This window comes from Comamonas sediminis (assembly GCF_041107495.1).
Taxonomy (GTDB): domain Bacteria; phylum Pseudomonadota; class Gammaproteobacteria; order Burkholderiales; family Burkholderiaceae_C; genus Comamonas; species Comamonas sediminis.
Window position 1 is genome coordinate 739,050 of record NZ_JBGBDC010000001.1, and the last position, 113,104, is coordinate 852,153.

The following is a 113,104-nucleotide window of genomic DNA, read 5'->3' on the forward strand; positions in this document are numbered from 1 at the left end:
TACAACTACCTGATGGACCACCCTCAGGAAGTGGAGGCCATTTTGCGCCAAGGTGCAGAAAAAGCACGAACATATTCAGGCCCTTTACTACATAAGTTACGTGCCGCTGTTGGCCTGCGGCCACTGACCGCGGCCAGCCATGCCGATACGCCGAAGGCGGCAACCCGGCAGGCGGGCGCTGCATTCAAGCAGTACCGCGACAAGGACGGCAAGTTCTACTTCAAGCTGGTGCGGGCCGATGGCGCCGTGCTGCTGCAGAGCCTGGGATTCGATGCGCCCAGGGACGCGGGCGCGATGATTGCACAATTGCAGGCGCAGCCACAGAGCCTCCCCGAGGCCATGGACAACCTGCAATTGGGTGACAGCTGCTCCCTGTCGGATGTGCAGTTGGCGCTCAAAGAGATAGCCGAGAGTTAAGAGACTGCCTATACTGCATTTGCAACTAATTGTTGAAGCTGTCACCGCCGTGGCAACTTACCCGTTTAACGCAGTGTGGAGCGAGTGATTCAATTTGCTTTTATTATTGAGCCATCGAATAAAAGCAAGCTATTGAGCTTTGTGGGAGTGAGCTGTTATGAGAATTGTGGCACTGGATGATGATCTGGTGGTGTTGGATATGCTCTCCAAGACCATGGAGGCGGAGGGCCACGCCTGTACGACCCATTCCTCTGGCGCCTCGCTGATCAAGGACATGCGCCGCGAAACCTATGACCTGCTGATCCTGGACTGGCAATTGCCGGACACCACGGGACCGCAGGTCGTGCGCTGGATACGGGAGAACGTCAACCAGGAGTTGCCGGTGCTCTTCATCACCAGCCGCCATGGTGAGGCGGACATCGTCGAGGGACTGGAGGCTGGAGCGGACGATTTCATGATCAAACCGCTGCGGGTGGCCGAGCTGGTCGCGCGCGTGCGTGCGCTGCTGCGCCGCGCCTACCCTGCGGCCACCAAGGGTACGCTGGAGTTTGGCCGCTACAAGTTCCTGTCCGATTCGCGGGCCTTGGAAGTGGACGGCAAGCTGGTGGAGTTGAAGAACCGCGAGTACGATCTGGCGCTGTTCCTGTTTCAGAACATGGGGCGCCTGCTGTCGCGTGACCATTTGCGCGAAATCATCTGGGGCCAGAATTCCGATGTCATCTCGCGCTCGCTCGATACCCATGTATCGCGGCTGCGCACCTTGCTGGATCTGCGTCCGGAGAACGGGTTCATCATCACCGCAGTGTATGGAGTGGGCTATCGGTTTGAGGCCGTCAAACCGCTGTCCGAGACGCAGCCCGACTGAATGTCTGCAGGGAAATGCAGCGCGTCATACGGCCAACACGCCACACGTGTTGGCCGTATTTACGCTGATGCATCCCGACCACCTGCCCGGCCTGGCCGCCGGGCTTGAAGGAGAGCCATCTTGTTTCGTTCCCGTCTGCCGTTGTCTACTGCCATCTGGCTGGCCATTGGCGTGGCCGCCCCTGGTCTCGCGCTGGCGGCGTCGGCAGACCAGTTGCCCGATATCCGCCATACGGTCGTCAGCGGCGACACGCTTGAAGGCGTGGCCCAGCGCTATCTGAAGGACCCGCAGCAGTGGCGCGCCGTCGGCACGCTCAATGGCGTCAAGGATCCATTGCGGCTGCGGGTGGGCTCGGTCATCGTCATTCCTGCCCACATGGTGGGCTACCAGGAAGTGACGATCACCCATGTCAAGGGTGTTGCACGCGTGCGCTCGCCGCAGTCCGGCAGCGACTGGCAGAGCGCAGCGTCGGGCACGATCCTGACCGAGGGCGATGAGCTGCAGGTGCCTGCGGGCAGCTATGTGAGCCTGCGCTTTGCCGATGGCAGCTCGGTGCGCATCAATGAGAACTCGCAGCTCAAGCTCAGCGAGCTGCGCAAGAACAGCCGCACCGACGAGCAGCAGTCGGTGCTCGATCTGAGCCAGGGCGGTCTGGAATCCCATGTGACGCCCGTGGTGGACCAGCGCCGCAAGCGCAAGTTCGAGATCAAGACGCCGATGGCCACCACCAGCGTGCGCGGCACGGTGTTCTCGGTCAGCGTGACGGATTCCGGCAAGGCCATCACCGCCGTCGACAAGGGCGTGGTGCAGGTGCAAGGTTACACGGCAAAGCGCCAGCCGGCGCAGCAGGCCCTGGTACCGGCGGGATCGGGTGTGGCAGTGCAGGCAAGCGGCCAGGTGGGCACGCCGGTGGCCCTGCTGGAGGCACCCAGCCTGGAGCGCAACCCCGCCGTTTTTGAAGACGCCAATTTTCTGACGCTGCAAGTGGGCGAGGTGCCGGGTGCTCGGCAGTATGCCGTGCTGCTGGCACTCGACGCGGATCTGTCCCGCGTGATCCTGCGCCAAAGCCATGCCAGCCCCAGCTTCCGATTCGAGGCCGTACCGGACGGCACCTACTACCTGAGTGCACGCGCCCTCGACGCGCAGGACATACCAGGCAAGCCGGCGGTGCAGACCATCAAGGTCAAGGCGACTCCCATCCCGCCGCTCTATTCCAGCCCTGCCCCGGATGGCTTGATCGGTTTGTCCGATGGCGAGCTGCTCTGCACCGAGGGCGGCTCGGGCATTGCGGGCTACCGCATCCAGGTCTCTGCCAGCCGGGATTTCTCGCAACCCTTGCAGGACTCCGGCGTGGTGGACAACTGCCAGGCCAGCGTGACCGGCCTGGGCGAGGGCCACTATTTCTGGCGTGCGGCCAGCGTGCGCCGGCTGGCGGACGGCAGCCTGGACCAAGGCCCGTTTGCGCAGCCACAGGCTTTCAAGACCGGCAGCAACCCGGCGGTACTGGGCGCCGATGCGCTGAATGCGGCAGAGCCCAGCGCCCCGAACCTGCTGCAGCTGTCCTGGCCGGCCGAGCCCAACCAGCGTTTCAACCTGCAGCTGGCCAAAGACGAATCCTTTGCCAGCCCGCTGGCCAGCACGCAGCTCGACCAGCCGCAGTGGACATCGGACCCCCTGGTCGCGGGCGACTACTATGTGCGCATCCAGGTGCTGGACCCTTCGGGCCTCAAGAGCCGCTACTCCGATCCGCGCAAGCTCACCGTCGAGCCCTCGGTCGTCACCGGCGCGGGTACCGTCCTCAGAACCGGTGAAGGCAAAGCTGTTCTCAGCCCGCGCTAAGGGTACGCTGATCTGGACAGCGCCCCTGACGGTGCGCTGTCCGCATTCACTGAACCGCCCATGGCCGCTCCCTCTTTCTCATTGAGCCGGACCCAGCTGCGCTGGCTGGAGTGGCTGACGCTGTCTGCGCTGCTGCTGGGCCTCGTGGCCTGGGCCAGCCTGCGCGAGCAGCCCCGTGTCATCAACACCTTTGTGCAGGACATCACCGGCTGGCTCAGCGCGCCTGTGCCCCGCGATGACATCGTCATCGTTGCGATTGACGATGCGAGCCTGCAAAGCGTGGGCCGCTGGCCGTGGCGCCGCTCCGTGCATGCGCAGCTGATAGATCGCATCGCCGCCCAGCACCCCAAGGCCCTGGGCGTGGACGTGCTGTTCAGCGAGCCCGACCTGCAGCACCCTGAGGACGATGTCCAGCTGGCGCAGGCGATTGCGCAGGCAGGCCATGTCGTGCTGCCGGTGGACTGGCGCATGGCCAATGTGGACATCGGCGCCGAACTGCCGCTCGCCCGCCTGCGCGAGGCGGCGCGCCAGCTCGGGCATGTGAACGTCACCGTCGATGACGACGGAGTGATACGCCGCTACTCCGGGGCGCAAGGCGAGGACACCGGGCCCTGGCCCCATTTCAGCATTGCCATGCTGTGTGCCAGCGGCCAGAGCCATGCGCTGTGCCAGGGCACGCGCCCCCCCGAGCCCGGAGAGCAGTGGGTGCAGCGCTCGCCCGAGATCTTCAACTTTGCCCGAGGAGACCGGCCCTACACCATGTACTCGGCCGAAGATGTGCTGACCGGACGCATACCCGCCGACAGCTTTCGCGGCAAGTATGTGCTGCTGGGCGCCACCGCCTCGGGCCTGGGCGATTACTTTGCCAGCCCCGCGCGGCCCGCATCGCGGCATATCGCGGGCGTGGAGCTGATCGCCCATGCGCTCGACTCCCAGCTGTCCAACCAGCATGTGCATGCCGTATCGCTGAGGAGCAATATGGCCGTCAACCTGGCCGCGATTGTGCTGGCGCTGCTGGCCATTGCACTGCTGGGGCCGATGGCCGGCCTGCTGGCGCAGATGACCGTGGCTGCGGGCCTGCTGGCGCTGTGCCTGGCACTGCGCAGCTGGGCCGGCTTGCAGCTGGCGCCCGGGGCGGCACTGGTGGGCCTGCTGGTCATCTACCCGATCTGGAGCTGGCGGCGCCTCAGTGCGGCCGCCCGTTTCCTGCAGCAGGAGATGCACAACCTGCGCGCTGCGCTGGACACCACCAGCGCCCCGCAGCGCAATGGCCTGCTGATGGACGACTTTCTGGAGCGGCGCATCAAGGCGGTGGAGACCGCCACCGACACCTTGCGCCAGATGCACGGCTTTGTGCGCGATACGCTGCGCCAGATCCCCTCGCCTACGTTTGTGGTCGATCCGTTGGGCATGGTCAGCCTGCACAATGCCGCCGCCGTGCGCTACCTGCAGAACCTGGGCGTGCCCAGCCAGGGGTTGATCGCGATCCAGTCGGCGCTGCAGGGCATGCGCACCAAGGACTCGGGCCAGGTGCTGTCGTTTGCCAGCGCCGAGCAGCTGCGCGCCCTGCCGCCCGAGTGCGAGGTGCTCGACCGCGAGGACCACCCCTGGCTGCTGCTGGCCGAGGCCTTTCGTGCGCCGGCGCCTGCGGGCTGGCTGTTGATGCTGGTGGACCTGACCGAGCTGCACAAGGCGCAGCAGCAGCGCGACCAGGCGCTGCGTTTCATCTCGCATGATTTCCGCTCACCCCAGTCCTCGATCATCACCTTGCTGGAGATGTACAAGGAATTCCCCGGCCAGATGAGCGAGGCCGAGCTGCACCGCAAGATCAACCGCCTGGCGCACCAGTCGCTGGAGATGGCCGAGAGCTTTGTCCAGCTCGCCTCGGCCCAGTCGCAGGCCATGCAGCCGCAGCTGCTCAACCTCGATGTATTGCTGCAAGAAGCCGTTGACGACTGCTGGGCCAAGGCCTCGGAGAAGAAAATCCAGGCACGCTACCTGCCCGGAGCGCTGGAGGCCGCCGAGACCGACATCGTCTGCGTCGGAGACCGGTCCTTGCTGCAGCGCTGCTTTGTCAACCTGCTGGGCAACGCGATCAAGTACAGCCCCAGCGGCACGGTGGTGGAGGCCAGCATTGCCGATGATGGCGAGTACTGGCAGGTGGAAGTGCGCGACCAGGGCTTTGGCATGACGCAGGAGCAGCTGGACAAGCTCTTTCAGCCGTTCCAGCGCTTCCACCAGAACAGCCAGCCGCAGATCTCGGGCATCGGCCTGGGCCTGAGCTTTGTGCAGACGGTGGTGCTGCGCCACCAGGGTTTTGTCAGTGTCACCAGCGGGGTCAACGAGGGCTCGTGCTTCAGCCTGCACATTCCGAAGGCGCCGGCCACCTACCCAGGCGTGCAGCAGCCGCAGTCCTAGCCGCTTGGGTCCTGGGGCCTGGGCTCAGTGCAGTTCTTTGCCCCGGAGTTCCGGGATCAGCCACACCGTCGCCAGCGCATCGAGCACATAGATGGCAGCCAGCAGGCCAATGGCCATCTGGAACGAATACTGGGCCGCAATGGCGCCGATCACCACCGGACCTGCGCCACCGACGGCGCGGCCAATGTTGAACAGCACATTCTGGGCGGTGGCCCGGGCCTCGGTCGGGTAGGCCTCGCTCATCAAGGCGCCAAAGCCGCCCATCATGCCGTTGACGAACATGCCCATCACGGCACCGGCCCAGAGCATGGTGAGGGGGTCGTTGAGCTGCGAGTAGAACAGCACCATCAGCGCCGCCCCCGCCTGGAACAGCAGAAAGCTCGGCTTGCGGCCGATGCGGTCGGCCAGTTGGCCAAAGATCCAGATGCCGGCCATCATGCCCAGGATGGTGACGGCGGTCCACAGCGCGGACTTGGTCAGGTTGAAGCCCAGCTTGTTGGCCAGGAAGGCGGGCATCCAGATCATGATGCCGTAGTAGCCAAAGTTCTGCACCGAGGTGAGCACGGCAATGCCGACGCTGATGCGGGTGGTGGCGCGGTCCTTGACCAGCAGCTTGAAGCACTGCAGCACGGACTGCTTTTTCTCCTGGCTGCGCACAAACACCTCGGGCTCATGCAGACGGTTGCGGATGAACCAGGCCACAAAGGCCGGAATCACGCCCACCAGGAACATGCCGCGCCAGCCGATATAGGGCAGCAGCAATGGCGTCAGCAAGGCGGCGCCCAATACCCCCACCTGCCAGCCCAGCGCCACATAGGATGAGACACGCGCCCGGTAGCGCGCCGGCCAGGCCTCCGCCGCCAGCGCCATGCCAATGCCGAACTCGCCGCCCAGGCCGATACCGGCGATGGTGCGGTAGACCAGCAGGTCCCAGTAACCCTGCGCAAACGCACACAGCCCGGTAAACACGGCAAACAGCACGATGGTCCAGGTCAGCACGCGGATGCGGCCATAGCGGTCGCTGAGCATGCCAAACACGATGCCGCCCACGACAGCGCCGATCAAGGTCCAGGTGACCAGCGATCCGGCCTGCGCCGTAGTCAGCCCCAGGTCCTCACGGATGGCGCTGAGCATGAAGCCCAGGATCAGCAGGTCAAAACCGTCCATGGCGTAGCCCACGGCCGAACCAGCCAAGGCCTTCCAGCCATAGCGGTTGACGGTATCGGAAGAGGAGGAGGCAGTGCCTGTAGCGGCAGACCCGGCAGCGGATGAAGACATGAAATGCGCTTTGTAGTAGGTTTTATGACCGCTGCGCGCACAAAAATGCCGCACGGATGGCGGCATGGTTGCTCAGCAGCGGGCGCTATTGTGCGCGATATCTATACGCTCTGCGTAGGGCCTGCCCAGTCCACATATTGACTAGTCGGTAAAAAATGGGGCGTTGGGCGCCCCACCTTCAGGCCAGGAACAGCTCCTGCAGATCGCTCAGAAAGTCGAATCCACGCTCTGTGGGGGTGACTTTCTGGAAATCCAGCTTGATCAGCCCCTTGGCCTCGGCCTCGTGCAAGGCCTTGGCGATGGCGCTGAGCGGCAGGCCCGTGCGGTCCAGGTAATCCTGCAGTGCAAAGCCCTCGCGCAGGCGCAGCGCATTGAGCATGAACTCGAACGGCAGATCGGCGCGCTTGACCTCGTCGTCCTGCGCCAGCGCATTCCCCTGCAGCGCCTGGGCCATGTAGCGGGCCGGATCACGCAGCCGCACCTGGCGCACCACGCGGTGGGCAAAGCTCAGCTTGCTGTGGGCGCCCGCCCCAATGCCCAGGTAATCACCAAACAGCCAGTAGTTGCTGTTGTGCACGCAGGCATGGCCCGGCTTGGCATAGGCCGACACCTCGTAGCGCTGCATGCCGGCCTGCGCGGTGCGCGCCGTGATCTGGTCCAGCATCGCATAGGCCACATCGTCCTCCGGAACGGCCGGCGGGTACTTGGCAAAAAAGGTGTTGGGCTCGATGGTCAGGTGGTAGATCGAGATGTGCGGCGGCGCAAAGCCCAGCGCCGTATCCAGGTCCCGCGCGAGGTCCTGGGCAGTCTGGCCCGGCAGCGCATACATGATGTCCAGGTTGAAGGTCTCGAAGCTGCTGGCGGCCTCTTCAACCGCTGCCATTGCCTGCGCGCCGTTGTGCACGCGGCCGATGGCTTCCAGAAAGCGGTCGTCAAAGCTCTGCACGCCAATCGACAGACGGGTGATGCCCGCACCGCGAAACGCCCGGAAGCGGTCTTTCTCGAAAGTGCCGGGGTTGGCCTCCATCGTGATCTCGCAACCGGCCTCCACACGCAGACGCGCACGAATGGCCGAGATCAGGCGGTCAATCGATTCCGGCGAAAACAGGCTGGGTGTGCCGCCCCCCAGAAAAATGCTGTGGATGCTGCGCCCCCAGATGAGCGGCAAGGCCTGCTCCAGGTCGGCAATCAGCGCATCGATGTAGCGCTCTTCGGGCACCGCATGGCGGCCGTCCCGCGCCTCATGCGAATTGAAATCGCAGTACGGGCATTTCTTGATGCACCAGGGCAGATGCACATACAGCGACAGCGGCGGCAGGCTGGGCAACTGCAAGGTGCCCGGGCGCATGTAGTGCTGGATATCGCGCTGCACCACCTGCTCTGGCGCTTGCGCCGATTGCAGCGGAATATGCACCGCCATCTCAGTCCTTGGGCGCCGCCGCCACCAGCGGCGTGCCGGCCAACCAGCTGTCGCGCAGCAGTGCCATCATCTGGCGCGACGAGCGGCCACGGTGGCTGTGCGCATGCTTGACCTCGGTGGCCATTTGCCCAAAGGTCATGCCCAGCTCGGGGATCAGCAGCACCGGGTCGAAGCCGAAGCCGCCCTCGCCCAGCGGCGCGGTGGTGATCTCGGCAGCCACCCGGCCCACCGCGACCAGCGGCTCCGGATCCTTGGGGTGGCGCACCGCCACCAAGGTGCTGACCATGGCCGCACGGCGGTCGGTCACGCCCTGCATCTGTTCCAGCAGCGCGCGCACATTGTTGGCATCGCTTTTCTCGTAACCGAACTGGGTGCAGTAGTAGGCGGTATCCACCCCCGGCAGACCGCCGAAGGCCGCCACGCACAGACCGGCATCATCGGCAATGGCGGGCAGGCCGGTGTGCTCGGACGCAAAGCGGGCCTTGGTCAACCCATTTTCCAGAAAGGTGCCATAAGGCTCGGGCGCTTCGCCCTGCATCAAATCGCCCTGGGGGACCAGGGTGACGCCCAGCGGCTCGAACATGGCCTGCAGTTCGGCGAGTTTGCCCGGGTTGTTGGAAGCGAGAACGATTTTCATGGATCGACACCAGCGGCCGCGGCAGGCTCACCTGCACAGCCCGCTGCTTTTTGGAGAAAAGTAAAAACAGGCATGGCGGCCTTGCGCCGCCATGCAGGACAGGCTGAATTATCGGCGGAGCGACAAAACGCAGTGCATGCCGGGCTTATGCGGCGGGCGCATCCGGCCGAGGCTCGGCCTTGCCACCGGCATCGGGCTCGAGCGGTGGCGGCAAGGTGTCACTCACCGGCTCGTCCGACTCGAAGCGCTCGGCACCGGGCATTTCCCACTCCATCGCCACTGCCGTGACGTTGTCGCTGGTGGCACCGGCCTTGCGCAAGGCCGCATCGATCAGGTCGGGGATGGCGCGGGAGACCGACTTGTTGGCCAGCTCACGCGCAATCACCGTCTCGGAGACGCTGCTCCACAGCCCGTCGGAGCACAGCATGATGCGGTCGCTGCGGTGCATCTCGGTGGGACCGGCCACATCAAAGAACGGGCGCGAAGGGCTGCCCAGGCAGGTGAACAGCACATTGCGGTTGAAGCGGTCGGGGTTGATGCTGGTCACCCCGGAACCACGCAACTCCATGTAGGAATGGTCACGGGTGCGCGCCAGCACCTTGCCACTGCGCACCAGGTACAGGCGCGAGTCGCCACAATGCACCCACCAGATATTGCCATCCTGCACCACCGAGGCCACCAACGTGGTGCGGGGCGGGTCTTCCATCTGGTTGGCGATCGCGTATTTCAGGATATTGTGGTGCGCCGACAGCAGTGCATTCTCGAGGAATTCGGCCGGGTCCTCCAGCTTGGGGCGCGCCAGACGCTGAAAATCGAGCGACACGGTCTGCAACGCCAGTTGCGCGGCCACTTCCCCTTCCGGATGCCCTCCCATGCCATCGGCCACGACAAACAGACAGGCTTCCTTGGTATAGCTATACCCCATCCTGTCTTCGTTTTTTTCCCGCCCGCCCTTGCGGCTGAGCTGGAAGACCGAGAACTTCATTTGGTTTGGCCTCCGCCCACGCGCTTTTTGGTATCGCTGACCAGCGAATCAATCGACATACGAACCTTCTCGGAGACAGTCAGTTTGGTATAGCGGCGCTCATCTTCGCGCGCCAGCTCTTTTTGCAACAGGAACACCGACTGAGGCCGGGCCTGGGGATCCAGTGCCATGCACCACTCCACCAGTTCGATCAGGTTGTCCGAGTAAACGCCGCGCACCTTGGACATGGCCAGGCTCAGGCGGTCCTTTTCCTGGCGCTTGGGTGCGTCGTTGGGCGGAATGCCCTGCATGCAGGCATAGATGCAGGCGCCAATCGCATAGATATCGGTCCAGGGGCCCAGCGCCATGTCACGGCGGTACATCTCGGGGGCGGCAAAGCCGGGCGTGTACATCGGACGGACAAAGTTGCCTTCCTTGCTCAGCACTTCGCGGGCCGCGCCAAAATCGATCATCACCGCCTTGTTGTCGTCGGTGATGAAGATGTTGGCCGGTTTGATATCGAGGTGCAGCATCTTGTGCTGGTGCACGATGCGCAGACCGCGCAGCACCTCGTCGAACAGCGAGCGGATCGTGGACTCGCGGAAGACCTTGGCTTCCTTCAGATCGCGGGCGGTCACGACGAAATCCTGCAAGGTGGCCCCTTGCAGGTAGTTCATCACCATGTAGACGGTGTCGTTCTCGCGGAAGAAGTTGTAGACACTGACGACCGAGGAGTGCGAGATCTGGGCGAGCGCGCGGCCCTCTTCAAAGAAACTCTTGAGACCCAATCGGTACAGAGACAGCTTGTCGGGCTCGATGCTCGGAGACAGCGAACCCGGCGCACGGGTGGCCAGGCTGGACGGCAAATACTCCTTGATGGCGACCTGCTGGCCATCGGGCGCCAGCGCCAGATAGACCACCCCGAACCCCCCTGCCGATATGCGCCGCACGATACGGTAGCCACCGATGACGGTATTGGCTGGCAGCGGCGCTGGCTTTACTTTTGACATAGTTTGATGAACAACGCAGGTATATGAGAAGCCTGATAATGAGCGCGATTGCAAGCAACCTCATACAGTCCTATGCCAGTTTACAGCATGACAGGCTATGCCTCTGTTCAGCAAAGCATCCCACCTGACGGTGACAACAATGCTCCCTCCCTCTGGCGCGTCGGACTGGAAATTCGCTCGGTTAACAGCCGTTTTCTCGATTTATCTTTTAAGCTTCCGGAAGACCTCAGAAGCTGCGAACCTCAGTTACGCTCTCTGGTAGATAATAGTCTGAAGCGTGGCAAGGTGGAAGTGCGGGTACTGATCAACAGTGAACACGCGTCCAGCGTGCCGGTCGCATCGCCCCGCCTGCTGCAGCAGCTGGGCAGCTTCCAGGACACCGTCAAGGCCTGGATGCCGGCAGCCCAGCCCTTCTCTGTCGCAGAAGTGCTACGCCTGAGCGGCAGCGGCAGCATCGAGTTGCCCGAGAACTGGGCTGAGAACGTGGCCGCGCTGTGCCAGCAAGCCCTCAAGACCCTGCTCGACGCCCGCCAGCGCGAAGGCAAGCGGCTCGCCGACATGCTCCAAGACCGCATCAAGCAGCTGCGCCAGCTGGCCGACCAGGCCGAGCCGCTGATTCCCGAACTGGTCAAGCAGCAAAAGCAGCGCTTTTTGGAGCGCTGGCAAGAAGCGATGGCGCTGAGCGCCGGCAGCGTCTCACCCGAAGCGGCCCAGGATCGTGCGCTGACCGAGGCCACGTCTTTTGCGATCCGCATCGATGTCGCAGAAGAAGTGACACGCCTGCGCTCGCACCTGGAAGAGATCAGCCGTCTGCTGACCAAGGGTGGTGATATCGGCAAGCGCCTCGACTTCCTGATCCAGGAGCTGCACCGCGAGGCCAACACCTTGGGCTCCAAATCTGCAGCGCTGGACCTGACCCGCATCAGCGTCGACATGAAGGTGCTGATCGAGCAGATGCGCGAACAAGTGCAAAACATCGAATAAGAAGCCAGAACTCCCATGGAATACCCCGGAAACCTCTTTGTCGTCTCTGCCCCCAGCGGTGCAGGCAAGTCGTCCCTCGTCAAGGCCCTGCTGGAGCTCGACTCCCAGGTCTTTCGCTCCATCTCCCACACCACGCGCTCGCCGCGCGGCCAGGAAAAGCACGGCCGCGAGTACTACTTCGCCTCACGCGACGATTTCGAGCGGATGATTGCCTCCAACGCGTTTGTCGAGTGGGCCAATGTGCATGGCAATTTGTACGGCACCTCCAAGAAGGCGATCGAAGAGCGCCTGGCCAAGGGCACCGATATCGTGCTGGAGATCGACTACCAGGGCGCTTTGCAGATCAAGCAAAGCTTTCCCCATGCCGTGTTGATCTTCATCCTGCCGCCCAGCTGGGAAGAGCTGCGCTCGCGGCTCGAGAACCGCGGCGAGGATGCCTCCGATGTCATCGAAAAGCGCCTCACGAACGCCAAAGAGGAGATGGCCCAGGTCCACAAATTCGACTTCGTTATAATTAATGAATTGTTCGAACGCGCGCTGTTCGATTTGAAGGCCGTTGTACATTCACAACGCTTGCGCTATTCGGCCCAAAAGCGCGTTCGCAGCGAAATTTTCTCGTCACTCGACATCCCTGTTACCCTGGAGAACTCCTGATGGCCCGCATCACCGTAGAAGACTGCCTCGATAAAGTCCCCAACCGCTTCCAACTGGTTCTGGCCGCTACCTACCGTGCGCGCATGCTGAGCCAGGGCCACACCCCCAAGATTGAAAGCCGGAACAAGCCAGCCGTCACCGCGCTGCGCGAAATTGCCGCCGGCAAGGTGGGCCTGGAAATGCTGAAGAAGGTTCCGGGCTAAGCCCCTGCACCTTGCGCCAAATGGCACCGAATGTCGGTGCCATTTTTCTTGGTATTCACACAAATTTGTCATCGCACGCTACAGTTAAGGCGTGAAGTCCGTGACCATCCCCTCCGCACCTGCCCAAGTCTCTGGCGTCATCGCTACCGCCGCAGCCAAGCCTGCCATGTCGTATCCGGTCGTGGTGAGTGCCTACGCCGAATTTTTGGAGAAGCTCGACTACCTCGGTGAGGCCGACCTGGCCCTGGTCGAGGAAGCATTCGAGTTTGCCGCCCAGGCCCATACCGGCCAGTTCCGCAGCAGCGGTGATCCCTACATCACCCACCCGATTGCGGTGGCGGAAATCTGCGCGAGCTGGAAGCTCGACGCCCAGGCGCTGATGGCGGCGCTGATGCATGACGCGATGGAAGACTGCGGCGTCACCCGCGATGACATTGCCCGCCAGTTTGGCGACACGGTGGCCGAGCTGGTCGATGGCCTGACCAAGCTGGACAAGCTCCAGTTCAACTCGCGCGAAGAGAACCAGGCCGAATCATTCCGCAAGATGCTGCTGGCGATGGCGCGCGATGTGCGCGTCATTCTCGTCAAGCTCGCCGACCGCACGCACAACATGCGCACGATGTCCGACATGCCGCGCAGCAAGTGGGGCCGCATCTCGACCGAGACCATGGAAATCCATGTGCCGATCGCCAACCGCCTGGGCATCAACCGGGTCTACCGCGAGCTGCAGGACCTGGCCTTCAAGCACCTCTACCCCTGGCGCCATGACACCCTGGTCAAGGCGCAGGGCCGCTCGCGCAACCGGCGCAAGGATGTGGTCCAGAAGATCCATGCCGAGGTCGATTCGGCCTTTGCCAAGTCCGGTATCAAGATTCGCCTGGGCAACCAGGAAAAAACGCTTTACGCCATCTACAAGAAGATGGATGGCAAGCGCCTGTCGTTCGCACAGGTGACCGACTCCTACGCGGTGCGCGTCATCGTGCCCAACCTCATCGACTGCTATACCGCGCTGGGCGTGCTGCACCAGGTCTTCCGCCCGGTGCCTTCCAAATTCCGCGACTACATCGCCAACCCCAAATCGAACGGCTACCAGTCGCTGCACACCACCCTGGTCGGCCCCTCGGGCGTGAGCATGGATTTCCAGATCCGCACCGAGGACATGAACCTGGTCGACGAATACGGCGTGCTCACCCACTGGATGATCCAGGCGCGGGCCATGCCCAATGGCGAGCAGCCGGGCAACAAATGGGTGCAATCGCTGCTCGACATCCAGGACGAGACCCGCGACGCCCATGAGTTCTGGGACAACGTGCGGGTGGACCTGTTCCCCGACTCGGTCTATGTGTTCACGCCGAAGAACCAGATGCTCACCCTGCCCCGGGGCGCGACCGTGCTGGACTTCGCCTACGCCATCCACAGCAATGTCGGCGAGCGCACACAGGGCGCACGCATCAACAACGAACAGGTGCCGCTGAGCACGGTGCTCAAGAGCGGCGATGTGGTGGAGGTATCGACCTCGCCCGATGCAGCGCCCCACCCTTCGTGGCTGTCCATCGTGCGCACCGGCCGGGCCAAATCCAAGATCCGCTATTACCTCAAGACCCAGGGCCAGAATGAAACCGCTGCGCTGGGCGAGCGCCTGCTGCTGCAAGCGCTGCGCGCCGAAGGCATCCCCCAGCTTCCCGAGGACAAGGCCGTCTGGGAACGTCTGCTGACGCGCCTGGAGGCACGCAACAAGGTCGAGTTGTTCAACGACATCGGCCAAGGCAAGCGCATTGCGGTGTTTGCCGCCAAGCAGGTGGTGGACCTGCTGGCCGAGCAAGGCCAGCGCCCCGATGCGGTGCTGCTGAGCCAGGAGCGTTTCAAAACCGGCACCAGCACGACCACGACTGCCCTGGTGCTCGACGGCTCGCCCAATGCTGCGGTCAAGTACGCCAAATGCTGCCGCCCGGTGCCGGGAGACCCGATTGCCGCCCACCTCGACCGCAATGCCGGCCTCGTGGTGCACAACGCGCAATGCGCCGTCTGCAAGCGCCTGCTGGCCAAGGATGCCGAGCATTTTGTCGATGTGGAGTGGGCCGATGAACCGGCCAGCGAGTTCGATACCGGCGTCGTGGTCACGATCAACAATGGCAAGGGAGTGCTGGGCAAGATTGCGGCAGAGATCGCGGCAATGGGCTCGGACATCACCCACATCACGATGGACGACGAAGTGGCGATGGACACGATGGCGCTGCGCTTTGTGCTGACCGTCAGGGACCGCGCGCAGGTGGAGCTGCTGCTGCGCCAGCTGGTCAAGCTGCCGTATGTGCTGCGGGCACACCGGGTGCTGCCGGCCGCCTGATGGAGGCCCGGCAACGTTCGGGACGCTCTCGCCACAACAGCGCGCCTTGATGGCGCGCTGTAGTTTTGGGGCTCCGCTCTTTCAGGAAGTCCCCGGTTCCGGGTACTGCACATCCAGCACTTCTAGCACCCGCACACCGCCTGGCGTGGGCAACTGCACCTCGTCGCCAATGCGGGCCTTGAGCAGCGCGCGCGCAATGGGCGCCACCCAGCTGACCTGGCCCCGGCTGGCGTCGGCCTCGTCAATGCCCATGATGGTGATCGACTCCTCGCTGCCTTGCTCGTCGCAGTAATGCACCGTCGCTCCGAAGTACACCTGGTCGCTGCCATGGTGCACGCCCGGGTCCACCACCTCGGCCGCTTCCATGCGCTTGGTCAGAAAGCGGATGCGCCGGTCAATCTCGCGCAGGCGCTTCTTGCCATACAGGTAGTCACCATTTTCCGAGCGGTCGCCATTGCTGGCGGCCCAGTGCACCACCTCCACCACCTTGGGCCGTTCATCATCGATCAGCTGCAGCAGCTCCTGCTCCAGCGCGCGGTAGCCCCCGGGCGTGATGTAGTTCTTGCCGCCAGCGATTGTCGGCAGTTGCGGCAGATCGTCATCGTCGTCGTTGTCCGTCTCTTTGGTAAAGGCCTTGTTCATGCCGCTATTTAAACAAAGATTGACGAGGCTCCCTGCCAGAAAGAAAAAAGCCTGCCATCCCCATGGCAGGCTTGCCTTCAGCGGAAAGACTTCCGTGCTTACACGGCCTGGACCACAGGGGCCTGCGCGGCGCCACCCAGCTCTGGCGGGTGGGTGACGATGCTGCGCAGCGCGGGCCGGGGCTGGGCCAACGCAGCCAGGTCGGGGCAAGGGCGGGCAAAGCCGGTGTTGTGCAGGCCCAGCTTCTCGACCGCAGCGGCCATCGCCAGCAGGCGGCCGTCCTGGTGCAGCGGGCCGATCATCTGCAGGCCAAAAGGCATGCCCGCCTCGTCACGGCCGCAGGGCAACGACAGCGCCGGGTTGGTCGCCAGGGTCACCACATAGGTCAGGCTCAGCCATTCGTAGTAGTTGCGCTGGGTGTGGCCATCCACCTCCTGCGCATAGAGCTGCGTCCAGGGGAAGGGCGACAGCGGCGTCACCGGCGCCAGCACCAGGTCGTATTGCTCAAACGTGCGCTGGAACAAACGCTGGATGCGGGTCTGCGCCAGGTGTGCCCAGGCCCGGTCGCCCAGGCTGATGCTAGCGGCCATCTCCACATTGGCCAGCACATTGGGGCCCAGGGTTTCGGGGGCCGTTCGGTAGGTATCGGCAAACGCGGCGACAAAGCTCTCGGCGCGGATGATGTCAAAGCAGCGGTGCGCCTCTTCCAGGTTCCAGGGCAAGGCGTCCATGCAGGCCACCTCGCTGGCCAAGGCCTGCACCCGCTGGCGAAAGGCGCGGCGCACCAACGGGTCGACCGCGCAGGTGCCAAAGTCCTCGGTGTAGGCCACGCGCAGGCCGCGCAGGTCCATCTCGGGCACAGGCCAGACGGGTGCATGGCGCACGCCCATGCTCAGCGGATCCATCGGGTGCGGGCCCATGCTGGCCTGCATCATCAGCGCGGTATCGGCCACATCCCGGCCCATGGGGCCGAGCACCGAGATCGCCGACCATCCCAGCGGGCGGTCATCATTGGCAATCAGGCCCGGCGACGGGCGCAGGCCGACCACGCCACAGAGCGCCGCCGGAATGCGCAGTGAGCCGCCGGTGTCCGAGCCGGTGCAGAGCGGAAACATGCCGGTCGCCAGCGCTGCGGCCGAGCCGCCCGATGAGCCACCGGCATTCAGATCCGGGTTGAAGGGGTTGCCGGTAGCGCCCCAGACCGGGTTGCGGCTGTTGGCACCGGCGCCCATGTCCGGCGTATTGGTCTTGGCCGTCACGATCGCGCCCTGGGCACGCAGCCGGGCCACGAAGGCATTGTCTTTGACGGGCACATGGCCGCGCAGCCGCACATTGCCGCTGGTGGTCAGCAGCCCTTCGGTGGCCTGCAAGTCCTTCACACCCAACGGCAGGCCATGGAGCAGCGGCAGCTGGCTGCGCCGCCCCACCTGCGCTTCTGCCAGCTCGGCAGCGCTGCGGGCCCGCTCGAAATCGGTCGCGCAGAGCGCATTCACCGCCGGGTTGATGGCCTGCATGCGGGCGATGCAATCATCTAGCAGTTCGACCGGCGAGATCTGCCGGCTCTGGATCAGGCTGCGCAGCTCAACGGCGCTGTGTTCTACCAAACTCATTGCGTTGCCAATCCCAGTTTGTCGATCAAAGGCTTCCAGACGGCGATGTCGCGCTCGGCAAAGCCCAGCACATCGGCAGGCTGGCTGCGCATCAGGGTCACGCCCATCTTGTCCATGCTGTTGGCATAGACCGGGTCGCTGTAGCACTGGTTGGTGGCGTCGTTCAAGGTCTTGATCACCTCTGGCGGCGTGCCCTTCTTGGCCACCACCGCAATCCAGGACGGCCGCGCCAGCACGGCCGGCCCACCGGCCTCGGCGATCGTCGGCACCTCGGGCAATACGGCCGAGCGCTGGCTGGCAAACACCGCCAGCGGTACCAGCTTGCCGGCCTTGACCTGGGGCGCTGCCGTGTTCAGCACCAAGGTCATCGCCTGGATCTGTTGGCCCATCAGCGCCGTCAGGCCTGCGCTCTCGCCGACAAAGGGCACATGGGTGGCGGGCCAGTGCATCGCATCGGTCAGTGCGGTGGTCAGCAGATGCGCGGGGCTGCCCTTGCCGGGCGAGCCAAAGTTGAGCCCGCCGGCCTGGGACCGGGCCACCTTTTCCAGATCAGCCAGCTTGCTGATGCCCGCCCCCGCCGGCACCACCAGCACCAGCGGCGACGAGCCAATCATCGCCACACCGGCAAAATCCTTCAGCGGGTCATAGGGCATCTGCGTGTGCACATAAGGGGTGATCGTCATCTGCGACATGCCGATCGTCATCGCAAACGAGCCATCGGCCGCCTGGCCCTTGAGGTAGTTGATGGCCAGGATGCCGTTGGCACCAGGCTTGTTCTGTACCACCACCGGGCGCCCCATCAGCCGCCCGGCGCATTCGGCCCAGGCGCGCGTCATGGCGTCCGAGCCGCTGCCTGGCGGCTGCTGCGCAATCACCTGCAGGGGGCTTTGTGCGGCAGCACCGAGTGCCCAGGCTGACAGGCCGCAGGCAAGAAGGGACGCTCTGATCAAGGGGACACCTCGCTGGAAAATGATTGAAGTAGCAGGGACAGCTGCTGCAGTTGCTGGTCAATCGCAGCCGGGCTGGAAAACGGCGCGACGACACCCAGGCCGCGCAGGCAGGACAGCACCAGCTGGCAGCGCGCTGCGCCATCGGGCGCCGCTGCCCATTCAGGAAAGCTACCGCACAGGCGCTGCTGCAGCTGCTCATTGATGAGGGCGCGCTCGGCGCGGATATGGGCGACGATGTCCTCGTCAGCACGCACGGCCAGATAAGCCTCCCAGGCCACCGCAAAGCGCGGCTGGCCATAGAGCCGGTGCCAGGCCTCGTGCACAAAATGGTCGGCACGCCGCCGCATGGACCAGCGCGGCGATGGCCAGAAGCTGTCGTCGGTATCGATCTTCTGCACCAGCCGCCGGATGATCTGCAGCATCAGCTCGGCCTTCGACGAGAAGTGGTGCTGCACCGCCCCGGTGGTCATCCCCGCCATGCGGGCCACCTCATGCATCGACAGGCTGGCAATGCCTTTGGCCTGCATCACATCGACTGCAGCATCCATCAGGCGCTCACGCGTCTGTTCGCTTTTGATTTGGTGCAGGTTCGGCACAACAGGTCTCCTGAAATACATTATGTGTGTAATGTAATTTCGGAGAAATCCGGGTTTGGCCTAGGCGTGCAGCTTCCCACCGTGCATCGGGCGCTTGCAAGCTCGCGCGGGTGTCCCCGCTTCACTGCGCCGGCCGCACAAGCGATGCGGGCAGCATCGCTGCACAGCGCTCAGAAAAGATCGGTGAGCAAGGCCAGTTCCGCCAGAAACGCCTGCATCTGCGGGCTCGCCTCTTCGCCAGGCGCCAGCAAGCCATGCTTGTGCGCCAGTTGCCGGAACACCGAGGCGGCAGCCAGCTGCGGCAGTGCTGCACCACCGTCCCCTCCGGCATCGCTCAGGTTGTCATGTGCCAGTTCAATCATGCAAACTCCTCTCTTCTTATCGGATGCCAGCGCGCACGGCGCAGGCCATGGCTGGTCTTTAAACTGTATAAATATACAGTATCAAAGAAAGATTGCGCACCACATTGGCAGCCATCCAGCGCTGCATGGGCGGGCACTGCCCCTCAGCGCCTGCAGAGCGCGCGAAGAATTTTCAAGGGGCGGGAATAAAGCGGCACTGCCATTCGTCCATAGCAGTGTTCTTCCACCCCCACTTGAAAGATCTTTGCGATGAAAAACCTCCCAGTCTCCCTGGTCGCCCTGTCTTTGGCTGCACTGCTGGCGCCTATCGCACAGGCCGAGCCGGTGTCCAGGATGGCCAATGGCCTGCTGGTCAATGCCAGCGGCATGACGCTCTACACCTTCGACAAGGACGTTGCCGGCAGCAACAAGAGCATGTGCAACGGCCCCTGCATCGCGCTGTGGCCCGCAGTGGCGGCAGCGGCCAGTGCCAAGCCGGAAGGCGACTACAGCATCATCACCCGCGATGACGGCAGCCTCCAGTGGGCGTACAAGGGCAAGCCGCTCTATACCTATACTGCGGACAAGAAGGCAGGCGACGCCACCGGCGACAACTTCAAGGACGTCTGGCACGTCGTCAAGTAAGCGCCGGCTCCTGCTGATTCCCCTCCTCACCCCCTGACCCGAACTGCAGCCCCTTATGCGAGCACAGGACGAAGCGGAGATTGTGGCCTGCATCCCCAGCCTGCGGCGCTATGCGCGCGGGCTGGTCTCGGACCCCGACCGGGCCGACGACCTGGTGCAGGACACATTGGAGCGCGCCTGGTCGCGCTTTTCCATGTGGCAAAAGCGCAATGAGGTGCGCGCCTGGATGTTCGGCATCATGCACAACCATTTCATCGACCGCCTGCGCGCCCAGCGCAGCCGGCCCGAGGACAGCGCGGGCGACGACCTGCCCGAGCTGCCCCAGCGGCCCCAGCAGGCCGATGCGCTGGAAGTGCGTGACCTGGATCGCCTGCTGCAGCGCCTGCCGCCCGAGCAGCGCGAAGTGCTGCTGCTCATCAGTGTCGAGGAGATGAGCTACCAGGAAGTGGCACAGATCACCGGCGTGCCGCTGGGCACGGTGATGTCGCGGCTCTCGCGGGCACGCGCCCGGCTACGCGACGAGATGGCCAGCCAGGGCCAGAGCAAGGAGCAGGACAAAGTCAGCCATGCAGCGCAAAGAATCCAACGGGTGAAGTGACCATGGACAAGAACCCTCTTCAAGCCCTGGACGCCAGTCCCCTACCGCCGGTGACCGAAGCCGATCTGCATGCCTATGTGGACCGGCAATTGCCCAGCGCACGCCGCCTTCAGGTCGAGCACTACCTGCACGAGCACCCGGAAGAACGCGCCCGTGTGGAGGATTGGCAGCAGCAGAATGCGCGGCTGCGCGACATGCTGGCACCCGTGATGGACGAGCCCTTGCCGATGGGCCTGCCCTTGCGCGCTGCGCACAGCGCAATGCCCTGGCGCAGCCTGGCCGCCGGCTTGCTGGTGGCGGTCATCAGTGCTGGCGCTGCCTGGTCGGTCCGGGGCGCCGTCGATGCCAAGGCCATCCAGCTCGCCATCGCTGGCCGGCCCGCAGCCCCCACCCCGGAATCCGCCCAGTCCCAGCTGCTGCCGGCCAGCGGCACGGCCTTGAGCGGCTTTGCCCAGCGCGCCGCGATTGCCCATGGCGTCTACAGCCCGGATATGCGGCGGCCGGTGGAAATCGGGGCCGAGCAAGAGCAGGCGCTGGTGACCTGGCTGACCAAGCGCACCGGCGCGAACGTACGCCCTCCTGCGCTTCAGGCGCTGGGCTACCACCTGATGGGTGGCCGTCTGCTGCCCGGCGGCAGCGGTCCGGTCGCGCAGTTCATGTACGAGAGTGGGTCAGGTCTGCGCCTGACGCTGTATGTGACGCGCGAAGTGGCGCTGCAGAACGACGCACAGTTCAGGTTTGGCCAGGAGGGGCCGGTCAATGTCTTCTACTGGGTGGAGAACCACCTGGGTTACGCCATTGCGGCAGAGGCAGACCGGACCGAGCTGATGCGCGTGTCACAAGCGGTCTACCAGCATTTGCAGCAGGATTGACCCAGGCGCCGCAGAACCTCCAGCGCGGTCAGGGCCGCGCCCGGACTGCGCCAGGTGGGCCGGGCCGCGTCACGCTGCTGCGCCACGCGGCGCAGCAACCGTTGTAATAAAGCCGTTGCCCGCGTGGGCGGCGCATGCAAGAGGTCTGTGGGACTGGGAGTGAGCCACATGCGCCCGGCATGAAACCGAATCAACCACCCAACGGCTTGGGGTGCTGCATCGCCGCCAGCCGGCGGTACTTCTCGAAAGTCTTGCTGATGTCGGTGGAGACCGAAGGCACATAGCGCTTCGCTTTCTCGCCGCGATGGGCCACCAGCGGCCGCGTCGGCATGGTCAGCATCGGAAATGAGGGCTGGTTTTGCATACCCAACTCCTTTCACAAAGGACTTATTCATCGATTCAGTCAATGATTTAAGAATGTAAGCCTTGGTTGCGCAAAGTCAAGAAGTCCCCCGCTATCGAGGCGCGCTTGGTTGTAATTAATTGCAAACCAGCCGCCCTGCTCTGCGTACCGCCCATCTCAAACCGCGTCGCTGCCGCCATGCGGCTGCAGCCGCCCAACCCCGGCAAGGAGCGTGCCCGGCGGTACGGTGTCCCGTTCATCGCCTCCAAAATCGACTTGTTGCGACGTGTGGCGCACGTCTGGGTCCGCAGGCCATCCCTGCATAGGCCGCGTGGGCTCGCGCAGCGCCTCCGGCATTTTTTGCCTGTATTCCGATTAGAAATTGCTGACAATCTACTTGAATAAATTCATAGAGAATTCTTCTATCCAGATGCCGTTTCGCCCCGTTCCCGGGGGGAGTCTTTGGGGAGAGGAGGTGCACCATGCAGCCGGTTATTCAGCTTCGGTCGTCGAGGACCTCAGCGTCCAGCCTGCTGCAGCTCGGCAAGGGCCGCACCCAGATCGGGCGGGGTGCCGGTTGCGGGCTGCGGCTGCAGCACCAGGGAGTCAGCCGGGACCATGGTGCCTTCACCTACTACATCGGATTGCTGATGGTCGAGGACCATGACAGCACCAACGGCATCTTCGTCAACGGCGTGCGGGTCAAGCGCCAGGTGCTGTACGCAGGAGATCGCGTCACTGTCGGGCCTATCGAGATCTATATCCAGAAAGGCTCGGCCGCGCCATCCACGGCCACCGCATGATGGCTTCCGCCGCCTGTTTGCCCGCAGCCTTTACGCCGTCACAGCGCCGCTTTATTCAATGGGCACGGGAGGATGGCCTCTGTCCGGAGGTCCGCGAGCCAGCGGCGCCCCGTTTTATTTCTGCGACAGATGGATGAAAACTTTTAAGCGCCGGTTTGAACCGGGTGGGCCTGGCGATAATTATTACGTTTAGCCACATAAGTGGTTTCTGTTAACGCGGTTCCGGCGGGGATTCGACCCCGGCCTAGGGCCGAATCCTGATGGAAATGGGTCCAACAATGCATGCAGCTTGGGGTGTGGGACAGGGTTACTTTCGCGGGTGCATGGGCGCCTTGCTGCTGGCGGGCGCAGCCGGGCCCACCCTGGCGCAGTCGTATGTCAACGCCCCGAGCAGCTACCTGGGCGTGGACGGGTTGGTGGCAGGCTGGATGAGCAATCGCCCACCGGGAACCCTGACCCAGGACTGGTATCCGGGCTCCGGTGAAGCCAGCACAGGGGCGGGGCCCGTATCAGGCCCGACACATGACGTGGTGTTTCTGTCCAGCACCGGCCCACAGCGCTTTGGCACCGGTCTGAGCGCCAGCCCGGACCCCACCTACCCCGATTTCCAGGTGATCTCCGGCCTGACCACGGATACGGCCGACGGCGCCAAGCTCGCCCAGCAGTACATAGAGTTTCCCTTTGTGACCGGCACCATGCGGTATGCGGACACCAGCCCATCGGCTGCGCTGTTCTATGTGAATGGGGCCTTCACGGCCAAACGCTGGAACCTCAACGGCAATACGCATCCTCGCGCCTTCGGCTACGCCGCCTACCTCGTCGATGGTGACGGCAATGCCGTCAGCGCGCTGCTGCAGCAGACCGACGATGTCAGCACGGTAGCGGGAGACGACTTTCAATTTGTCCGTGCCCCCGACGGCCCGGGCCCCGGTATCACCCTGCAGCCGGGGTCGGCCTATGCGTTGCGCTTCTACCTGTACCGCACGGCCGCCAACACCGATGGCAAGGCATCCTGGGATGACACCTTGTTCACGATGAGCCGCCAGACCCTGGCAGAAATCATCGTGGGCGCCAGCGCCATCACGGCCGCGCCCGCTGGCACCCAGAACCACTACAGCTACAGTTTCAACGTCTACAACCATGGCCCCGACGCGACCCGGGCCGTCGTATCCGACCCCTTGCCGGCGACGGCAAACGGGGCCTCGGCGACCTGGTCATGCACGTTGCAGCCATCGGGCTCGCCCTGCGCCACACCCTCGGGCAATGGCCCCATCAGCGCGGTGGTCCAAGCGTTGAACTCCGGCGAAACCGCGCTTTACACCGTAACCTGGACCGGCCCGGGTGTCACCACCGCAAGCACGCATACGGTGACTGCGCAACCGGAAGCAGGCAGCCCCACGGACCCCATCAGCACCAACAATGCGGCTGAGCTGTCGCTGGTGCCACCCACCATCACGGCGGTGGACGATGTGGTGACCCTGGGCACGAACACCGCCAGCGCTACCACGCCCGTGGCCAGCAATGACACCAGCAGCGGTGGGGCGGTGGACCCGGCCACCGTCACCGTCGTCACGCCCCCGGCTGCGGGCACGGTCAGTTGCGCGTCGGGCATTTGCACCTATGTACCGCCCGCAGGCGGACTGGCCAGCCCCGTGAGCTACCAGTACAACATTTGTCTCGCAGCGCCCAACCAGGCTATCTGCGCGACGGCCACGGTGCGCGTGTCGGCGGCACAGCCCAATGCCCAGCCGGCAATGCCCACCCCTGTGCCGGCGACCGGGGCGTATGCCCTCTCGCTGCTGGCCGTGCTGCTGGGCCTGCTGGGAATACGCCAGAGCCGCCGGTCCAGCGCGCAGTGATGGCGCGGTGCGCGGCGCTCAACGGGTGCCGCCCGAGAGCGCCAGCAGCACCCCAAATCCCACCAGCAAGCCGCCAAACGCGCGGTCGATCCAGTGGCGCGCCGCCAGCAGGCGGCTGCGCACCGCACCGGCAGAAAAGCACAGTGCCACCAGGCTGAACCAGGCGACATGTGCGGCCGAGATGAACGCGCCATAGCCCAGTTGCAGCGACAGCGGCGTGCCGGGCCGCACCACCTGCAAAAACAGGCTCACGATGAAGACCGTGGTCTTGGGGTTCAACGCATTGGTCAGAAAACCGGTACGCAAAGCCGCCCCATCGGACAACGGCGCACTTGCGGCCTCGGGCACCCCGTGCGAAGGCCGGGTGCGCAGCATCTTGACACCGAGATAGACCAGATAGGCGGCCCCGGCAAGCTTGATCGCATGGAACAACCACAACGACTGCTGGATCAGCAGCCCCAGGCCCAGCAAGGTGTAGCCCACATGGACCAGCACGCCCAGCCCGATGCCCACGGCTGTCAGCACGCCTGCGCGGCGCGACAGCAGCAGGCTGTTGCGTGACACCATCGCAAAATCCGGCCCCGGGCTGATCACCGCGAGCAAGGTGATGGTGATAACAGCTAACAGTTCGGTCATCGCATATCCTGTAAAAATCAAAAAACAGGCCGCATGGTGCCTGCAATGGCGCGTGATGAAAAACGATGATTTCTGACAAGTTTGGTGAGTCTGGCTCACATACCCAGCAACGCCGCCTGCCGTCGCTGCTGGCGCTGCGCTGCTTTGAAGCGGCCGCCCGGCTGGAGAACTTCAGCCGCGCTGCCGATGAGCTGCATGTGACCCATGGCGCCGTCAGCCGGGCCGTGCGCCTGCTGGAAGAGGACCTGGGCCTGGCGCTGTTCGAGCGGCGCAGCCGCCGCGTCTACCTCACCGCCGACGGGCGCATGCTGGCCCATGCCGTCAGCCAGGGGCTGGACCTGATGCGCGATGCCGTGGCCGAGCTGCGTGCCCGCGCGCGCCAGCACCAGCGCTGGGTGCTGTCCTGCGAGCCCACGCTGCTGATGCGCTGGCTGATCCCGCGCTGGCCGGATTTCCAGGCCCGCCACCCGGGGCTGGAGCTGCACCTGGTGGCTGGCGGTGGCCCTTTCTCCTTTGCCAGTGGCATCGATCTGGCAATTCGCCGCGACGACTTTGCCTGGCCCGCAGGCTGCCATGCCGAGCCCCTGTTTGCAGAACGCACAGGCCCGGTCTGCCGCCCCGACCGGCAAGCGGCATGGTTCCGCACCGGCAAGGGCAGCCCCCGCCTTCATGCCCAGGCACCGCCACTGCATACGCACACCCGGTCCGGCGCATGGCAGGATTGGGCACAGGCTTCGGGACAGCCGCTGCCCCCCGCAAGCGGGCAAAGCTTCGAGCATTTCTATTTCAGCCTGCAAGCCGCCGTTGCGGGCCTGGGGGTGGCCATCGGTCCCTGGCATCTGGTGCAGGACGACATCGCCAACGGCCTGCTCGTCGCCCCGATGGGCTTTGTGGACGACGGATCCCGGTACTGCCTGCTGTCACCGCAGCCATGGACGCCGGGCAGCGTGCAGGCTGATTTGCTGACCTGGCTGCGCGCGGCGGCCTAGCCTGGCCGGCATGGTCCGCCAGCCAGCGCGGCGGCCCCCTGGCGGCGTAGCCGAAGAGCCCGCCCACAGATGGGAATGACTGGCGCCAACCGCACCAGCAGGCGTCGAATGCAAAAAAACAATGGCTTTCCGTCCAGTTAGCAAAAATTTTATCGGTTTAGCAAATTCGATTGATTGAATAAGACAATAAAAATCTCCACTGTGATACCACTGATCCACATCACTTTTTGGAGATGAACCATGCGCAAAGCCCACACCGTCCAAGACAAGGTTGTATTGATTGCCGGCGGCGGAAAGAACCTGGGAGGCCTGATCGCGCGCGACCTGGCAGGCCAGGGTGCGAAAGCGGTTGCCATCCACTACAACAGCGCAGCCAGCCGTGACGAGGCGCTGGCCACCGTGGCCGCCGTCGAAAAGCTGGGCGCCAAGGCGGTTGCACTGCAAGGCAATCTGAGCAGCGCAGAGGCCGTGCAAAAGCTGTTTGCCGATACGGTGACAGCGCTGGGCCGCCCCGATATCGCCATTAACACGGTCGGCAAGGTGCTCAAAAAGCCGATGGTCGAAATCTCCGAGGCGGAATTCGACGAGATGTCCAATGCCAACAGCAAGGCGGCATTCTTCTTTTTGAAGGAAGCGGGCCTGCACCTCAACGACAACGGCAAGATCGTCACGCTGGTCACCTCGCTGCTGGGGGCCTTTACCCCGTTCTACTCCTCCTATGCCGGCACCAAGGCGCCGGTGGAGCACTACACCCGTGCTGCGGCCAAGGAGTTTGGCGCGCGCGGCATCTCGGTCACTGCGGTGGGTCCCGGTCCGATGGACACCGCCTTCTTCTACCCCGCCGAAGGGGCCGACGCCGTGGCCTACCACAAGACCGCTGCCGCGCTGTCGGGCTTCAGCAAGACCGGCCTGACCGACATCGAGGATGTCGTCCCCTTCATCCGCCACCTGGTCACCGACGGCTGGTGGATCACCGGGCAGACGATTCTGATCAACGGCGGCTATACGACCAAGTAAGACAGGGCTGCCGTGGGGGCGACCGCGCCTCCCCGGCGGTAATCCGCACGTTGCCGTGCACGCGGGGTCCCCTTTCTTCCAACGTTTGAAAGTCTCGATATGCATGTACTGATGGTGACCAGTGGCGGCCTGTTGCTGCTCGGGGTGTTTGTGCTGTTTGGCTGGCTGTGGTCGGCCAGTGCTGTTGGCATGGTCGTGGCGGCCAAGCTGTTCATGCCGGTATGGCTAGTCTTGGCCTGCACCAATATGTGGGTGGGCGTCACCCAGGCCGGGTACAGCGTGCGCGATGAGGCGCTGATCCTGCTCATCGTGCTGATGGTGCCCGTGCTGCTGGCAGTCTTTGTGACCCGCATCTTTGCACCCAGCTGACACGCTGATCAAAGGAATTCCATGCCCATCACACCCGCCTTCGCCCAAGGATTGCTGCGCCAGCGCGACGGTCACCACGCGCGGGTGACCTATGAGGAACTGTTTTTCGACCTGGTCTACGTGTTCGCCGTGACCCAGCTGAGCCACCAGCTGCTGCACCATCTGACGTTCAACGGAGTGGCGCAGACCCTGGTCCTGTGGTTTGCCGTATGGCTGGGCTGGCAGTACACCTGCTGGGTGACGAACTGGTTCGACCCGGAAACCTTCCAGATCCGAGGCATGCTGTTTTGCACAATGCTGCTGGGCCTGCTGATGGCTTCCAGCATTCCCGAGGCCTTTGGCGAGCGGGGACCTGTCTTTGCACTGGCCTATGCCGCCATGCAGGTGGGGCGCACGGCTTTCATCTGGCGCCAGCTGCCCGCAGGTGATCCGCTGGCGCTGAACTACCGCCGCATGCTCGGCTGGGTCTGCATTTCTGCGGTGTTCTGGATAGCCGGCGCCCTGGCCGCGCCTGATACGCGGCTGCTGCTGTGGCTGCTCGCGGTGCTCTGCGAGTACGTGTCGCCGATGTTTGGCTTTGCGCTGCCAGGCCTGGGCCGCAGCCACACGCAAGACTGGACCATCGAAGGCGGCCATCTGGCCGAGCGCTGCCAGCTGTTCGTCATCGTGGCGCTGGGCGAGACCCTGCTGGCCAGCGGCGCCACGTTGGCCGACACCGGGATCTGGAGCTGGGAGGTGCTGATGGCGCTGGCCGCCACCTTTATCGGCACCTTGGCGATGTGGTGGCTGTACTTCGGCACCTCCAGCAAGGACGCGACCGCGGCCATCACCCATGCCGAAGACCCGGGCCGCATCGGCGCCTATTTCCACTACGTGCATGCCATCCTGATCGCGGGCGTCATCGCCACGGCCGTCGGCAATGACCTGGTATTGGCGCATCCCCATGCACAGGCGGCTGTTCCGCAGATTGCGATCCTGCTGGCCGGACCTGCGATCTATCTGCTGGGCAGCGCCATCTATAAGAGGGTGGTCTACGGCAGCCTGCCCGCGTCGCACTGGATCGGCGCCCTGCTGCTGCTGGCGCTGGTGCCGCTGAGCGAGTTCTTCAATCTGCTGGTGCTGGGCTGGCTGACCACGGCGCTGATCCTGGGAATCGCATTCTGGGATACCTACGACGCCTAGCCTTGCAGCGCAAGCCGTATGCACCAGCCGATGGGCCGGCAAAAACCTGGCGGTGTCCCAGCTGCGGCGCTGGCTGATGTCGGAGACCTGCCGCCCATCCCATGTCCAGACGCTGTTAGCCGCCGGCAGTGCCTTGAACACCATCGATCAGTGGCGACCTTTCGGGAGATGCGGCCGTTCGCCGCTGCAGTGACCAAAGCGTCATTTGTTCGCTGTCCGAACCCGGGCCATAGACCTGCGCAATCAGCTCCGTTATTTGGTATTTCTATAAATCTTTTGAATTTTTATCATTACCAAAGGAATGTCTTCATAACAAATACGTCCTAAAGCTTTACACAGCCATTTCAGTCCGGTTTTCACTGCCGCAGGCGGCATTTGTCTGACGCTCGCGCACCGCCGAAACGGCCGCTTTTGCGCCATCCCCGGCGCGCAGCGATACCGGAATGGCGTGGCGGTGCAAGTCATCAAACCCAAAGGGCATGCGGGTTTCGCGCCATGTCCGATCTGCTGGCAACGCGCGGATGAGGCGGCTTTCCGCCGCGCCGATGCAGCGGCTAGCAGTGCCCCGTTGCAGCTGCAAGCAGGTGGATACCAAGCTCACGTAAATTGACATTGATGCAGCGCAACAAATTAAAAGCTGGCACCGCCATGTGTGACAATTCACAACGAAAACAGGTGATTAAAGGCTTCCAAAAACTATGAGTCACGGTGATATTCAATCTCCACATATATTGATCGTGGACGATGATCCCGACCAGTTGCGTTTGCTGGTCGCTGCACTGCGCAATAGCGCCTACCGGGTCAGCGTGGCACTCAATGGAGACCAGGGCTATGCACGGGCAGCGGTGCTGCTGCCCGATCTGATTTTGCTGGACGTGCGCATGCCGGGGCGCAACGGCATCACGATCGCGCGCCTGCTCAAGACCAACCCGGCGACCCAGCATATTCCGATCATCTTCCTGTCGGCACTCGTTGACCAGGACGACCGGCTGTCCGGGCTGCGCGCCGGCGGCGTGGACTACATCACCAAGCCCTTTTTCGTCGAAGAGATCCAGGAGCGGATCCGCATCCATCTGACGCTGTCAAAGCCCGCCGTGCTGCAGGGCGCCCCGGCTGCACAGCCGGGCCAGGCTGCGCCACTGGCACTCCCCCCGGGCCAATCTCCGGCCAACCTGACCCTCAAGCAGGTGGCCACGGAATTCATCCTCAGCCATATCCAGGATCCGGCGTTGAAAAGCTCCGACGTGGCGGCCAGCCTGGGGCTGTCCATCAGACGCCTGAACATGGTGTTCGAGGCCTGTGATGGCCTGTCGGCCTTTGAATTCATCCGGCAGGAGCGCATGCGCCGGGCGGCGCTGATGCTGGCACAAAGCACGTTGAGCATCGCCGATGTGGCCCTTGAAGTGGGCTACCTGAACTCGGCCAACTTCTCCACCGAGTTCAAGAAGTTCTGGCAGAAATCCCCGACGCAGCTGCGCGCCGAATGCCAGGCCAACCCTGAAGTCCTGCAGAACCTGGTGGCCTCCAAGTTCCACTGACACCGGGTCTTCTGCCTCGGTCTGCGGGCTGCCCTCTGGCGGCCCGCCTGTAACCTCCTGCACCCTGCGGCCCCTTGGGCGACTGAAGAACAACGAATGGATCAACCGGAACAAGGCCCGCAACCCCCGTATACCGACCGCCGTACAGCCAGCCCACATGCGATTGCGATGAAGCGGGGAAAAGAGATGCTCCCCCAGGTGCGCAGAGCGACCTTCGCGCTCGTGCTGCTCTGGTGGTGCGTGGTCGCTGCGCTGGGATGGTGGCTATCGCAACGTCTGGTTTCGCAATGGATACAGAGCCAGGCTGCGAGCGCGGCCTATGAAGCCGAGACCACGGCCCGCGTGGTCGACCGGCTCTTTACCCAGATGGTGAGCGTGGCCAACATGGTCGCCAACCAGAGCCAGGTGATCCAGCTGGCCTCCCGTTACCGCGAGGACCCGCCCGGTCTGGACGCGCTGACACGCCAGCAGCGCGCAGCGCAGTTCACCGCCGATCCGTTGGTGCGCAAGGTGGGCGACTTCATGGATGCGCTGGCGGCGGACCTGCGCTATGCACGCATCTACCAGAACAACCTGTCCGACGACACCATCACGGCCAGCAACTGGGCCGCGCCCGACAGCATCGTCGGCATGATCTACGCAGGGCGCATCTACCTGAACACGGCCTTGCGCGACGGCAGCGGCCACTCCTTCGGCATTGCACGCATCAACAAGACCCCTTCGTACTTTGTGGCCAGCCGCATTGAAGACGCCCAGGATGTCGTGCAGGGCTCCGTCACCGTCAAGTTCGATGCCCCCGATATGGCGCACTACCTGACCGGCAGACATACCGCCTTGATCGTCAACCGCCAGGGGCGCGTGACCACCAGCGCATCCGAGCCCTTCATGCTGCGCAATGTGGCGGCCTTGCTGCCGCCTGGTCTGCTGCATCCGCCGGACGATGAAGATGGCGAAGAACTGGGCGATGCGATGGATATCCGCGCTGTCAAAGCCCATGGCGTGGCCGACCAGTGGCTGATCGACGGCATACCGTATGTGATGAAGCGCCAGCCGCTGAACAACCGGCAGTACCAGCTGCTGACCTTGGCGTCGCTGGAGCCGTTGGCAGAGCTGCGTGACCAGCACCTGTGGACGGCCGTGCTGATCGCCGCTGTCGGTACCGTGCTGATCCTGCTGTCCTGCCATATTCTGGGCCAGATGGTCGTGCGCCGGCAGGACGAGAAATACGCCACGATGGTCACCTCGGCACTCAATGCCGACCTGAGCACGGCGCTGAGCGATGCCCAGACCAAGGAGCGCCAGAAAGTGGAGGTACTGGGCTACATCGGCCATGACCTGCGCGCGCCGCTGGCCACCATCAAGGGCTACTCCGAGATGCTGCTGACCGAGTCTCCGGAAAAGCAGCAGGGCCTGGTCAAGACCATCCAGCGCAGCGTCAAATACCAGCTCGACCTGATCGACGAGCTGCTCGAATATGCCAAGTCCGAGTTGCAGCCGCTGGCCGTGCGGCCGGTGCCCATCGATCTGCAGGCGCTGCTGGACGATATCGCCGACTACGCCATCTCGCTGTGCTCGCAGCAGCACAACCACTTCCACTGCCATATCACCGGCACCCTGCCCGGGCGCATGGCGATGGATGGCAAGCGGCTGCAGCAGGTGCTGCTGAACCTGGTCTCCAATGCCGCCAAGTTCACCCGCGATGGCGTTGTGACCCTGTCGGTCAACGCCCGGCATGCCGGAGAATTCTGTGAGCTGCATATCTCCGTCAGCGACACCGGCATTGGCATCGACCTGGCGCAGAAGCCCGATATCTTCGACGCCTTCCAGCAAATCCAGACCGAGGGCGGCAGCACGGGCCTGGGCCTGTTCATCTCGCAGCGCATTCTGATGGCCATGGGCGCCAGCCTGGACGTCAGCAGCGCGGCGGGCCAGGGCACCACCTTTTCGTTCGCGCTGTCGGTACCGGTCATGGAAGGTGCCGGGGAGACGCCGGGCAGCCGGCCAGCCTCGCCGGCACCGCGCCACCGCACTGCAGCGGCGCCGGTGGCAGCCATCGCAACCCCCGCCGATGCGGCGCTGGATGAACTGGCCGAGCTGGCCTTGCATGGCCGCTTGACCGATATCGAAGGCTGGATCAGCCGCCACACCGATCACAGCGTCCATGCGCAATTCACCGCTCAGCTGCTGGACCGTCTGGAGCAGTTCGACTTTGCCGCCATTCACAAGCTGGCGCTGCAAAGCAGGCGCGGCACCAGCAGTACCCTCCGCTGAAAGGCCGAACGGGCCGCACTCAGCCCGGCTTGCCGCGCTGCGTCCAGCGGCTGCTCACGGTGCGGGCCAGCCAGTCCAGCACAAAGCCCAGGCAGCCGATCACGACGATGCCGGCCATCAGCTCGTCATAGGCCAGGCGGTCGCGCGTGTCCAGCACAAAATAGCCCATGCCGCTGGAGACACCCAGCATCTCGGCGGGCACCAGCACGATCCAGCCAATGCCCACCGCCAGCCGAAAGCCGGTCAGGATATGGCTGGTGCAGCCGGGCAGCACTACCCGGGCAATAATCTCCCAGCGCGTGGCCGACAGGCTGTGCGCCAGCCGCATCCAGGCCGGGTCAAGCGCCGCCACGCCGGCTGCGGTGTTCAGCATGATCGGCCAGACCGTGGCAAAGCCCAGCAAGAAGATCACCGGTGCCTCGCCCACGCCCAGCGCCATCACCGCCAGCGGCATCCAGGACAGCGGCGAGACCATGCGCAGAAACTGAAAAGTCGGCCCGCTGATGCGCGCAAACAGCGGCGACAGACCCAGGCACAGGCCCAGCGGCACACCAATGGCCAGGGCCAGGACCAGCGCGATCGCCATCCGCTCCAGGCTCATGCGGATATGCGGCCACAGCTCACCACTGCCCAGCAGCTGCACCAGCGCCTTGAGCCCGGCCTGCGGCGCAAAGGCGGCACGGATCGCCTCCACATCGGAGATATGCCGGGCCGCCAGCGCCCACAGCGCGAGGGTGATGGCCATGCCCAGCAGCGGCCAGGCCAGGCGCGCCGCCCAGCGTTGTCCCCCGTGCATCATGCTTCGATCACTTCCTTGCGGCTGAAGTCCTCCGCATGGCCAAAGGCTTTCAGCCCGCCCACCTGGCTGAGTGCCTGCTTGACGAAGCGGTCATCCACCAGGTCCCTGGCGGCAAAGGCCGGATCGAGCTCGCGGATGAAGTCCACATTGCCTTCCATCAACGTGCCCTGCATGGCCTTGACCAGCTCCTGCGTGTAGCTGGGGAACGGATAGGGCTGGAAGTCGATGCGGCGCTGGTTCCACGCGGGGTGCTGCAGCACGCCCTTGGCGCGGTACTGTTCGAAGTCCTTCAGGTCAAACACCTTTTGCAGCACCGGCAGCGGGTGCGGCGTGTATTTGTTGGCGCCGTCCTTGGACATCAGCTCGGCCGTCTCGCCCATATGCTCACGCGTCCACAGCTGCGCCTTGACGATGGCCGTGGTCACGCGCTGCGCCCATTCGGGGCGCTCGGCAATGTCGCGCTCGGACAGGGTCACCAGGCAGCAGGCATGGTCCTTCCAGATATCGCCCAGGAAGCGCGCCACCTTGCCCACGCCCATGGTCTCGGCCACGGCATTGAACGGGTCGGCGACGATAAAGCCCGAGACCGATTTGGCGGCCAGCGCCGCCACCATCTCGGCGGGCGGCACGATGACCAGGTTCACCTCCTTGGCGCCCAGTGCCGTGCCCTTGGGCTTGCTGACCGGCGTGAGCCCGTTCTTGCGCAGCACCTGCTGGATCAGGATGTTGTGGATCGAGTACCAGAACGGAATCGCAAACGTCGTGCCGGCCAGATCGGCCACGCTGTTGATGTGCGGCGCCACCGTGATGGCCGAGCCGCTCATATGGTTCCAGGCCACCACCTTGGCACCAAACTTGGAGCCATAGCGTACCGACAAGGTGGTGGGCGAGAGCAGATGCACCACGTTCACCTGGCCGGCAATAAAGGCCTCGATCAGCTGCGCCCAGCTGCGGAACAGGCGGGGCTTTTCTGCCTGCAGGCCTTCGGCCTCAAACAGCTTGCGGCTGTGCGCCACAAAGAAGGGGGTGGCATCGGTGATCGCCAGGTAGCCAATGCGCACGGGTACATCATCGCCCTTGAACTTCTGCGCCAGCGCGTCGCCCGCGCGCAGCAAGGGGCTGGCCGCCACACCGCTGATGGCGGCAATGCGCAGCCAGTCGCGGCGGCTGATGCCGCAGTCGCAATGGCTCGATGGGCAGATGTGCTGGTAGGTCATGGTTCTCTCTCTTCGGGGTTATCAAGGGGTGTCTGTCAACGCGTCAAACGGCAGCCGCCTGGCCGCGCAGGCTTTGCAGCGCATGCAAAATCTCCAGCCGCATCGCGGCGATGCGCTCGTCGTCGATGCGCCGGGGGTGGGCGATATCGATGCGCCAGCTCTGTACGATGCGGCCTGCACCGGCCTGCACACCCGGCGTGCTGCCCATCAGCAGCACCCGGTCTGCGACCAGCAGCGCCTCGTCTATATCGTGGGTGACCAGCAGCGCGGCGGTATGCCAGCGGTGCACCACCTCGACCAGCAGCGCCTGCATGTCGCTGCGGGTCAGCACATCGAGCGCCGAGAACGGCTCATCGGCCAGCAGCAGGCGCGGCTCACGCGCCAGTGCCCGGGCCAGCGCCGCACGCTGGGCCATGCCGCCCGACAGTTGCGCCGGAAAAAGCCGCTCCTTGCCGGCCAGGCCCACCGCGCCGATGCTGGCCTGCACGCGCTGTGCAATCGCCTGCTGCGTGGCCTTGGGCTGGTGTTTGAAGTCCAGGCCAAAGGCGACGTTGTCCTGCACATTCAGCCAGGGCAGCAGGCTGGCCTGCTGGAACACCACGGCCGCACGCGGGTGCGGCGCGCGCAGGGGCGCATCCAGAAACTGCAGCGTTCCAGCATCGGGCGGTTGTAAGCCCGCTAGGGTGCGCAGCAAGGTCGATTTGCCGCAGCCACTGCCGCCCAGCAGCGCCACAATTTCCTGGCTGTCGATATCGATGTCGATGCCGGCAAACACCGGCCGGTCTGCCTGGTAGCCATAGGCCAGGCCGCGTCCCTGCAAGGCTTGGCGGGGTGCAAGGCTTGCCGTCATACCGCCACCTGCGGTGCATGCTGGGCCAGCTCCCCTTCCAGCTGGGTCAGGCTGGGCGTGACGATGGGGATAAAGGCCGACTCGCGCCAGCGGCGGCCAAAATCGGGCTGCCGGTCCTGCAGGTAGGCGCGGCCCCCGGTGGCCTGCAGCTCCAGCTGCAGCGCTTGCTGCACCAGGCCTGCCAGACGCATGCGCAACGCAAACAGGGGGCTGACATCGGCGACCCAGCGGTCACCCAGCACACCGCCCAACAGCGCTGCCTCCACCTGGCCCAGTGTCGTCTGCGCCTCGGTCACGCGGCTGTGCAAGGGGCCACGCGCGCCCGCATCCTGGGCGGCAGCCTGCAACGCCGCCCGCGCCAGGCCAATCGACAACGCACACTGCATGCCCAAAAACCCGGGCCGTGCGGCTTTGAGATACGGCGGCCCGGCCTGGGCCAGCAGCGCCTGGGCGGGCACCGTCACCTGGTTCAGCTGCAGCGCCGCAGTATTGCTGGCACGCATGCCCAGCAGGTCCAGATCGGGCGAGCGCACCAGACCCGGCAGGCCGCTCTCCAGCGCCATCACCATCGGCAGGCCGCCCCCTTCGGGCTGCACCGCAGCGGCCACCACAAAGCCCTGGGTTCGCACGTTGGACACCCAGGGCAGCACGCCATCCAGGCACCAGCCCTGCGCCACCGGCCTGGCCTGCACCTGCAAGGCCTCGATGCGCGACAGAAACTTGATGACATTGGAGAGGCCCACCGCGCCCGCGATATCGCCACGCAGCAACGCATCCCACCAGCGCTCACGCGCGGCCTCATTGCCGCTGGCCTGCAGGTAGTGGATAAAGGCGCGCTGGCTCCAGAACACAAAGGCGCTGGTCAGCGACAGGCTGGCGACCTCGGTGATCGCGGCCATGGCATCGCGCACATCCCCGCCATGGCCGCCTTGCGCGGCAGGCAGGCCCATGCGCAGCAGGTCATGGTGGGCCAGCATCGGCAACACGGTGCTGGCCAGCTCGGCCTGGGTATCCAGTGCATGGGCGCGCTGCGCGATGTCGGCGCGCGCGCTCGCGGTCAGCAAAGGGTATGGGGTGGTGCGCATGATGCAAGGCCGGCGGCCCCTTTGACATGAACGCAATGGCAGCCATTGCCGGGCCACCAGAGGGCGGGCATGGAAAGCATCAGTCGCATGGTCAGTTGCCGGACCGGCAAAAAGTCATGGTGGGAGCGCGGGCAGGCCCCGCGCGAGGATGCTGCAGTCTAACGCAACTGCCTTATAGGCTTATTTGACCGAGCGCAGGTGCTTCCCACAGCAGCGCAGCCATTGCTCGCGCATCTGCGCCTCCAGCGCCAGCAGGCTCTCAGGCGGGCCGCCCCCGCCGACGGCCTGCACGTCCTGCAGCTGCTGCTGGACCTCGGGCCGGGCCAGCACCTGGGCCACGGCCTGCTGCAGTTCGCGGTTGGCAGCAGGGTCGGAGTGGGCCGCTGCCCAGAGGATGTAGTGGTCGTAGACCGCCAAACCCGCCAGCGCGGCATGGGCGCCCAAGGTGGGCCAGGTAACGCCATCGAGGCTTTGCGGATGGGCCGGATCCGCTGTGGTGCCCAGCACCCGCAGCTGGCCACCTCGCACTGCCGTGGCCACGCCATTGACGGGCGCCAGCACGAGCTCCACCGCATGTGCCTTCGTCACCACATCGGAGTCGGGGTACATACCGCGGAAGACCTGGCGCTGCATGTCCACACCGCCGCGCGCCAGCAGCTCGGCCAGTGCCAACTGGCCGATCCAGCCATCGTCCCCGGTGCCCACGCGCAGCCGGCCCGGGTGGGCCCGCGCATAGGCCAGCAGGTCGTCGGTGTTGCCAATGCCCAGCGCATCGGCCTGCGTACTGTCGATGGCCAGCACCAAGGGCTGCGATGCGACCAGGGTCACCGGCAGCAGCGATCGCAGCGCGGTATCGATGGCAGGCCCTTGGTGCAGGCCCGGGATTCCGCCCCGCGGCAGGGTCATGGCCGTGAACAGCAGTTGCCGGTCGCCCCCGTCGGCGGCCAGCCGCTCATAGTCGGCCACGCTGGCATCGGGCACATGCCTGATCTCGACATGGCGGCCCAGCAGCTGCGGCAAATGGGCGGCCACCATCCGGGCATAGTGGCCATTGCGGCCACCAGCTGGTGATGGCACGGTGATCTGCAGCGGCAGCTGCGCCTGCGGCGCCAGCCACTGGCCGGCATCGTTCATCACGCCATAGCGGATGGCCCACTGGCCGGCGGTCGATGGATTGCGCACCAGCGCCTCGGCCACCCAGTAGCGGCCCATGCGCCAGTACTGCCGGACCATCGGCCACTCGTCCCGCCAGCCGGGCGGCCGCCAGTCCTCGGCAAACAATGCCGACACCACCGCGTAGCCATGGCGAAACCGGCGCGCCTCGTGGAACTGCGGCGCAATCACCCACTGGCCTTTTGCATTTTGGTAACCCCAGCGCCCGGTGGCAGCGTCCTGGACGGGGCGCAGCGCCTCGCCACCCTGGCTGCGCTGCAGGCGCTGCCAGCGGCATACCCGGGGCGTGCCGGCGTCCCGCTGTAGCCGCAGCCCGGTATTGCTGCACAGCTGGATGCGGCGCTGCGCCGTCGCATCGGGCAGTTGGCCAAAGGTGAACGGAATCACCATGCGCCCCTGCGGATCAATCAGACCGGCGCCGAGCGAGCCCGGTGTCACGATCTGCTTTTTGTAGTCCATCCACTGTGCGGTGGTGATATCGCTGGGCGGCACCGGCGCCAGCCAGCGGCCTCCGGCATCGCGCAGGCCCGGCTGCGCATACACCAGGTCCAAGCGCAGCGCCGACGGCAAGGGCTGGGCGTCACCCGGCACCAGGTAGGCGACCGCATCGGGGGAGTACACCCCGTTCGTGGTGCCGCCATCGCAGGTAACCGGTGGCACGGCCCAATGGCCTTGCGCATCCAGGTGCCCATAGGCGGTGGTTGCTTCTCGCCGGCCATTGGGCTTGTGCTGCACCAGCCAGACCTTGGTAGCGGGCTGCAGCACGTTGTTCACCTTGGAGTTGTTGTGCGAATCCACCCGCACCACCTGCCAGCGGCCCTCACAGAAGCTGCCTGCGGACGGCGCGAGAAAAAGCGTGTTCCCCTCCAGCGCATCGAACAACGCGGGCGCCAGCCCCGTGTTCGGGTCCGGGTTCAGGCTCAGCCAGCGCAGGCGATCGATGTGTCGGGGATCAGTGCCGATCTGGAACATGAAAATCTCTGCCCAGGGCGGCGCAGACGACGACACGGGCAGCAGCTGCCAGTGCGGCTGCATCGGCATCGCGCGCTCGGGGTGGGCATACAGCTCCTGGTAGTCAGGCGGCGCAGCCTGGGCGCTGGCTACGCCGAGGCCGCATGCCAGCAGCGCCAGCCAGGCGCGCAAAAGCTGCAGGGCTTTCATACCGGGGCCCCGGCCGGGCCGTTGGGTGCCGATGGCAGCTGCGGCGAGACGCTGCGAGAGATGCAGAGGAAGGAGCATGGAGGCCATGGACCGAAGGGGATACAGCGCCAAAGTATCCGCTTTTTCTGCGCCCGCCCGGCAGCGGCCTCGCCCAGAAAAACCCTGGGGCCTGCGCGCTGTTGCACCGGGCCGGCGCCCAGGGCTTGGCCGGCTCAGGCCTGCGCAGTCTCCAGCGCCGGCTCACCCAGGCTCAGCATCAGGCGGTTGGCCCAGTTGAAGAAGGCCGCGCCTTGCAGCGCATCGGCAATCGCATAGTCGTCCAGCCCGTTCTGGCGCAGGCCGTCGATATGGCCGGCATCCAGCGCCAGGGGCGTCTCGGTCAATGCCACCGAGGCGGCAACGATCGCGTTCCAGCGGGGGCCCAGATCGGCCTGCACGCCTTGGTCCAGCAGCTTTTGCACATCCTCTTCACGGCGCGAGAAATGCGACGCAAAGCGCGCATGCACCGAGGCGCAGTAAATGCAGCCGTTGAGACGGGATGTGGCCGCAGCGGCCAGCTCGCGCTCGGCGCGGGGCAGGCCACCATCGGGGTTGTAGAAGATGTCCTTGTCGGTGCGGGTGCGCGCACCCAGGGTGTCGGGGTCGCGGGCGAGCAGCCGAAAGTATGGCGACTTGGCGCGTGACGCATCCACCAGACCGTCAAAATGCCTGGGGGTCAGCTCCGCCTCCGGCAGCGGTTCAATCCAGGGCAGCCAGTCCAGCTGGGCCTGGGTGAAGACCTGGGGTTCGGTGCTGTTCGGGTAATGCAAGGTTTGCTCGCTCATGCGGCGTTCTCCTCGGCGGTGGGTTGTGGGGCGGATGCGGATGGGGCAGGATGGGCCTGCAACAGGCGCAGCCCCGCCACCACGCGGATCTGAAAGGCCAGGAAGGACACCAGCTGCGACAGCACCACGATGTCGGTCGCACTCCAGCCCGCATCCAGCAAGGCTTGCAGATGCGCGGGCTTGGCATCGCGGGGGTGGAAGGCGAGCAGATGCGCATGCGCCAGGCCGGCAGACAAGCGCTCGCCCAGCACGGCACGGTTCTGCGCAGCCACCGCGTAGACCGGGCCGGCCTGGTCTTCGGCGCTCAAAGGGCCTTGCGGGTACTGGCCATAGGGCCCACGGGCCAGGCCCTGTGCCGCTTCGCCATCAATGGCTTTGCCCAGCGCCAGGCTCGCCTGGGTGGCCAATGCATCGCGGTAAAAACGCTGCACCTGCGGCTGCTGGTGCAGAGCGGCCACAAAGGCGGCCACTGCCAAACGCTCGTTCAGCGGCCACTGGCTGCTGAGCGGCGCGCGGGGCGCCAACAGCGCCAGGTAGCTTTGCTGGGCCTGCGCGCGTGCCTGCAGGCGGTGGCGGCGCACGGCATCCAGGTGGCTGCCCGGCTGTATGCCGGCGAGCTGGTCAATCACATCATCGGTCTCCGATGGGTTCCATGCAGAAGTCATCAGTGCATCACTCCAAAAAAATCAGGCCAGTGCCGGCACCGGCACGGGGGCAGAGGCGGTTGCGGGCGGCACTGGCGCGTCGTCGCGCCACCAGCCCAGCGCCGGCGCCACATACTGCGCGGTCAGCGCGATCGAGCGCAGGATGTCGGCATGCGGCGGGTCGATCGAATGCACCTGGAAGGAGATGTCGGTCACCCGCGCCAGCGCGGTATCGGCACGCAGCAAGGCAATCACCTCATCGGGCGTACCCACATGCACGTCGTAGGCGGCCAGCAGCTGCGCCAGCGGAGCATCCGGCCCCCATTGGCTGGCCGGGCCGCCCGGGTTCGCAGCGGCGGCACGCGCCAGGCTGCGGCGCAGGCCCACATCGGCCAGCTGCAACGCACGCTGGCGGTCTTCGGCCACAAACAGGGTGCGCGACCCCAGGATGCGCGGCGCCGTGCCAGCCGGCAACGCCGCCAGGTAGGTGTCGATCAAGGGGTTCTGGATGTCGGCCAGGCTGGCACCCGGCGCCTCGGCGCTGCGCGGCTGGGTGCGCGACAGCATCAGCCCATCACCGGCCAGGCCGGCGCGCTCGGCCCCGGCGGCGGAGAACGTGGCCTGCCAGATGCGCGGCAACAGCTGCGGCCCGGCAGGGTAGAGGCGATCACCGCCAGGCAATGGCAGCCCCGCCCAGGCATTGCGCAACACCGCCAGGTGCTGCGCATAGATGCGGGCGCGGTCGTCGCTGCGCAGCCCAAAGGCGGTAAAGGATTCGGGCGTGCCACCGGTGCCCACGCCAAACTCCAGGCGGCCACCTGAGAGCAGATCCAGCACCACCGCGTCTTCGGCGACCCGGATCGGGTTCTCCATCGGCAGGGTCACGATGCCCGTGCCCAGGCGGATGCGCTGCGTGCGCGCCGCCACATGGCTCAGGAACACCATCGGCGCAGGCAGGCCGCCTTCGGCTTCATGAAAGTGGTGCTGCGCCACCCAGGCCGTGTCAAAGCCATGGGCCTCGGCATGCTGGATCTGCTCGGTCACCAGGCGGTAGCGCTCGGCAGCGCTGGCCTGGTCCAGCAGGCGGCTGAAAAAGCCCAGGCGTTTTCTAGGCGGCGAGTGCAGGAATGGGCTCTGGTTCATGGTGGTGTTTTTGTCCGGGAATGGCAGCGATCAGCTCGCGCGTATAGGCACTGCCGGGGCGCGAGAACACCTCGTCCACCGGCCCGGCATCGACCTGGCGGCCGCCCTGCAGCACCGAGACGGTATCGGCAATCTGGCGCACCACGGCCAGGTCGTGCGAGATGAAGAGATAGGTCAGCTGCAACTCGCGCTGCAGCTGGTCGAGCAGTGCCAGAATCTGCGCCTGCACGGTCACATCGAGGGCAGACACGGCCTCGTCCAGCACCAGCACACGCGGCTGCAGGATCAGCGCGCGGGCAATGGCCACCCGCTGGCGCTGGCCGCCCGAGAGCGCGCGCGGGCGGCGCGTCAGCACCGCCGGCGGCAGGCCCACGCGGGCCAGCATGTCATGCACGCGGCGCTCGCGCTCGGCCTGCGCCAGGCGCTCAAAGTTCAGCAGCGGCTCTTCGATGATCGCGTAGATGCTCTGGCGCGGATCGAGCGAGCTGAACGGATTCTGGTAGACCAGCTGCACCGTTTTGCGGAACTGGCGCAGCGCCTCGCCGCGCAGCGATGTCACATCGACGCCTTCGACCGTGATGCGGCCCGCCGTCGGTTTGCCAAAGCCCACCACGTCGCGGATGGTCGTGGTCTTGCCCGAGCCGGACTCGCCCACGATCGCATGTGTGCTGCCCCGAGGCACTTCGAACGAGATGCCATCGACCGCGCGGAACAGGCCGCGCTGGCCCGCCACTGCAAAGTCATGCACCAGGCCCTGCACCACAATCGCTGGCTCTGCCACCACCGTCCGTGGCGCCCGCGCCGGCGCCGTACCCAGCGATGGCGCATCGGCCAGCAGCTGGCGCGTGTAGCGGCTTTGCGGGTTGCGCAGCACATCGGCCGTGGGCCCCTGCTCCTGGATGCGGCCGGCCTGCAGGACGACCAGGCGATTGGCGCGGTCGGCAGCCACGCCCAGGTCATGCGTCACCAGCAGCACGGCGGTGCCAAACTCGCGGCGCAGATCGTCAATCAGATCCAGAATGCGGCGCTGCACCGTCACATCGAGCGCGCTGGTGGGCTCATCGGCAATGATCAGTGCAGGCTGCAGCGCAATCGCGATGGCGATCAGCACGCGCTGCTTCATGCCGCCCGAGAGCTCATGCGGAAACTGGCGTGCGCGCAGCTCGGGCTGCGAAAGCCCCACTTTTTGCAGCAGCTCCAGCACACGCTGGGCAATCTGCTTTTTGTCGCGCCAGCCATGCAGGCGCAGCATCTCGCCGACCTGGTCACCCACGGTGCGCACCGGGTTCAGCGAGGTGGTCGGATCCTGCGGAATCAGGCTCACCACCTTGCCGCGCAGTGCCTCCAGCTGGCGCTGCGACCAGCCCGCCACGTCGGTGCCGTTGATGCGGATGCTGCCGCCCTGTACCCGGCCGTTGTCGGCCAGCAGGCCAATGATGGATTGCGCGGTCGTCGTCTTGCCCGAGCCGGACTCGCCCACCAGGGCCAGCACCTCGCCGGCGGCAATGGAGAACGTGACCTCGTGCACGGTGCGCTGCTCGGCCTGGCCGTCGTGGTAGGCGATCGACAGGTTCTCGACCTGCAAGACGGGAATGGTGGTCCCGGTCATGCGCGCCTCCGGGTCAGATCGGCACTGATATGGTTGGCCGCCAGCACCACCGCTGCCACCAGCAGGCCGGGCGCGGCGGTCAGCCACCAGGCGGTGGAGATGTAGTTGCGGCCTTCGGCAATCAGCAGGCCCCATTCGGGCGTCGGCGGCGGCGCACCATAGCCGAGAAAGCCCAACGTCGAGATCGCCAGAATGGCCGAGCCAAACTGCAGTGCCGCCAGCGCGATCACCGAGGTCAGCGAATTGGGCAGCACATGGCGCCAGAGCACGGCCGCAAAGCGCCCGCCACTGCCCAGTGCCGCTTCCACATAGTCAGAGCGGCGCACCCGCACCACTTCAGAGCGCACCAGGCGCGCAAAGCTGGCGACCGAGACAATCCCGACGGCCAGCGCCGCATTCACGGTGCCAAAGCCCAGGATGATGATCACCGACAGCGACAGCAGCAACGAGGGCACCGACAGCAGCACATCGACGAGGCGCATCACCGCGTCCTCCACCCAGCCGCCCGCTGCGCCGGCGACCAGGCCCAGCAGGGTGCCCAGTACCAGGCCGACGCTCACGGCCACAAAGGCGCCGCTGAGCGAATGCACGGCGCCGTAGACCAGGCGCGCATAGCTGTCACGGCCCAGCGCATCCGTCCCCAGCCAGTGGGCGGCGCTGGGCGCCTGCAGCTGCTGGCCGGCGGTGCCCAGCACCGGGTTGTAGCTGGTAAACCAGCCCGGCGCGATGGCCCACAGGGCCACCAGCGCCAGTACGCCCCAGGCCAGCAGCAGGCCCAGCGGTGCGGCACGCAGGCGTTGCAGGGCCTTGGCAAAGAGGGCAGGCAGGCCTGGCGCAGCCAGCCGCTGCTGCGGCGCCTGCACCGCAGCGCTGTCCGTGGCTCGGGCCCCGGTCAGCAGGCCCGGCTCGGCGGCCAGGGCGCCCAGCCCGGCGGGTGAAGAAGTGCTTGCAGACATGGTCAAACTCCCAAACGGTTGCGCAAACGCGGATCGAACAGCGGGTAGAGCAGGTCCACCGCAAGGTTGATCAGCACAAAGGCGGTAGCCGAGATGACCACGACCGCCTGCAGCACGGCGCTGTCCTGGTTGCCAACGGCCTGCTGGGTCAAGCTGCCCAGGCCATTGAGGCCAAAGACGGCCTCGGTCACCACGGCGCCGCCCAGCAGCTCGCCAAATAGCACGCCGGCCATCGTCAGCATCGGCAGCGCGGCATTGCCGGCCACATGGCGCAGCAGCAACCACAGGCGCGGTGCGCCCTTGGCACGTGCCACGGCCACAAAGGGCTGGGTCAGCACCTCGTCCACATTGCGCAGCAGGATCTGCGCCAGCGGCGCGGCAATCGGTATCGCCAAGGTCAGCGTCGGCAGCACCAGGCCTTGCCATTTGCCGGGGTTGATCACGGGGATCCAGCCCAGGCGGAACGACACCAGCTGGATCAGCACAATGCCCAGCCAGAACACGGGCACCGAAACAAACACCGAGGGCAGCGCATAGAGCGCGCCGCGCAGCCAGCGCCACGGTGCCAGCTGGGCCAGCAGCGCCAGCACCAGAGCCAGCACCACGGCCAGCGCAAAGCCCAGGCCGGCCAGCCGCAAGGTGGGCGTCAGGCTGGTGGCCAGCCCGTGGCTGACCGGCACGCCGGCCTGCAGCGAGTAGCCAAAGTTGCCGCTGACAAAGCCGGTCAGGCTGTGCCAGTACTGCTGCCACACGGGCTGGTCCGCGCCATAGGCGGCGCGGATATCAGCCACCTCCTGCGGGCCCAGGCCCAGCTCGGGGCTGAGGAACTTGATCAGCAGCGCATCGCCCGGCAGCAGCTGCAGCAGCACGAAGGACGCGGTGAACGCCGACCACAGCACCAGCAGCGCCTGGGCACTGCGCCGGGCCAGATAGGGATAGAAGGACATCGAGGTGCTCCTTGACGCTCAGCAGGGCTGTGCCTCAGCGCTTGGCCAGCCAGGTGCTGTAGAAGCTCGGGCGCCCTACGGCCTCAAACCCCACTTCGCGCACCCAGGGTGCAGCGGCGAAGGCCTGCGGCTCTTCAAAAATGGGGATCACATAAGCCTGGTCGATCAGGTAGTTCTGCACCTCGGCGGTCAACGCCAGGCGCTTCTGGGCGTCCGTCTGCGCGGCAATCGCTTCCAGCAAACCGTTGAGCTGCGGATCGACAAAGCCCTTGACTTTCTGGCTCACGCCGCCTTGCTGCAGCAGCACGTTGCGGTTGGTCGGGTAGTAGTTGCTCTTGATCACATCGGGATCGGCGCGGCCCACCATGCCGGGGGCGACTGGCGTCTTCTCCGGATCGAGGTTGTCGACAATGCGCACGCCAGCATCACCGCTGAGCACCTGCAGCTTGACCCCCACCTTGGCCCACTGCTGGGCCACCAGTTGCAGGGTTTCCTTGTTCTGCGGCTGGGGCAGCGAGTCATAGGCAGCCAGCGCCAGCGCGCGGCCGTCCTTTTGGCGGATGCCGTCCGGCCCCGGTGTCCAGCCTGCGCTCTCCAGCAGCTGCTGCGCCTTTTGCGGGTCATAGGCCAGCTTGCTGGCCAGGTTGACATAGCCCAGCGCGCTGGACGCAATCACCGAGGTGGCCTGCGGGTAGTTGTGCGAGAACAGCGTCTGCACGACCTCCTGGGTATTGGTGGCATGCAGCAGCGCCTGGCGCACTTTCAGATCGGCGACCAGCGCGTTGTCGGGCCGGAAAACAATGCTGTTGTTCACCCCCCGCGTGGACGGCGCATAGATGACGAACTTCTGCTCCTCCACCCGCTTTTCGTCATAGGCCTGCACCTGGCGGATCACACCGGCCTGGCCCGACAGCAGCGCACCAATGCGCACGCTGTCTTCCGGGGTGACGATAAAGCGCACTTCATCCAGGCGCGCGCGGCCCTGGTGCGCCAGCTGCGCAGGGCCCCAGTTGTAGTCCTTGCGGGCCGACAACACCAGCTCCTTGCCCAGGGTTTCGCTGGCCACCACGAAGGGGCCCGAGCCAATGATCTTGGTGGCATCGCCCAGCTCATCAAACGGGCGCTCCAAGGTCTGCAAAGCCACCAGGCCCGAGCCGATCACCGAGGTACCTTGGAGAAAGCCCGGTGACGGCTTGCTGAAGTAGAACTTCACCGTCAGCGGGCCCAGCACCTCACTGCGCTCGTAGTTGTTGATGACTTCGGACACCGGCAGCTTGAGTGCCTTGTTGCCGCGCCCATAGGTGTCAAAGTTCTTGGCCACGGCTGCCGCATCCAGCGGCGTGCCATCGGAGAAAGTCACGCCCGGGCGCAGCTCGAATGTGAACTCGGTGGCGCTGTCGTTGATGGTCCAGCTCTTGGCAATCCAGGGCTGGATCTCCAGCGTCTTGGGGTCCTGGTAGGTGAGCTTGTCGGTGATCTGGTTGAGCACGCCGCCATTGGGGTAGAAGCCACCGGCTGGCGGGTAGAGATTGGTATGCGCCTGCTGCTCCAGGTACACCAGGGCGCCGCCGTTGGCCGGGCCCGTGTCGGCCTTGGCCTCGGCCACACTCTCGTTCTTGGAGCAGGCCGACAGCAGCCCGCCCAGCGCCAGCACTGCCGCGCTCCATACCGCCAGTTTTTTGAATTTATTCGCTTTCAACACCACGCACCACCCTCGCTAGCCACGGGCAACCTTGCCTGCACCGGCACGCCAACCTCGGCCGCCGGGCAGCGGCACCCTTGCAGAAAGTGCCGCCATCTGGGTGTGTCATGCTAGGCATTCGGCGGCCGGCGAGAAGGTATTTTTCAGAGCATCGATATGCGCAAACCAAGGAAGCAAGCGGCCGCCAGGCCTGGCGCCGCATAGAGGGTTTGCGCATAAGCACATGCGCGGCAGCCGCATATGCACATGCGATCTGCGCAGTTCACGGATGGGGCATGCGTGCCAACAATGGGCTGAGAACGTGTTTTCGTTCGTAGGCACGCATCACCTCCCGCCGATGCAGCACATTTCCCAATGACTCCATGAGTGCAAGCCCTGCTACCTTGAATGACTACCTGGCTGAAAAGCGCGGCGCCGTATTGGCGCGCGATGCCCAGATCGATGCCGGCACCGCCCAGGCCACGGCGCTGCGCGCCAACGTGAGCGCCGAAGGGCGCAGCGGCGTGCGCCGCATCCGTATCCGCGAGCACCAGGTCATCAGCGACAGCCCGCCGAGCTTTGCCGGCTACAACCTGGGCCCCAGCTCGCCCGAGCTGCAGCTGGGTGTGCTGGGCAGCTGCGTCACCCATATCTTTCTGATCCAGGCCGCCGCCCAACAGGTGCCGCTGACCAGCCTGGACGTGGAGGTGAGCGGCGTGATCGACCCGCGCGCCGGCAAGCCCGGCCACGAGGCCACGCCCATCTGGCCACACGACATTGCCTACACCGTGCATATCGATTCGCCCGCGCCGCGTGCCGACATCGATGCGCTGTTTGCCGCCGTGGAGCGGACCTGCCCGATCCTGAACCTGCTGCGCCAGCCGCAGACCATCCGCGCGAGCGTCGAGCTCAGCAATTCGCTGGCCCAGACGCACAAACAGGCGGCCTGACACCTGTCCCTCCCTCCTTTTTTTACGGAACTATCCCATGGCACTGACACTTGACCACATCGTGATCGCGGTCCACGACCTCGACAAAACCATTGACGACTACGCTGCACTGGGCTTTACCGTCGTACGCGGCGGCGAACACCCCGGCCGCCCCACCCACAATGCGCTGGTGGTGTTTGAGGATGGCGCCTATTTCGAGCTGATCGCCTGGCGCAGCCCGGCACCGCAAGACCGCTGGTGGCAGCTGCTGGACCAGCATGGCGAAGGCATCATCGACTTTGCGCTGCTGCCCCCCAGCACCGCTGAGGTGATTGCTGCGGCCAAGGCGCGCGGCCTGGACCTGCAAGGCCCGCTGGATGGCGGCCGCCTGCGCCCCGATGGCGAACGCCTGCAATGGCAGACCGGCCGCCCGCACACGCATGACCTGCCCTTCCTCTGCGGGGATATCACGCCGCGCAAGCTGCGCGTACCTGAGGGCGAAGTGCGCCAGCATGCCAACGGTGCCACCGGTGTGGCACGCCTGACGGTGGCCGTCAGCGACCTGCTGCAAAGCCTGGAGCGCTACCGCGCACTGCTGGGCGACAAGGCACATATCCATGCCGCCGACGGCGGCAACAGTGCCACCATTGCACTGGGCAACAGCGTGCTGGAGCTGACGCAGACGGCGCCGCAGTTGCAAAGCAAGGGCGAAGGCCCGTTGGCGATTGTGCTCCAGGGTGCTGGTACCTGGGACCAGGCCTCTGCCAAGCTCTCGCATGGTGCGCCGATTGCGTTTGCGAAGGCGGAGCTGACGAGCAAGGCCGACAGCAGCCTGGCCACCGCCTAGGCTTTCTGGCCCGGCCAGGCCTCAGTACACATCCCGGCGGTAGCGCCCGGCCAGCGCCAACGCATCCACCGCGGGGGCGCCCAGCACCTGGCGCAGCACTGCATCGACGCCTTGCGCCATGCCCTGCTGGCTGCCGCAGACATAGATCGCAGCGCCGCGCGCGACCCAGCCCTGCAGCCGCTGCGCCTGGCGCTCCAGCAGCTGCTGCACATAGCAAGGGTCGGTCGCATCGCGGGACCAGGCACGGTCCAGACGCTCCAGCTGACCAGCGGCCAGCCATTGCTGCAGTTGCGCATCCAGCAGCGCATCCTGGTCAGGATGGCGCTCGCCAAATACCAGCCATTGGTCCGCACGGCCTTTGGCCACGCGGGCGCGGATATGGCTGCACAGGCCCGCCAAGCCGGTGCCATTGCCGATCAGCAGCAAAGGGCGCTCGGCGTTGTCACCCAATCTAAAACCGCTGTGCGCACGCAGCCGCATCGGCAACATGTCGCCCACAGCCATGCCCTCGCACAACCAGCCCGATGCCAGGCCCGGTGTGCCATCGGCACGCGTGCTTTGGCGCACCAGCAATTGCAGCTGGCCGTCCTCGGGCACCGACGCAATCGAGTAATCCCGGCTGCGCTGCGGATCGGCCGGCACCGCCAGCGATACCAGGTCGCCTGATTCCCACAGCGGCAACGCGCCGGACTGCGGCTGCCAGTCGAGCAGGTACACGGGGCTGCCCTGGCTGCCGGGGTTCAGCAACTGGCGGCGGCGCAGCACCCAGGGCTGGGCGGGCTCCGGCTGGCGCCAGCCCTCACCAGCCTGGCCGGTCAGGGTCTGCAGCAACTCGGCCGTCTGGCCCTGCCAGGCCATCAAGCTGGCCTCATCGCCGTTGTCCATGCACAGCACATCGGCCTTGGCGCCCTGCTGTTGCAGCCACTGCTGCACGCGCAGACCAAAGGCGCAGAAGGCCGCGTATTCGCTGTCGCCCAGCGCCAGCACCTGGGCGCTGTGCCCGGGCAGCGGCTGCGCCTGCTCCAGCACCTGGCGCACAAATGGCAGCGCATCGTCGGGCGCATCGCCCTCGCCGGTGGTCGACAGCAGCCACAGGCTCTGCGTGCAGGCCTGCAAGTCGGCCAGCCGCAGCGCCTGCACCGGCCGCAGCTGCACCGCGCAGCCGCCCGCATGCAGCACCCGTGCGGTCTCATGCGCCAGGGCCTCGGCCCTGCCTGTCTGGCTGGCATAGGCCACCAGCACCGGCGCACCCTGCTGGCTGCCCGCTTGCAGCGCGAGCTGCTCCTGGCGCTCGGCCCGGCGCTGGCGCCACAGGCGTGCTGCCACACCGGAGCACAGCAGCGCATACCCCGCCACCAGGCCTGCTGCGCCTGCGATCCGCGCAGGGCTTGCTATCCAATCCATCATGGCTTCATGCTGCCTGCAAAACGCTGCGCCCAGGCCGGCGTGCTGCGGCGCAGGCCTTGCGGCTGCCCGGCATCGGGATGGGTGTGGAACACCGCCGCTACCTGGTGCTGCAGCGCAAACTGCCAACCCTCCTCGGGCCCCAGCACCGTGAGTACGGTGGCCAGCGCATCGGCATGCATGCATTCGCGGTGGTAGACGGTGACGCTGGTCAGCGCGTGGGCCACGGGCTGGCCGCTGCGCGGGTCCAGGCTGTGTGAAAAACGCTTGCCACCGTGCATGAACACATGCCAGTGGTCGCCCGAGCTGGCCAGCGCGCCATCGCCCAGCGGCACCACGAGCGGCTCATCACCGGCAACACCTGCCACCGCTACCCGCCAAGGCTGGCCGCCGGGCTTGTGTCCACAGGCCCGGATCTCTCCGCCAATCTCCAGCAGCGCATGCGGCCAGCCGGCCGCGCGCAGGCGCTCTGCGACCCAGTCCACTGCATAGCCCTTGGCGATGCCGCTCAAATCCAGCTGCAGGCCACCGGGCTGCAGCAAACGCCGCTGCTGTGGCAGCCACTGCTGCGGCTGCCACTGCAGGCGCTGGTGGCCGCAGACCTGCAGCGCACGGTCGATATCGGCCTGTGCAGGCGGCTGGCCGCTGTGGGGCGCCTGCGGGTTTGCACGCGGGCCAAAGCCCCAGAGCGACACCAGCGCGCCCACCGTCGGGTCATAGGCGCCATCGCAGGCGCGGGCCCAGTGGAGGGCCGCATCCAGCACCTGTGCCAGCTCGGGGGGAAGCGCGTGCCAGCTGCCTGCATCGGCGGCGTTGAAGCGCGAGACGCAGGAGTCCACCTCCCAGTTGCTCATCTGCGCGATGACGGCATCGAGCGTGTGCTGCACCAGTGCCCGTACAGGCGCCAGCGGGGCGTAGTCCGGGTTGGCCAGGCGCAGTGACCAGGTGGTGCCCATCGTCGCGCCCTGCAGGCTGTGCAGGCTGCCGTCCTGCGCAAGGTGCATCGCCGGCGCCTTCCAGGCGGGGGATGCAAAGGAGCCGCCGGTCAGCGCAGAGCCTGCCGGGGCCGCCAGGCTTTCTCCCCGGGCCTGGGCCTGGGGGATTTGCCAGATGCCGGCGCCATAGTGGATGCGCGGCGCCGTGCTCACAGCGGCTCCGCGATCAGTCTGGCGTGGGTGCGTTCTGCCGTCACAGCCTGCGGTGCATCAAGGCAGCACTTCCAACGTGGCGACATAGGCCAGGCGGCGTTCCTTGGCGATGGGGTTCGAGGTCTTGTCGTCCTTGACGTCGGCATCCAGCCAGTACATGCCAGCGGTGGGGAACTTGACCTTGACCTGGCCCTGGGCATCGGTCTTGAGCTTGATCTCGTTGACGGCATCGCGGTAGCGCTTGCCGTCGGGCACCAGTACCACTTCAACGTCGGCAGCAGGCTTGCCATCGACGTGGAAGGCAAAGGTGGCTTCTTCGCCCGCCACCAGGTCATTGGGGTGGGTAACGGGCACCAGCTCCAGGCCCTTGCCGCTCAAGCGCAGCGGGCTGGGCTTGCCCATGGTCACAAAGGTCTCGATCCGGCTGATGCTTTCTGCCACGCGCACTTCCTTGGCATCGGCGGGGATCTGCTTGGCGATCTCTTCGGCGCTGCCGCGCAGGCGCTTCATCTGGCCGGCGGCATCCTTGTAGGAGCCCATGACGCCGCTGTTGACGATGGCCAGCTGGTAGGTGCCGGCTTGCTCGGGCTTGAGGTCAAAGACGCTGCGCAGCTCGCCCTTGTGGGCATTCTTGGGCTCCACCGTGCTGCCATCGGGCGCCGTGATCACCAGCTTGTCCAGGCCCAGCGGGCGGTGGTTGAAGAAGAACATGTCATTGGACACGGCGGCATCGACCGTGACCCAGTCCGCCTTGGACAGCACGGTGCTCGAAGGCTTCATCCAGACGCTGTGGGCCTGGGCGCCAATGGCGGCACAGCCCAGCGCCAGCGCGGCGGCAATACGGGTGGCAGAAAACATGGTGACTCTCCTCAAAAATAGGGGTGTGTTGGATCAGGGCTTGAGTTCGAGCTTGATCTCGCCCAGCTCCGTCTTGCCCTGCGCAGACAGGCTGGTGGCCTGCTTGGCGGGCCATTCAAACGGAATGCTCACCAGCTCGCGGCCACCGACTTCGCGTGCGGCCTCGATCTGCAGCTTGTACTGGCCCGGCTCCAACTTGGGCAGCGGGTTGCTGCCTTCGGAGAACGACAGTGCATGCTTGCCTGCCGGCTTGGTGGGCTGGGTCACGCCATCGATGGGCACACTCAACTCGCGGCCACTGCGGCGCCACCACTGGCGCATGTCCTTGAGCCATTTCGCGCCTTCGGCATCGCGCTTTTTCAGCTCATACCAGACCGACAGATTGGCGGCCACGCTGCCGTCGGCGCGCTCCAGCCAGACGGCGACATAGGGACGGTGGTATTCGGCCACCTCCAGGCGTGGCAGCTCGACGCCGACATTCAGCCCACCGGCGACGGCCGGCAGCCCGGCCACCGCCGTCAAGGCCACGGTGAAACGCGAAACAGTGCTAGTCATGTGTTCTCCTCGGAATAAAAAGACGGTGGCCGCGCGCTCAGTGCACCAGCAGCAGCGCGAGCAGCGCAGGGACCAGCAGGCCCAGGCCCACCATGGGCCAGGTCATCGGGCGGCGGCCGGCATGCATCTGCAGAATGAACAGACCGGTGATGCAGAACACCAGGCAGGCGCCGGCAAAGATATCGATGAACCAGGTCCAGGCCAGGCCCGCATGGCGGCCCTTGTGCAAATCGTTGAAATAGGAGATCCAGCCCCGGTCGGTCGATTCATGCTCGGCTTGCCCGTCGCTCAGCGCAACGCGCACCCAGGCATCGCCGCCGGGCCGGGGCATCGCCACATAGACTTCGTCGTCATTCCATTCCACCGCACGCTGGCGCGTGTCGGCACCCAGCTCCGTGCGCAGCCAGCGCTGCACATCGTCCGGCAGCGCCTGGGCTGCGTCTGCGGCTTGCTTATGGCTTGCGGCTGCCTGTTGCAGGCCCTGCAGCAGTGGCACGGGCAAGGTTGCTTCGCGCAGCACCACGGCGGGCTTGGCCTCAATCTGGCCAGCATGGTTGAGCGTAAAGCCCGTCACCGCAAACAGCAGCATGCCCACCAGGCAGATGGCGGAGCTGACCCAGTGCCATTCATGCAAGGTTTTGAGCCAGTAGGCCCGCTGCGAAGAGGAAGACGCGTTGGCTTTCATGCGGAGGCAAGCAGGTGGAGGGCTCCGGAACGGGAGGCGGGACCGGGCAGGTGGAAAGCAGCGATTTTAAGGAAAATAAATGCTAATGACTCTCATTTTCAAATAATTTACCAGCGGAGACATGGGCAGAGCTTGGATCGCAGGCCTCAGGTCTCCGCCCACATGCGCAACAGGTTGTGGTAATGGCCGGTGAGGGAGACGGTGTCTTCCGTTTCGCCCAGCTGGCTGCGCAGCCGCTGAATGCTCTGGTCCAGCTCAAACAGCATCGCGCGCCGGGCATCGTCCCGCACCAGGCTCTGGGTCCAGAAGAAGGAGCTGACCCGCTCGCCCCGGGTCACCGGCTCGACCCGGTGCAGGCTGGACGAGGGGTAGAGGATCAGGTCGCCCGCAGGCAGTTTCACCTCGTGCATGCCATAGGTATCGACCACCACCAGCTCGCCACCGTCATAGTCCTCGGGGTCGGACAGGAACAAGGTCGACGACACATCGGTGCGCAGCCACTGGGCCACGCCGGCCTCGCGCCGCGCGGCGCCGTCCACATGCAGGCCATAGGTTTCGGATTCGGCATAGCGGTTGAACAGTGGCGCCATCGTGCGGGCCGGCAGTGCGGCCTGGAAAAACAGCGTATTGGCCGCCAGCGCACGCTGGATGATGCGGCCCTGCTCCAGCGCCACGGGCGAAGTCTCGGGCAGTTGGCGGTTGCGCTTGACCTGCGCGCCCTGGCTGCCAACGGTGGCACGGCCGTCTATCCAGTCGGCCGCATCGATGGCCGCGCGCATGGCGGCGACCTCGTCGCGCGTGAGTACATTGGGAATGTGCAGCATCATCGCTTGATCTCCTCCATGAAAAAAAGCCCCGGCAGACGCGGGGCTGGCTTTCAACCAAGGATTAGAAACTAAAGTTCGCCGTCACGCGCGCCGAGCGTGGAATGCCGGGGAAGTAGCGGTAGCCGCTCTTGTTGATGGCCGCCACATAGCGCTTGTTGAACAGGTTGTAGACATTCAGCTGGATATCTACGTTCTTGTTGATGCGGTAGCTGGCCAGTGCGTCAAACACCCAGTAGGACTCGGTGAAGTTGGGCGTGCCCACGGCGCCATCGGTGCCGCGCTTGAGGCCGCTGGCGTAGCGCGCGCCGCCGCCCACCGCCAGGCCCGAGGAGAACTGGTAGCTGCTCCACAGCGACAGCGCGTTCTTGGGCGTGTACGTCAGCCCGCTGGAGCCGTCCTGCGCCACGTTGGCGCCCGTGTCCACCTTGGTGTTCTGGATGGTGTAGCCCGCAGTCACGCCCCAGGCGGGGGTGATCTGGCCGGTGGCGCCCAGCTCCAGGCCTTGCACCGTCTTCTTGCCGGTCTGGCTGATGGTGCCGTCCGAGTCGGTCACGATTTCGTTGGTGATCTCGGTACGGAACAGCGCACCGGTCAGCAGCACCCGCTTGTCCATCAGCTCCCACTTGGTGCCCACTTCGGCCGTCTTGGCCTTTTGCGGTGCCATGTTGGGGTTGCCAGCGTTATTGGCTGCCGCAGACAGCGCAAAGTTGCTGCCGCCCGGTGGTTGCTGCGACAGCGCATAGTTCACGTAGACGCTGCCGTTGGGTGCCGGCTTGTACAGCAGACCGGCCTTCCAGCTCACCAGATTGCCCGAGGCCTGCAAGCCATCCGAGGTCGTGGGCACCACGGTGCCAGCCGGGTTGGTGCCGCAAGGCTGGGTGGTGGATGTCGCCGTACAGACGGCCATCGCGTTGTACTTGGTCTTGTAGTGGTCCCAGCGCAGGCCCATGTTGGCCTGCCACTGGTCATTGAACTGCAGGGTGTCAAAGGCATACAGCGCGACGGTATCGGTCGTGCCCTTGCTGTCTGCACCGTTGCGGGCATAGCTCGGCAGCGACACGCTGGAGTCCGGGTGGTAGATGCTGACCGTGGGCACCACGCCCGTCGTCGCCAGGCCGTAGTTGGTCTGCTCTTCGCGCGTCAGTTCCAGGCCAGTGCTCAGACTGTGCTTGATGGAGCCGGTCGCAAAAGCGGTGGTCAAATTGGTCTGGTTGGTCAGGATGCGGTTGACCTGGTCCTTGGTATTGATGTTGCGCGACATCGTCCAGGTGGAAGGGTCGGCCGGATTGGGCGTCAGCAAGGAGCCTGGCATCCAGGCGCCCGTGGTGGCGTTCTGCGAATAACCGGTAGCCATGAAGGCCGACAGCAGGTAGTTCTGCTTGGTCTGGCCCCAGCGTGTGGTGTTGCGCACCGTGGTGCCGGGCGCAATGTCGTGCTCCAGGCGCAAGGTGGCCATGTCGGCGGTCACATCGTCGTGGTCCGAGGCCGTGCCATAGAAATTGCTCGAATCCACGCGCGATGCGCTGTTCAGAAAGCTGCGGTAGCCGGGGTAGTTGCTGCGGTCGGGCGCACTGTAGCCGGGCAGGCCCAGGGTCAGCACACCGCCATCGGGCACATTGCTTTGCTTGACATGCAGCAGGTTCAGGAACACGCGCGTGTCGGTGTTCAGACCAAAGGCAAACGACGGCGCCAGGCCCCAGCGGTCGTTCTTGACCTGGTCGCGGCCGGCCACACCGGCATCCTGCACCATGGCATTGAGGCGGAATGCCGTGCCGTTGTCGTGGCTCAGGCTGCGGTTCAGATCGATGGTGGTGCGCTTGTAGCTGCCACTGCCAAAGCCCAGCGATCCGCCAAAGCTGTCGGTCATGTTGGGCTGCTTGGTGACCATGTTGATTGCGCCGGTGGGCGCGCTGCGGCCGTAATCGGTGCCGGCGGGGCCCTTGGTCACTTCCACCTGGTCGGTGTTGAACACATCGCGCGACAGCGCGCCCACATCGCGCACACCGTCCACATAGATGCTGCTGGACGTGTCAAAGCCGCGCATGTAGATGGCATCGCCCGTGCTGGTGTTGCCGTTCTCGCCCGCGTAGAAAGTGCCCACACCGGGCACATTGCGCAGTGCTTCGGTCAAGGTGGTGGCGCCCTGCTCCTTCATCACCTGCTCCTTGACCACGGAGATCGTCTGCGTGGTGTTGACCAGGGGCTGGGTGAACTTGGGCGAGGACAGCTGGCTGGGCTCATAGCCGGTTTCGCGCGGTGCCTCCACCGTCACTTCTTTCAGCGTGACCGTCGGTGCGGGTGCGTTCTGCGCCAAAGCCGGCATGCCCAGTACCGCGATGGCAGTCGCTGCCACCAGGCCGGCCTTGGGGGCGGGAGCGGCAGCACCATGTTTGCGACTTTTGATATAGGTTTGTTGTGTCATAAACGAGGAAAGCAGAGTAAAGAAAACGCTTGCAGATTCATCGCCTTGGAGGGCAAAAAACCGTCCAAACCGCAGAGCATGAGCAAGCGCTAACTCGCAATGATAACGATTCTCGTTATTAATTTCACTTAGCTTTCGCCAAACCTGGGCTTCTGTCGCGAAGTGGCAACAGGCGGCTGACCCGGCATCGCTGCGGGCGACGCCAGCCGTTCCATTGCACGGGGCCGGGCGAGTGGGTAATGGGCCGGTCGCTGCCATGCGAGAATCGCCGGCGGGCTCAGCCCCAACCCTGTCAAAGCCATCGCATGCCTGCCCCAACGCCCATCACGACGTCCACCAGCCAGCCGGCCCAGGCGTTCTGGTGCGACCCGGCCCTGCCCTTTGTGGAAAGCCGCCGCGCCAGCCAGAGCCGGGCCTGCTACAAGCCGCACCACCACCCGAGCTTTTCCATCGGCGCGGTCGATGGCGGCCACAGCGTCTTCACCGGCGCAGAGGCCGGCCCGGTCCGGCTGTCACCCGGCGCCCTGGTCTTTGTGCCGGCCGAGCGCGTGCATGCCTGCAACCCGGCGCCCGATAGCGCCTGGAGCTACCAGATGCTGCACCTGGATGCCGGCTGGCTGCAAGCGCTGCGTGCGGAATATGCGGACCCGGCTGCGATGGCCAACGAGCCGGTGCGCATCGTCGAGGACCCTGCCCGCTACCGGCGCTTCTGCCAGCTCAATGCCCAGCTGTTCTCCCAAGCCGACGCGGCCGACAAGGAAGCCAGCCTGGTCGAGTTCATCGGCGACCTCGACACCCAGCAAGGCCTGCACATCCACGCCCCCGATCTGCCATCGCAGTTGGCGCAGCGCATCCGACCGGCGCTGGACTGCCTGCGCGCCCGCCCCTGCGCCAACGTGCCACTGACCCAGCTGGCCGACCTGGCGGGCATGAGCCGCTACCAGACCATCCGCGCCTTTCGCAAGCTGACGGGCCTGGCGCCCCATGCCTGGCAGCTGAACCAGCGTATCAACCTGGCCAAGCAGCTGCTGCGTGGGCAAGACGGCATAGCCGCAGTGGCGCTGCAGTTGGGCTTTGCCGACCAGGCGCATTTTCAGCGGGTGTTCAAGGCGCATACCGGCGTCACGCCAGGCTGCTTTCGCAAGACGCATGAGTCGTAGCCCATAGCAGCCGCTGCAATTTCGTTCAATACAAGGCATGCGGCAGCCGCCACCATGCAAGGCCATCCCCCGCCTGGTCTCTTTGCATGCAACAGTTTCTGCTGATCGCCGCCGCCCATTTTCTGGCGCTGCTGTCCCCCGGTCCTGATTTCTTTCTGATCGCCCGCACCTCGCTGGCCAGCGGTTGGCGCAGCGCTGGCGCGGCCTGCCTTGGTATCGCGCTGGCCAATGGCGTATTTATCGTCACCGCCTTTGCCGGTGTCGCCGTGCTCCAGCCGGGCAGCCGGCTGTTCATCGCGCTGCAGCTGGCCGGTTGCGGTTACCTGCTCTACCTGGGCCTGCTGTTTATCCGCCATGCGGGCAAAAGCGCGCTGGGCGTTGCAGCCAGCCCGGGCCAGGCGGCCGCAGCCCGCACCAGTTGGCGCCGCGCCGCCGGCATGGGTTTTCTCTCGGGCATTCTCAACCCCAAGAACGCGCTGTTCTATGCCAGCCTGGCGGCCATGCTGACGGGCCCGCATGCCAGCGTGGGCTGGAAGCTGGTGTACGGCAGCTGGATGTTCAGCATCGTGCTGCTCTGGGATCTGCTGATTGCCGCACTCATCGGCAACCCCGCCGTGCTGCGGCGCTTTGCGCGGGCATTGCCGTGGCTGGAGCGCATCTCGGGTGGGCTGCTGATCGCACTGGCCCTGGGGGTGATCGCAGCAATGTGGCTGCGTTGAGGCCTGCGAATCGACGGGGTTGCCGTCCTCTGTGCCTGACAATTTCGCGCAGTATTTTTTTCGTGTCTGCACCTCTGCAAAACACGGCTGGATGGGGGATTTGAAAGCAGCGCTCAACGTGCATTGGGTATGCTCGCGCAATGGCAAGGCAATGCTGCCCTGCACATCACCAGGAGCACATATGTTTGATCATCTGGGCATCGGCGTCTCCAACATCGCCGCAAGCAAGCGTTTTTTTCTCCAGGCGCTGGAGCCGCTGGGGGTCTCGCTCGCAATGGAAGGCCCTGGCAGCCTGGGTTTGGGCCGCGATGGCAAGCCCTCGCTGTGGATCTCGGAATCCACCGACAAACCCGCTCGCCTTCATATCGCCATCAGCGCCCCCACGCGCGCGCAGGTGGATGCCTTTTATGCGGCGGCGATGGCGGCCGGCGGACGTGACAACGGCGCTCCGGGCCTGCGCCCCCATTACCATCCCCATTACTACGCAGCCTTTGTGCTGGACCCGGACGGCAACAACATCGAAGCGGTTTGCCACCAGCCGGCGCCCTAGCCATCGCACTGGCATCTTGAGGCTGCGGGCAGCAGGGTTGCGGAGTGCAGCGCTGCAGGGCGTGGCCTCAGCCTGGATGACGCGCTCCTCGATACAGACGCGCCCTAACGCAGCACCGTGGTGCATCAAAAGATCTACAGCAGCTCGCGAGGCGGTGGCTGCGCCAGGTCTTGCCGGGCAAGAAGGCCAGCCGCCTGGGCGCTGGCCGGCAACGGCTGCCCGGTCCACGGCCTCCCCCACCTCTTGGGCCCTATGCAGCTTTGCCTCGACCGGCCGCGCGCAGTACCCTGGCTGCGCACTTATGCGCACGGGTGCGCCACCCTATCTACCGTGTCGGCCTCTGGAGTATTTTTGATGCGACGACTTCGCCACCTGACCAACCGCCACCGCGCCCAGTCCACCAATGTCGCGCTGGGCTGGGTGCTGGCGTTCAATGCGGGAGCGGTCAACGCGGGCGGCTACCTGGTTTTGCAGATGTACACCTCGCACATGACCGGCTTTGCCTCGCAATTGGCCGATGGGCTGGTGCTGGACAACCTGAAGATGTTGCTGAATGCGTTGGGCGCCATCCTGTCGTTCATGGTGGGGGCGGCGGTCTGCGCCATCCTGGTGAACTGGGGACGCGAGAGGCGCCTGTACAGCGTATATGCGCTACCGCTGATGCTCGAGGCGCTGATGCTTTTGCCGTTCGGGCTGATGGGCGCCGCCACGCTCAGCTGGCAGACGCCTTTTGCGGTGCCGCTGACCGTGCTGTTGCTGTCTTTCATGATGGGGCTGCAGAATGCGGTCGGCTCCAAGACGTCGGGGGGCAGCATTCGCACCACCCACATGACCGGCAACATCACCGATCTGGGGATGGAGCTGGGCAAGCTGCTGTGGTGGCAGCGCCGCCGCCGGGGCACCCCAGCGCCGCTGCAGCCCGTACCGCACCACCGGGGCCGCATGCGCACTGCGGCAGGCCTGATCGGCATGTTTGTGCTGGGCAGCATTGCAGGCGCGCTGGGTTTCAAGTTCATCGGATTTTTTTGCGTCGTACCGCTGGCAGCCTGCCTGCTGGCCATCTCGCTGCCGCCGTTTCTGCGCGATGCTCAGCACTCCGAGGAGCTGCGCGGATTTTTCCGCAAACGCGGGGGGCGCTGACGCCGCGCTTGCAGCTGGACCATGCATGGCCCGGCCCTGCGTGTTGGGCCGTGGCGGGCGGCCTCGGGCCGGCACGCGGCGCTGCACGATGGCCCGCCTCGCCGGTTCAGCGTGCGGCGGCGGGCTCCATCCCGGTGCTGCGAACCAGCGGTGCCGCCGCAGCAGAAGCGAGAAAGCGGATGAAATGCCGTGCCACCTCGGGGTCCGCCGCAGCCGCCGCAATCCCCGCCGAGAAAAACACGCGCTGCTGCACCTCATCGGGCAGCGGCCCGACAAACTCCAGCTCCTTGAACGGGAGCAGTTCACTCACCTGCTGAAAGCCAATCTCCGCATCGCCCCGCAATACGACCGCGCCGACGCGTTCGCTCAGAATTCTGCTGGCCTTGTCCTTGATCTGCTCGGCAACACCCAGACGCGGAAACAGCTCGCTGGCGAGATAGGTTCCACTCGCGCTGGCCGAGTAGGCAATGCTCTTGGCATCCAGCAAGGTCTGCCTGAGCGCCTCGACCGAGCTGATGTCGGGTTTGGGTGTGCCCTTGCGCACACTCATGCCAATCATCGAGCGCGCCAGATCCACACGCGAGCCCTGCTGGACTTTGCCTTCGGCGATGAGCTGCTCCAGGCCGGCGTCCGCCAGGATCACGATGTCGAACTGCTCACCCCGCGCCAGGCGGCTGGGAATGGCGTCCTGTGCATTGCCCATCGAAGCGCCACGCGCAGTGATCACTCGGTGACCGGTGGCCTGCTCGTACAGCGGCACTAACTGGTCATAGGCCGCCGAGAACCCGCCGGAGGTGACGACGCGAATATCGGCTGCATGGGCGGTGGAAGGCTGTACTGCGCCAGCCAGCAGCCCCAGGCTCAGCCAGCTGGCCGCCAGGCTGAGCAGCGCACGGCGTTGCCAGCGCATGGCACAGGCGCTGCGAAGAAGATGGGATATGGACAAGGCTTGTCTCCTTATGGGTAATGGTTGATTCCTCAGCCAGGACTACTCGATCGTGATCTTGCGGTCCTGGATGATGCGGCCCCACTTGGCATACTCGTCGGCGATGAACCTGCCCAGCTCCTCGCGCTTGCCCGGTGCCGTGGTGTGGCCGTGCTTGAGCAGGTTGTCATGCACCTCGGGCGCGTTGAGGGCCTTCACCAGCTCCAGGTTCCACCGGTCCATCAGAGGCTGGGGCGTCTTGGCCGGTGCCAGAAAGGCATACCAATTCGTCGCGTTGAAACCGGGGAAGCTCTCGGCCACCGTCGGCACATTGGGCAGGTAGGCGGGGCGGGTCAGGCCAGTGGTCGCCAGCGGGATCAGCTTGCCCGATTCGATATGCGGCAGTGCGGTGGGAGGCGCGGCATAGAACGATGCGACGCGGCCGCCCAGCACGTCCTGCAAAGCAGGCGCGCCGCCCTTGTACGGGATGTGGACGGTGTTGATATGGGCCACATCGTTGAGCAGCTCGCCGGCCAGGTGGGAGGCCGATCCCGGTCCGGTGGAGGCGAAGTCCAGCTTGCCAGGCTCGCGCTTGGCTTTCGCGACATAGTCCGCCAGCGTCTTGATGCCGGTGCCGGCCGGCACGACGAGCACATTGGGAAAGACGACGCCCATCGTGATGGGCGCCAGATCCTTCAGCGGGTCGTAGCGCAGCTTCATCAGATGCGGCGATATGGTCAGCGGCCCGATCGATCCAAACAGCAGCATGGAGCCATCGGCGGGACCATGGGCCACCTGCCCATGCGCCAGGTTCCCCCCGGCGCCTGGCTTGTTGTCCACGACCACGTTCTGGCCGATGTTCTCGCTCAATTTCTTCGCGATGATGCGCGCGGCAATGTCAGCCGATCCCCCGGCAGCGAAGCCGACGACCAGGGTCACGGGCCGTTTCGGAGGAAAGTCCTGCGCATGGCTGGCGCCCATGGCCATGCCAAGTGCGGCCGCGATGAGGCCCGCCACGACCGGTTGGGGTAGTTGCATGTTGTCTCCTGTGCACGCCGGGCGTGCCTGCTTTTGTCGATACCCGCGATCTTAGGTAAGCAGTGTTATTCTGTAAATTGCAATTTAAAGAGGAACTATTGCATGGGGCGCATCAAATTCGACATGGGCGAGCTGGAGGCATTTGTGATGACCGCCGAGAAAGCCAGCTTTCGCATGGCGGCCGAGGCGCTGTTTCTGTCACCCCCCGCGCTCAGCAGACGGGTGGAGCGCCTGGAGGCGGCCCTGGGCGTGCGGCTGCTCGAACGCACCACGCGCCATGTTCAGCTCACACCGGTCGGCCAGGAGTTTCTGCAAGAGGCGCGCAGAGCGCTTTCTGGCCTCGAAGATGCCGTTCAGCGGGTGGACGACCAACGCATGCTTCGCCGGGGACGGGTGGTGATCGCGTGCATCCCGTCGGTCGCCACCCAAGTGCTGGCCCCGGTATTGAAAGCATTTGCCACGGACCTGCCGGAGGTCCAGGTGTATGTGATGGACGAGAGCGCCAAGCGTGTGCTGGACGCCGTCGTGCAAGGCGAGGCCGATTTTGGACTGAGCTTTACCGGCAGCCAGGAGCCCTCGCTGCATTTCGAGGCGCTGACCAGCGAACGCTATGTGCTGGCGATGCCCAGAAACCACCGCTGGGCCAAGCGGGAGAGCGTTGCATGGATGGAGCTGGCGGGCCAGCGGCTGGTCTCCGTCTCCCGGCAAAGCGAAAACCGCTTGCTGCTGGACCAGATCGTTGCCCAATTACCGGACCAGCCTGTCGCATGGTATGAATGCAACCATCTGTCGGGCGCCTTGGCTTTGGTCGAGGCCGGACTGGGGCTGGCGGTCATGCCCCAGCTCGCGCTGCACCCCCAACCCGCGCAGATTCGCGGCGTGCCGCTGGTCTCCCCTGAGGTGTGGCGCACCATTGGCCTGCTACAACGCCGTGACCGCAGCCTCAGCCCTTCCGCAGAGACATTGCGCAGCCGCCTTCTGCATCGCTATGGGGAACACTGAGCCCGCCGCTGCGGCTCGCAGCGCGCTGGCCTCTGCGCTGCGGGCGATGCCAACCCTGGCGCAGGCAAAGCCGCTGGGCTGCTGGCGGTTTCGATGACAGCGGGTGGGCGTGGAAGATGACCACCAGGCGGCCCGGCGGAGAGAGGACCGCATAGCGGCGATGCCGCACACGGACGACCGCCACCATCGGCTTGCGCATCGCTGCGTTCAGCCACCCACCGTCTGCTGTGCATGGTGGTTTTGCCAGCCCAGCGCAGGCGCAACGCGCTCGGTGAAATCACTCAGGATCTGCAGGTAGTCCTCATGCGGCAGGTTGTAGGGCAGCTCCAGCCGCAGCTCGTCCACCAGGGGCAGAACCGGGTCCACCAGGAGCGACTCCAGAATCTGCGCACTGCTTCCGACCAGATCGCGGGCAAACAGCACCCGGCGCTCGCCCTGCGGGGCCAGCGTGCGTGCATGGCGGCTCTGTGCAAAGGCCTCATAGCGCTTGCGGCTGTCACTGCCGGCGCTGTCGGTGGGCACGATCACCCGGCCCAGGGCGACCCGCGGCGCGTGTGGCGCCGTCCAGTGGTTGCGAAAGCGCTGCAACTGGGCCAGTTGCGTCTCGAAGAAATGGTCGCTGTGCTCGCCCCGGTTCAGGTTGCCGATCAGCAGATGCAAGCCGTTGCGACCCGCCCATTCCGCCGAGTGCAGCGAGCCGCCGCCATACCACAGCCGATGCGCCAGACCTGCTGCGTGGGGATAGATGCGGGGAATGTGCTGGCCGGCCGGCGATTGCACCACGGCGCCTTCGGGCCCCAGAGGCTGCCCCTGCAGCTTGCTGCGCAGGCGCGTGACGCGCGCATGCGAGAAGTCGATGTGTGCGGGATCACCGTCATACAGGTGCGCGCCCAGCAGGTCTCCATGGTTGGGCGCCCCGGCGCTCACGCCGACCTGCAGCCGGCCCTGCGAGAGCACATCCACGGTGGAGAGGTCTTCCGCCAGCCGGAAAAGGTTTTCGTATCCCAGCTGAATGACGGCGCAACCGAGCTCCATGCGTTCAGTGCGCTGGGTAGCTGCGGCCAACAATGTGGAGGCAGACGACACAGCAGGCTCCAGATGGCGCTGCCGTACCCAGCCCCCGTCAAAGCCCAGTTGCTCCCCGTATTCCAACAATTGCAAGGTGTGCTCAAGCCCGGACCAGGGCGCGTCCTCCGCATGGTTGCCCGGCGTGAGGAAAGCGATGCGGGAGATATGGATGCGCATGGACAGGCCTATGGGAAAAGGTTGCGGGCGCCGATCAGAACTTGGGCAGTCCCGGCGGATTGGTCTCCGAGCGAGGCAGCGCTTCTTCGGCGAGTTTCCAGCGTTCCAGCACCTGGGCGTACTGGCCGCTCTTGATCAATCCGTTGGCAGCTTGCGTCACCGCATCGGCCAGGCCACTGCCCTTGCGGGTGGTGATGGCGACATCCGACTTGTTGGGCCAGCCGGCGTTGACCGTGCCCACAAGCCGTATCTGCGCGTCCCTGGCGGCCTGGTAGGCCTGCGGCGCGTTCGGGTTGAAGTTCACATCTGCGCGGCCGGACACCAGCGCGAGCGTGCGGGCCGTTTCATCGTCGTAGTACTGCAGCTCGGCCGGTTTCAGGCCTGCCGCAATGTTCAGGCGGTTCCATTCCAGCGCGATGCGCTCCTGGTTGGTGCCCGAGGCCGATATCAAACGCAGGCCGGCAATGTCCTTGGGCTCCTTGATCGAGGTGATCTTGCTGCCCGTCTTGACATAGAAGCCGTGCAGGCCCAGCCGGTAGGTGGAGAAGTCGAACTTCTCCTTGCGCTGCTCGGTGACGCCGACGTTGGAGATCACCGCATCGTATTTGCCCGAAGTCAGACCCAGCGGCCAGTCCGCCCAGGCAATCGGCTGCAGGTCGAGCTTCAGCCCCAGCGCATCGGCGATGAGCAGGATGAAGTCCGGATCAAAGCCGACGATGGTTTTGGCATCGGTGGCATAGGTCCCTGTCGGTGGCGCGCCAGGATGGATGGCCACGGTCAGTACGCCGGGCTTGACGAATTTGAAGTCCTTGGAGATCGCGGCAATCGCCGCTTCGTCCCGGGGCGCACGCAGGCGCCCCTTTTGCTCCGGGCTCAGGTCGACCACGGTCTGCGCATGTACGGCGCCGCAGAGGGACAGAACGGCCAACAGGGCCAGGCGGCGGAGGCTCTTGATGGTGGACATGGTGTGTGCAGTCTTCATTTCTTGGGCAGGCCGGGCGGGTTGGTACGTGATGCCGGGATGGCCTCGGACTGCAGACTCCAGCGCTCGAGCGCCTTGGCGTAGTTGCCGTTACCGATCTGCGCATTGAGCGCAGTGGTGATGGCATCGGCAATGCCCGATCCTTTGCGCGAGGTCACTGCGATTTCGGCGGATTGGGGCCAGCCGCCCGAGAAAAGGCCCACCAGGCGTGTCTTGCCATCGCGGGCGTTGTAGGCCGCAATGCCATTGGGTGCGAAATACGTATCCGCGCGGCCCGAAGCCAGCGCCAGATACAGCACCACATCATCGTCGTAGTACTGCACTTCCACCGGTTTGAGGCCTGCCTTGATGTTCTGCTCGTTCCAGCGCAGCAGCACCTGCTCCTGGTTGGTGCTGGCGCCGACGATCACCTTGAGGCCGGCGACGTCCTTGGGTTCCTTGATGGCCTGCACCTTGCTGTTCTTGGCGACGTAGAAGCCCAGCGTGTCATTGCGGTAGGTCGAGAAATCGAATTTCTCCTTGCGCTCCTCGGTCACCGTGACGTTGGATATCACGACATCGAACTTGCCCGATTGCAGGCCCAGAGGCCAGTCGGCCCAGGCCACCGAAACCAGCTCCAGCCTGCGGCCCAGGCTGTCGGCCACCAGTTGCGCAATATCGGGCGCGTTGCCCACCGGGGTCTTGTTGTCCGTGGCGTACGCGCCAAACGGCAGGCGGCCCGTGGTGGTGCCCACCACGAGCGCACCTTCCTTGGCAAACTTGAACTGGGGGTTGAGCAGGCGGATGGCTTCGTCCACCTTGCCGGACCGAGGGCGGCCTGCCTGCTCGGGGCTGAGGTCGGGGGCGGCGGACTGCGCCCAGGACGGCAGCGCAAGCAGGGACAGCGCGGCGACTGCAGTGTGGATCAGATGACGACGTTGCATATTCTCGATTCTTCGATGTCAGTGGGAGGGTGGGGTTGTGCGGTCTACAGCACCTTGGCAAGGAACTCGCGCAGGCGCGGCTGATCGGGCTGCTGCAGCACCTTGTCGGGGTGGCCGCTTTCGATGATGCGGCCCTGGTCCATGAAAACCACGTGGTCTGCCACCTCACGGGCAAAGCCGATTTCATGGGTGACGATGAGCAAGGTGGTGCCGGTGCGGGCCAGCTCCTTGATCACGTCGAGCACCTCGTTGACCAGCTCCGGATCCAGGGCCGAGGTGGGCTCGTCAAACAACAGCACTTTGGGTTTGAGGGCCAGCGCCCGGGCAATGGCCACGCGTTGCTGCTGACCGCCGGACAGCTGGCGGGGGAAGGCGTCTGCCTTGTGCGCCAGGCCAACACGCGCCAGCAGTTCCCGGGCCAGCGCCTGGGCTTCGGCCCGGGGCAGGCCCCGTACCGAGACAGGCGCCTCCGCCACGTTGTCGAGCACGCTCAGGTGCGGGAAGAGGTTGAAGTTCTGGAACACCATGCCCACATCGGCGCGGCGGGAGAGGATGTCCTTTTCCTTCAGTTCATACAAGGTGTCCCCCTCCTGGCGGTAGCCCACCAGCTCACCATCGATGGCGATGAACCCGCTGTCCACCCGCTCCAGATGGTTGATGGAGCGCAGCAAGGTGGACTTGCCCGAACCCGACTGGCCCAGAATGACTGTCACGCTACCCGAAGGGACGTGCAGCGACACATGGTTGAGCACGCGAACGCCGTTGTAGCTTTTGGAGACCGCCTGCACCTCGACCTGCCCACCCCGGGAGTGGGAGTGGGTCCATGCAGCGGCGCGCGCCGGGGGCTCGTCTGCGGCGGCCGGGGCTGCGTCGACCGAGGGCACTGGCGCAGGACGCAGCCAGGCCCAGGCACGACCCAGCAAGGTGGGCGGCAACTGGCGCAGCGCGCCGCGTGCGTAGTGGCGCTCGACTTGCGCCTGAATGATGGAGAGTACCGAGAGAATGATCAGGTACCAGACGGTTGCCACCATCAGCAGGGGGATCACTTCCAGGTTGCGGCGGTAGATGATCTGGATCGTGTAGAACAGCTCGGGCAAGGCCAGGATGTAGGCGTTGGAGGTGCCCTTGGCCAGGCCGATGATGTCGTTGAACGCAGACGGCAGGATGGAGCGCATGGCCTGGGGCAGCACAATGCGGAAGGCCTGGTGGCGGCGCGGCAGCCCCAGTGCAGCGGCGGCCTCATGCTGGCCCTGGTCCACCGACAGAATGCCGCCACGGATGATCTCGGAAGAATAGGCCGCCTGGTTCAAGGTCAGGCCGATCACCGCAGCCAAAAACGGTGTGACCAGCTGGGTGGTACTCCACTCGGCCCAGGTGATGTTGGTGAAAGGCACGCCCAGCCATACCGTCTCGTACAGGTAGCCCAGGTTGTTCAGTATGAGCAGCAGCACGATGAGCGGGATGGAGCGGAAGATCCAGACGAAGGTCCAGGCCAGTGCGCGCAGCAGGGGCGAACGCGAGACGCGGGCCAGTGCCAGACCGGTGCCCAGCGTGAAGCCCAGCGCCGCCCCCAGCGCGGTCAGCACCAGGGTGCGGCCCAGACCCACGAGCACCGGTTCGGCAAAAAACCATTCTGCAAACACCGGCCAGCCCCAGCGGGGGTTGCCGAGTACCGAGTTGAGGACGGCGCCCATCAGCACCAGCGAAATGATGGTGCCAACGGTGCGTGCAGGGTAACGCGCCGGAACAATGCGCAGCGAAGCATAGTCGCGGCGGCGTGATGCAGGCGCCGGTGCTGGCGCGGCGGGCGCTTGCTCGATGGCGACGTTGGGCGGAGCCAGGGTGGTGGTGTTCATGGTGCAGTTCTGTTCAAGTGGGCTCAAACACCGGAGAGCATGGGCGCTTGCAGTGCGTGGGTGGAAGGCAGCGGTGGATGGTTGCGGGGCGCCAATGACAGCTGCTTCTCAAAAGGCAGTTTTCGCAACGCCTGCAGATCTGCAGTGGGGTCGAACAGACGCCGGTAGCCATGACCCAGGTACAGTCCCACCGCTTCCGGCTGGCGAAAGCCGGTGGTGAGATAGACCCGTTGGTAGCCCTGGCGCAAGGCCTGCGCTTCGAGCTCGACCAGAACCGATCTCGCCAACCCCTGCCGGCGCAGGCTGCTGTCCGTCCAGATACGTTTGAACTCTGCGGTCTGCGCATCCAATCGCTTGAAGGCGCCGCCTGCGACCGCGCGCCCCTTGCGCAGCAGCAACAGGAAATTGCCCCCCTGGGCGGGTGTGAACACCTCGGCCGGGTAACGTTCGATTTCCGGAACAGCGGATTCCTGCAGGTAGAAATCGCCATAGCGGCTTTCATACTCCCGGCCCAGCTCTTCAATCAAAGGCAGGGCACGCGGGTCTTGCAGGCTGGTGTAGACAAAGAGGTCAGAGCGCATGAGAACTCCTGAAATCATGGGGCGAGAAAGCGCTCTACCAGGTGCACCCAGTAAGCGGCGGCCGGCGCCAAAATGGCGTCATTGAAGTCATACCGGGGGTTGTGCAGAGACGCGCTTTCGCCATTGCCCAGAAACAGGAAGCTGCCGGGCCTGGCCTGCAGCAGGTAGGCAAAATCCTCGCTGGCAGTTCGGGGGCGAAAGTGCGAATCCACAAAATCCTCCCCCAGCGCATCTTTGGCCACATCGCGCGCAAACCGTGTTTCCTGCGGATGGTTGATGACCGGTGGAAAGCCGTTCTTGAAGTCCACATGGGCCTGCGCCCCGAGGCTTTCCGCCTGGGCTTGCGCCACGGCCTGCAAGCGGTTTTTCAGCGTGCTGCGCACCTCGGGCTTGAACGAGCGCGCCGTCAGCTGCAACTCCACCTGATCGGGGATGACATTGGCCGCATGGCCACCGTGGATGGAGCCCACCGTGACCACGCCCATCTCCAGCGGATCGACATTGCGGGAGACCACGCTTTGCAAGGCGGTGATCACATGTGCGCTTGCCAGGATTGGATCGACGGCCTGGTGCGGCTCGGCACCATGGCCGCCCTGGCCGGTGATCGTGACCTTGGCGTAGTCGATCGACGCCATCGCCGGTCCCTCCACGCAGCCCAGGTGTCCGGCGCGCACGCCCGGCCAGTTGTGCAGCCCGTAGATGGCGTCGCAGGGAAAGCGCTCGAACAGGCCTTCGCTGATCATCTTCTTGGCGCCCGCACCCAACTCTTCTGCGGGCTGAAAAACCAGGTGCAACGTGCCATCGAATGCGCCCTGCTCTGCCAGAAAGCGAGCAGCCGCCAGGAGGATGGCAGTGTGGCCGTCGTGACCGCAGGCGTGCATCACGCCGGCATTCTGGCTGGCATAAGGCAGGCCGGTGGCCTCCTGGATCGGCAGCGCATCCATGTCGGCGCGCAGGCCGAGGGTTTTACCGCCCCCGCCCTTTTTCAGACGAGCAACCACCCCCGTCCCCGCGATGCCGGTGAACACCTCATAGCCCCATTCGGCCAGCGCCTTGGCCACCAGCGCTGAGGTCCGGTGCTCCTGGAACGAAAGCTCGGGGTGTTGGTGGATATCGCGGCGCAGCGCAATAAAGCTCTGCGCATGGCGGGCGATGCCGTTTTCCACCCGCAAGCGGTATGCGCTGTGCGGCTGGACGGCGGGTTCGGTGATGGCGGCGCTGCTCATCAGGCGACCCGCCGGGATTCAACAGCGTCGTGTGCCACTTCGTACCGGCTGGCCTTGCGCGGAAGGCCGAGATGGTCGCGCAAGGTCCGGCCTGTCAGGTTGCGTTCATAGCGGCCGCTGGCTTCCAGTTCGGGCAGCACATGCGCGATGAAATCGTCAAGACCTTCGGTGCTGACAGGGAACTGCAGGATGAAGCCATCTGCGGCACCCGCGTCCACCCAATCGATGACCTGTTCGGCAATTTTCTGGCCCGAGCCCACGAAGTTGGATTTGGGCGTGGCTGCCTGCAAGGCCACTTGCCGCAGGGTCAGCCCCTGCGTTTTGGCATCGGCCTTGATGCGGTCGGTGGTGGAGCGGAAGCTGTTGCGGCCGATATCGCCCAACTCGGGGAACGGTGCATCCAGCGGGTACTGGGTGAAATCATGGTGGTCGAAATAGCGGCCCAGGTAGGCCAGCGCTTCATCAATGCCGAGCAGGTTGCGCACGCGCTCGTATTTGGCGTTGGCTTCTTCATCGCTGGCGCCGGTCACGACGTTGATGCCCGGAAATATCTTCACATCGCTGGCCGACCGGCCATGGCTGATCGCACTGGCCTTGACCTTGCGCGAGAACTCGCGCGTCTCATCCAGCGATGGTGAATGGGTGAACACGGCGTCTGCGTATTTGCCTGCAAGATCAATGCCGGCATCGGAGGAACCGGCCTGAAAGATCACGGGCTGGCCCTGGGGCGAACGCTGGATGTTGAGCGGCCCGGCCACCTGGAAAAACCGGCCTTCGTGGTCGAGCGTGTGCAGCTTGCTGCGGTCAAAGAACTGGCCGCTGTCACGGTTGCGGACAAAGGCATCGTCGTCCCAACTGTCCCACAGGCCTTGCGTGACATGCAGGTATTCATCGGCAATCTGGTAGCGCAATGCGTGCTCGGGGTGCTTGCGGCTGTAGTTCAGGGCCGAGCCTTCAAGCGGCGTGGTCACCACGTTCCAGCCTGCACGGCCGCCACTGATCAGATCGAGCGAGGCGAACTGCCGGGCGATGGTGAAGGGATCGCTGTAGGAGGTGGATACGGTGCCGGCGAGCCCGATCTTGCTGGTGACGGCCGCCAGCGCCGAGAGTATGGAGATGGGCTCGAACCGGTTCAGAAAGTGGGGAAGGGATTTTTCGTTGATGTAGAGGCCGTCAGCCACAAAGGCAAAGGCAATGCCATGGTCCTCCGCCTTCTGGGTGATACGGATGTAGTGCTGCAGATTGACGCTGGCATCGGCCGGTACGCTGGGGTGGCGCCAGGCATTCATGTGTGCGCCTGCGCCATGCAGCATCAGACCAAAACGGATGGGGGATTTGCTCATGGTGAACTTTCGGTCAGGGTTCAGGCGGCCGTCAGCTCGGCCGTTGCGGGTTGCGCGTTGGCAATCAGCTCTATCGATGCCAGGCGCTCTTCGAAAAAGGGAACCGGGGTATCGATGACGAATTCATCGATGCCGTGTTGCAGGTGCAAGGCAGTCAGCGCCGCATGCACGTCGTCAGCGGTGCCCGCAATGACATGGGGGTGGGTCTCCTCCAGCCGGTAGTCGCTGACTCCGGCTTGCTGCGCAAACTCTGCGGCGGCTTCGCGGCTTGGCAGGTTGAAGCTCTGGCCCGTGGGCAAATGCAGCTTGAAGATGCGCACATTCGCGACCAGCGCTTCAGCCTTGGCCCGGTCATCGGCGGCAAAGGCATAGACGGCCATCGATGGCGCCTGGCCGCTGAGGGGGCGGTAGGCAGCGGTGGTGCTGGCAAGCAACGCAGGGTCATCATTGAAATGCCCGGCATAGGAAAAGCCCCAGCCCAGGCGCGATGCCAGCTGTGCGCTGTCGGGAGAGGCCCCGAGCAGCACGCATTGGGGCAAGGTGCTGGGTTTGGGCAACGCGCGCGAAGCAGCCAGCGGGTGCCCGGCGGGCAGGTCGTCTCGCAAAAAGCCGTTCAGATCGCTGAGCAGGCTGGCGAAGTTGATGGGCTGTGACGGGTCGTGACGCGCTTGCAGGGCACGTGTGGACTGCGGCAGACCACCGGGCGCCTTGCCAATACCCAGATCCACCCGGCCCGGCGCCAGCGCCGATAGCAGCTTGAACACCTCGGCCACCTTGTAGGGGCTGTAGTGCTGCAACATGACGCCGCCTGAGCCGATGCGGATGCGCTTGGTATGCGCCAGCAGCCAGGCAACCAGGATCTCTGGGGCGGAACCTGCGACCTGGGGGTTGCCATGGTGCTCTGCCACCCAGAAGCGGTGGTAGCCCAGCGCTTCGGCGCGCTGCGCCATGGCCAAGGTGGAGCGAAGCGCCTGGGCGGTTGAAACGCCCGGCGGAATGGGGCTTTTGTCGAGCAGCGAAAGGCGGTAGGTCATGAATAGTAGCGCTGGGCTGGCACCGGTGAATATGCGAGAAATAATATCTCTCGCCATTTCGGGCGGTTGCTACTTATTTGCAGATCGTCATGCGTAATTCGTTGCGCTATTCCGGTATTAAATAGTTTTTCGTATTTGATAATTTCTCAATGTTTTATGAGTTTCTTCTAATCAAAAAACTATTGAAAAATATCCAGGGGCCTGGCTTCGCCTAGCGCAGAGTGAGGTGGGGTGAACGGCCGCAAAACATGCCCATGTAGCCACATGCATCGGGGCTCGATCCATCGGTCAGAAGCGCTTTTAAGGCGTATCTTGCCTGGCGGGCCCGTGGCGTCAGCCTGCAGTTCGGCGTGGGCCCAGCGATATCGAGACGCCTGCGTTGGAAAGCATGGGTAGTCGGGGCTCGGTCATGGGCGACTTAGCTGCGTTTGCCCAAAGCGGTCACGCAGTCGACGTCCCGGGGCAAGCCGCTGCCGATGGCGCTGGCGAATGGGACAGAGTGTGGGGGACGGGCCCTTCACCCCATTAACCAGCCTTGGCTGGCTAGCCGGTTTCCATGGGCCTGCCAGGCAGCAACTTTAAGTTGGCAAACCCGTCTTGGTCACTGGTATCTGCAGACTGGAGACGCTGACTGAATAGCGCCAATGCATGGATTAATGAGAAACCGAATGACACCCACGCTCCTTGCATGAGGCATCCAATGGAATATTGGCAGACGCAGGTGCATGTTCTTGGTCAAGCGCTCGCTCGCAGCGATGCGGTCGCAAAAGGCAGAGGTCATGAACTGCATCTGCCCGCACCCTGCCCTACCCTCCCCTGGTCCCTGGCCCTTCGCGGAGGCAGCATGGCACCGTTCGGTCATGGCCTCGTCCGCCGTTGCGGGCTGGTGAATAGGATCGGATGCCAACGGTAGCCGATGCGCACCCACTCTTTCAGAGACCCACTGTTGGGTCCCTTCTGTTGCAGTGCAGGCAAGAGCCGTGCGCGCGCAGATCACCATTCAGCAGTGGCAGCCTGTGGTGGAATACAGCAAAAACGAAAAAGCCTCAGAGCATTTCTACTCTGAGGCTTGACGTTTGGTGCGGCTGGCAGGAATCGAACCCACGACCCCTTGGTTCGTAGCCAAGTACTCTATCCAGCTGAGCTACAGCCGCTAATTTTCGATGCTATGGCGGAGAGGGAGGGATTCGAACCCTCGGTACGTTTGCACGTACGCCTGATTTCGAGTCAGGTACATTCGACCACTCTGCCACCTCTCCGCAGCGCCGAAGCTGAAATTATAGCAGGCAATTTGAGGGTCTCGGGAAGAATCGCAAATTTCTGAAAAATTGATGGTGGGGTGGTTGGCGCGGGTACGGGACTTGGTCTGTCTGAATGGGCCGTCGCCGGACAGGAGCAATAGGAACGCCGTAGACGTGAGGTCGCAGAGGCAGGAACTGACCGGCGCCGCTCACCAGCCCCCACCTCGGTGCCTCAATGCATCCTTGTACGGCGAACACTAATTACAGCGCACCCGCCCAACACCAGCGACAACAATGCGAGCGCCCATTGGCTGAGCGAAGGAACAGCAGTGGGAGTGGCAGGGGCGGAAGGATTGATCTGTACGGAATCCGCACTTGCACTGCACTGAGCCTGACCATTGAGACACAGCTCCGGAGCTGTTGGCGTTGCAGTGGCAGTGTTGATGACGGATGCACCTTGACCCGATGCTGCTGCTACCGCTGACAGCGTGAAAGTGGCCGACGCCTGAGGACCGAGGCCGTCCAACGTGACAGCGAGGGGCAGTGATCCGCTGGTGGTGGTTCCACATGCGCCGGAACATGTCCAATTGCCGCTTTCGAGACCGGCTGGCAACGGATCTGCAGTCTCAATGGGTCGAGTCACAGGCACACCCGTGGGATTGCTGACTTGCACAACAGAAACAGTCAGTTTCTATTCCCAATGTATCACTGCATTCTTGAGCTGCAAGTCTATAGGCCAGCGAACCTGCGCATGTTCAGCTACTAGGCGCGCAAAAACCTCAGCTAGAAGGACCGATCTCAAACGACACCGTGCCTACGGTCTTCAACGCGTTAAGGTCTACATAACTCAGCTGCGCCTAAATGATCACGCAGCGGATAAGACTATACGGTGATAGCGATTGATAATCTTTCGCATTCAAATGCATCCCCGCTTAAGTGGGTGTCGAAATAGAATGCAGCACATCCGCCTATAATCTGGACATATCTGCTAGCACCTCTTTATCAATTGAGTTACCGGAGATGTTTGACATGAGTATTAAGAATTCGCAACAACGATATAGCCAGTGGGTTATCTTCGTGCACTGGCTGACCGTAATTCTCATCGTGGCAGTTTATGCGAGCATGGAACTGCATGGACTATTTCCCAAAGGAAATATTGCACGAGATGGAATGAAGTCATTGCACTTCCTTTTGGGCCTGAGCGTTTTAGCAGTGGTGTGCATAAGAATTCTCATTCGCAGTCAAGCTGGCGTAGGGCCTGATATTGTGCCCCCTCCACCTAAATGGCAAAGCAGGCTGGCGAGTGCGATGCATTACGCTTTGTACATATTCATGCTCGCTATGCCACTACTGGGATGGCTCACTTTGAGCGCGTCAGGAAAGCCTATCGTCCTCTTTGGCTTATCTATACCTAGCTTAATCAATACAGATATCCAACTATCTCGCCAGTTAAAAGACGTACACGAGACGATTGGCAACCTAGGTTATCTCCTTATTGCATTGCATGCAGTAGCTGCCTTGATTCATCACTATGCGATACGCGATAACACTCTCACTCGCATGCTTCCAGCGACTCGCGCATAAGCCAACGAACAGAATTACATACCCCACATTTGACTATGAGCAAGCTTCACCATCGCGCCCATCCTGAGGCTCACCGCACTGAACATATTGGCTGGCTCCGCGCTGTCGTATTAGGAGCAAATGATGGCATCATTTCTACTGCCAGTCTGATCGCCGGAGTAACTGCAGCTAATGCGAGTCATGCTAGCATCGTCACCACGGCGATTGCGGCTCTAGTTGCAGGTGCGATGTCAATGGCTGCAGGTGAGTTCGTATCTGTTTATTCTCAGGCTGATACAGAAAAAGCAGATCTTTCAAGAGAGTCGGAAGAACTGTTAAACAACCCTGAAGCAGAGCACAAGGAGCTTACCGCAATTTACATGCAACGTGGTCTTGATCATCAGCTTGCGGATCAGGTTGCCACACAACTAATGGCTCACGATGCGTTGGGTGCTCATGCGCGAGATGAATTAGGCATATCCGAGACATTAAGTGCTCGTCCAGTGCAAGCGGCATTGGCATCCGCGGCAAGTTTTGCCGCAGGCGCCGTCATGCCTTTAGTAGTAGTGCTGCTTGCACCTCAAAGCAGCCTGCTTTATTGGATTGTCGCGACAGCCATTATTTTCTTAGCAATGCTCGGAGCTGCGGCGGCCGCTGTGGGAAACACACCAGTCCTCAAGAGCGCTATCCGGGTATCGTTCTGGGGCACGTTCGCTATGGCGGTTACAACCGGTGTAGGGGCAATGTTCGGTACCGCTGTCTAGAAAGACGACTACGGTACTGCATCCAGGCATCCACACCGAATAAACTGACAATTTGAAGTTCGCAAAGCAGCCATCCTCGCCGCTAAGAAGCTGCATCCGGCATGGGAGAGCCGCAATCGGTCAGACGCTACCCATCGCCCTACCTACCTCATATTGACAGTCGCTTGCAAGATCGTATCTACTCGCGGCCATAATTCATCCTTACGACCGCGTTGGGACTTCTGAATAAACCCAGATTTATTGTAAATTGATTTGCTGGAGGGTTGTTAGCACACCTAGGGCAGCGTGTGAACACCATAGATTGCTCCGTATGGGCTGATGCAGGACAGTGACAATGGGAAAGTACCTGGCGCCAATCACCAGCGCCTACTTTCGGCATCAATGCATCCTCGTATGGCGAATACCTATCTCAGCAAACGCGTCCAGAACTAAGGTGCGCCTCCCGACCTCCAATTAGTTCAGCCAAGTGACCGGTTTGGGAGCTTCCTTCACGAATGGAGTTATTTTATATCCATGCTGTATTAATGAGCTTGTGGTCAGTTGCCGCCATAACTTCTAAGCACAATTCAACGAAAAATGTTAATTCACAAAGGTTAACGAATAATCATCTTGCTGCAAAGTTAAAATTACGCTCTTCGCAAATTATCGCAGAACCTGCCCACGCCACAGGGTTTCAATGGTTTGCCAACTCTGCTGGAGATCACGATAACGGTGCAGTATTTGACGAGCCGTAGATATATAGCGATAAATTTACGCTATGAATTTTCTACATGACGATAAATTACTCTCTCGGCTACTTGAACTATAAAGCTTAGGCATAGACAACATAAAACTTATTTTCGATCTATACATTATGGACATTCAGCATTTAATAAATCTTCAACAAGCAAATATAAATTCCTCGGACCCTGATCCGTTTTGGGACAACCCTTACGAGGATCCAATGAGAGACGAGGACTTGGATTTCTCAGACGAGAATTTCCTAAAACTAGAAAAATTAATAAATCTACATGTCAAATTAACAAAATCACCAATAGATATAAAATATCAGATCCTCTGGATACACCGTTGGATAATGAGCGAGATCACCTCTCGAGAAATTGAACAATGCGTTAAAAAGGGAATGATTGACGCCATCTATAACAAGCACACCCCCAAAGAAACTCTATTGATCCAGACAAAAGCTGCCCATGAAATTGAGTCATCAAGCAAAATATTATCAAGTAGACTATATGCCAAAATATATAATTCCAATTTAGGAATAGAACTTAAACAGGCATACCTATCAATTACAGAGGAGCATAAAAATAATAATCGCTCTCCATCTCTCCACAGTGAAACCACTGAATTCCTGGAAACCAATCATCCCGCAAACTGGGAAGATTTTCAAAAAAATTTAATTTATCAACTCAAATTCCTCCACGACATATCTAGAGAAGCCATAAAAACATTGAAAAAAAAGAATACAAAGTTAGGACAGCCACCAAAGACAGAAAGAGATGAATTCTTCTATCAATGGCAAAGTTTTTTGGCAAGAGAGTTAGATTTGTCTGTAGATGATTCTACGTTTATAGCCAGCATGAGCTGGAACATCTACCTCCCGAATCAGAAGCTCAATGAAGATGCCGCCATCAAGGTTGTAAAAAGACAGCGCGCCAAAACCAAAGGGAAATTAGGCCCCCAGCCTTGAACGACTAACTTCCCTTTCACGTAATCGCAGAATTCGATTCAATACGGTTTCTGATCAACCACAAATCGGAATCGCTATGAACCAACAATCTGTAAGTCGCGGATCAAGCATCAATGATCTTTCCGCTTCGCCTCCTCTCAAAAACTCGAAGTGCCACGCCGCCCCATGGCAGGGCGGTGCAATCTGGAACCGTCGCAGCAGCTATCAACCCAATGGAGACTCGGCAAGTCGCCCCATTGACCCGCCTCCACTGCATGAGTCGAATAGCCGCTTGAAGCCTTCACCCCAAGAGGGGCTGAAAGGCTACACGCAACCTTCTCCCATCGATGCTGCCGCTATTCGTCTTACATCAGTAGATTTCCTTTACGGAACCGTCAGCGATCCCGACTCAGAGATCCGGAGTCACATGCGAGCAATCTTACAACCGCTCTTGAGCACCACGCCAAGCGAAGCAGAGCCGTACGCAATGTGAATGCCGCCTGCCGGCTGCACTTGCAGCTGACTGGTATCGCACGACAACCGCAAGCCTAGTGCTGCGGTATTGAACTCCCAAAGGAAACATGATGACAACTGAACAGATCTCCCCCGCGCTGCTGGCCAACTACATCGCAGCCCAACACCAGAATATTGAACGCATGGACTCGATGCTGCGCGAGCTCATGCATCGCACCGACGTGATCGGCGAGACCATGTGGCAGATGGATCGCCGCCGCAATGCAGTTGCGCAATCCCACCAGAACGCCTCGATCGGACAGGCGAAGGGCCGCGGAAATGCTCGCAAGAAGGCGGCAGCGCGCCGCGCTGGCATGCGGGCCTGACCCATTGGAGATTCACCCTCCTTGTAATTTGCAGGACATAGGACGCTGGCAACGAACCGTTCAAGCCAGTGGGGCTCAGCATGCGCGAGCCCAGGCCCAGGCGTCCTATGCATATCCATTTAATATTTTTTCTGAATACGCTCTTATGAACAACGTTAACGCAACCTCTATTTCCAGCGCAATCAACACCCCAGGTGCAATCCTTCAATCGCTGGTCAACGGCATGGATGATGCAAACTCAGACCTGATCGATATGAGCACTCCCAATTTGGTAGGAGTCGAGGCCGCAGTACCATCACCGAATCCATCGCCGGAGGCCGAAGCCGAAGCTGCGGATGATGCGGCAACCATGACGAAGCTGCCTGTTCCAGCGCGGCAGTATGGCCTGCTCACTCGCGACGATGTTCAAGCCGAACCTTCGGCAATCCCCTTGATCCATGGCCTGATTGGCAAGGGGCAGCTTGCGATGATTGCCGGTCCCTCTGGCTGCGGAAAGTCGGTATTTCAGCTCCATTTGGGAGCGGCATCGCTGAACGCAGACAAGGTGTTCGGTCATGTGATTCCCAAGCGCTCGCGGTTCCTCTACATCAACCTTGAGGGCGAGCTCAAGCAACGCCTGGAAGCCATCGAAGAGCACCATGAAGGCTGGTCGTTCCCTGCGCCAGCAGCCATGTTCCTCACGAGGCCTTGGTGCTTGAACGACAAGAAATCTGTCGAAGATTTGGCCCACCACGTCAATGCGTCAGGAGGCGTAGACGTGATCTTTATTGACACGCTCAACCGCGCCATCCCTGGCAGCGACGAGAACCTCTCTACGGACATGGGCATGGTCATTGCGCATGCCAACTTGCTGATCGAAATGACTGGCGCGGCGGTGGTGCTCACCCACCACACGGGCAAGGCCAAGGATCGCGGACCGCGTGGGCATTCCAGCTTGTATGCAGCCCTGGACACCTGCCTGATGGTGGACCAGAGTGCAACGGGCGTGCGCACGGTCGAACTCATCAAGACGCGTCAGGGCCCTGGCGGAGCCAAGTACTTCTTTAGCATCGAGAACATCGCTCTCGGTGAAGATGACTACGGACTGCCCATCATCGGCCCTGCTCTCACTGAGGTAGAAGGCAATGATGAGATGGAAAAATCTGCGTCAGCACCTGCATTGACGCCTCAGCAAAAGGAAGCGCTGACCGCCATCGGGCTGCATATGCAGAACGGATTCGATGGCGAACGCCTCGAAAGCATTAGCCGCCATGAGGCCCTGGCGATTGTGAAAGCTGCTTTCAGCGCAGTTGCAACCAAGCATCGCTCTACTCGGGCGCGAGAAGCTATCGATGCTTTGGTCGAAGCGGGTCAGTTGCAGCAAAGCGATAGCGGTATGTTGAGCATGCTGTCGTAAAGTCTCCGAGCAGCCCTAGCCAATAGCTGCTGGGGCTGCGGCATTCATGTGACCGCACACCTAGAGCAAGAAACAAGAGAAGATCAAGTTAGATCCAAAAGATCTTGAGCTAACAGGAGGATAACTCGCGCGAGGAGAAACAAGGACTTTACGAACAAAAACTAGAAGAAGTGAAAGAAAAAGCTCTACGACCACAACATCTATCACAACAAGATTTCTTAAATAAACATTATAAAAATCAAACACCTAGAAAGAAAGAGCATCCTATTCAGCTTACAACGAACGGCCCTGGCCCCTTGCGCGATGCAAAATTTGCGGCATGGAAAAACCACCCACCCAGCTTCCGGATCCACTTAAACACTTCGCGAAGCACAATGCTCTTGTCAAGCTAATTGCGCTGGCGCTCATGCGCGCGCCACTGTTGTTGATTGGGTATGGTTTAGGGAAATGGCCCGGGTGGTGGCAATGAGGCAGTCTACAGATTCTACTAATCCTCGAAGGACAGCAGACGTCCTTGCATTGGTTAGAGTTTCGCACAGAGAACATTCTTAGCAACTGCACCATATCCATTTATGATGATTGAGAAGTGATAATCTCCGCCAGTTTTTCGCATGCAGCATCTATATTTCTCATGTGAAGATTTGTCACGCTTAGCAACAATCCATTTTGCGCATGAGTACGATTCACATACCAATGAGAAAGCGCAGATGGCGCCAAGCCTTGTGATCGCGCAATGTCTACAATAACTCGATCGTCTATTTTAGTTGGAAGCGGAGATATTAATCCTAGGCCAGCCGCCACCGTTCCTGGTAAAAACTTCCTGATATGCGATGTCGCGATTTTGCGGCGCTCTGTATATACATCCTTCATCTGGCGGAGGTGTCTCAAGAAATGCCCATTTGACAGAAACTCAGTAACCGCCAACTGAGAGCTTCTATTAGGCGCAGGCAACAACATTGCACAAACCTCAATAAAGCGCTCTGCCAAAGAGAGGGGCGCAACGACGAAGCCCAGACCCAGTTGGGGACTCAAAGTCTTACTAAATGAGCCTAGGTGAATCACGCGTTCAGAACCTTCGCTCGCTGCGAGTGCGGGTGATGCGCGGCCATCGAGCTGTAACTCTCCAAGATAGTCATCTTCGACTATCCAAGTATCTCTTTCGATAGCCCATTTGAGCAAAGCATGCCTGCGAGCAGGTGATAAGGTCACGCCCAAAGGTGCGTGTTGGCCAGGTGTGACAAGAGCCAGCAGCGCGTCCGGTGCACTTTCGATACCATCCATGACCCGCAGACCCTCATCATCGACTTGAACAGATTCGAGTACAACACCGAACAGCTCCATTGCACGTCTTCCTATAGGGTAGCCTGGCTCTTCGATCCACGCTTTACGCCCATTTGCTTGAAGTGCGGTCAATGTAAGGAGCAGACTTTGTCTGTAGCCACTAGTGACGATGACCTGATCAGGGTGACATCTCACCTGCCGGCTGACAGCCAAGTGACTCGAGATCTGGGAGCGCAGTTCGGATTCGCCGCGTGGGTCTGAGTATGTTGTGTGATCGATCGCGGCTCGTGCGGCACGAGCCTGTATTCGAGACCAGAGCTTGACAGGAAATGCGTCGTGTGCAGGAACTCCCATTTGAAATGGCTGTGGGACGCTCGAATATGGACGAGTGAATGCCGCTAGGGGCCTGTCAATCGGCGGCTCATGATCTGATGGAGTGGCTAGCCGTTGAGCGCGTACTCGTGTACCTGCAGATCCGGCACCATATACCAAGTTTTCTGCTGCAAGCCGGTCATAAGCCACTCGAATAGTTCCACGCGCTACGCCAAGTTGCGCGGCAAGGTCCCGACCAGACGGTAACCGCTGGCCGGATTTAAGTCTCCCGTCCAAGATTGCCAGACGCAAGCTCTTGTGAATCTGATCTCCGATGCCTACAGCGGAAGCAAAGTCCAGCCGGATAGGAAGGGCATTAGGCGCGTTCAAATCATTCATTTGGGTCAGTCATTCCGGCAGATCTTGGGCCTGTTCCTCCATCGACGACAAGGGTAACCTAGCGTTCCCAGTCGTGATTGAAGTCCATTGCAGTGCATGAAGACGCTGATCGCGATCCTAGTTACTAGTTAGGACAGAAAGAATCGAAATGACTCGCTTGAATTGGCAAGAAATAGCGCCTGATGGCGCTAAGGCATTGTTTGGAATTTACCACTACATCACTCACAAAACCAATCTCCCAGAAGAACTTGTTCATCTCGTGTTCCTACGCGTTTCACAGATAAACGGATGCGCTCACTGCATCGATATGCACAGCCGGGATCTGAGGAAAACTACGTCGATCGACAAGATCACTTTACTTCCAGTGTGGGACGAAGTACATAGCTTGTTCTCAGAGCAGGAACGGGCTGCGCTGGCCTGGACGGAGGAAGTGACCAATGTAAGCGAAACGCATGCTTCAGATGAAGCTTATACACTTGCCTCAGCCTATTTCACGCCAAAAGATCTTGTTGACCTCACGATTGCGATTGCCGCAATGAATGCTTTCAATCGATTGGGCGCACCATTTCGACTTCCCGTCGCCGCCACTTCTTAATACAGCCTCAGCGAGCACTTAGTGAGAGAGACTTTATTATGTTTTCTAGCTTCATCTGAGATATATAGGCTTGTGCTACCTACTTGAAACGAATAGAGAAGTGTTATTTGGGAAAGTCTCTTCCATAAAGCTGTAAATGAGTTCGCAATTTGGTGGGTTTGATGATGCGTTTCAGTGAAGGCACCGAGCCGTCACCAGACAGCCCGCCCCGCCCTCAACCCCTGCGGGGCCGGGCGGGGCGACCAATTCGAATGTCTCAACATATTCCGGGAGTGTAGGCCAGCCCCAGGGAGCCATCAAGCGTCGCTGGTCCTGAAGTTGCACCGCGATAGTGCCAAAGTGGCACGGAGTGGTACCAAAATGCAGCACGGAAAATCTAGCCGCTACCCCCATAGTCCAAACTCCAACGAAGCTCCTCTCGGTCCAGCCTCGCACGCCGGGCCGGTAGTGACGGTGAGGGGACAGACAACGAAACAGGTGCTGCTCGGAAACGTGGCTATAAAGATACCCCGCGTTGCATCACAACATTCTTGCGCTAATATCCTGGCGTTAGTTTTTCCGACGCCGTGCTCTCCCAAACCCTCCCTCATTGAAATTGCACGGCATCCCTGCCCCACCAGGGTTGGCATTCTTATTGGCAGCCTTTGCCACCCTCACGGGTGGCTTTTCTTAGTCACTGCTCAAAGAGAACGCGCACCAGCATTCTTGACTAGGAGTACCCGCGCCATATGAAATGATGCTCTGAATGACGACTTCAAACGAAGCTTGCATATGACTGGGGACTGCCATCCATGATGCTAGACATGTCCAATGCTCAGAACTCAATATCCGAAACACCTTTAGGCGACAGATTGCCGCTGCGAGTGAGAACCATTCTCGAACGGAATGACATTCACACGGTTGAGGGAGTTCTTAGGGCCTATCCGGACCAACTGCTGAAGATGTGGGGGATGGGGATGTTCAGATTCAAGCAGATAGAGGCAGCCCTGCTTCCGGGCAAGTCCTTCACCCCAGCGCGGATCTACTCGCCCGTACGCTACATCAAAGGCTCCTCTCTTAACGGAGCACTGGCTCCGGCAACTGTTCAAGTCTTGCTTCGTGGTGGGATCGCAACCGTTGAGCAACTGCGTGCGACGGAGCGCAAGGAGTTGCTCAACATTAAGGGCCTCGGCATTCATAAGCTGGGGGAAATCGAAAATTTCCTCCATGAGACGAAAAGGGCCTAGACAGACCACAACTCAGTTGGCTCACGAAACATCAGTTCTGAAAGTCCGCAGACGACCCTGAGGAGACATTCGGTGCAGCTAAAAAAAGTGTTCGTAGAACTTCTCGATTTCACAATGAGTAGTCAAGGCCTTAAGCGGAAAAATCTCCCATGGCGCTTGTTCACGCATGTTCGGAAGCTCACTAACAATTCTCGCCTCTATGTCGGGCTTGACTCTTTGCCGCCAGTCTAGAACTTGACCCCAAGTAGAAGTCCCATTTAGGTGTATAGGAAACCGAGGCTTCTCAATGGCTGTCACAAAAGCAGCGGGGAATAGCCGCTTGTAGGCATTCAAGTTGTAAAGCCAAGAGACACCGCGCACAACTTTTGCATTCGGCTGGAGCAGGCGGATTTCTGCAAACATGGCCTTCAGCTCGCACCTTCTTTCGGCGATTCTTTCAGGCGACAGGGGGCTGCTTTCCTGATTCAGCGGCGGCAGGAAATGAATGCGGACAACCCCTTCAACATTGGGCGGTTCGTAGGAAAAACACCCAAAAGCAGAATTGCTGGAGTTGGAACTATAAAGCGCATGAAGGCGAACACACTTGTCCACTATGGCTGCCAAACTAGATGGGTTCGAATCTGCAAAATTCAGCAAGTTGCTCCAAACATTTTCGCCTTCAACCCCCATTAGATTTAAACGTCGGCGTAAGTTCGTGCAACTGGAAATGGCAGCTGCAAACGAGATGTGGGCTACCGAAGAATAACAACCTGCAAATCTCAGTTGAAGGGTGAAATAATCATCGAACATAGGATTAAGAACTTCAAAGGGCTGCTAGCAGGTTGTCGGCAATGAGAACCAAGCCCCCACGATTGAAAACATAGCACCTGGCCGGACAGTGCAACTTGCTTGAATGTCGGCTCCTGGCCGTCACCGGACAGCCCGCCCCGCCCTCAACCCCTGCGGGGCCGGGCGTGGCAGGCTGTCCGAATTCAGGGCTAAGTCCCAAATCCTGAACTAGGCCCCCAGCCATACCCGGGGTAGCTACAGGCGATGTTCACAGTCATGTCAGGGACACCCCAGTTTGCATCACTCGAATAGTAAAGATAGTAAACAGCTCAACGGATTCCAAAGCGGCGGAGCCCGACAGCAGCGAAGCCCCCGAGTACCAGCGACATCAGTGCCAGCATCCACTGGTTCAAAGTAGGAATTGCTGTGGCAGCGCTAGGTCCGATAGGTGGTGTACTGGCATCCTTATCGTCATCCGTAATATTTACATTTGCGCTGCGTATTGAAACCACATAGGGCACGGGCGAAGAGGCATCTGCATCCAACAATGTCAAAGTCGCATCGACCGCACCATCACCAGCTACTGAATTGGGTGTAGCTGTGATTGAACAGCTAGCACTGCTTGAACCTTCACCAATCACAATTGACTCACTGCAGGTGGTACTGAATCGAGAATTGCTAGCAGGAGGCGTCAAACGAATGGTCATCCCACCAGTTGGCGCTGGGAGATCAGCTGTGATAGTGCAAATTGCTACTTGACCATCTGCATCCACCAGACTGTTAGGTATACAGGCGACTCCAACCGCAGGCCGGGCAGGTGGCACGTCTGGCGCGTCAATCTTAATAATGGGAGACAGAGGAGCTGGCGCCCATACTAAAGGCGTAGCGCTTGGATTTGATACTGAAAACCAACTCAGAGAGCCAGCCTCTGCTGGCTTTGCTGACCAAAGAGCAGAGAAAGAAGGCTGCACCTCCATTACAACCCAATATATCTCACCCGCATCGATAGAATAATTGCCACTGTACTCTATGACAGAAGGCGAAGAAGCCAAAGTACCTGCTGTTGGATTGAAGTCTGTGCAATCGGCGGTATCTGGTGCAGACAGGCTGCCTGAGCACAAAGAAAGAGGCGGAGCGGTTGTAGAACCACTAAATGAAAACAGCGGAATCGAGACCTTATCAATAACTGTAGTGGCTGCAGCCTCGAGCCTTACCCCAATTAAATCGGCACTAAAAGCCGAATTGACAGTACTCAAATCCAAGCCCGTTAGATTGTCGTAAAGCGGAGCGGCCACGGATAAACTAGAAAAACCTGCCAGCGCCGTTGAAATCAAAGAATTTTTCGAAATAAATTTCATAGCAGCTCGATAACTAAGACATTAATAGGCTAACCAATAGCAAGACTATGCTATATGACTTACACCGAAAATCTACCGACGTGAACGCAATCAAGAGCCAAGAGCCAAGAGCCAAGAGCCAAGAGCCAAGAGCCAAGAGCCATCCTAACAAAATTATCTATTTCGCACCTAATATTTGCACAGATAGAGAAAATAGTTTGGATGTGTACATCAATAGGCCGCAACTTCATGAACCTGCACTCATGCCATCCCGTTGCCCCCGCAGCAATACTTGTGCCGAGACATCCTGACGTAGTACAAGTCATCTCGCAAAAGATCGAATGCTAAAAGACAACAAAGTTACAGAAGGTCACTGTCAGGCTCATCATGCCGTGTCCAGCGAAGTGCCGATAGGAGATCTATCGTAAATTTTTTGCAAAATAGTCGCACAGGTGATAGGTAGAGTTGTTTAGCAGTCTGCTTACGCTAATATCCTCACATTGATTTTGCCGACGCCGTGCCCTCCCACACCCTCCCTCATTGAAATTGCACGGCATCCCTGCCCCACCAGGGTCGGCCTTCTTATCGACAGCCTTTGCCACCCTCACGGGTGGCTTTTCTTTGTCACGGCCCTAAGAGAACGCGCACCAGCAGTCCTAGCCCATACCACCAGTGTCATATGGATCAGCGCCCTGTACGACGATTAAAATTGAAGCTTGCATATGATTGGGACTGCCATCCATGATGCCAGACATGTCCAATACTCAGACGTCAATATCCGAAACACCTATAGGCGACCTACTGCCGCTGCGAGTGAAGACGATTCTCGAACGGAATGGCATCCATACGATTGAGGGAGTGCGTAGTGCCTATCCGAACGAACTGCTGAAGATGCGCGGGATGGGTATGTTCCGATTCAAGCAGATTGAGGCAGCTCTGTTTCCGGGTAAGTCCTTCACCCCATCGCGGATCTATTCGCCCGTACGCCACATCAAAGGCTCATCTCTTAACGGTGTCTTCGCCCCAGAAACGGTTCAAGCTTTGGCTCGTGGTGGGATCACTACCGTTGAGCAACTGCTTGCAAGGGAGCCCAAGGTGCTGCTAAAAATTAGGGGTCTCGGCATCCATAAGCTCCGGGAGATCGAGGATACCCTTCATGAGCGTAAAAAGGACTAGGCAGAACGCATCTCAGCTAGCTAACAAACATCAGTGCTTAAAGTCGGCTGCCGACCCATAGCTGACACTCATCTCCAATTAGCATGCGTTGGCTTCGGAGCAATTGCCGCAGATCGAGGTAAGCCACTAGAGCTCCCTGCTATTCCAGAAACATGTGCCTCAAAGCCCATCGTTCGAGCTACGAGATGCGAGGTTTGCATTAATCCAAGAAGACACATCCGTCACCGGAATACCGTGGATTTGGTTGAAAGTGCCTCTCTTGTCCCACGCCATGCCTCGGCCTTGGGCAAAGGCAGCACGGTACTTGCTCATCATGTTTTGCGGATCGCGCGCCAACTCTTCCAGTAGATGCTGCACAGTCCATATCGACCTGGTGAAAGAGCGGTTAAGACCTGCTTCTAATTTGTCCGCTACCTCGCCATAAGTAACCGTGTCACCTGCCAGGTACACGATCTCGTTGCGGATACGCGGTTGTGCGAACATCACTTCCGCTGTCAGTGCGCCGATATCATCGGGTGTGGTCAAAGTTACAGCGGTGTCGAGGCTGCCCAGCGCGTGAACTACATCTTTTTGCAAGTCAACGACGCCGAACTCGGGCTCGAACAGATAACTCATGAACATGCCAGTGGAGATAATGACCCACTCCATTTGGTTCTGGCTACGCAGCAGCTCGCGCACGTCGAGCTGAGCGTCAAAAATATCCTGTGGACCACCGCGACCGATCACGTCGAAATCGACTCCGAACTGCCAGGGGAAGTACCGAGGAATGCCAGATTGCAGCGCTGCTCGCGCCAGTTTCATCGGTGTGTTGATACCGGCGGCATAGCCCACGCAGCCGATCACTGTGTCGTAGCGCGCGAAAACCAAGGCAAGCTCATCGATGGAGCTATTCACAAGATCTCCCAGGACGATTTCGATGCCAAGACTTCGAATTTCCGCGATATCTTGCTGCTTGGCAGGCTCAGAGGATTCCACAGCACTGTTGCGCAGTAGCACGCTGATCTTGGCACCAGCCACGCTCTTTGCGCGGCGCGCGAGGTTGCGGAGCACCGGCATGCCGAGTTCACCGGCACCGAGGACGAGGATGTTTTTAGAATTGGCGTTAGGATCTGCTTGGTTCATCGTGTACCCAAAAAGCTGTTAGTTGGGCCAGTCTAGCCACACACCGCAGACAATGTAAGAAGGCACACGCGTGATACCGGGAGCAAAACCACAGTGAATAGAGACGAAATTCTGCAACACGCGCAAGCCGTTTGCGACGGTCTACGGGACGATGACGATGGAGTACGACGCGAGCTGCTAGCACACGCCGGAAACCGCTGGTCACTTGGTATCCTTCACACGCTGGGCGTGTATGGCAAATTGCGCCACGCGGAGATCGGCAGACGTATGCACGGAGTCACCCAACGCATGCTGACGCTGACACTGCGATTACTGGAACGTGATGGCTTGGTGCTCCGCCATGACTTTCAGGAGGTGCCACCGAGAGTGGAGTACGAGTTGTCGGAAACCGGCATGGAGCTTCTCTTGCGCATGGTGCCGCTGTGGACATGGATCGTCGAAAATGCAGACCACTTTCGAGAAGCTAGGCAAACGTTTGACACCCTTCACGGCGATGCAGATGCATAGAATGCTAGGCTGCTATTCCAATGTCTGCTCCTGGCCGTTACCGAACAGCCCGCCCCGCCCTCAACCCCTGCGGGACCGGGCGGGGCGAACAGTTCGAATGTCGCAATATATTCCGGGAGTGTAGGCCCACTGCAAGCAACTATCAAACTGCGATAGCCCCGAAGTCGCACGCAGAGGTACCAAAGGACAGCGCGCGAGAGCTAGCCGCTACCACCATAGTCCGCACACTCAAGAAAATAGCCTAAGTACACTCTCGCATGCCGATAAGCTATAAATAACGGCCAGGGAGACAGCGCTAACAGTCACTAATGGTCAGAGACCTCGACTTAGGCGGATAATAGAATTTCCCATCATTACGCTGTTGGGCACAATTAATTCATGACCCTCAGCATTAACTAACTGGGTAAACCCTAGAGAGATGACTTCAACCTTAGCCGTTACAACCCCCAGAGGGGAATTAATTTGAATAGTATCTCCTACCCGAATTTGTCTGTATAGCACTAATGAAAAGCCAGCAATTACGTTGCCCAGCGTACTCTGAGCTGCCATCCCGACAACTACAGACACCACGCTCACTCCTGCCAGTAGCGCTGTACCTAAAGCTCTCAACTCCGGTATCAAATGCGCGTAGAGAACAAACCCAAAGACGCAAGTTAATAACTGTGCAAACTCGCTAACAAATTGCAGCGCAGTAGTGTCTGATAGGTGTAGTGCTACGTGTCGGACACTTCTACGGATCAGCAATACGACGATAAGTATCAATCCCAGAATCAAAGCACCAATTAATAGTGCGCCAAGAGGAGATCTGGGAGATAAAGCGGTACCGAATGACCCCAAGAAAGCACTCATACAAATCCACTCAGTGTTCGATACATGAAGTGTACCTTGCAGTCCAGCTATTGATACGGAGACAGTCATAGCGACCTCACCCCGAAACTCAAGAAATCTGAAACATACACGAGTGAAGTCGGAGCAGGCACATAGGTCGCATGCAGTGCAATCCAGCAACTATCGTCACATCCTTGCCACTACGATCGCAGCGAACTCAAACCTCCTGCAGCCGATACCCCCGCCCTCCACCCCTAAACGAGGTGGGTGTGGAGTCTACTGGAGATGCTCGCAGTCGTCAGGATAAGAAGCTGTGTGGCACGACGCTACGAGGAGCACCTGATTGCGAGCTTAATGGGCAAGTCAGGGGCGTCCGATGGAAAGCCCAGAACGCGATAAGCCCTGCCAGCAGGGCCTAAGTCTGTGTATCCAAATTCAAAGAATCAAGTTACTTAAGACGGCGCCTCAAATAAGCGATGCCTAGGACGCAAAATGAACTCAGCATTAGCGCAATGGAGCCAATAGCAGGAACGGCGGTTGGTTGAATTGGTTGTACTGCGGGTAGCACATTGAAATTTTGGGTCACCGTTTGCACACTTGTGCCGGGTAGAGATACTGTAACGCTATAGGGTCCAGCGGGAAGGTCAGCAGGACCTTTAGCCGAGTAGCCCTCTCCCGAAACCACGCCCATTACAGTCCAAGATCCACCATTGCCATCGGAGATATCCAACTGAACAGTTTGACCTGCCACTGCATCTGTGAGAAGGCCTTGGAATGAAGGCGCGGTTCCAACGAATACGTCATCTGGCTGATCCAGTGTAACGCTCGGATTCGTGGCATCAACGTTAATGATCTGAGTGCAACTCGACTCCATGAAGTCTGCATCCCTGAAAATTACTCTGAATGCAACACTGGTTCCTGAATCAGACTGGGTAGGAGTCCAGCTGAAATTCGTGGTAAGTGGGCTAGCTCCTGAAGCTCCTGACGCTGGCGAAAAGATTGATGTTGCAGGAGCTCCAATAACATTCAAAGTGAGCTCACTCGCACCGACGCCCTGAAAAGCAGTTGAATAATTTTGACCGGGTCGCAATGCGATTTGCCCACCTCCTGTGCATGTAGGCGCCAATTTGTCGGTGACAACGGCCATACTGTCCAACTGCAAAGTGTTCACGACCCCCGTGTTGTCACGAGCTTCTACAACAATTGGAAGAACGTGGCTGGTTGGAGGGGTGGCGCTTGTAAGATCCCATGTAACCACACAGCTGTTTCCCGCATACGAAATCGTGGGAGATTGGCCACCAGCGACCGGTACTGGGTTAGAGACTCCACTTTCCTCCGTTGTAGCGAATCTGCAAGAAAGCGCATCTCCGTCCGGATCAAACATAGGAATGGTGAATGTTCTCACAGCACCTGCAGAGAAGGTAATCACTGGTGGGATTGCACTAACAGGATTGCCTTTTTGCTTGCCGTCTAGAACGACTTGTGTGTACAAGTTTGCGTTTTCATCCGCACCATTCTGGAGGTCGCTCACACGGCAACAATTGGGTGTCCCAACGGTATAAATTCCTGGACCAGGGAATGTGTAGCTGACCACATATTGACGGGTGACATAGCCTTTGCCGGCCGCATCCACTCCCGTGCCGATGTCAACCACATTGGGATCACCTGTTGTGTCGTTGTAGCAGGTATTCGGAATGTAGTTGTAAGACCCGCCAGTGACATCAATCAAAGACCAGCAGTCTAGGGAGGTGTCATGCCAGGATTGAGTCACCACAAAACGGACTGTATTGGGCGCGTTCGCTAGGTCTGGCACAGTCCAATTGATATCTCCGCCTCTGAAGTGTGAGGCATAAGCGGCCAGCGGCATCAGAAATACTGACAGAAGTATCTTTCCAATCAACCCGGTCATCTTTTTCATGTTAGTGGCTCCTTGTTTACTATTTGTATAGTAACGTAACAATAAATTTAAATGATGCAATAACCACGCTTGATTGGTTTGCTATTTTTTACATAGCAGCTAATTTACTATCGACAACTATTTGGAGACTGTCCAGTTGTGTCGTGAACGAGAACACACTGGCTGTTGCTGCGCATCTTGCGCGGGGGATGGCTGCAGTCATCATGTTAGAGAGCAACTCGCGCACCTTGAAGGCTTAGGCGAAGCGGTACTTAGCTCGCCTTGAATGAATTGTGCAATTGGCTGCTGCACAAAAAACAACAGACGCCCGATGCCCAGATTGCAGTATGGATACAGCATCTATCGCCATGACCCTAGTCCCGTCACAGGCAGCGCACGCGAGCCTCCTGCACCCGATATCCCCCCCCGCCCTCCACCCCTAAAAGGGGTGGGCGGGGGGGCATCGTGTGGGGGGGGGGGGGACTACCAGGATAGCGCGCATGCACCCCGGGATGAGGACCGGCTGAAGGACGCAACACCTAGCTAGGACGCATGCGCCAGTGCAGACGGAGTTCAAGCAAGCGAGCCATCAAGCTGCGATAGCCCCGAAGTTGCACAGAGAGGTACCGAAGCGATGCGCGAAAGACCCAGCCACTACCCCCATAGTCCGAGCACACAAGAAAATTGCCTAGGTATCACGTCGTATGCGGAAGCACTACAGCGAGTGGCCAGCATCGGCAAGCCAATCCAACAACCCGGAACCGCAGACTCCAATCCCACGCCCGACACTCGCGCCCCGCCCGACAGCCCCCTACGGGGGCGTCGTGGCGGGCGGGGCGCAGGGGTATCGGGTGCAGCCCATGGGATGCCTGGAAGCCAGCCAGCGGGGGCATGGCTTCAACCTAAAACCGAAACATACCCACCCGAAATTCGGGGCAGCCGGACGGGTGCCCGGGCAAATCGATTGAGTAAATAAAACAGTGGCTGCAAGCGATTGAAGAGCGAATCAGCACCAACGTAGCCTAGTCAAACTCGACAGCCAGGCTAGGTACTCACTTTCTCGATCGTGTGGAGGCAGAACGCCTGCGCTGTCTTACAGCTACAGCACCTAAAAGCTCTGACAAAGGAACAGCCAAGGCATTAGCGATCGCCTGTAGCACCGTGAGTGTGGGTTGGTTCTGCGCAAGCTCTAGCTTGGCCATGTATGTCCGATTGACCCCAACCATGTGCGCCAATTCTTCCTGAGACAGCTCTAACGCACTCCGCCGAGCCCGCAGCTCGTCCGCAAAAGCAACTATCAATGACTCGTCTCGCTCCATGTCCGAGACTATCGATAGCCAACCGCATTTACGCACCCGCATATATGGTACAAAATAAGTTGTAATCAATTGACCGTTGCGTCCACATCCCTGGACAGCGGAAATCCAATAGGCAACCTATGTACAACCTCTATCACGCAGACCAAAACGACCAATGGCGCTACACCCTGGGCACATCAGGCACACGTCCATTGATCGCTATCGGCCTCAACCCGAGCACCGCCACCCAAGAAAAATCTGACCCTACCGTAGCTAGGGTGCAGAAGGTCGCCGCGCTCAATGGATATGACGGATTCGTGATGCTCAACCTCTACCCCGTGCGAGCCACGGACTGGAGCGCCCTGCCCACCCGAGCTGATGCCCAAGCCTATGCGCGCAATCTCGATGAGATGGAGAAATTGATCGCGCAGTACGAGACCCCAACGCTATGGGCTGCGTGGGGTGAGACTGTGGTGCGCCGCTCGTACTTCCTGAAGGCTCGGGATGAGTTGTATGCGCGGGTCGCAAAGCTTTCGCCGCAGTGGTGCATGTTCGGCGAGCCCACCGCCAGCGGCCATCCAAGACATCCCAGCCGCCTCAACTACGACTGGAAGTTCCAACCCTACACGCTGGACTAGTCCGCGGTACATGCCCTGCATTCCTGGTCGGCCTCGTACCGAATCCTCGCAAGAAAACTCCTGCAGTGTCACCGTCCGCATTGGGCTCGGCACGCCCGCAGCTACCCCCTTCCGACCTCTGCCAACGCTGCTGAAAATTTTGTCCATCTACCCATCACAGCACACGAGAAGGACAAAAAGGACATGCCCATTGAGATTGCAAACACCCTATCCGGAGGTAGTACCTATGGCCGCTAAGGAACTAGGAGCCCAGCAGGTGGCCAACATCTGGCGAAGGGGGTCAACACACGTCGGAGGCGTGCGCGGCCTGGTGCTGAACGTCACCATGTACGGATCGCGTAGTTGGCTGCTGCGCTACCAGGTGGGTGGCCGCCGCCGGGACCTGGGTCTGGGGTCCTATCCCTCGGTCCCCCTCGCCCAGGCTAGGGACCTGGCACGCGAAGCTCGCCTCAAACTGGCACGCGGTATCGATCCAGTAGCCGACGCACAGCGTCTGCGTACCCTACTGGCCCAGGAGATGCAGCGAGCCATCACGTTCGCAGACGCCGCTACCAAGTACATCGACGCGCATGAGAAAGGCTGGAAGAACGTCAAACATGTGGCGCAGTGGCGTTCATCCCTCGCTACCTACGCCAATCCCGTACTGGGCAAGGTGCCAGTGGCAGCGGTCGACGTAGAGATGGTGCTGCGGGTGATCGAGCCCATGTGGGCCACTAAGACGGAAACAGCCAATCGAGTGCGGGGACGGATCGAATCGGTACTGGACTGGGCAGTGGCCCGGGGCTATCGCAAGGATGCCAACCCGGCGCGCTGGAAGGGACTCCTGGACAAGCTACTACCGGCACCAGCAAAGGTCACCAAGACCGTGCATCACCGTGCCATGCCCTATGCCGATCTACCGGCGTTCATGGTGCAGTTGCGAAGCCAGGAAGGCAATGGGGCGCTGGCGCTGCAGTTCCTGATCTTGACGGCAACCCGGTCGGGCGAAGTGCGGGGAGCAAGGTGGGATGAGATCGATATAGCCAACCGCGTATGGACCATCCCAGCGGAGCGGATGAAAGCCCATAAGGAGCACCGCGTACCCCTGTCGGATGCAGCAATTGAGATCCTCAAGAACCAACGTGAGGTGGTACCTGCATCGTGCCTCTATGTGTTCCCGGGCTACCGGGCAAGTGCCGATCCAGAGACGGGAGCGCCGCTATCGAACATGACGCTAACTGCAGTCCTCCGCCGCCTGAATGTGGACGCCGTGCCGCATGGATTCCGCTCTACGTTCCGCGACTGGTGCGCCGAGAAAACGCAGTACGCCAACGAGGTCGCGGAGATGGCCCTCGCACACACCGTCGCGAGCAAGGTGGAAGCCGCATATCGACGCGGAGACATGCTGGAAAAGCGCCACGCACTCATGCAGGACTGGGGCAGCTACGCCATGACCGACGGTCATACCCGCGGGCAACCTGCGGCAATAAAAACTGCCGCCGCGACTGACAACTCAAACCCAAAAATCAACCAATCCAATTAACCAATTAGGAGTTACATCATGGACCAACAATCACTCAGCAAGCTCGCAAGGTTCAAGGCATGGCATACACGAACCTGGAGCGCAGGATGGATCGGAAAAGCTAAGATCATCGTACTGTGGTACATGGTCATCATGCTCTGCGCAGCCATCTTGCTAGGCGAGAAAAGAATGCCTACGGATGGAACGCTCGTATCCTCAGATACGGAGGTGGTGACGCGCCAGGTATTGACCACGTCCAATGGAGCCAGAGCTATTGCACAGCGGACACTGCACGACGTGTATGACCTCGCTCAGCAAAAGCCTCAGCTGCAATCGGTGCGCATGGAGTTCGTCATGTCTAGCGCAGGGGTAAAAGACCAGTACGGCAATCCCATCAAAGAGGATAAGCCTATGGGTAAGTTCGAATGGAGCGCGGGTGAACTGGCTGAAGCGCGCAAATACAGGGCCTTCCACCTGTGGGCTGATGACCGGACTATTACGCTATACGGAGCAATGCTCAAACAGATGCCAAGCGGACACCTGCTGCGGGACTATTGACAGGGGTATGGGCATGACTATCCAAAATATAGCGAGAGGTACCCTCCTGGCCCTCGCGTGTGCCGCCGCTATATTGGCCATGGGGGAGGTCATGGCTGCATCCTCAGATTGCTACGCGATCAAAGATGGGGACAAACGGGCATACTGCCTAGCGGTGGTCAAGAGGGACTACGGGTACTGCCATCACATCAAGGATGGCGACAAGCGTAACCAGTGCATGGCAGAGGTCAAGGGGACGCGTAGTAACTGCTACGCGATCAAAGAGCAGGATGCACGTAAGGCATGTTTGTCACAGCTGCGCACATAGCCCCTTTAAGTAAGATACTATTAAGAAATAGCCGCAAGAAAACTTGAAGTTAGAACAGAGTTATGGACACAGGAAATATTTCAGCAATCATATCTGCAACTGCAGGTATAACAGGGGTTTTACTAGGAAATTCTTTCCTAACGATAAAAGAATGGCTGATAGCCCGCAACAAACGCAAAAAGGAAATAGCATTTCTAGCGATTATTGTCGTTTCTAAATTAGATAGATTTGCTAATGATTGCCTTGCTGTAGCACACGATGATGGGACAGAGCATGGCGTACCTGCGGGAGATCATGAGGATGAATATGTTCCAACTGTATCCGAACCTGAGATACAGCCTTTAGATTTCAATGTTGATTGGAAAACACTTCCACCTAACCTCATGTATAAAATTCTTCAAATCCCTGATAGACGCGAAAGAATAAAGAACCTACTCAACAATATAATTGAATATAGCAATGATTTCCCAGAAAATACCGAATACTTCTTTACACGAAGAGAAGAATATTGCAATTTAGGTATAGAAGTATCAGAAATCTCAAAGCAACTTCGTGAAGTAGCGGCACTACCCCCTAGTGATTGGAATAGAACAAATCAGCTAAAACAAGTTGCAAATAGCCTCAAGAAAAAAAGGAGTGCCTACGAACGCCAAATTGCCTCCGAGCCACCCATTGAACTAGACATATAATTTAATAAAAGAGAGATACATTAATGCCAGAAATAAATGACCCAGAACTCGGAACACCCAGAGAAAATAGGGTGATGTATGCAATTCAACAAACAGGCTCCAGACTAATTGGCGATCAGTTTATTGCGAGCTATTTAATCGATTACATAGATATCGCCGAAGACTCAATCCTAACTAAAAGAAAAAATAATGCGGGAAAGCGAAATAGCAAACACCCATCTAGCCAAATGGAAGACAATATTAAAAAACTCAAAGAAATAAAATCAGAAGATTATCATCGTGTAAATGTTTTGGCATTTTTTAGTTTATGGTCAGCTCATGAGTCAGGCATTGAAAATATAATTGCTGCCGCATTAGGATCCATACAGAAGGCAGCAATTGCTGCTGCAGCCAAATTTAAATCAACACAGTATGCAGAACTACCATGGCCATGGTGCGATCAAATATGCTTAGAGGTTGCACAAAAACTTGATCAGAAAGCCAAAAATGATATGCCAGAGTCTGATCGCGGATGGGATATTGCAGCCAGGCTCAAAAAGATTTTCTTGTGGCTTGGAGTGGAAATCGAAATACCAACTGAATCAGCAGCAAGCCTGAACGAAGCCTCTATGGTTCGGAATGTCCTTCTACACAGGTATGGCAGACTAGGTCCTCGTGACATAGAAAGAGCGCCTCACCTAGTCGAAAGTGATAATAAAGCTATCAAGATCACGCGTCCACGTCTACGCCAGTATTCCGATGCAGTCAGAGTTGTAAACGTATCAATAATGAATGGTGTCGCAAAGGCTGGGTGGGCATAATACACTCCGAGGAATGTAGAGCCGCCGCATGCCACGAAGGATGCAAAAGATAGCCTTGAAGGTAGCCGAGGACAGCGCGAAAGCGCTGCGATATTAAGAGCGAATATCGCGAAGGCTATGCCAGCACATACCGCTAATGCGTGGGTATGTGGCCAGCACAACAGTGGGTAAGCTGGAAGGTAGAAATGCAAAACGGGCCCCATGGGCCCGTATTTCATAAATTCTTAACTAGGAGGGAGGGATTCGAACCCTCGGTACGTTTGCACGTACGCCTGATTTCGAGTCAGGTACATTCGACCACTCTGCCACCTCTCCGCAGCGCCGAAGCTGAAATTATAGCAGGCAATTTGAGGGTCTCGGGAAGAATCGCAGATTTCTGAAAAATTGATGGTGGGGTGATCGCCATTGCGTCACCGAAACTGAGGCCAAACTTAAAGGAAGGCATGGCTTGGCTGAAAAAGCGCCTGGCGGACGCCCGGCCGTCAACGGCGCCCGCACCATTGCGTTGTGCAGACATGCGGTGGGCTGTGCAGCGACTGGTATGCACAGGGCCCCTAGGAACCACCGCCGCCCTTCAGGAGAGCATCATGTTCCATGCCGTTGACCGTCTCGACCCCGTTCATTCACCCGTGTTGCCGCCGCGTTTGCTGGCCGCAGGCTTCCGGACGGGGCTGGTGGCGCTGGCCGCAGCACTGGCCTTGGCGGGATGCAACGATGATGGCGATGCCCACAAGGCTGCTAGTGCCTCTGCCGAGAACGCCGCTGCCAACCCAGCGCCGGCCGCGCAGCCCGCCGAGGTGCAAGCTGCCTACACGCCGCCATCGGCAGACATCCTCTACCAGATGGTGGCCCCCATCGCGCTGTACCCGGACAAGCTGGTCGCGCAAATCCTGGCAGGCTCCACCTATCCCGATCAGGTCAGCGCGGCGGAAGCCTGGCTGGCACAGAACCCCGGCCTCAAGGCGGGTGCGCTGAGCAACGCAGCCCATACCCAGCCTTGGGATCCATCGATCAAATCGCTCACGCTTTTTCCTAACGTACTGGGGCAAATGGCATCGAACCTGCCCTGGACGACCGCGCTCGGCAAGGCCTATTACAACGATCCGGCCGATGTGATGAACGCCATCCAGGTGATGCGTGGCCGCGCCTACAAGGCAGGCTCACTCAAGGACTCCAGCCATCTGAAGGTCAAGCTGGTGACCGACGCCGCGCCCCCCAAAAGCTATACCCCCAGCGATGCAGCGCCTGAAGTGCTGGTGAGTGCGCCGGTCATCGAGCCACCACAGCAATTCATCGAAATCGCCCCTGCTGAGCCCTCTACCGTCTACGTCCCGCAGTACAACCCCAGCGTGGTCTACGGCACATCGATGCCGGTCTACAGTGGCTACAGCTATGCCGTGGCTCCGCCTCCCCCACCACCCGTCGTAGTGGGAGGTTTCGCGACGCCAGCGGTCAGCGGGCTCATGGGCTTTGGCGTCGGCGTTGCCGTGACCGAGGTCATCAGCCGCCCCTGGGGCTGGAATGCATGGCACGTCCATTGGGGCGAGCCTGGTCAGCCTGGCAACTGGGTCCGAGGTAACCGACCACCCCCACCGTTGGCACGGCCAGCCGTTGTCTACAACAACCAAACCTACATCTCCAACTCCCGCACCGTTGTGGAAAATATCCACAACACCACCCATGTGCATGTCGCCAACAATGCGCCAGCGGCCGAGTCAGCCAGACCCGCGATGACCACGGGCGTGTTCCCCGGCGGCCACGGACCTGCCTTGGCTGCCGGCGCAGCGACGGCAGCGGCAGCAGCAGGCGCCTACGCATTCAGCCAGCGCCAGGCGGGTGACACGCCCAAGACGCCGAGCAGCGCGGGCATGCAGCCTATGGTACGCCCCAGCGCCGTGGCACCCATGCAGCCGCTTCCAGACCCCCATGTCCAGAGGGCCCCGGCAGCAGCCCATCAACGGCCAGGCGGGTTGACCATCGCCCAACCGCCCGCACACGGCCAACCCATGCAAGCACAGCAAGCGCAAACACGCCAGCAACAGATGGCACAGCAGCGCGCGCAGCAAGACCCGATGCACCAACAGCAGATGGCGCAGCAGCATGCGCAACAGGAGCAAGCACGCCAGCAGCAGATGGCGCTACAGCGCGCACAGCAAGACCCGATGCACCAACAGCAGATGGCACAGCAGCATGCGCAACAGGAGCAAGCACGCCAGCAGCAGATGGCGCAACAGCGCGCACAGCAAGACCAGATGCACCAACAGCAGATGGCACAGCAGCATGCCCAGCAGGAGCAAGCACGCCAGCAGCAGATGGCGCAACAGCGCGCACAGCAAGACCAGGCGCACCAGCAGCAGATCGCACAGCAGCACGCGCAACAAGAGCAAGCACGCCAGCAGCAGATGGCGCAACAGCGCGCCCAGCAAGACCAGGCGCACCAGCAGCAGATCGCACAGCAGCGCGCGCAACAAGAGCAAACACGCCAGCAACAGATGGCCCAACAGCGCGCCCAGCAAGACCAGGTGCACCAACAGCAGATGGCGCAGCAGCATGCCCAGCAGGAGCAAGCACGCCAACAACAGATGGCCCAGCAGCGCGCACAGCAAGAACAGAGGCACCAACAGCAAATGGCGCAACAGCATGCCCAAGCAGAGCAAATGCGCCAGCCGCAGATGCAGCAGCAGTCAGACGCCCACCGGCAACCGCGTGAAGGCCAACATGGCGAACGCCGCGACCGCCAGTGAGTCCGCGTAGCCTCGTCTGGCGCAGCAGCGAGGGCGGACCTGAGCGGGCGGTACCGCAGGGCTTGATTACCCTACTGGGCGCCATCTGCTGCGCGCACCCGAACGAGAAGCCGACGAGACAGGCGCCCATCGAATCACGGTGTGATCCCTCAGGGGCATGACGATGCAAACGAGGGCGAGGCGCGCCTTCGTTGCCCGACTCGGGCCTTCTGCTTACAACTCAGGTGAAGGAAGTTGTCCCCACTCCAGGACGGCTACGCGATCAAAGCAGCAGACGCGTGAACCTGTCGCCGGGCCTTGGTGCCGCAGGACCATGGGTTGCCATCGCTGCAGCACCGCGGTCAGTGCGGTAACAGTGCTGGCGCGGCCCCGGATGGACCGGTGCGAGACAGGGCGGGCAAAGGCCGCAGCGCTTGTCTCAGCCGTGACCGCCTTGGCGGGGTGCGGTTCTTATGCTTGCATCCGTCGCATGACAATCCCGTGACGCTTTCAGGGATCCCCTCTCATCCAATGACTACTATGAAAAAAACCTTGCTGGCCATTGCCGCTGCTGCGGCCCTTTCCTTGACCGTATCGGGCTGCTCCGACAGCAGCGCCTCTTCGCTGCGTTACAACGCCGTGCTCGACCAGGCTTCGCAGGCCGAGAAAGCGGCAGTGCTGCAGACGCTGCAGGAGCTGGTCAACATCGAGACAGGCACCAATGACGCCATCGGCATTCCGCAGATGGGCAACTACCTGGAAGCCCGCCTGCAGGCGCTGGGCGCCACCGTGGTGCGCCACAAGGCCGAGGCCGGTGTCGTGGGCGACAACATTGTCGGCACCTTCCAGGGCAGCGGCACCAAGAGCCTGCTGCTGATGGCGCACATGGATACCGTCTACACCCGAGGCATTCTGGCCTCGGCGCCATTCAAGGTAGAGGGCGACAAGGCCTATGGCGCAGGCATTGCCGATGCCAAGGGCGGCATCGCGGTGATTCTGCACAGCCTGGGCTTGCTCAAGGCGCAGAACTTCAGCAAGTTCAAGACCATCACGGTGATGTTCAACACCGATGAGGAAAAGGGCTCCTTCGGCTCGCGCGATCTGATCCAGCAGCTGGCCGCGTCCCATGACTATGTGCTGTCCTACGAGCCCTCGGGCCTGGAAGAAGGCTTTGGCACAGCCACCTCGGGCATTGCCTATGTGCAGGCCGTGGTGCACGGCAAGGCATCGCATGCGGGCGTGGCGCCAGAGGCGGGCATCAATGCGCTGACCGAGGCCTCGGCGCTGGTGCTGCGCACGCAGGACATCCAGGACAAAGCCAAGGAACGCGGCTTCAACTGGACCACGATGAACGCCGGCGGCACCGCCACCAACATCATCCCGGACAAGGCGGTGGTCAACGCCGATGTGCGCTATGGCAAGAATGAAGATCTGGATCTGATGAAGGGCATGCTGGACAAGGCCGCATCGGTGCCCCATGTGCACGGCGCCACCATCGACATCAACCTGACCCGTGGCCGCCCCGCCTTCAACGCCACCGATGAGGGCGTCAAGCTGATCCAGAAGGCCATCACCATCTATGCCGATGTGGGTGGCAAATCGCAGATGTACACCACGCGCGGGGGCGGTGGATCCGATGCGGCCTACGCCGCGCTGTCGGGCAAGCCGGTCATCGAAGGCCTGGGCCTGCCCGGCGCCAACTACCACTCCAACCTGGCCGAATACGTGCTGACCGAGCCCATCGCCCGGCGCCTGTACCTGTCGGCGCAGCTGATCTCCGATCTGGGCCAGGGCATGTAAGCGGCCCAGCCCCCTCCCCCCTTCCGGGCGCCAGCACACACTGGCGCCTTTTTTATCCATGGGCTTGCCGCGTGCAAGCACCGGCCCGCTGCGCCAGCGCAACTAGCGGCAAAAGACGACGACGTGCGAGCCTGCCAGCGTACGCGGCCACAGCGCGCCGGGCGGCCGCTGCGGACTATCATTGCCCAGTCAGCGGGCACATCCGGCATGTGTGCAGGCGCCGCCCGCCCCCCCGTTTGCGAGGAGTGATGCCATGTTCTCTATGAGTGTTCCGTGGTGGGAGTTTGTCGTTCGCGGCTTTGTCGTCTACGCGTTCTTGCTGGTGTTTTTGCGGCTGACGGGCCGGCGCCAGATCGGACAGTACGACCCCTTCGATCTGATCTTGCTGCTGATCCTGTCGAACGCGGTACAGAACTCGATGAACGCGGGCGACAACTCGCTGATCGGCGGACTGATATCGGCTACGACCTTGATTGCTTGCCACTCCATCATGGCGCAGCTGAGCTACCGCAGCCGGCGGGTGTCGCGCTGGGTAGATGGCATTCCCAAGCGGCTGATCTCCAACGGACAGGTCAACCAGAAAGTGATGGATGCGGAACTCATCACCGGCGACGACCTGAAGGCCGCGCTGCGCGGAGCAGGCTGCCTGCACACCTACGAGGTGGAACAGGCCACGATAGAGACCAACGGCCAGATCACCATCGTGCTGCGCAACCGCGACAGCTCCTCGGGCGCATCGGACGCGGTCTAGCTATGAAGGCAGGCCTTGAGCTGCTCGCGCAGCTTGAACTTCTGGATCTTGCCTGACGGCGTAGCCGGCATTTCTGGCAGCACCACCAGACGCTCGGGCAGGTAATGGGGCGCCAGCTTCTGCGCCCGCAAGAAGCCGGTCAGATCGGCCAGCACCGGCTCGGCGGCGCCGGGCTTGAGCACGATCACTGCGCAGGCCCGCTCGCCCAGGCGCTCGTCCGCATAGGCCACCACCGCTGCCTGCGCCACCGCCGGGTGCTTGTAGAGCAGGGACTCCACCTCAACCACCGGAATGTTCTCACCGCCGCGGATGATCACATCCTTGCTGCGGCCGGTGATGCGGATATAGCCCTGCGCATCCATGCGGGCCTGGTCCCCGGTGTCAAACCAACCGTCCTGCGTGGTGGCATTGAGGTGGGGGCGTTTCAGATAGCCGCCAAAGTTGGAAGGGGCACGCACCCACAACTGACCGATCTCGCCGCGTGGGCACTCCTGACCCAGGTCATCCACCACCTGGACCTCGGCACCGGGCAACGGAAGGCCATCGGTCTCGACTGCGCGCTGCGCGCCATCGCCAGGCAAAGTCGTGGTCACAGCGCCGTTCTCCGACATGCCCCATGCCGAGATGATCTGCGCGCCCAACGCCGTCTGCGCCTGCTCCACCAAGGGCCCGGGGATGGGCGCGCCAGCGCACAGAAAGGTGCGCAGGCTGGGCACGGCCCCGCTGGTCGCCACCTCACGCGACAGATCTGCCAGAAATGGCGTCGATGCCATCGTGAAGGTACAGCGCCACTGCCGGATCAGCTGCGCGGCCGTGGCGGCGTTCCACACATCCAGCAACACCGCCGCCGCGCCCAGCATCACCGGCATCATCAGCCCGTACATGAAGCCGGTCTGGTGCGCCATCGGCGAGGCCATCAGCACCACCTCGTCGCGGCCCAGGGCCAGGCGCTCGGCATACGCATGGATGTTGGCCATCAAGGTGTTGGAAGAGTGCATCACCCCCTTGGGCTCGCCCGTGGTGCCGCTGGTGTAGATGAGCTGGGTGATGGCATCGGGCGGGGTCCGGTGGCACCCCAGGATCTGCGCGGCGTCGGCATCGCGCTCCCATGCGGGCTCGGCGAGCAGCGCCTCAAAGCTGTCTGCACCGGCACCCCCGCTGGCGACCACGTGCTGAAGCTGGGGCAATTGGGGCTGAATGCCCTTGAGCATCGCCTCGTAGTCCACACTGCGAAAGTCCTTGAGCACCACGATGAGCTTGGCCTCCCCATGGCCGAGCATGAACAGCAGCTCACGCTCCCGAAAGATCGGCATCAAGGGATTGAGCACTGCGCCAATGCGTGCGCATGCCAGGTACAGCACCGTGAACTGCCAGACATTGGGCAACTGGCAGGCCACCACATCGGCAGGACGCACACCGAGCCGCCACAAACCGATGGCCACGCGGTCGGCCATGCGCGCCAGCTGCGCGTAGTTGAAGGACTGCGCAGCACCTTCGCCTGCGCGCTGCGCCACCAGCGCCAAGCGGTCAGGCCACTGCTGCGCCGCCTGGTCCAGCGCCTCGTTGATGGTGGTGTCGCGCCACCAGCCCTGGCTGCGCATCTGCGCGCGGCGCGGCGCCAGCAATACGGCATCAAATTCCATGCTTGTCTCCTGTGGGTTGGGGCTCCGCGCTTGTGGCTGCGCTTGGGAGCCCATCACGATGGCTATGCGGGCACCGCCTGCCTGCCGGCCCGGTCGCGGGCAATGATGGTTTTCATGATCTGGGCCGTACCGTCGCCGATCTGAAAGCCCAGCACATCGCGCAGGCGTTGCTCCATCACGCCCCGGTCGTAGCCGCCATGGCCAAACATCAAGAGGCACTGGTGGATGCAGTCATAGGCGAGCTTGGGCGCCCACCATTTGCACATCGCCGCCTCGGCACTGTGGGGCTTGCCCTGGTCCTTGAGCCACAGCGCCTGCAGGCACAAAAGGCGTGCGGCGCTGACCTGCGTATCAAAATCCGCCAGCGGGTGCGACACGCCCTGAAAGGCCGACAAAGGCTTGCCAAAGGCCTGGCGCTGGGTAACGTACTGCCAGGCATCGTCGAGCGCCGCGCGTGCCACGGCCAGCACCTGCAAGCCAATCAGCGCGCGCGAATAGTCAAAGCCCTGCATCACCTGCACAAAGCCCTGGTTCTCGTCACCGAGGCGATGCGAGAGCGGCACGCGCACGTTGTCGAAGAACAGCGAGCCCCGGCCAATGGCACGCTGGCCATGGCAGTCGAAACGGCTGCGTGTGATGCCGGGCAAGTCCATCGGCACCAGCACGGCCGTTACACCATGCGCGCCCGATTCCACCGTGCCGGTACGGCCAAACACCACGGCGATATCGCACTGGTCTGCGGCGGAGATGGAGGTTTTCTCACCGTTGAGCACGTAGCCTTCTGCATCGCGCTCGATGCGCAGGCGCAGGCTGGCGGCGTCGGAGCCGCCGCGGGGCTCGGTCAGCGCTATGGCGCACAGTGCCTCGCCCGCCACCATTTTCTGCAACCAGGGCCGCGCCACAGCCGGTTGGCCATGGGCCGCCAGAATCTGCGCATTGAGCGATGCCAGCAGCGGTACATAGGACATGCTCAGGTCGGCACGCGCCAGCTCCTCATGCACCACGCCGGCAGCCAGGCAACCCAGGCCCTGCCCGCCCAGTGGCTCGGGCAGCTCGGGGGCAATCAGGCCCATCGCGCCCATCTCGCGCATCAGGCTGCGGTCCAGCACACGGGTCCGGTCGCGCTCCAGAAAGCCCGGCGCCACGCGCGCGTCAGCAAACCGGCGCACCGATGCGGCCAGGGTCATCAAGTCATCGTTCAGGTACGGGTTCATGGACACCTCTTGCGGCAGGCTGCGTTACTTGGCGTGTTTGCGAAAATCGGGCTTGCGCTTTTCCTTGAGCGCAGCCACGCCTTCGCGCGACTCGTCGGTGTCGTAATACAGCTTGAGCGCGTACATGCCCATGCCGGCGATGCCCGCCTGGTGCGCGGTGTCCATGTTGAAGCTGCGCTTGGCAATGGCAATCGCGGTGGGGCTGCGCTCGCAGATGGTCTCGGCCCATTCCTGCACCGTGGCATCGAGCTGCTCTGGTGCCACGCAGAGATTGGCCAGGCCTATCGCAACGGCCTCTTCGCCGGAATAACGCTTGTTCAGGTACCAGATCTCGCGCGCCTTTTTCTCGCCCACCACGCGCGCCAGGAACGCCGTGCCATAGCCGGGGTCGACCGAGCCCATCTTGGGCCCTACCTGGCCAAAGATGGCCTTGTCGGAGCAGATCGTCAGATCGCAGATGGTGCACAGCACATTGCCGCCGCCAATCGCATAGCCCTGCACGCGGGCAATCACCGGCTTGGGCACATTGCGGATGGCGTCGTGCAGCTCTTCCATCGGCAGGCCAATGGTGCCACGGCCATCGTAGTTGCCGTCGTGTGCCGACTGGTCGCCACCGGTGCAAAATGCCTTGTCGCCCGCGCCGGCCAGTACGATGCAGCCCACACTCCGGTCGTAGCCGGCCTTGTTCAGTGCGCGGATCAGCTCGTCGCAGGTGGTGCCGCGAAAGGCATTCATCTTCTCGGGCCGGTTGATGGTGATCCAGGCCACGTGGTTGCGCACTTCGTAGAGGATGTCTTCGAATTCCATGTCAGTCTCCTTGTGATTGGGGGGGCCTTCAACCGGCCATCGTGAGGCCGCCCGATACGCTGATGACCTGGCCGGTCACATACGCGGCATCGCTGGAGGCAAAGAACAGGATGGCGCCGGGCAAGTCCTCTGGCTGGCCGATGCGGCCCAGCGGGATCGCGCGGGTAAAGGCGTCGAGCAGCTTGTCGGGGTTGCCCGCGCCCTCCTTGTAGCTGGCAAACAAGGCGGTATCCGTCGGGCCGGGGCAGACCACGTTCACGGTGATGTTGTGGCGGGCATGCTCGCGCGCCAGGGTTTTGGACAGCGCCACCAGCCCGCCCTTGCAGGCGGCATAGACGGCCTCGCCCGAAGAGCCCACGCGCGCCGCGTCAGACGCGATGTTGACGACCCGGCCCGCCTTGCGCTCTGCCATGCGCGGCAGCACCGCGTGGTGCATGTGCAAGGCGCCCACCAGGTTGATGGCAATGAGCTGCTGCCATTCCCGTTCATGGGTCTTGGTAAAAGGTTTGAACACATCCCAGCCCGCGTTGTTGACCAGTACATCGATGGCCGCCCACTGCTCGGCCTGCTGCACGGCGGCATCCACACTGGCGCGATCCGTGATGTCGCAGGCCACCGCTTGTGCCAGGCCGCCGGCAGTTGCAATCGCATCGGCCACCGCCTGCGCGGCGCCCAGCTGCTTGTCGAGCACGGTCACCCGGGCGCCTTCACCAGCAAAGCGTTTGCAGGTCGCACCCCCAATGCCGCCACCGCCACCCGTTACTACAACATGTTGCCCATCAAAACGTGCCATGATTCCACCTTTCTTGCGCATTGCATCGTGTAATTAGACAATATATTTACACAAATGCCGTACCATGGCAATATCCCAATCATGAGCAAAACCGCCAAAACTCCTAGAGAAAACCCGAACCAGCTGCGCACCGACCTGGCCAACCGGCTGTACTTCAAGCTCTACCAATGCGCCAACATGTTGCATAAAACAGGCACCAAGGCGGTGGAAGCCCAGGGGCTGACCACACAGCAATGGGCGGTGATGGGGGCCCTGTCACGGCCAGAAACCGCAGAAGGCATGGGCATGGGGGAGTTGGCGCGCTATCTGTTGGTGAGCCGCCAGAACCTGACCGGTCTGCTGTCGCGCATGGAGGCCGCAGGCTATGTACACAGCGTGCCCGACCCGGCGGACAAACGCTCGCGCCTGGTGCAGCTCACCGCTGCCGGGCAGCAGGTGTGGCAGCACGATGCGGCCGAGTCGATTGGCCGCTATTACGAGCAAGCGCTGGAGGGCTTCTCGAGCAATGACATGGTGCACACCCTGCACTACCTGCTCAAGCTGCTGGACAACATGAAAGCGATCGATGCGCAGCAGAATGCGGGCAAGGAGGAGAGCTGAACGGAAAACGGATACGGCTGAACCAGCGCAATCGCGAGTTAGAGGATAGGCTTTATCGTGCAGATCATCCCGACTGCATGGCTCATTCGAGACTTCAATAATCAACTGTGATTACAGCCCCTTCTTCCCGCCGCCGGCTCTGGAAAGCGCGCGCGGGGCAATAAACAATCAGTAACCATAGCAACGAGCAATAACCGTCATCGCCTCCCAACCCCATGCCACACTCTCGGGTTTTGAAAATTGATAAGAGATGGAATAAATGCTCGGAAAAATAGAAAGTGCGCTGCTGTACCTGATGCGGCTGGTGATGGTGGTACTCGTGTTGTTCACCTTGTTCAACTTTGCGCTGTGGAGCTGGGGAGCTGCCCACAAACCCTCCCCCGAGACCGCCGCAGAAGACATGCACAAAGGCCGCGACTGGGCCGCGCTCAAAATCAGCGACGAAGAGCTGAAGAAGATCACCTATTCCGACTTTGGCTATGGTGACTCCAGCCAGGTCGTACACGATGACAAGCTGGCAGCAGACACTGCCGCAGTGGCAGCATTTGCAGAAGTCGATGCACTGGTACGTGCGGCCATTGAACGCAATCCGGTACAGCGCAAGAAACTTGAAGACGACAACAGCGAACGAGGCCTGGCACCTGCGCAGCCGCTGCCCGCACTGGTAGAGGCCATGCATGCCAAGGAGCGGGCCGGCAACGACATCGCCGCACTGGACGCGGCCACTGCGGCATCTGCCGCTGCCGAGGCAGCCGATGGCGATGGCTGGGAGCCCCAGCCCACCAGTATTGGCGAGGTGCTGCTGAACCAGACCCGCAGCATCATCAGCAGCTACAACTATGATGCAGGCCGCGCCTTCGTGCTGGGCGCGCCTGCGGCGCTCAAGACCCTGCTGGCGGACCCTCAGGTGCAGGCTGGCATCAGCAAGCAGACCGCATCCATTGCCGTCAGCAATCTGCTGCTCAACTACAACATGGTGTTCAGCGCCAAGGCGGGGGAGAGCGATGTGCAGACGGCGACGTCCGGCTGGCTGCAGCGTCTGATTGAACCCAGCAACCTGCTGGTGTTCACCGTGCTGCTGTGGTCATTCGTTTTCTTGATGATGATCGTGGTTTTCCTGCGTGTGGAGCGCCATCTGCGTGCGATGTCGCAGGACGGTAAGGCGCTGGCTCAGCGCTAGCCTTAGATCCATGGGCCTGCATGTTTGCACCCAGTCAGTGAAAACTGGCGGCAAAAGTGCATACCCATGGCAGCGTACAAAGACAAGATGCAATAACAACTATTTAACCGGCTTGAGGCTATTTTAAAAATAGAGCGTCATCTAAAAATATGCGCCACCCCATAGCCAAAATATTAACAAAGGGATACATAAAGCTGGTAATTTAGTGCGCATGAACTATTTGCCCATATCGGTACGAGTTCCTTTTCATTGGGGACTCAAGGCTTTTGTAGCAACAGCATATGGGGCATTTGCGCTGCCCTTGACCAGCTGGGCTGCATGCTCACCGCCCTCGCCCATGGGCACCGCAGGGGGCTCGGTTTTGTGCAGCGGCACAACGACAGGCCAGTACCAGATCAATGCGGCAAACGTTCAACTCACCAACGACGCCGCAGGTGATATGACGCTGAATGGCGCCAGTATTGGATTGATCTATGCGGTTGAGACAGCGGCGAACGGTGTGTTGGTTATCAATCAAGGCAAGATGACCTGGGATAATGCGCTCTATCTAATACCGGCGGGAGGCGGCAGAGCACTGGCCAATATTGGCTACCTGACCAACAACAATTTCAGCGCCGCCCGCTTCCGCAATGAAGCGGGCGCCAGCCTCGTCATGACTACCGCTAGCCCTGCGCTGACCAATAGTGGATTGGATGTGGTGGCGGTAGCAGCAAGCGCCGCAAATAGCCAAGCGACGGTGACCAACGCTGGCAGTATTACGTTTACCAATACGGCGACCGGCGCGAGTGTTTCGAACAATGTGATAGAGGTGCTTGCGCAAAATTTCACCGTAACCAATACGGGCGTGGTGAATTCCCAGTCTTCGGCAGACGCTTTTACCAACGGCTTTCAGCCGCGCATGTGGGACCCTGCAAGCGGTGGCAGTGGCAGCACCATCAATGCCGGGCAAATCCATGTCACCAACACCCATCCAACACGTACATTAGGCAGTACCGGAATTTACCAGCGCGCAACGGCCAGTTCCCTGGTAGAAAATAGCGGCAGTGTCAGCGTGGTCAATACCAGTGCTGGGGCCACGTCGGCGATAGGGGGCATAGCCATCATTGGTTACGCCAATAGCACCGGTCTCTCTCGCATCAACAACACCGGCAGCGTGATCGTCGACAGCCCCAGCAATTATGTATATGCCGCCCAATCGGGTGCTGCCAGTAACACCAATCCAGCCACGATTGACAACAGCGGACTGTTGGAGATCAAGTCCAGCACTGCCATTCCGGACCCTGCGTTCAGAGCTGCGGTGATGGTGCTCCCTTCCGCAGCCGGCTTGACGGCCTTGCAAACCATCAACAACAGCGCCAGTGGCATCATTCGCTCGGATCCACAAAGTTACGCCGTACTGGCCTATCAGGACGTGCCCGTGCATCTGAACAACGCAGGAACAGTGAGCGGATCCGTGTTTTTAAGTGGCGGCGCCGATACGCTGGTCCACACCGGCGGCTCGATAACCGGCAGCATCCATATGGGCGCAGGCAATGACAGCATGCAGGCGAGCGGGGGGACACTCGTCGGCATCACGGCCATGGACGAAGGCGACGACGCCCTCACCTTGCTTGCAGGCGTGGATGTGTCGCAAGCTCCCCAGTTTGATGGCGGTGCGGGTAACGACATCTTGACCTTGGATGGTGTAGCCATGCGCGGTTTCACCGGCAGCAATAATCTTGCCAACGGAAGCAACCTGACCCTTTGGGAAACGATCCACCTCGCCAATGCAGCAAACTTGCAGCTCAGCGGCTCGCTGTTCGAAAGTGGCGCAGCGGCGCAGCTCAATATCGATGGTGCAGCCACACTCAATGCCAGCGCTGCCCAAGGTACCTTCAGCGTGTATGGCAGCATCGCGAGTGCGGGCACCATCCGCCTCGCGGATGCCAGCGCGGCTGCGGATGATCGCCTGACGCTCACAGGCAACTTCAGTGGCACAGCCAGCAATGTGGTGGTCCTCGACACGGTACTCGGCGACAGCAACTCTGCGTCTGATGTGCTGGAAGTCAACGGCAGCACCAGCGGAGCCAGCACCTTGCGCATCGTGAATGCCAACGGATTGGGCGCCGTCACCAGCGGCAATGGCATTCTGGTGGTCAAGGTCGATGGCGCATCCGATGCCGTGTTTAGCTTGGAGGGCGGCAGCATCAGTGCTGGTGGCTTCAGCTATACCTTGAACAAGGTAGGCAATAACTGGTATCTGCAATCCATGTTGCTGGCTCCTACCGTCAGCGTTGCCTGCACGCCTGCGCAGCTGTTTGATTCTGTCAACCAGGTCAGCACCTGCACCTTGACGCTCTCGCAAGCGGCTCCGGCGCAAGGGCTCAGCGTGAACTTGAATCTTCCCGCCGCCAATCCACGCTACAGCACCTCCTGCCCTCAGAGCATCACCATACCAGCGGGCGCTTCGACCGCGACTTGCACCATCGTGGCAACCCCCAATACCGACCCGAATGACGGCGACGTCCTTGCAGAGCTGTCAATCGCGCCAGCCACTGCTGCGGGCAGCTATGAGCCAGCAGGCACTCCCGCACAGGTGCTGGTCAGAGACGACGACAACGGGGGGGCCGCCGTCAAGGCAGTTCCTTCCTCTGGGTACGGCAGCTTGCTACTGCTGTCTCTCAGCCTTAGTGGGGCAGGCATGCTGCTGGCTCGCCGCCAACAACAGCAGGCAGTAGCGCACCAGAAAACGCATTAGGGATCCACAAAACGCGGTCACGTTGCCGGTATCGCCCTCCCCGCAAAGGCCACCCTTTCGGCAAAACCTGAATCGATCCGGAAGTCTGAGAAAGGTCGCCGCATGCTGGAGTCCAAGCCACCTGGTACGGCATTGCGCCCCCGCCATACGATGCACGGGCGCACAGCCGCTTCAAAAACTGAAGGGCATCATTGATCCACCATGCAAACGGATCTTTTGGTGATTGGGAAGATGCTTGGCATGGTATCTCCCGGGTCATTGCGCTGTTTCGCGGTGCCAGCGCAGGCTTAAAAATCCTAGCACCAGTGCGAACACTGTCAGCAAGACGAGCACCAACCCGCCCAGCTTCGGAGTGGGCCTGGACCAAACGCCGACCGCTTGCTCGCTCACCGCACCCATGCTGTGTCGTACACGGTGGAAAACCGTCTCGTCATCTTGCGCACTGCCAAGCGGAGGGGCATGCGCATCGGTGCCAGGCAAAGCCACACCCTGCGCCCAGGCACTGGCCAGACGGCTTGCATGGGGTCCAGGGCCAACAGCCGACACTTGCTGCAAGCGCAGCAGGTTGTAGTTCTCTGGCGCATCTCTGGTCGATGCAGCAGCAGGCAGGGCATGCATCAGCACGCAGCCCAAAGCCAGCAACCACCCCAAGATCGAAAGCCTGTACAACCTCATTTCAGCAGCCATATACAGAAATTAACAATATGGCTAACTATCGGACTGCGCCTACCAACGGTCAATCCCCAAAAATAGTGAATATGTACTACGTTCACTCGGAGCGCTACAGGCCGTTCGCTGTGATATCTGCATGCCATCAACGGAGAGGATGACCAAGAGCTGACTGGCCCAACCAGCCCCTGGTCCAGTCCGCTTGGTTCAACGGACCAAAAAAATCTGTAAATGGTTCAAGATTGCGTGCTACAATCGATGGCTTAGCGGCTGTAGCTCAGCTGGATAGAGTACTTGGCTACGAACCAAGGGGTCGTGGGTTCGATTCCTGCCAGCCGCACCAAACGTCAAGCCTCAGAGTAGCAATGCTCTGAGGCTTTTTCGTTGCTGGGGCGGGCGCCACATTGATCCAACCGCCCCATGAAAAAAGCCGATCTCCATCCAGGAGACCGGCTTGAAACCCGCACAGCGACAGTGCGCGGACGGTTTATTTGGTCGGGCGAATCAGCACATACTGCGTCCACTCACCCCGGCGGAACAGCACATTGACGGGCTTGGACTTGTCAGCCTTGGCAACAGCCGCGTCGAACTGCTTGACGTCATTGATCTCGGTATTGGCAATACCCAGGATCACATCGCCTTGCTTCAGACCGGCACGGGCAGCAGCCTCATCAGCCGAGACAATCTGCACACCGCCCTTGAGATGCATGGACTTGCGCTGTGCATCGGTCAGGTCGGTAACCACCAGACCCAGCTGCTGCGCTGCAGTCGAAGGTTTGGCCTTCTCTGGCTCCTTGCTCGAAGCAGCAGCATCTGCATTGGCGTCTGACGGAATTTCGATGATGGTGATCGGCAGGTCCAAGGTCTTGCCACGGCGGAATACGGTGACCGTGCTCTTGGAGCCTGGCTTGGTGTTACCCACCCAACGCGGCAGATCGGCCAGCTTCTCCAGCGGCTTGCCGTCGAACTTGGTGATGATGTCACCCGCCTCCACACCAGCCTTCTCGGCAGGCGAGCCACTTTCCACGCCGGTCACCATCGCCCCTTGGGCCTTGCCCAGGCCAATCGATTCGGCCACATCCTTGCTGACGGTGGAAATCTGCACCCCAATCTTGCCGCGCACCACGCGGCCGGTGGCGCGCAACTGGTCGCTCACGCGCACCGCTTCATCGATGGGAATCGAGAACGAGATGCCCATAAAGCCGCCCGAGCGTGAGTAGATCTGGCTGTTGATACCCACGACCTCGCCACGCATGTTCAGCAGCGGGCCGCCGGAGTTACCGGGATTGATGGCCACATCGGTCTGGATAAAGGGCAGGTAATCACCAGTGTCGCGCTGCTTGGCGGACACAATGCCGGCGGTCACCGAGTTCTCCAGCCCAAACGGCGAGCCGATCGCCATGACCCACTCACCCACGCGCAGGCGGTTCACGTCGCCAATCTTGACGGCAGGCAGGCCTGTGGCCTCGATCTTCACCACCGCCACATCGGTGCGCTTGTCGGCGCCGACGATCTTGGCCTTGAACTCGCGCTTGTCGGTCAGGGTCACGATGACTTCATCGGCGCCATCGACCACATGCGCATTGGTCATCACATAGCCGTCTGCCGTCAGGATGAAGCCGGAGCCCAGGCCGCTGGGCACCTCATCGCCATCCGCGCCTGGGCGCTGCGGGCGTTGTTGCTTGGGGATGCTG

At 61.8% G+C, this 113,104-nt stretch carries 102 protein-coding genes, 4 tRNA genes and 1 pseudogene (2 of these 107 only partly in view); 48 read left to right on the plus strand and 59 right to left on the minus strand.

Annotated elements, in window-relative coordinates:
- From AB7A72_RS03270 to AB7A72_RS03285, 4 genes are all read left to right on the plus strand, one after another.
- Window positions 1-417, plus strand: the 3' portion of a protein-coding gene (locus AB7A72_RS03270) for a tryptophan--tRNA ligase (protein ID WP_369458985.1). The gene continues 876 nt to the left of window position 1, outside the view; 417 of the gene's 1,293 nt are visible here — the last part of the coding sequence; the start codon falls outside the window, past its left edge; it ends in the stop codon at window positions 415-417.
- A 157-nt stretch (window positions 418-574) separates the two neighbouring features.
- The gene (locus AB7A72_RS03275; RefSeq protein ID WP_239811084.1) at window positions 575-1,282 is read left to right on the plus strand and encodes a response regulator transcription factor; all 708 of its coding nucleotides are present in this window, start codon (window positions 575-577) and stop codon (window positions 1,280-1,282) included.
- A gap of 120 nt (window positions 1,283-1,402) precedes the next feature.
- Entirely contained in the window at window positions 1,403-3,121 is a 1,719-nt protein-coding gene (locus tag AB7A72_RS03280; RefSeq protein WP_369458986.1) for a FecR domain-containing protein, read from the plus strand.
- A gap of 60 nt (window positions 3,122-3,181) precedes the next feature.
- Window positions 3,182-5,539 (plus strand): CHASE2 domain-containing protein, encoded by a 2,358-nt coding sequence (locus AB7A72_RS03285; RefSeq protein WP_369458987.1) that lies wholly within the window; start codon window positions 3,182-3,184, stop codon window positions 5,537-5,539.
- A 24-nt stretch (window positions 5,540-5,563) separates the two neighbouring features.
- Here AB7A72_RS03285 and AB7A72_RS03290 read toward each other — a convergent pair whose 3' ends face one another.
- From AB7A72_RS03290 to AB7A72_RS03310, 5 genes are all read right to left on the minus strand, one after another.
- Window positions 5,564-6,706 carry an MFS transporter gene (locus tag AB7A72_RS03290; RefSeq protein ID WP_407064948.1) on the minus strand — a complete coding sequence of 381 codons (1,143 nt, stop codon included), beginning with the start codon at window positions 6,704-6,706 and terminating at the stop codon, window positions 5,564-5,566.
- 289 nt (window positions 6,707-6,995) lie between these two features.
- Window positions 6,996-8,237, minus strand: a complete 1,242-nt coding sequence (hemW, locus tag AB7A72_RS03295; RefSeq protein WP_239811081.1) for a radical SAM family heme chaperone HemW — start codon at window positions 8,235-8,237, stop codon at window positions 6,996-6,998.
- A gap of 1 nt (window position 8,238) precedes the next feature.
- Complete coding sequence (locus AB7A72_RS03300; protein ID WP_369458989.1) at window positions 8,239-8,874, minus strand: non-canonical purine NTP pyrophosphatase; 636 nt, start codon at window positions 8,872-8,874, stop codon at window positions 8,239-8,241.
- Window positions 8,875-9,019: 145 nt separating this feature from the next.
- On the minus strand, window positions 9,020-9,859 hold the full coding sequence (locus AB7A72_RS03305) for a PP2C family protein-serine/threonine phosphatase (RefSeq protein WP_239811079.1): 840 nt from the start codon (window positions 9,857-9,859) through the stop codon (window positions 9,020-9,022).
- On the minus strand, window positions 9,856-10,848 hold the full coding sequence (locus tag AB7A72_RS03310; RefSeq protein ID WP_239811078.1) for a serine/threonine protein kinase: 993 nt from the start codon (window positions 10,846-10,848) through the stop codon (window positions 9,856-9,858). The genes AB7A72_RS03305 and AB7A72_RS03310 overlap by 4 nt, the downstream gene beginning before the upstream one ends.
- A 72-nt stretch (window positions 10,849-10,920) precedes the next feature.
- Between AB7A72_RS03310 and AB7A72_RS03315 the strand changes: the two genes are divergently transcribed.
- From AB7A72_RS03315 to AB7A72_RS03330, 4 genes are all read left to right on the plus strand, one after another.
- Window positions 10,921-11,832, plus strand: a complete 912-nt coding sequence (locus AB7A72_RS03315) for a YicC/YloC family endoribonuclease (RefSeq protein WP_239811077.1) — start codon at window positions 10,921-10,923, stop codon at window positions 11,830-11,832.
- Between the two features lie 15 nt (window positions 11,833-11,847).
- The gene (gene gmk, locus AB7A72_RS03320) at window positions 11,848-12,486 is read left to right on the plus strand and encodes a guanylate kinase (RefSeq protein WP_239811076.1); all 639 of its coding nucleotides are present in this window, start codon (window positions 11,848-11,850) and stop codon (window positions 12,484-12,486) included.
- Window positions 12,486-12,689 (plus strand): DNA-directed RNA polymerase subunit omega, encoded by a 204-nt coding sequence (rpoZ, locus tag AB7A72_RS03325; RefSeq protein ID WP_239811075.1) that lies wholly within the window; start codon window positions 12,486-12,488, stop codon window positions 12,687-12,689. The genes gmk and rpoZ overlap by 1 nt, the downstream gene beginning before the upstream one ends.
- 91 nt (window positions 12,690-12,780) lie before the next feature.
- Window positions 12,781-15,033 carry a RelA/SpoT family protein gene (locus tag AB7A72_RS03330; protein WP_394680123.1) on the plus strand — a complete coding sequence of 751 codons (2,253 nt, stop codon included), beginning with the start codon at window positions 12,781-12,783 and terminating at the stop codon, window positions 15,031-15,033.
- Window positions 15,034-15,114: 81 nt separating this feature from the next.
- On the opposite strand, the gene greB is transcribed toward AB7A72_RS03330, so the two are convergent.
- The 5 genes from greB to AB7A72_RS03355 form a co-directional block, all read right to left on the minus strand.
- Window positions 15,115-15,675 carry a transcription elongation factor GreB gene (gene greB, locus AB7A72_RS03335; RefSeq protein WP_312529065.1) on the minus strand — a complete coding sequence of 187 codons (561 nt, stop codon included), beginning with the start codon at window positions 15,673-15,675 and terminating at the stop codon, window positions 15,115-15,117.
- 98 nt (window positions 15,676-15,773) lie between these two features.
- Window positions 15,774-17,285: an amidase gene (locus AB7A72_RS03340; RefSeq protein ID WP_369458990.1), complete on the minus strand. Its 1,512-nt coding sequence runs from the start codon at window positions 17,283-17,285 to the stop codon at window positions 15,774-15,776.
- Window positions 17,282-18,235, minus strand: a complete 954-nt coding sequence (locus AB7A72_RS03345; protein WP_369458991.1) for a Bug family tripartite tricarboxylate transporter substrate binding protein — start codon at window positions 18,233-18,235, stop codon at window positions 17,282-17,284. The genes AB7A72_RS03340 and AB7A72_RS03345 overlap by 4 nt, the downstream gene beginning before the upstream one ends.
- Window positions 18,232-18,831 carry a TetR/AcrR family transcriptional regulator gene (locus tag AB7A72_RS03350; RefSeq protein WP_369458992.1) on the minus strand — a complete coding sequence of 200 codons (600 nt, stop codon included), beginning with the start codon at window positions 18,829-18,831 and terminating at the stop codon, window positions 18,232-18,234. Before AB7A72_RS03350 ends, AB7A72_RS03345 begins: the two co-directional genes overlap by 4 nt.
- A gap of 170 nt (window positions 18,832-19,001) precedes the next feature.
- Window positions 19,002-19,193: a hypothetical protein gene (locus AB7A72_RS03355; RefSeq protein WP_312529071.1), complete on the minus strand. Its 192-nt coding sequence runs from the start codon at window positions 19,191-19,193 to the stop codon at window positions 19,002-19,004.
- A 249-nt stretch (window positions 19,194-19,442) separates the two neighbouring features.
- Between AB7A72_RS03355 and AB7A72_RS03360 the strand changes: the two genes are divergently transcribed.
- From AB7A72_RS03360 to AB7A72_RS03370, 3 genes are read left to right on the plus strand one after another with little or no spacing between them, the layout of a single operon-like run.
- Window positions 19,443-19,817: a COG4315 family predicted lipoprotein gene (locus AB7A72_RS03360; RefSeq protein WP_369458993.1), complete on the plus strand. Its 375-nt coding sequence runs from the start codon at window positions 19,443-19,445 to the stop codon at window positions 19,815-19,817.
- Window positions 19,818-19,872: 55 nt separating this feature from the next.
- Window positions 19,873-20,415, plus strand: coding sequence for an RNA polymerase sigma factor (locus AB7A72_RS03365; RefSeq protein WP_239811068.1), 543 nt, complete (start codon window positions 19,873-19,875; stop codon window positions 20,413-20,415).
- Window positions 20,416-20,417: 2 nt separating this feature from the next.
- Window positions 20,418-21,287, plus strand: a complete 870-nt coding sequence (locus tag AB7A72_RS03370) for an anti-sigma factor family protein (protein WP_369458994.1) — start codon at window positions 20,418-20,420, stop codon at window positions 21,285-21,287.
- 190 nt (window positions 21,288-21,477) lie between these two features.
- On the opposite strand, the gene AB7A72_RS03375 is transcribed toward AB7A72_RS03370, so the two are convergent.
- Window positions 21,478-21,651 (minus strand): hypothetical protein, encoded by a 174-nt coding sequence (locus AB7A72_RS03375; protein ID WP_239811066.1) that lies wholly within the window; start codon window positions 21,649-21,651, stop codon window positions 21,478-21,480.
- 461 nt (window positions 21,652-22,112) lie between these two features.
- On the opposite strand from AB7A72_RS03375, the gene AB7A72_RS03380 reads away from it, so the two are divergent.
- Together AB7A72_RS03380 and AB7A72_RS03385 are read left to right on the plus strand one after the other, a co-directional pair.
- Window positions 22,113-22,433, plus strand: coding sequence for an FHA domain-containing protein (locus AB7A72_RS03380; protein WP_312529075.1), 321 nt, complete (start codon window positions 22,113-22,115; stop codon window positions 22,431-22,433).
- A 323-nt stretch (window positions 22,434-22,756) separates the two neighbouring features.
- Window positions 22,757-24,292 (plus strand): IPTL-CTERM sorting domain-containing protein, encoded by a 1,536-nt coding sequence (locus AB7A72_RS03385; protein ID WP_369458995.1) that lies wholly within the window; start codon window positions 22,757-22,759, stop codon window positions 24,290-24,292.
- 18 nt (window positions 24,293-24,310) lie between these two features.
- Here AB7A72_RS03385 and AB7A72_RS03390 read toward each other — a convergent pair whose 3' ends face one another.
- Complete coding sequence (locus AB7A72_RS03390) at window positions 24,311-24,928, minus strand: LysE family translocator (RefSeq protein WP_369458996.1); 618 nt, start codon at window positions 24,926-24,928, stop codon at window positions 24,311-24,313.
- Between the two features lie 65 nt (window positions 24,929-24,993).
- On the opposite strand from AB7A72_RS03390, the gene AB7A72_RS03395 reads away from it, so the two are divergent.
- The 4 genes from AB7A72_RS03395 (at window position 24,994) to AB7A72_RS03410 (ending at window position 28,485) form a co-directional block, all read left to right on the plus strand.
- Window positions 24,994-25,917 (plus strand): LysR family transcriptional regulator, encoded by a 924-nt coding sequence (locus tag AB7A72_RS03395; RefSeq protein WP_369458997.1) that lies wholly within the window; start codon window positions 24,994-24,996, stop codon window positions 25,915-25,917.
- A gap of 240 nt (window positions 25,918-26,157) precedes the next feature.
- Window positions 26,158-26,934 (plus strand): SDR family oxidoreductase, encoded by a 777-nt coding sequence (locus tag AB7A72_RS03400; protein ID WP_369458998.1) that lies wholly within the window; start codon window positions 26,158-26,160, stop codon window positions 26,932-26,934.
- A 99-nt stretch (window positions 26,935-27,033) separates the two neighbouring features.
- The gene (locus AB7A72_RS03405) at window positions 27,034-27,303 is read left to right on the plus strand and encodes a hypothetical protein (protein ID WP_312410495.1); all 270 of its coding nucleotides are present in this window, start codon (window positions 27,034-27,036) and stop codon (window positions 27,301-27,303) included.
- A 21-nt stretch (window positions 27,304-27,324) separates the two neighbouring features.
- The gene (locus tag AB7A72_RS03410) at window positions 27,325-28,485 is read left to right on the plus strand and encodes a low temperature requirement protein A (RefSeq protein WP_239811060.1); all 1,161 of its coding nucleotides are present in this window, start codon (window positions 27,325-27,327) and stop codon (window positions 28,483-28,485) included.
- 331 nt (window positions 28,486-28,816) lie between these two features.
- Here AB7A72_RS03410 and AB7A72_RS03415 read toward each other — a convergent pair whose 3' ends face one another.
- Window positions 28,817-29,098, minus strand: a complete 282-nt coding sequence (locus AB7A72_RS03415; RefSeq protein WP_313331106.1) for a hypothetical protein — start codon at window positions 29,096-29,098, stop codon at window positions 28,817-28,819.
- Between the two features lie 124 nt (window positions 29,099-29,222).
- Here AB7A72_RS03415 and AB7A72_RS03420 point away from each other — a divergent pair, with 124 nt between their 5' ends.
- The 3 genes and pseudogenes from AB7A72_RS03420 (at window position 29,223) to AB7A72_RS23750 (ending at window position 32,294) form a co-directional block, all read left to right on the plus strand.
- Entirely contained in the window at window positions 29,223-30,023 is an 801-nt protein-coding gene (locus AB7A72_RS03420) for a response regulator transcription factor (RefSeq protein ID WP_239811059.1), read from the plus strand.
- A 168-nt stretch (window positions 30,024-30,191) separates the two neighbouring features.
- Window positions 30,192-31,499 (plus strand): annotated as a pseudogene (locus AB7A72_RS23745) (sensor histidine kinase); the annotation flags it as partial.
- A gap of 36 nt (window positions 31,500-31,535) precedes the next feature.
- The gene (locus AB7A72_RS23750; protein ID WP_407064949.1) at window positions 31,536-32,294 is read left to right on the plus strand and encodes a sensor histidine kinase; all 759 of its coding nucleotides are present in this window, start codon (window positions 31,536-31,538) and stop codon (window positions 32,292-32,294) included.
- Between the two features lie 19 nt (window positions 32,295-32,313).
- Here AB7A72_RS23750 and AB7A72_RS03430 read toward each other — a convergent pair whose 3' ends face one another.
- From AB7A72_RS03430 to AB7A72_RS03485, 12 genes are all read right to left on the minus strand, one after another.
- The gene (locus AB7A72_RS03430) at window positions 32,314-33,093 is read right to left on the minus strand and encodes an ABC transporter permease (protein ID WP_313331109.1); all 780 of its coding nucleotides are present in this window, start codon (window positions 33,091-33,093) and stop codon (window positions 32,314-32,316) included.
- Entirely contained in the window at window positions 33,090-34,310 is a 1,221-nt protein-coding gene (locus AB7A72_RS03435) for an ABC transporter substrate-binding protein (RefSeq protein ID WP_369459000.1), read from the minus strand. The genes AB7A72_RS03430 and AB7A72_RS03435 overlap by 4 nt, the downstream gene beginning before the upstream one ends.
- Before the next feature lie 43 nt (window positions 34,311-34,353).
- Complete coding sequence (locus AB7A72_RS03440) at window positions 34,354-35,160, minus strand: ABC transporter ATP-binding protein (protein WP_369459001.1); 807 nt, start codon at window positions 35,158-35,160, stop codon at window positions 34,354-34,356.
- Window positions 35,157-36,245 (minus strand): acyl-CoA dehydrogenase family protein, encoded by a 1,089-nt coding sequence (locus AB7A72_RS03445; RefSeq protein WP_369459002.1) that lies wholly within the window; start codon window positions 36,243-36,245, stop codon window positions 35,157-35,159. The genes AB7A72_RS03440 and AB7A72_RS03445 overlap by 4 nt, the downstream gene beginning before the upstream one ends.
- A 180-nt stretch (window positions 36,246-36,425) precedes the next feature.
- Entirely contained in the window at window positions 36,426-38,579 is a 2,154-nt protein-coding gene (locus AB7A72_RS03450) for a tripartite tricarboxylate transporter substrate-binding protein (protein WP_369459003.1), read from the minus strand.
- Between the two features lie 212 nt (window positions 38,580-38,791).
- On the minus strand, window positions 38,792-39,403 hold the full coding sequence (locus AB7A72_RS03455) for an alkylhydroperoxidase domain protein (protein WP_313331121.1): 612 nt from the start codon (window positions 39,401-39,403) through the stop codon (window positions 38,792-38,794).
- A complete protein-coding gene (locus AB7A72_RS03460) occupies window positions 39,400-40,068 on the minus strand; it encodes a CMD domain protein (protein ID WP_239812643.1) in 669 nt (222 codons plus the stop codon). The genes AB7A72_RS03455 and AB7A72_RS03460 overlap by 4 nt, the downstream gene beginning before the upstream one ends.
- A gap of 21 nt (window positions 40,069-40,089) precedes the next feature.
- A complete protein-coding gene (locus AB7A72_RS03465; RefSeq protein WP_369459005.1) occupies window positions 40,090-41,190 on the minus strand; it encodes a putative FMN-dependent luciferase-like monooxygenase in 1,101 nt (366 codons plus the stop codon).
- On the minus strand, window positions 41,156-42,799 hold the full coding sequence (locus AB7A72_RS03470) for a dipeptide ABC transporter ATP-binding protein (RefSeq protein ID WP_369459006.1): 1,644 nt from the start codon (window positions 42,797-42,799) through the stop codon (window positions 41,156-41,158). The genes AB7A72_RS03465 and AB7A72_RS03470 overlap by 35 nt, the downstream gene beginning before the upstream one ends.
- On the minus strand, window positions 42,796-43,755 hold the full coding sequence (locus AB7A72_RS03475; RefSeq protein ID WP_369459007.1) for an ABC transporter permease: 960 nt from the start codon (window positions 43,753-43,755) through the stop codon (window positions 42,796-42,798). Before AB7A72_RS03475 ends, AB7A72_RS03470 begins: the two co-directional genes overlap by 4 nt.
- Before the next feature lie 2 nt (window positions 43,756-43,757).
- Complete coding sequence (locus AB7A72_RS03480) at window positions 43,758-44,702, minus strand: ABC transporter permease (RefSeq protein WP_369459008.1); 945 nt, start codon at window positions 44,700-44,702, stop codon at window positions 43,758-43,760.
- Window positions 44,703-44,736: 34 nt separating this feature from the next.
- Window positions 44,737-46,401 carry a TIGR04028 family ABC transporter substrate-binding protein gene (locus AB7A72_RS03485; protein ID WP_373448800.1) on the minus strand — a complete coding sequence of 555 codons (1,665 nt, stop codon included), beginning with the start codon at window positions 46,399-46,401 and terminating at the stop codon, window positions 44,737-44,739.
- A gap of 365 nt (window positions 46,402-46,766) precedes the next feature.
- On the opposite strand from AB7A72_RS03485, the gene AB7A72_RS03490 reads away from it, so the two are divergent.
- The gene (locus AB7A72_RS03490) at window positions 46,767-47,333 is read left to right on the plus strand and encodes an OsmC family protein (protein ID WP_312410536.1); all 567 of its coding nucleotides are present in this window, start codon (window positions 46,767-46,769) and stop codon (window positions 47,331-47,333) included.
- Window positions 47,334-47,370: 37 nt separating this feature from the next.
- A complete protein-coding gene (locus AB7A72_RS03495; protein ID WP_312410539.1) occupies window positions 47,371-48,159 on the plus strand; it encodes a VOC family protein in 789 nt (262 codons plus the stop codon).
- A 21-nt stretch (window positions 48,160-48,180) separates the two neighbouring features.
- On the opposite strand, the gene AB7A72_RS03500 is transcribed toward AB7A72_RS03495, so the two are convergent.
- From AB7A72_RS03500 to AB7A72_RS03530, 7 genes are all read right to left on the minus strand, one after another.
- Window positions 48,181-49,563 carry a sulfite reductase subunit alpha gene (locus AB7A72_RS03500; protein ID WP_369459009.1) on the minus strand — a complete coding sequence of 461 codons (1,383 nt, stop codon included), beginning with the start codon at window positions 49,561-49,563 and terminating at the stop codon, window positions 48,181-48,183.
- On the minus strand, window positions 49,563-50,567 hold the full coding sequence (locus tag AB7A72_RS03505; protein ID WP_407064950.1) for an FAD:protein FMN transferase: 1,005 nt from the start codon (window positions 50,565-50,567) through the stop codon (window positions 49,563-49,565). The genes AB7A72_RS03500 and AB7A72_RS03505 overlap by 1 nt, the downstream gene beginning before the upstream one ends.
- Window positions 50,568-50,768: 201 nt before the next feature.
- Complete coding sequence (locus tag AB7A72_RS03510) at window positions 50,769-51,569, minus strand: DUF4198 domain-containing protein (RefSeq protein ID WP_369459011.1); 801 nt, start codon at window positions 51,567-51,569, stop codon at window positions 50,769-50,771.
- Window positions 51,570-51,602: 33 nt separating this feature from the next.
- Complete coding sequence (locus AB7A72_RS03515) at window positions 51,603-52,124, minus strand: DUF2271 domain-containing protein (protein ID WP_312410547.1); 522 nt, start codon at window positions 52,122-52,124, stop codon at window positions 51,603-51,605.
- Between the two features lie 37 nt (window positions 52,125-52,161).
- Window positions 52,162-52,809: a PepSY-associated TM helix domain-containing protein gene (locus tag AB7A72_RS03520; protein WP_312834120.1), complete on the minus strand. Its 648-nt coding sequence runs from the start codon at window positions 52,807-52,809 to the stop codon at window positions 52,162-52,164.
- Window positions 52,810-52,955: 146 nt separating this feature from the next.
- Window positions 52,956-53,636, minus strand: coding sequence for a Fe2+-dependent dioxygenase (locus AB7A72_RS03525; protein WP_239811041.1), 681 nt, complete (start codon window positions 53,634-53,636; stop codon window positions 52,956-52,958).
- A gap of 61 nt (window positions 53,637-53,697) precedes the next feature.
- On the minus strand, window positions 53,698-56,058 hold the full coding sequence (locus AB7A72_RS03530) for a catecholate siderophore receptor Fiu (protein ID WP_369459012.1): 2,361 nt from the start codon (window positions 56,056-56,058) through the stop codon (window positions 53,698-53,700).
- 305 nt (window positions 56,059-56,363) lie between these two features.
- On the opposite strand from AB7A72_RS03530, the gene AB7A72_RS03535 reads away from it, so the two are divergent.
- The 4 genes from AB7A72_RS03535 to AB7A72_RS03550 all read left to right on the plus strand — a co-directional run bounded on the left by AB7A72_RS03535 (window position 56,364) and on the right by AB7A72_RS03550 (window position 59,627).
- Window positions 56,364-57,218: a helix-turn-helix transcriptional regulator gene (locus tag AB7A72_RS03535; protein ID WP_369459013.1), complete on the plus strand. Its 855-nt coding sequence runs from the start codon at window positions 56,364-56,366 to the stop codon at window positions 57,216-57,218.
- An 86-nt stretch (window positions 57,219-57,304) separates the two neighbouring features.
- A complete protein-coding gene (locus tag AB7A72_RS03540) occupies window positions 57,305-57,937 on the plus strand; it encodes a LysE family translocator (RefSeq protein ID WP_369459014.1) in 633 nt (210 codons plus the stop codon).
- A gap of 181 nt (window positions 57,938-58,118) precedes the next feature.
- Window positions 58,119-58,487: a VOC family protein gene (locus tag AB7A72_RS03545; RefSeq protein WP_369459015.1), complete on the plus strand. Its 369-nt coding sequence runs from the start codon at window positions 58,119-58,121 to the stop codon at window positions 58,485-58,487.
- 354 nt (window positions 58,488-58,841) lie between these two features.
- The gene (locus tag AB7A72_RS03550; RefSeq protein ID WP_312410559.1) at window positions 58,842-59,627 is read left to right on the plus strand and encodes a YoaK family protein; all 786 of its coding nucleotides are present in this window, start codon (window positions 58,842-58,844) and stop codon (window positions 59,625-59,627) included.
- 106 nt (window positions 59,628-59,733) lie between these two features.
- On the opposite strand, the gene AB7A72_RS03555 is transcribed toward AB7A72_RS03550, so the two are convergent.
- Both AB7A72_RS03555 and AB7A72_RS03560 read right to left on the minus strand, forming a co-directional pair.
- The gene (locus tag AB7A72_RS03555) at window positions 59,734-60,537 is read right to left on the minus strand and encodes a substrate-binding domain-containing protein (protein ID WP_369459107.1); all 804 of its coding nucleotides are present in this window, start codon (window positions 60,535-60,537) and stop codon (window positions 59,734-59,736) included.
- A 78-nt stretch (window positions 60,538-60,615) separates the two neighbouring features.
- Window positions 60,616-61,590, minus strand: coding sequence for a Bug family tripartite tricarboxylate transporter substrate binding protein (locus AB7A72_RS03560; RefSeq protein WP_407064944.1), 975 nt, complete (start codon window positions 61,588-61,590; stop codon window positions 60,616-60,618).
- Between the two features lie 102 nt (window positions 61,591-61,692).
- On the opposite strand from AB7A72_RS03560, the gene AB7A72_RS03565 reads away from it, so the two are divergent.
- On the plus strand, window positions 61,693-62,592 hold the full coding sequence (locus AB7A72_RS03565) for a LysR family transcriptional regulator (protein WP_312529134.1): 900 nt from the start codon (window positions 61,693-61,695) through the stop codon (window positions 62,590-62,592).
- Between the two features lie 207 nt (window positions 62,593-62,799).
- On the opposite strand, the gene AB7A72_RS03570 is transcribed toward AB7A72_RS03565, so the two are convergent.
- The 11 genes from AB7A72_RS03570 to AB7A72_RS03620 form a co-directional block, all read right to left on the minus strand.
- The gene (locus AB7A72_RS03570; protein WP_369459016.1) at window positions 62,800-63,837 is read right to left on the minus strand and encodes an LLM class flavin-dependent oxidoreductase; all 1,038 of its coding nucleotides are present in this window, start codon (window positions 63,835-63,837) and stop codon (window positions 62,800-62,802) included.
- A 34-nt stretch (window positions 63,838-63,871) separates the two neighbouring features.
- Window positions 63,872-64,801, minus strand: a complete 930-nt coding sequence (locus tag AB7A72_RS03575) for an ABC transporter substrate-binding protein (RefSeq protein ID WP_369459017.1) — start codon at window positions 64,799-64,801, stop codon at window positions 63,872-63,874.
- Between the two features lie 14 nt (window positions 64,802-64,815).
- Window positions 64,816-65,742: an ABC transporter substrate-binding protein gene (locus AB7A72_RS03580; protein ID WP_312410569.1), complete on the minus strand. Its 927-nt coding sequence runs from the start codon at window positions 65,740-65,742 to the stop codon at window positions 64,816-64,818.
- Between the two features lie 44 nt (window positions 65,743-65,786).
- Window positions 65,787-67,598 (minus strand): amino acid ABC transporter permease/ATP-binding protein, encoded by a 1,812-nt coding sequence (locus AB7A72_RS03585; protein ID WP_369459018.1) that lies wholly within the window; start codon window positions 67,596-67,598, stop codon window positions 65,787-65,789.
- Window positions 67,599-67,621: 23 nt separating this feature from the next.
- Entirely contained in the window at window positions 67,622-68,179 is a 558-nt protein-coding gene (locus tag AB7A72_RS03590) for a GNAT family N-acetyltransferase (RefSeq protein ID WP_369459019.1), read from the minus strand.
- Window positions 68,180-68,193: 14 nt separating this feature from the next.
- Window positions 68,194-69,405 carry a M20 aminoacylase family protein gene (locus AB7A72_RS03595; protein WP_239811030.1) on the minus strand — a complete coding sequence of 404 codons (1,212 nt, stop codon included), beginning with the start codon at window positions 69,403-69,405 and terminating at the stop codon, window positions 68,194-68,196.
- On the minus strand, window positions 69,405-70,748 hold the full coding sequence (locus tag AB7A72_RS03600) for an LLM class flavin-dependent oxidoreductase (RefSeq protein WP_369459020.1): 1,344 nt from the start codon (window positions 70,746-70,748) through the stop codon (window positions 69,405-69,407). The genes AB7A72_RS03595 and AB7A72_RS03600 overlap by 1 nt, the downstream gene beginning before the upstream one ends.
- Before the next feature lie 20 nt (window positions 70,749-70,768).
- Window positions 70,769-71,782, minus strand: a complete 1,014-nt coding sequence (locus AB7A72_RS03605) for an LLM class flavin-dependent oxidoreductase (RefSeq protein ID WP_369459021.1) — start codon at window positions 71,780-71,782, stop codon at window positions 70,769-70,771.
- Window positions 71,783-72,859: 1,077 nt separating this feature from the next.
- Window positions 72,860-72,936, minus strand: a tRNA-Arg gene (locus AB7A72_RS03610).
- A gap of 15 nt (window positions 72,937-72,951) precedes the next feature.
- Window positions 72,952-73,041 (minus strand) — tRNA-Ser (locus AB7A72_RS03615).
- Between the two features lie 214 nt (window positions 73,042-73,255).
- Entirely contained in the window at window positions 73,256-73,696 is a 441-nt protein-coding gene (locus AB7A72_RS03620) for an IPTL-CTERM sorting domain-containing protein (protein ID WP_369459022.1), read from the minus strand.
- 356 nt (window positions 73,697-74,052) lie between these two features.
- On the opposite strand from AB7A72_RS03620, the gene AB7A72_RS03625 reads away from it, so the two are divergent.
- The 5 genes from AB7A72_RS03625 to AB7A72_RS03645 all read left to right on the plus strand — a co-directional run bounded on the left by AB7A72_RS03625 (window position 74,053) and on the right by AB7A72_RS03645 (window position 79,254).
- On the plus strand, window positions 74,053-74,607 hold the full coding sequence (locus AB7A72_RS03625; protein WP_369459023.1) for a cytochrome b: 555 nt from the start codon (window positions 74,053-74,055) through the stop codon (window positions 74,605-74,607).
- Window positions 74,608-74,642: 35 nt separating this feature from the next.
- On the plus strand, window positions 74,643-75,350 hold the full coding sequence (locus AB7A72_RS03630) for a VIT1/CCC1 transporter family protein (protein ID WP_312410592.1): 708 nt from the start codon (window positions 74,643-74,645) through the stop codon (window positions 75,348-75,350).
- A gap of 1,075 nt (window positions 75,351-76,425) precedes the next feature.
- A complete protein-coding gene (locus AB7A72_RS03635) occupies window positions 76,426-77,040 on the plus strand; it encodes a hypothetical protein (RefSeq protein WP_369459024.1) in 615 nt (204 codons plus the stop codon).
- A gap of 563 nt (window positions 77,041-77,603) precedes the next feature.
- The gene (locus AB7A72_RS03640; protein ID WP_369459025.1) at window positions 77,604-77,858 is read left to right on the plus strand and encodes a hypothetical protein; all 255 of its coding nucleotides are present in this window, start codon (window positions 77,604-77,606) and stop codon (window positions 77,856-77,858) included.
- Between the two features lie 145 nt (window positions 77,859-78,003).
- Entirely contained in the window at window positions 78,004-79,254 is a 1,251-nt protein-coding gene (locus tag AB7A72_RS03645; protein WP_369459026.1) for an AAA family ATPase, read from the plus strand.
- Window positions 79,255-79,824: 570 nt separating this feature from the next.
- Here AB7A72_RS03645 and pdxR read toward each other — a convergent pair.
- Window positions 79,825-81,246, minus strand: coding sequence for a MocR-like pyridoxine biosynthesis transcription factor PdxR (gene pdxR, locus AB7A72_RS03650; RefSeq protein ID WP_369459027.1), 1,422 nt, complete (start codon window positions 81,244-81,246; stop codon window positions 79,825-79,827).
- A gap of 148 nt (window positions 81,247-81,394) precedes the next feature.
- On the opposite strand from pdxR, the gene AB7A72_RS03655 reads away from it, so the two are divergent.
- Together AB7A72_RS03655 and AB7A72_RS03660 are read left to right on the plus strand one after the other, a co-directional pair.
- Complete coding sequence (locus AB7A72_RS03655; RefSeq protein ID WP_369459028.1) at window positions 81,395-81,841, plus strand: carboxymuconolactone decarboxylase family protein; 447 nt, start codon at window positions 81,395-81,397, stop codon at window positions 81,839-81,841.
- Window positions 81,842-82,644: 803 nt separating this feature from the next.
- Entirely contained in the window at window positions 82,645-83,067 is a 423-nt protein-coding gene (locus tag AB7A72_RS03660; RefSeq protein ID WP_369459029.1) for a helix-hairpin-helix domain-containing protein, read from the plus strand.
- A 78-nt stretch (window positions 83,068-83,145) separates the two neighbouring features.
- Here AB7A72_RS03660 and AB7A72_RS03665 read toward each other — a convergent pair whose 3' ends face one another.
- Both AB7A72_RS03665 and AB7A72_RS03670 read right to left on the minus strand, forming a co-directional pair.
- Window positions 83,146-83,856, minus strand: coding sequence for a hypothetical protein (locus AB7A72_RS03665; RefSeq protein WP_369459030.1), 711 nt, complete (start codon window positions 83,854-83,856; stop codon window positions 83,146-83,148).
- Window positions 83,857-84,164: 308 nt separating this feature from the next.
- Window positions 84,165-85,193: an IPTL-CTERM sorting domain-containing protein gene (locus AB7A72_RS03670; protein ID WP_369459031.1), complete on the minus strand. Its 1,029-nt coding sequence runs from the start codon at window positions 85,191-85,193 to the stop codon at window positions 84,165-84,167.
- A gap of 732 nt (window positions 85,194-85,925) precedes the next feature.
- Here AB7A72_RS03670 and AB7A72_RS03675 point away from each other — a divergent pair.
- Entirely contained in the window at window positions 85,926-86,348 is a 423-nt protein-coding gene (locus AB7A72_RS03675; protein ID WP_369459032.1) for a DNA-directed RNA polymerase subunit alpha C-terminal domain-containing protein, read from the plus strand.
- Window positions 86,349-86,507: 159 nt separating this feature from the next.
- On the opposite strand, the gene AB7A72_RS03680 is transcribed toward AB7A72_RS03675, so the two are convergent.
- Entirely contained in the window at window positions 86,508-87,470 is a 963-nt protein-coding gene (locus tag AB7A72_RS03680; RefSeq protein ID WP_369459033.1) for an aromatic alcohol reductase, read from the minus strand.
- Window positions 87,471-87,563: 93 nt separating this feature from the next.
- Here AB7A72_RS03680 and AB7A72_RS03685 point away from each other — a divergent pair, with 93 nt between their 5' ends.
- Window positions 87,564-87,977 (plus strand): winged helix-turn-helix transcriptional regulator, encoded by a 414-nt coding sequence (locus AB7A72_RS03685; RefSeq protein ID WP_239810999.1) that lies wholly within the window; start codon window positions 87,564-87,566, stop codon window positions 87,975-87,977.
- 312 nt (window positions 87,978-88,289) lie between these two features.
- Here the strand turns inward: AB7A72_RS03685 and AB7A72_RS03690 are convergent, their stop codons facing one another.
- The 3 genes from AB7A72_RS03690 to AB7A72_RS03700 form a co-directional block, all read right to left on the minus strand.
- Window positions 88,290-88,826, minus strand: a complete 537-nt coding sequence (locus tag AB7A72_RS03690; RefSeq protein ID WP_369459034.1) for a mechanosensitive ion channel domain-containing protein — start codon at window positions 88,824-88,826, stop codon at window positions 88,290-88,292.
- Window positions 88,827-89,253: 427 nt separating this feature from the next.
- Window positions 89,254-90,723, minus strand: coding sequence for a hypothetical protein (locus tag AB7A72_RS03695; RefSeq protein WP_369459035.1), 1,470 nt, complete (start codon window positions 90,721-90,723; stop codon window positions 89,254-89,256).
- Between the two features lie 1,031 nt (window positions 90,724-91,754).
- The gene (locus tag AB7A72_RS03700) at window positions 91,755-92,063 is read right to left on the minus strand and encodes a helix-turn-helix domain-containing protein (protein ID WP_369459109.1); all 309 of its coding nucleotides are present in this window, start codon (window positions 92,061-92,063) and stop codon (window positions 91,755-91,757) included.
- 77 nt (window positions 92,064-92,140) lie between these two features.
- Between AB7A72_RS03700 and AB7A72_RS03705 the strand changes: the two genes are divergently transcribed.
- The 5 genes from AB7A72_RS03705 (at window position 92,141) to AB7A72_RS03725 (ending at window position 96,493) form a co-directional block, all read left to right on the plus strand.
- A complete protein-coding gene (locus AB7A72_RS03705) occupies window positions 92,141-92,638 on the plus strand; it encodes a DUF1643 domain-containing protein (RefSeq protein ID WP_369459036.1) in 498 nt (165 codons plus the stop codon).
- 226 nt (window positions 92,639-92,864) lie between these two features.
- Entirely contained in the window at window positions 92,865-94,160 is a 1,296-nt protein-coding gene (locus AB7A72_RS03710) for a tyrosine-type recombinase/integrase (protein WP_369459037.1), read from the plus strand.
- A gap of 18 nt (window positions 94,161-94,178) precedes the next feature.
- Window positions 94,179-94,697 (plus strand): hypothetical protein, encoded by a 519-nt coding sequence (locus tag AB7A72_RS03715; protein ID WP_369459038.1) that lies wholly within the window; start codon window positions 94,179-94,181, stop codon window positions 94,695-94,697.
- Window positions 94,698-95,066: 369 nt separating this feature from the next.
- Window positions 95,067-95,693 (plus strand): hypothetical protein, encoded by a 627-nt coding sequence (locus AB7A72_RS03720; protein ID WP_369459039.1) that lies wholly within the window; start codon window positions 95,067-95,069, stop codon window positions 95,691-95,693.
- A 23-nt stretch (window positions 95,694-95,716) separates the two neighbouring features.
- Window positions 95,717-96,493, plus strand: coding sequence for a hypothetical protein (locus AB7A72_RS03725; protein WP_369459040.1), 777 nt, complete (start codon window positions 95,717-95,719; stop codon window positions 96,491-96,493).
- 230 nt (window positions 96,494-96,723) lie between these two features.
- On the opposite strand, the gene AB7A72_RS03730 is transcribed toward AB7A72_RS03725, so the two are convergent.
- A tRNA-Ser gene (locus AB7A72_RS03730) sits at window positions 96,724-96,808 on the minus strand.
- A gap of 272 nt (window positions 96,809-97,080) precedes the next feature.
- On the opposite strand from AB7A72_RS03730, the gene AB7A72_RS03735 reads away from it, so the two are divergent.
- The 3 genes from AB7A72_RS03735 (at window position 97,081) to AB7A72_RS03745 (ending at window position 101,767) form a co-directional block, all read left to right on the plus strand.
- Complete coding sequence (locus AB7A72_RS03735) at window positions 97,081-99,237, plus strand: DUF3300 domain-containing protein (protein WP_369459041.1); 2,157 nt, start codon at window positions 97,081-97,083, stop codon at window positions 99,235-99,237.
- 519 nt (window positions 99,238-99,756) lie between these two features.
- Window positions 99,757-101,016, plus strand: coding sequence for a glutamate carboxypeptidase (locus AB7A72_RS03740; RefSeq protein WP_369459042.1), 1,260 nt, complete (start codon window positions 99,757-99,759; stop codon window positions 101,014-101,016).
- Window positions 101,017-101,269: 253 nt separating this feature from the next.
- Window positions 101,270-101,767 (plus strand): DUF421 domain-containing protein, encoded by a 498-nt coding sequence (locus AB7A72_RS03745; protein ID WP_230772382.1) that lies wholly within the window; start codon window positions 101,270-101,272, stop codon window positions 101,765-101,767.
- On the opposite strand, the gene aliA is transcribed toward AB7A72_RS03745, so the two are convergent.
- The 4 genes from aliA to AB7A72_RS03765 form a co-directional block, all read right to left on the minus strand.
- A complete protein-coding gene (aliA, locus tag AB7A72_RS03750) occupies window positions 101,764-103,410 on the minus strand; it encodes a cyclohexanecarboxylate-CoA ligase (protein ID WP_369459043.1) in 1,647 nt (548 codons plus the stop codon). The two genes, AB7A72_RS03745 and aliA, sit on opposite strands and share 4 nt — an antisense overlap.
- A gap of 62 nt (window positions 103,411-103,472) precedes the next feature.
- Window positions 103,473-104,624 (minus strand): cyclohexanecarboxyl-CoA dehydrogenase, encoded by a 1,152-nt coding sequence (aliB, locus tag AB7A72_RS03755; protein WP_369459044.1) that lies wholly within the window; start codon window positions 104,622-104,624, stop codon window positions 103,473-103,475.
- A gap of 24 nt (window positions 104,625-104,648) precedes the next feature.
- Entirely contained in the window at window positions 104,649-105,431 is a 783-nt protein-coding gene (gene badI, locus AB7A72_RS03760; protein ID WP_369459045.1) for a 2-ketocyclohexanecarboxyl-CoA hydrolase, read from the minus strand.
- A 28-nt stretch (window positions 105,432-105,459) separates the two neighbouring features.
- Window positions 105,460-106,224, minus strand: a complete 765-nt coding sequence (locus AB7A72_RS03765; RefSeq protein WP_312461763.1) for a glucose 1-dehydrogenase — start codon at window positions 106,222-106,224, stop codon at window positions 105,460-105,462.
- Window positions 106,225-106,305: 81 nt separating this feature from the next.
- On the opposite strand from AB7A72_RS03765, the gene AB7A72_RS03770 reads away from it, so the two are divergent.
- The 3 genes from AB7A72_RS03770 (at window position 106,306) to AB7A72_RS03780 (ending at window position 110,741) form a co-directional block, all read left to right on the plus strand.
- Window positions 106,306-106,824, plus strand: coding sequence for a MarR family winged helix-turn-helix transcriptional regulator (locus AB7A72_RS03770; protein WP_312461762.1), 519 nt, complete (start codon window positions 106,306-106,308; stop codon window positions 106,822-106,824).
- A 259-nt stretch (window positions 106,825-107,083) separates the two neighbouring features.
- Window positions 107,084-108,004 (plus strand): hypothetical protein, encoded by a 921-nt coding sequence (locus AB7A72_RS03775; protein ID WP_369459046.1) that lies wholly within the window; start codon window positions 107,084-107,086, stop codon window positions 108,002-108,004.
- 337 nt (window positions 108,005-108,341) lie between these two features.
- Window positions 108,342-110,741, plus strand: coding sequence for an autotransporter outer membrane beta-barrel domain-containing protein (locus AB7A72_RS03780; RefSeq protein ID WP_369459047.1), 2,400 nt, complete (start codon window positions 108,342-108,344; stop codon window positions 110,739-110,741).
- Between the two features lie 255 nt (window positions 110,742-110,996).
- On the opposite strand, the gene AB7A72_RS03785 is transcribed toward AB7A72_RS03780, so the two are convergent.
- Entirely contained in the window at window positions 110,997-111,428 is a 432-nt protein-coding gene (locus tag AB7A72_RS03785; RefSeq protein ID WP_369459048.1) for a hypothetical protein, read from the minus strand.
- Window positions 111,429-111,676: 248 nt separating this feature from the next.
- Between AB7A72_RS03785 and AB7A72_RS03790 the strand changes: the two genes are divergently transcribed.
- Window positions 111,677-111,753 (plus strand) — tRNA-Arg (locus AB7A72_RS03790).
- A 144-nt stretch (window positions 111,754-111,897) separates the two neighbouring features.
- Here the strand turns inward: AB7A72_RS03790 and AB7A72_RS03795 are convergent.
- Window positions 111,898-113,104: the 3' portion of a DegQ family serine endoprotease gene (locus tag AB7A72_RS03795; RefSeq protein ID WP_373450759.1), read on the minus strand. Its footprint extends 266 nt past the window's final position; the window shows 1,207 of its 1,473 coding nt (coding positions 267-1,473); the start codon falls outside the window, past its right edge; the stop codon is at window positions 111,898-111,900.

What these genes read in the sequence shown, in the direction of transcription:
- AB7A72_RS03275 (WP_239811084.1), top strand. Translation starts at nt 575, where the DNA reads ATGAGAATTGTGGCACTGGATGATGATCTGGTGGTGTTGGATATGCTC.
- AB7A72_RS03285 (WP_369458987.1), top strand. Translation starts at nt 3,182, where the DNA reads ATGGCCGCTCCCTCTTTCTCATTGAGCCGGACCCAGCTGCGCTGGCTG.
- AB7A72_RS03290 (WP_407064948.1), bottom strand. Translation starts at nt 6,706, where the DNA reads ATGGACGGTTTTGACCTGCTGATCCTGGGCTTCATGCTCAGCGCCATC.
- hemW (WP_239811081.1), bottom strand. Translation starts at nt 8,237, where the DNA reads ATGGCGGTGCATATTCCGCTGCAATCGGCGCAAGCGCCAGAGCAGGTG.
- AB7A72_RS03300 (WP_369458989.1), bottom strand. Translation starts at nt 8,874, where the DNA reads ATGAAAATCGTTCTCGCTTCCAACAACCCGGGCAAACTCGCCGAACTG.
- AB7A72_RS03305 (WP_239811079.1), bottom strand. Translation starts at nt 9,859, where the DNA reads ATGAAGTTCTCGGTCTTCCAGCTCAGCCGCAAGGGCGGGCGGGAAAAA.
- AB7A72_RS03310 (WP_239811078.1), bottom strand. Translation starts at nt 10,848, where the DNA reads ATGTCAAAAGTAAAGCCAGCGCCGCTGCCAGCCAATACCGTCATCGGT.
- AB7A72_RS03315 (WP_239811077.1), top strand. Translation starts at nt 10,921, where the DNA reads ATGCCAGTTTACAGCATGACAGGCTATGCCTCTGTTCAGCAAAGCATC.
- gmk (WP_239811076.1), top strand. Translation starts at nt 11,848, where the DNA reads ATGGAATACCCCGGAAACCTCTTTGTCGTCTCTGCCCCCAGCGGTGCA.
- rpoZ (WP_239811075.1), top strand. Translation starts at nt 12,486, where the DNA reads ATGGCCCGCATCACCGTAGAAGACTGCCTCGATAAAGTCCCCAACCGC.
- greB (WP_312529065.1), bottom strand. Translation starts at nt 15,675, where the DNA reads ATGAACAAGGCCTTTACCAAAGAGACGGACAACGACGACGATGACGAT.
- AB7A72_RS03340 (WP_369458990.1), bottom strand. Translation starts at nt 17,285, where the DNA reads ATGAGTTTGGTAGAACACAGCGCCGTTGAGCTGCGCAGCCTGATCCAG.
- AB7A72_RS03355 (WP_312529071.1), bottom strand. Translation starts at nt 19,193, where the DNA reads ATGATTGAACTGGCACATGACAACCTGAGCGATGCCGGAGGGGACGGT.
- AB7A72_RS03360 (WP_369458993.1), top strand. Translation starts at nt 19,443, where the DNA reads ATGAAAAACCTCCCAGTCTCCCTGGTCGCCCTGTCTTTGGCTGCACTG.
- AB7A72_RS03365 (WP_239811068.1), top strand. Translation starts at nt 19,873, where the DNA reads ATGCGAGCACAGGACGAAGCGGAGATTGTGGCCTGCATCCCCAGCCTG.
- AB7A72_RS03370 (WP_369458994.1), top strand. Translation starts at nt 20,418, where the DNA reads ATGGACAAGAACCCTCTTCAAGCCCTGGACGCCAGTCCCCTACCGCCG.
- AB7A72_RS03375 (WP_239811066.1), bottom strand. Translation starts at nt 21,651, where the DNA reads ATGCAAAACCAGCCCTCATTTCCGATGCTGACCATGCCGACGCGGCCG.
- AB7A72_RS03380 (WP_312529075.1), top strand. Translation starts at nt 22,113, where the DNA reads ATGCAGCCGGTTATTCAGCTTCGGTCGTCGAGGACCTCAGCGTCCAGC.
- AB7A72_RS03385 (WP_369458995.1), top strand. Translation starts at nt 22,757, where the DNA reads ATGGGCGCCTTGCTGCTGGCGGGCGCAGCCGGGCCCACCCTGGCGCAG.
- AB7A72_RS03390 (WP_369458996.1), bottom strand. Translation starts at nt 24,928, where the DNA reads ATGACCGAACTGTTAGCTGTTATCACCATCACCTTGCTCGCGGTGATC.
- AB7A72_RS03395 (WP_369458997.1), top strand. Translation starts at nt 24,994, where the DNA reads ATGATTTCTGACAAGTTTGGTGAGTCTGGCTCACATACCCAGCAACGC.
- AB7A72_RS03400 (WP_369458998.1), top strand. Translation starts at nt 26,158, where the DNA reads ATGCGCAAAGCCCACACCGTCCAAGACAAGGTTGTATTGATTGCCGGC.
- AB7A72_RS03405 (WP_312410495.1), top strand. Translation starts at nt 27,034, where the DNA reads ATGCATGTACTGATGGTGACCAGTGGCGGCCTGTTGCTGCTCGGGGTG.
- AB7A72_RS03410 (WP_239811060.1), top strand. Translation starts at nt 27,325, where the DNA reads ATGCCCATCACACCCGCCTTCGCCCAAGGATTGCTGCGCCAGCGCGAC.
- AB7A72_RS03415 (WP_313331106.1), bottom strand. Translation starts at nt 29,098, where the DNA reads ATGTCAATTTACGTGAGCTTGGTATCCACCTGCTTGCAGCTGCAACGG.
- AB7A72_RS03430 (WP_313331109.1), bottom strand. Translation starts at nt 33,093, where the DNA reads ATGATGCACGGGGGACAACGCTGGGCGGCGCGCCTGGCCTGGCCGCTG.
- AB7A72_RS03435 (WP_369459000.1), bottom strand. Translation starts at nt 34,310, where the DNA reads ATGACCTACCAGCACATCTGCCCATCGAGCCATTGCGACTGCGGCATC.
- AB7A72_RS03440 (WP_369459001.1), bottom strand. Translation starts at nt 35,160, where the DNA reads ATGACGGCAAGCCTTGCACCCCGCCAAGCCTTGCAGGGACGCGGCCTG.
- AB7A72_RS03445 (WP_369459002.1), bottom strand. Translation starts at nt 36,245, where the DNA reads ATGCGCACCACCCCATACCCTTTGCTGACCGCGAGCGCGCGCGCCGAC.
- AB7A72_RS03450 (WP_369459003.1), bottom strand. Translation starts at nt 38,579, where the DNA reads ATGAAAGCCCTGCAGCTTTTGCGCGCCTGGCTGGCGCTGCTGGCATGC.
- AB7A72_RS03455 (WP_313331121.1), bottom strand. Translation starts at nt 39,403, where the DNA reads ATGAGCGAGCAAACCTTGCATTACCCGAACAGCACCGAACCCCAGGTC.
- AB7A72_RS03460 (WP_239812643.1), bottom strand. Translation starts at nt 40,068, where the DNA reads ATGACTTCTGCATGGAACCCATCGGAGACCGATGATGTGATTGACCAG.
- AB7A72_RS03465 (WP_369459005.1), bottom strand. Translation starts at nt 41,190, where the DNA reads ATGAACCAGAGCCCATTCCTGCACTCGCCGCCTAGAAAACGCCTGGGC.
- AB7A72_RS03470 (WP_369459006.1), bottom strand. Translation starts at nt 42,799, where the DNA reads ATGACCGGGACCACCATTCCCGTCTTGCAGGTCGAGAACCTGTCGATC.
- AB7A72_RS03475 (WP_369459007.1), bottom strand. Translation starts at nt 43,755, where the DNA reads ATGTCTGCAAGCACTTCTTCACCCGCCGGGCTGGGCGCCCTGGCCGCC.
- AB7A72_RS03480 (WP_369459008.1), bottom strand. Translation starts at nt 44,702, where the DNA reads ATGTCCTTCTATCCCTATCTGGCCCGGCGCAGTGCCCAGGCGCTGCTG.
- AB7A72_RS03490 (WP_312410536.1), top strand. Translation starts at nt 46,767, where the DNA reads ATGAGTGCAAGCCCTGCTACCTTGAATGACTACCTGGCTGAAAAGCGC.
- AB7A72_RS03495 (WP_312410539.1), top strand. Translation starts at nt 47,371, where the DNA reads ATGGCACTGACACTTGACCACATCGTGATCGCGGTCCACGACCTCGAC.
- AB7A72_RS03500 (WP_369459009.1), bottom strand. Translation starts at nt 49,563, where the DNA reads ATGGATTGGATAGCAAGCCCTGCGCGGATCGCAGGCGCAGCAGGCCTG.
- AB7A72_RS03505 (WP_407064950.1), bottom strand. Translation starts at nt 50,567, where the DNA reads ATGCACCTTGCGCAGGACGGCAGCCTGCACAGCCTGCAGGGCGCGACG.
- AB7A72_RS03510 (WP_369459011.1), bottom strand. Translation starts at nt 51,569, where the DNA reads ATGTTTTCTGCCACCCGTATTGCCGCCGCGCTGGCGCTGGGCTGTGCC.
- AB7A72_RS03515 (WP_312410547.1), bottom strand. Translation starts at nt 52,124, where the DNA reads ATGACTAGCACTGTTTCGCGTTTCACCGTGGCCTTGACGGCGGTGGCC.
- AB7A72_RS03520 (WP_312834120.1), bottom strand. Translation starts at nt 52,809, where the DNA reads ATGAAAGCCAACGCGTCTTCCTCTTCGCAGCGGGCCTACTGGCTCAAA.
- AB7A72_RS03525 (WP_239811041.1), bottom strand. Translation starts at nt 53,636, where the DNA reads ATGATGCTGCACATTCCCAATGTACTCACGCGCGACGAGGTCGCCGCC.
- AB7A72_RS03530 (WP_369459012.1), bottom strand. Translation starts at nt 56,058, where the DNA reads ATGACACAACAAACCTATATCAAAAGTCGCAAACATGGTGCTGCCGCT.
- AB7A72_RS03535 (WP_369459013.1), top strand. Translation starts at nt 56,364, where the DNA reads ATGCCTGCCCCAACGCCCATCACGACGTCCACCAGCCAGCCGGCCCAG.
- AB7A72_RS03540 (WP_369459014.1), top strand. Translation starts at nt 57,305, where the DNA reads ATGCAACAGTTTCTGCTGATCGCCGCCGCCCATTTTCTGGCGCTGCTG.
- AB7A72_RS03545 (WP_369459015.1), top strand. Translation starts at nt 58,119, where the DNA reads ATGTTTGATCATCTGGGCATCGGCGTCTCCAACATCGCCGCAAGCAAG.
- AB7A72_RS03550 (WP_312410559.1), top strand. Translation starts at nt 58,842, where the DNA reads ATGCGACGACTTCGCCACCTGACCAACCGCCACCGCGCCCAGTCCACC.
- AB7A72_RS03555 (WP_369459107.1), bottom strand. Translation starts at nt 60,537, where the DNA reads ATGCGCTGGCAACGCCGTGCGCTGCTCAGCCTGGCGGCCAGCTGGCTG.
- AB7A72_RS03560 (WP_407064944.1), bottom strand. Translation starts at nt 61,590, where the DNA reads ATGCAACTACCCCAACCGGTCGTGGCGGGCCTCATCGCGGCCGCACTT.
- AB7A72_RS03565 (WP_312529134.1), top strand. Translation starts at nt 61,693, where the DNA reads ATGGGGCGCATCAAATTCGACATGGGCGAGCTGGAGGCATTTGTGATG.
- AB7A72_RS03570 (WP_369459016.1), bottom strand. Translation starts at nt 63,837, where the DNA reads ATGCGCATCCATATCTCCCGCATCGCTTTCCTCACGCCGGGCAACCAT.
- AB7A72_RS03575 (WP_369459017.1), bottom strand. Translation starts at nt 64,801, where the DNA reads ATGTCCACCATCAAGAGCCTCCGCCGCCTGGCCCTGTTGGCCGTTCTG.
- AB7A72_RS03580 (WP_312410569.1), bottom strand. Translation starts at nt 65,742, where the DNA reads ATGCAACGTCGTCATCTGATCCACACTGCAGTCGCCGCGCTGTCCCTG.
- AB7A72_RS03585 (WP_369459018.1), bottom strand. Translation starts at nt 67,598, where the DNA reads ATGAACACCACCACCCTGGCTCCGCCCAACGTCGCCATCGAGCAAGCG.
- AB7A72_RS03590 (WP_369459019.1), bottom strand. Translation starts at nt 68,179, where the DNA reads ATGCGCTCTGACCTCTTTGTCTACACCAGCCTGCAAGACCCGCGTGCC.
- AB7A72_RS03595 (WP_239811030.1), bottom strand. Translation starts at nt 69,405, where the DNA reads ATGAGCAGCGCCGCCATCACCGAACCCGCCGTCCAGCCGCACAGCGCA.
- AB7A72_RS03600 (WP_369459020.1), bottom strand. Translation starts at nt 70,748, where the DNA reads ATGAGCAAATCCCCCATCCGTTTTGGTCTGATGCTGCATGGCGCAGGC.
- AB7A72_RS03605 (WP_369459021.1), bottom strand. Translation starts at nt 71,782, where the DNA reads ATGACCTACCGCCTTTCGCTGCTCGACAAAAGCCCCATTCCGCCGGGC.
- AB7A72_RS03625 (WP_369459023.1), top strand. Translation starts at nt 74,053, where the DNA reads ATGAGTATTAAGAATTCGCAACAACGATATAGCCAGTGGGTTATCTTC.
- AB7A72_RS03630 (WP_312410592.1), top strand. Translation starts at nt 74,643, where the DNA reads ATGAGCAAGCTTCACCATCGCGCCCATCCTGAGGCTCACCGCACTGAA.
- AB7A72_RS03635 (WP_369459024.1), top strand. Translation starts at nt 76,426, where the DNA reads ATGAGCGAGATCACCTCTCGAGAAATTGAACAATGCGTTAAAAAGGGA.
- AB7A72_RS03640 (WP_369459025.1), top strand. Translation starts at nt 77,604, where the DNA reads ATGACAACTGAACAGATCTCCCCCGCGCTGCTGGCCAACTACATCGCA.
- AB7A72_RS03645 (WP_369459026.1), top strand. Translation starts at nt 78,004, where the DNA reads ATGAACAACGTTAACGCAACCTCTATTTCCAGCGCAATCAACACCCCA.
- pdxR (WP_369459027.1), bottom strand. Translation starts at nt 81,246, where the DNA reads ATGAATGATTTGAACGCGCCTAATGCCCTTCCTATCCGGCTGGACTTT.
- AB7A72_RS03655 (WP_369459028.1), top strand. Translation starts at nt 81,395, where the DNA reads ATGACTCGCTTGAATTGGCAAGAAATAGCGCCTGATGGCGCTAAGGCA.
- AB7A72_RS03660 (WP_369459029.1), top strand. Translation starts at nt 82,645, where the DNA reads ATGTCCAATGCTCAGAACTCAATATCCGAAACACCTTTAGGCGACAGA.
- AB7A72_RS03665 (WP_369459030.1), bottom strand. Translation starts at nt 83,856, where the DNA reads ATGTTCGATGATTATTTCACCCTTCAACTGAGATTTGCAGGTTGTTAT.
- AB7A72_RS03670 (WP_369459031.1), bottom strand. Translation starts at nt 85,193, where the DNA reads ATGAAATTTATTTCGAAAAATTCTTTGATTTCAACGGCGCTGGCAGGT.
- AB7A72_RS03675 (WP_369459032.1), top strand. Translation starts at nt 85,926, where the DNA reads ATGTCCAATACTCAGACGTCAATATCCGAAACACCTATAGGCGACCTA.
- AB7A72_RS03680 (WP_369459033.1), bottom strand. Translation starts at nt 87,470, where the DNA reads ATGAACCAAGCAGATCCTAACGCCAATTCTAAAAACATCCTCGTCCTC.
- AB7A72_RS03690 (WP_369459034.1), bottom strand. Translation starts at nt 88,826, where the DNA reads ATGAGTGCTTTCTTGGGGTCATTCGGTACCGCTTTATCTCCCAGATCT.
- AB7A72_RS03695 (WP_369459035.1), bottom strand. Translation starts at nt 90,723, where the DNA reads ATGAAAAAGATGACCGGGTTGATTGGAAAGATACTTCTGTCAGTATTT.
- AB7A72_RS03700 (WP_369459109.1), bottom strand. Translation starts at nt 92,063, where the DNA reads ATGCGGGTGCGTAAATGCGGTTGGCTATCGATAGTCTCGGACATGGAG.
- AB7A72_RS03705 (WP_369459036.1), top strand. Translation starts at nt 92,141, where the DNA reads ATGTACAACCTCTATCACGCAGACCAAAACGACCAATGGCGCTACACC.
- AB7A72_RS03710 (WP_369459037.1), top strand. Translation starts at nt 92,865, where the DNA reads ATGGCCGCTAAGGAACTAGGAGCCCAGCAGGTGGCCAACATCTGGCGA.
- AB7A72_RS03715 (WP_369459038.1), top strand. Translation starts at nt 94,179, where the DNA reads ATGGACCAACAATCACTCAGCAAGCTCGCAAGGTTCAAGGCATGGCAT.
- AB7A72_RS03720 (WP_369459039.1), top strand. Translation starts at nt 95,067, where the DNA reads ATGGACACAGGAAATATTTCAGCAATCATATCTGCAACTGCAGGTATA.
- AB7A72_RS03725 (WP_369459040.1), top strand. Translation starts at nt 95,717, where the DNA reads ATGCCAGAAATAAATGACCCAGAACTCGGAACACCCAGAGAAAATAGG.
- AB7A72_RS03735 (WP_369459041.1), top strand. Translation starts at nt 97,081, where the DNA reads ATGTTCCATGCCGTTGACCGTCTCGACCCCGTTCATTCACCCGTGTTG.
- AB7A72_RS03740 (WP_369459042.1), top strand. Translation starts at nt 99,757, where the DNA reads ATGAAAAAAACCTTGCTGGCCATTGCCGCTGCTGCGGCCCTTTCCTTG.
- AB7A72_RS03745 (WP_230772382.1), top strand. Translation starts at nt 101,270, where the DNA reads ATGTTCTCTATGAGTGTTCCGTGGTGGGAGTTTGTCGTTCGCGGCTTT.
- aliA (WP_369459043.1), bottom strand. Translation starts at nt 103,410, where the DNA reads ATGGAATTTGATGCCGTATTGCTGGCGCCGCGCCGCGCGCAGATGCGC.
- aliB (WP_369459044.1), bottom strand. Translation starts at nt 104,624, where the DNA reads ATGAACCCGTACCTGAACGATGACTTGATGACCCTGGCCGCATCGGTG.
- badI (WP_369459045.1), bottom strand. Translation starts at nt 105,431, where the DNA reads ATGGAATTCGAAGACATCCTCTACGAAGTGCGCAACCACGTGGCCTGG.
- AB7A72_RS03765 (WP_312461763.1), bottom strand. Translation starts at nt 106,224, where the DNA reads ATGGCACGTTTTGATGGGCAACATGTTGTAGTAACGGGTGGCGGTGGC.
- AB7A72_RS03770 (WP_312461762.1), top strand. Translation starts at nt 106,306, where the DNA reads ATGAGCAAAACCGCCAAAACTCCTAGAGAAAACCCGAACCAGCTGCGC.
- AB7A72_RS03775 (WP_369459046.1), top strand. Translation starts at nt 107,084, where the DNA reads ATGCTCGGAAAAATAGAAAGTGCGCTGCTGTACCTGATGCGGCTGGTG.
- AB7A72_RS03780 (WP_369459047.1), top strand. Translation starts at nt 108,342, where the DNA reads ATGGGCACCGCAGGGGGCTCGGTTTTGTGCAGCGGCACAACGACAGGC.
- AB7A72_RS03785 (WP_369459048.1), bottom strand. Translation starts at nt 111,428, where the DNA reads ATGGCTGCTGAAATGAGGTTGTACAGGCTTTCGATCTTGGGGTGGTTG.